This is a genomic window from Budvicia aquatica DSM 5075 = ATCC 35567, assembly GCF_000427805.1.
Classification (GTDB): Bacteria; Pseudomonadota; Gammaproteobacteria; order Enterobacterales; family Enterobacteriaceae; genus Budvicia; species Budvicia aquatica.
On record NZ_ATYS01000010.1, the window covers coordinates 1 to 115,343 of the forward strand.

General features: G+C 46.5%; 101 protein-coding genes and 3 pseudogenes (1 of these 104 running past the window's edge). 60 read left to right on the plus strand and 44 right to left on the minus strand.

Annotated elements, in window-relative coordinates; translation table 11 throughout:
* On the minus strand, positions 1-181 hold a 181-nt coding region (locus tag YWE_RS29505; RefSeq protein WP_071605839.1), incomplete at its 3' end, for a transposase.
* A 449-nt stretch (positions 182-630) separates the two neighbouring features.
* On the opposite strand from YWE_RS29505, the gene glpX reads away from it, so the two are divergent.
* A complete protein-coding gene (gene glpX / locus YWE_RS0106000; RefSeq protein ID WP_029093704.1) occupies positions 631-1,641 on the plus strand; it encodes a class II fructose-bisphosphatase in 1,011 nt (336 codons plus the stop codon).
* Positions 1,642-1,757: 116 nt separating this feature from the next.
* Here glpX and pyrE read toward each other — a convergent pair whose 3' ends face one another.
* Complete coding sequence (gene pyrE / locus YWE_RS0106005) at positions 1,758-2,399, minus strand: orotate phosphoribosyltransferase (RefSeq protein WP_029093705.1); 642 nt, start codon at positions 2,397-2,399, stop codon at positions 1,758-1,760.
* Positions 2,400-2,512: 113 nt separating this feature from the next.
* Positions 2,513-3,229, minus strand: a complete 717-nt coding sequence (gene rph / locus YWE_RS0106010) for a ribonuclease PH (protein ID WP_029093706.1) — start codon at positions 3,227-3,229, stop codon at positions 2,513-2,515.
* A 434-nt stretch (positions 3,230-3,663) separates the two neighbouring features.
* Here rph and YWE_RS0106015 point away from each other — a divergent pair, with 434 nt between their 5' ends.
* Positions 3,664-4,527 (plus strand): YicC/YloC family endoribonuclease, encoded by an 864-nt coding sequence (locus YWE_RS0106015; protein ID WP_029093707.1) that lies wholly within the window; start codon positions 3,664-3,666, stop codon positions 4,525-4,527.
* A 587-nt stretch (positions 4,528-5,114) separates the two neighbouring features.
* Positions 5,115-8,162, plus strand: coding sequence for an autotransporter outer membrane beta-barrel domain-containing protein (locus YWE_RS0106020; RefSeq protein WP_029093708.1), 3,048 nt, complete (start codon positions 5,115-5,117; stop codon positions 8,160-8,162).
* A gap of 320 nt (positions 8,163-8,482) precedes the next feature.
* Here YWE_RS0106020 and YWE_RS29510 read toward each other — a convergent pair whose 3' ends face one another.
* From YWE_RS29510 to YWE_RS0106035, 3 genes are all read right to left on the minus strand, one after another.
* A complete protein-coding gene (locus YWE_RS29510) occupies positions 8,483-8,644 on the minus strand; it encodes a DUF1328 domain-containing protein (RefSeq protein WP_071605834.1) in 162 nt (53 codons plus the stop codon).
* 526 nt (positions 8,645-9,170) lie between these two features.
* Positions 9,171-9,791 carry a hypothetical protein gene (locus YWE_RS28925; RefSeq protein WP_051323225.1) on the minus strand — a complete coding sequence of 207 codons (621 nt, stop codon included), beginning with the start codon at positions 9,789-9,791 and terminating at the stop codon, positions 9,171-9,173.
* 226 nt (positions 9,792-10,017) lie between these two features.
* Complete coding sequence (locus YWE_RS0106035) at positions 10,018-10,851, minus strand: AraC family transcriptional regulator (RefSeq protein WP_029093709.1); 834 nt, start codon at positions 10,849-10,851, stop codon at positions 10,018-10,020.
* A 219-nt stretch (positions 10,852-11,070) separates the two neighbouring features.
* On the opposite strand from YWE_RS0106035, the gene melA reads away from it, so the two are divergent.
* The 4 genes from melA (at position 11,071) to YWE_RS0106060 (ending at position 16,380) form a co-directional block, all read left to right on the plus strand.
* Positions 11,071-12,381, plus strand: coding sequence for an alpha-glucosidase/alpha-galactosidase (gene melA / locus YWE_RS0106045; RefSeq protein ID WP_029093710.1), 1,311 nt, complete (start codon positions 11,071-11,073; stop codon positions 12,379-12,381).
* Positions 12,382-12,714: 333 nt separating this feature from the next.
* Entirely contained in the window at positions 12,715-14,151 is a 1,437-nt protein-coding gene (gene nhaC, locus YWE_RS0106050) for a Na+/H+ antiporter NhaC (RefSeq protein WP_029093711.1), read from the plus strand.
* Between the two features lie 282 nt (positions 14,152-14,433).
* Positions 14,434-15,606, plus strand: coding sequence for a MalY/PatB family protein (locus tag YWE_RS0106055; protein WP_029093712.1), 1,173 nt, complete (start codon positions 14,434-14,436; stop codon positions 15,604-15,606).
* Between the two features lie 213 nt (positions 15,607-15,819).
* On the plus strand, positions 15,820-16,380 hold the full coding sequence (locus tag YWE_RS0106060; protein ID WP_099044034.1) for an RING finger protein: 561 nt from the start codon (positions 15,820-15,822) through the stop codon (positions 16,378-16,380).
* A gap of 166 nt (positions 16,381-16,546) precedes the next feature.
* On the opposite strand, the gene YWE_RS0106065 is transcribed toward YWE_RS0106060, so the two are convergent.
* From YWE_RS0106065 to YWE_RS31860, 3 genes are all read right to left on the minus strand, one after another.
* Complete coding sequence (locus YWE_RS0106065) at positions 16,547-17,074, minus strand: hypothetical protein (RefSeq protein ID WP_029093714.1); 528 nt, start codon at positions 17,072-17,074, stop codon at positions 16,547-16,549.
* Positions 17,075-17,138: 64 nt separating this feature from the next.
* Positions 17,139-17,360 carry a DUF6500 family protein gene (locus tag YWE_RS0106070; protein WP_029093715.1) on the minus strand — a complete coding sequence of 74 codons (222 nt, stop codon included), beginning with the start codon at positions 17,358-17,360 and terminating at the stop codon, positions 17,139-17,141.
* A 60-nt stretch (positions 17,361-17,420) separates the two neighbouring features.
* Complete coding sequence (locus YWE_RS31860) at positions 17,421-17,534, minus strand: YadA-like family protein (RefSeq protein WP_161628768.1); 114 nt, start codon at positions 17,532-17,534, stop codon at positions 17,421-17,423.
* 140 nt (positions 17,535-17,674) lie between these two features.
* On the opposite strand from YWE_RS31860, the gene YWE_RS31360 reads away from it, so the two are divergent.
* From YWE_RS31360 to YWE_RS0106115, 10 genes are all read left to right on the plus strand, one after another.
* The gene (locus YWE_RS31360; protein WP_227659915.1) at positions 17,675-18,085 is read left to right on the plus strand and encodes a hypothetical protein; all 411 of its coding nucleotides are present in this window, start codon (positions 17,675-17,677) and stop codon (positions 18,083-18,085) included.
* 108 nt (positions 18,086-18,193) lie between these two features.
* Positions 18,194-18,994, plus strand: a complete 801-nt coding sequence (locus YWE_RS31365; RefSeq protein WP_227659914.1) for a sensor histidine kinase — start codon at positions 18,194-18,196, stop codon at positions 18,992-18,994.
* Between the two features lie 3 nt (positions 18,995-18,997).
* On the plus strand, positions 18,998-19,621 hold the full coding sequence (locus YWE_RS0106080; RefSeq protein ID WP_029093716.1) for a response regulator transcription factor: 624 nt from the start codon (positions 18,998-19,000) through the stop codon (positions 19,619-19,621).
* Positions 19,622-19,725: 104 nt separating this feature from the next.
* Positions 19,726-20,226: a GlcG/HbpS family heme-binding protein gene (locus YWE_RS0106085; RefSeq protein ID WP_029093717.1), complete on the plus strand. Its 501-nt coding sequence runs from the start codon at positions 19,726-19,728 to the stop codon at positions 20,224-20,226.
* Between the two features lie 632 nt (positions 20,227-20,858).
* Positions 20,859-21,956, plus strand: coding sequence for a M14 family metallopeptidase (locus YWE_RS0106090; RefSeq protein WP_029093718.1), 1,098 nt, complete (start codon positions 20,859-20,861; stop codon positions 21,954-21,956).
* Between the two features lie 732 nt (positions 21,957-22,688).
* Positions 22,689-24,110, plus strand: a complete 1,422-nt coding sequence (locus tag YWE_RS0106095) for an SLC13 family permease (protein ID WP_029093719.1) — start codon at positions 22,689-22,691, stop codon at positions 24,108-24,110.
* Between the two features lie 92 nt (positions 24,111-24,202).
* On the plus strand, positions 24,203-25,348 hold the full coding sequence (locus tag YWE_RS0106100; RefSeq protein WP_029093720.1) for an acyl-CoA dehydrogenase: 1,146 nt from the start codon (positions 24,203-24,205) through the stop codon (positions 25,346-25,348).
* 15 nt (positions 25,349-25,363) lie between these two features.
* Positions 25,364-26,572 carry a CoA transferase gene (locus YWE_RS0106105; protein WP_029093721.1) on the plus strand — a complete coding sequence of 403 codons (1,209 nt, stop codon included), beginning with the start codon at positions 25,364-25,366 and terminating at the stop codon, positions 26,570-26,572.
* Between the two features lie 271 nt (positions 26,573-26,843).
* Positions 26,844-27,980, plus strand: a complete 1,137-nt coding sequence (locus tag YWE_RS26775) for an AMP-binding protein (protein ID WP_051323226.1) — start codon at positions 26,844-26,846, stop codon at positions 27,978-27,980.
* A gap of 133 nt (positions 27,981-28,113) precedes the next feature.
* Positions 28,114-28,803 carry a Crp/Fnr family transcriptional regulator gene (locus YWE_RS0106115; RefSeq protein WP_029093722.1) on the plus strand — a complete coding sequence of 230 codons (690 nt, stop codon included), beginning with the start codon at positions 28,114-28,116 and terminating at the stop codon, positions 28,801-28,803.
* Between the two features lie 20 nt (positions 28,804-28,823).
* Here the strand turns inward: YWE_RS0106115 and YWE_RS0106120 are convergent, their stop codons facing one another.
* The 4 genes from YWE_RS0106120 to fixA form a co-directional block, all read right to left on the minus strand.
* Positions 28,824-29,120: a ferredoxin family protein gene (locus YWE_RS0106120; RefSeq protein ID WP_029093723.1), complete on the minus strand. Its 297-nt coding sequence runs from the start codon at positions 29,118-29,120 to the stop codon at positions 28,824-28,826.
* Complete coding sequence (gene fixC, locus YWE_RS0106125; protein WP_036015291.1) at positions 29,117-30,409, minus strand: FAD-dependent oxidoreductase FixC; 1,293 nt, start codon at positions 30,407-30,409, stop codon at positions 29,117-29,119. Before fixC ends, YWE_RS0106120 begins: the two co-directional genes overlap by 4 nt.
* Before the next feature lie 132 nt (positions 30,410-30,541).
* The gene (locus YWE_RS0106130) at positions 30,542-31,489 is read right to left on the minus strand and encodes an FAD-binding protein (protein ID WP_029093725.1); all 948 of its coding nucleotides are present in this window, start codon (positions 31,487-31,489) and stop codon (positions 30,542-30,544) included.
* 25 nt (positions 31,490-31,514) lie between these two features.
* On the minus strand, positions 31,515-32,288 hold the full coding sequence (gene fixA / locus YWE_RS0106135; protein ID WP_029093726.1) for a putative electron transfer flavoprotein FixA: 774 nt from the start codon (positions 32,286-32,288) through the stop codon (positions 31,515-31,517).
* Between the two features lie 398 nt (positions 32,289-32,686).
* On the opposite strand from fixA, the gene YWE_RS0106140 reads away from it, so the two are divergent.
* The gene (locus YWE_RS0106140) at positions 32,687-33,556 is read left to right on the plus strand and encodes a cysteine peptidase family C39 domain-containing protein (protein WP_029093727.1); all 870 of its coding nucleotides are present in this window, start codon (positions 32,687-32,689) and stop codon (positions 33,554-33,556) included.
* A 131-nt stretch (positions 33,557-33,687) separates the two neighbouring features.
* Complete coding sequence (gene mltB, locus YWE_RS0106145; RefSeq protein WP_029093728.1) at positions 33,688-34,779, plus strand: lytic murein transglycosylase B; 1,092 nt, start codon at positions 33,688-33,690, stop codon at positions 34,777-34,779.
* A gap of 314 nt (positions 34,780-35,093) precedes the next feature.
* On the opposite strand, the gene YWE_RS0106150 is transcribed toward mltB, so the two are convergent.
* Both YWE_RS0106150 and YWE_RS0106155 read right to left on the minus strand, forming a co-directional pair.
* Positions 35,094-36,728, minus strand: a complete 1,635-nt coding sequence (locus YWE_RS0106150; protein ID WP_029093729.1) for an ABC1 kinase family protein — start codon at positions 36,726-36,728, stop codon at positions 35,094-35,096.
* Between the two features lie 53 nt (positions 36,729-36,781).
* Positions 36,782-37,717, minus strand: coding sequence for a homocysteine S-methyltransferase family protein (locus YWE_RS0106155; protein WP_036015294.1), 936 nt, complete (start codon positions 37,715-37,717; stop codon positions 36,782-36,784).
* Between the two features lie 119 nt (positions 37,718-37,836).
* Here YWE_RS0106155 and YWE_RS0106160 point away from each other — a divergent pair, with 119 nt between their 5' ends.
* The 6 genes from YWE_RS0106160 (at position 37,837) to ghrB (ending at position 43,687) form a co-directional block, all read left to right on the plus strand.
* Positions 37,837-38,292 (plus strand): hypothetical protein, encoded by a 456-nt coding sequence (locus YWE_RS0106160; RefSeq protein WP_029093731.1) that lies wholly within the window; start codon positions 37,837-37,839, stop codon positions 38,290-38,292.
* Between the two features lie 150 nt (positions 38,293-38,442).
* A complete protein-coding gene (locus YWE_RS0106165) occupies positions 38,443-39,477 on the plus strand; it encodes a LacI family DNA-binding transcriptional regulator (protein ID WP_029093732.1) in 1,035 nt (344 codons plus the stop codon).
* Positions 39,478-39,582: 105 nt separating this feature from the next.
* The gene (locus tag YWE_RS0106170; protein ID WP_029093733.1) at positions 39,583-40,335 is read left to right on the plus strand and encodes a sugar phosphate isomerase/epimerase family protein; all 753 of its coding nucleotides are present in this window, start codon (positions 39,583-39,585) and stop codon (positions 40,333-40,335) included.
* Between the two features lie 6 nt (positions 40,336-40,341).
* Entirely contained in the window at positions 40,342-41,310 is a 969-nt protein-coding gene (locus tag YWE_RS0106175) for a sugar kinase (protein ID WP_029093734.1), read from the plus strand.
* 78 nt (positions 41,311-41,388) lie between these two features.
* Positions 41,389-42,645, plus strand: a complete 1,257-nt coding sequence (locus YWE_RS0106180; protein WP_029093735.1) for an MFS transporter — start codon at positions 41,389-41,391, stop codon at positions 42,643-42,645.
* Between the two features lie 64 nt (positions 42,646-42,709).
* Positions 42,710-43,687 carry a glyoxylate/hydroxypyruvate reductase GhrB gene (ghrB, locus tag YWE_RS0106185; RefSeq protein ID WP_029093736.1) on the plus strand — a complete coding sequence of 326 codons (978 nt, stop codon included), beginning with the start codon at positions 42,710-42,712 and terminating at the stop codon, positions 43,685-43,687.
* 98 nt (positions 43,688-43,785) lie between these two features.
* On the opposite strand, the gene proP is transcribed toward ghrB, so the two are convergent.
* From proP to aaeX, 4 genes are all read right to left on the minus strand, one after another.
* A complete protein-coding gene (gene proP / locus YWE_RS0106190; RefSeq protein ID WP_029093737.1) occupies positions 43,786-45,288 on the minus strand; it encodes a glycine betaine/L-proline transporter ProP in 1,503 nt (500 codons plus the stop codon).
* A gap of 344 nt (positions 45,289-45,632) precedes the next feature.
* A complete protein-coding gene (gene aaeB / locus YWE_RS0106200; protein WP_029093738.1) occupies positions 45,633-47,594 on the minus strand; it encodes a p-hydroxybenzoic acid efflux pump subunit AaeB in 1,962 nt (653 codons plus the stop codon).
* Positions 47,595-47,606: 12 nt separating this feature from the next.
* A complete protein-coding gene (gene aaeA, locus YWE_RS0106205; protein ID WP_036015332.1) occupies positions 47,607-48,527 on the minus strand; it encodes a p-hydroxybenzoic acid efflux pump subunit AaeA in 921 nt (306 codons plus the stop codon).
* Between the two features lie 19 nt (positions 48,528-48,546).
* Positions 48,547-48,750 carry a p-hydroxybenzoic acid efflux pump operon protein AaeX gene (gene aaeX, locus YWE_RS0106210; RefSeq protein WP_029093740.1) on the minus strand — a complete coding sequence of 68 codons (204 nt, stop codon included), beginning with the start codon at positions 48,748-48,750 and terminating at the stop codon, positions 48,547-48,549.
* A 408-nt stretch (positions 48,751-49,158) separates the two neighbouring features.
* Here aaeX and aaeR point away from each other — a divergent pair, with 408 nt between their 5' ends.
* From aaeR to YWE_RS0106235, 5 genes are all read left to right on the plus strand, one after another.
* On the plus strand, positions 49,159-50,100 hold the full coding sequence (gene aaeR, locus YWE_RS0106215; protein ID WP_029093741.1) for an HTH-type transcriptional activator AaeR: 942 nt from the start codon (positions 49,159-49,161) through the stop codon (positions 50,098-50,100).
* A 15-nt stretch (positions 50,101-50,115) separates the two neighbouring features.
* Positions 50,116-50,928 (plus strand): helix-turn-helix transcriptional regulator, encoded by an 813-nt coding sequence (locus tag YWE_RS28930; RefSeq protein ID WP_029093742.1) that lies wholly within the window; start codon positions 50,116-50,118, stop codon positions 50,926-50,928.
* 111 nt (positions 50,929-51,039) lie between these two features.
* Positions 51,040-51,597: a YbhB/YbcL family Raf kinase inhibitor-like protein gene (locus tag YWE_RS0106225; protein WP_099044033.1), complete on the plus strand. Its 558-nt coding sequence runs from the start codon at positions 51,040-51,042 to the stop codon at positions 51,595-51,597.
* Between the two features lie 162 nt (positions 51,598-51,759).
* Positions 51,760-52,239, plus strand: a complete 480-nt coding sequence (locus YWE_RS0106230; RefSeq protein ID WP_029093744.1) for an acyltransferase — start codon at positions 51,760-51,762, stop codon at positions 52,237-52,239.
* A 40-nt stretch (positions 52,240-52,279) separates the two neighbouring features.
* Positions 52,280-52,783, plus strand: a complete 504-nt coding sequence (locus YWE_RS0106235; RefSeq protein WP_211230994.1) for a GNAT family N-acetyltransferase — start codon at positions 52,280-52,282, stop codon at positions 52,781-52,783.
* On the opposite strand, the gene ligB is transcribed toward YWE_RS0106235, so the two are convergent.
* Complete coding sequence (ligB, locus tag YWE_RS0106240) at positions 52,780-54,486, minus strand: NAD-dependent DNA ligase LigB (RefSeq protein ID WP_029093746.1); 1,707 nt, start codon at positions 54,484-54,486, stop codon at positions 52,780-52,782. The genes YWE_RS0106235 and ligB overlap by 4 nt on opposite strands.
* A gap of 290 nt (positions 54,487-54,776) precedes the next feature.
* Between ligB and gmk the strand changes: the two genes are divergently transcribed.
* Genes gmk through recG form a run of 5 tightly spaced genes read left to right on the plus strand, consistent with a single transcriptional unit; the run spans position 54,777 to position 60,654 of the window.
* On the plus strand, positions 54,777-55,400 hold the full coding sequence (gene gmk, locus YWE_RS0106245) for a guanylate kinase (protein ID WP_029093747.1): 624 nt from the start codon (positions 54,777-54,779) through the stop codon (positions 55,398-55,400).
* 54 nt (positions 55,401-55,454) lie between these two features.
* Complete coding sequence (gene rpoZ / locus YWE_RS0106250; RefSeq protein ID WP_029093748.1) at positions 55,455-55,730, plus strand: DNA-directed RNA polymerase subunit omega; 276 nt, start codon at positions 55,455-55,457, stop codon at positions 55,728-55,730.
* 19 nt (positions 55,731-55,749) lie between these two features.
* A complete protein-coding gene (spoT, locus tag YWE_RS0106255) occupies positions 55,750-57,858 on the plus strand; it encodes a bifunctional GTP diphosphokinase/guanosine-3',5'-bis pyrophosphate 3'-pyrophosphohydrolase (protein WP_029093749.1) in 2,109 nt (702 codons plus the stop codon).
* Positions 57,859-57,863: 5 nt separating this feature from the next.
* Positions 57,864-58,571, plus strand: a complete 708-nt coding sequence (trmH, locus tag YWE_RS0106260) for a tRNA (guanosine(18)-2'-O)-methyltransferase TrmH (protein ID WP_029093750.1) — start codon at positions 57,864-57,866, stop codon at positions 58,569-58,571.
* A 1-nt stretch (position 58,572) separates the two neighbouring features.
* Positions 58,573-60,654: an ATP-dependent DNA helicase RecG gene (gene recG / locus YWE_RS0106265; RefSeq protein ID WP_029093751.1), complete on the plus strand. Its 2,082-nt coding sequence runs from the start codon at positions 58,573-58,575 to the stop codon at positions 60,652-60,654.
* A 109-nt stretch (positions 60,655-60,763) separates the two neighbouring features.
* On the opposite strand, the gene YWE_RS0106270 is transcribed toward recG, so the two are convergent.
* Positions 60,764-62,011, minus strand: coding sequence for an MFS transporter (locus tag YWE_RS0106270; protein ID WP_051323236.1), 1,248 nt, complete (start codon positions 62,009-62,011; stop codon positions 60,764-60,766).
* Between the two features lie 336 nt (positions 62,012-62,347).
* Between YWE_RS0106270 and YWE_RS0106275 the strand changes: the two genes are divergently transcribed.
* The 4 genes from YWE_RS0106275 to YWE_RS0106290 all read left to right on the plus strand — a co-directional run bounded on the left by YWE_RS0106275 (position 62,348) and on the right by YWE_RS0106290 (position 68,550).
* A complete protein-coding gene (locus YWE_RS0106275; protein WP_029093753.1) occupies positions 62,348-63,055 on the plus strand; it encodes a DUF1266 domain-containing protein in 708 nt (235 codons plus the stop codon).
* A complete protein-coding gene (locus tag YWE_RS0106280; protein ID WP_029093754.1) occupies positions 63,052-65,778 on the plus strand; it encodes a J domain-containing protein in 2,727 nt (908 codons plus the stop codon). The genes YWE_RS0106275 and YWE_RS0106280 overlap by 4 nt, the downstream gene beginning before the upstream one ends.
* A gap of 64 nt (positions 65,779-65,842) precedes the next feature.
* On the plus strand, positions 65,843-66,922 hold the full coding sequence (locus YWE_RS0106285) for a tartrate dehydrogenase (RefSeq protein WP_029093755.1): 1,080 nt from the start codon (positions 65,843-65,845) through the stop codon (positions 66,920-66,922).
* Between the two features lie 173 nt (positions 66,923-67,095).
* Entirely contained in the window at positions 67,096-68,550 is a 1,455-nt protein-coding gene (locus YWE_RS0106290) for an NAD-dependent succinate-semialdehyde dehydrogenase (protein ID WP_029093756.1), read from the plus strand.
* Positions 68,551-69,087: 537 nt separating this feature from the next.
* On the opposite strand, the gene YWE_RS0106295 is transcribed toward YWE_RS0106290, so the two are convergent.
* A complete protein-coding gene (locus YWE_RS0106295; RefSeq protein ID WP_227659913.1) occupies positions 69,088-69,450 on the minus strand; it encodes a hypothetical protein in 363 nt (120 codons plus the stop codon).
* A 181-nt stretch (positions 69,451-69,631) separates the two neighbouring features.
* Between YWE_RS0106295 and YWE_RS0106300 the strand changes: the two genes are divergently transcribed.
* The gene (locus tag YWE_RS0106300) at positions 69,632-70,219 is read left to right on the plus strand and encodes a hypothetical protein (protein ID WP_029093758.1); all 588 of its coding nucleotides are present in this window, start codon (positions 69,632-69,634) and stop codon (positions 70,217-70,219) included.
* A 35-nt stretch (positions 70,220-70,254) separates the two neighbouring features.
* Here YWE_RS0106300 and YWE_RS0106305 read toward each other — a convergent pair whose 3' ends face one another.
* Both YWE_RS0106305 and YWE_RS0106310 read right to left on the minus strand, forming a co-directional pair.
* Positions 70,255-71,940 carry a molecular chaperone HscC gene (locus YWE_RS0106305; protein WP_029093759.1) on the minus strand — a complete coding sequence of 562 codons (1,686 nt, stop codon included), beginning with the start codon at positions 71,938-71,940 and terminating at the stop codon, positions 70,255-70,257.
* Positions 71,941-72,232: 292 nt separating this feature from the next.
* Entirely contained in the window at positions 72,233-73,078 is an 846-nt protein-coding gene (locus YWE_RS0106310; RefSeq protein WP_029093760.1) for a sel1 repeat family protein, read from the minus strand.
* Between the two features lie 170 nt (positions 73,079-73,248).
* Between YWE_RS0106310 and YWE_RS0106315 the strand changes: the two genes are divergently transcribed.
* The 4 genes from YWE_RS0106315 to YWE_RS0106330 all read left to right on the plus strand — a co-directional run bounded on the left by YWE_RS0106315 (position 73,249) and on the right by YWE_RS0106330 (position 77,222).
* The gene (locus tag YWE_RS0106315; RefSeq protein WP_029093761.1) at positions 73,249-74,172 is read left to right on the plus strand and encodes a Gfo/Idh/MocA family protein; all 924 of its coding nucleotides are present in this window, start codon (positions 73,249-73,251) and stop codon (positions 74,170-74,172) included.
* Between the two features lie 71 nt (positions 74,173-74,243).
* On the plus strand, positions 74,244-75,404 hold the full coding sequence (locus YWE_RS0106320; RefSeq protein ID WP_029093762.1) for a serine hydrolase domain-containing protein: 1,161 nt from the start codon (positions 74,244-74,246) through the stop codon (positions 75,402-75,404).
* 211 nt (positions 75,405-75,615) lie between these two features.
* The gene (locus YWE_RS0106325; protein WP_029093763.1) at positions 75,616-76,653 is read left to right on the plus strand and encodes a hypothetical protein; all 1,038 of its coding nucleotides are present in this window, start codon (positions 75,616-75,618) and stop codon (positions 76,651-76,653) included.
* Complete coding sequence (locus YWE_RS0106330; RefSeq protein ID WP_036015300.1) at positions 76,650-77,222, plus strand: LemA family protein; 573 nt, start codon at positions 76,650-76,652, stop codon at positions 77,220-77,222. Before YWE_RS0106325 ends, YWE_RS0106330 begins: the two co-directional genes overlap by 4 nt.
* A gap of 125 nt (positions 77,223-77,347) precedes the next feature.
* Here the strand turns inward: YWE_RS0106330 and YWE_RS26785 are convergent, their stop codons facing one another.
* The 3 genes from YWE_RS26785 to YWE_RS0106345 all read right to left on the minus strand — a co-directional run bounded on the left by YWE_RS26785 (position 77,348) and on the right by YWE_RS0106345 (position 81,327).
* On the minus strand, positions 77,348-79,516 hold the full coding sequence (locus YWE_RS26785; protein WP_161628769.1) for an autotransporter outer membrane beta-barrel domain-containing protein: 2,169 nt from the start codon (positions 79,514-79,516) through the stop codon (positions 77,348-77,350).
* A 553-nt stretch (positions 79,517-80,069) separates the two neighbouring features.
* Positions 80,070-80,546, minus strand: coding sequence for a hypothetical protein (locus YWE_RS0106340; RefSeq protein ID WP_029093765.1), 477 nt, complete (start codon positions 80,544-80,546; stop codon positions 80,070-80,072).
* Entirely contained in the window at positions 80,533-81,327 is a 795-nt protein-coding gene (locus YWE_RS0106345; RefSeq protein WP_029093766.1) for a winged helix-turn-helix domain-containing protein, read from the minus strand. Before YWE_RS0106345 ends, YWE_RS0106340 begins: the two co-directional genes overlap by 14 nt.
* Before the next feature lie 670 nt (positions 81,328-81,997).
* Between YWE_RS0106345 and YWE_RS31865 the strand changes: the two genes are divergently transcribed.
* Positions 81,998-82,186, plus strand: coding sequence for an IS1/IS1595 family N-terminal zinc-binding domain-containing protein (locus tag YWE_RS31865; protein ID WP_428829260.1), 189 nt, complete (start codon positions 81,998-82,000; stop codon positions 82,184-82,186).
* Between the two features lie 305 nt (positions 82,187-82,491).
* On the opposite strand, the gene ggt is transcribed toward YWE_RS31865, so the two are convergent.
* The 7 genes from ggt to YWE_RS0106380 form a co-directional block, all read right to left on the minus strand.
* On the minus strand, positions 82,492-84,219 hold the full coding sequence (gene ggt, locus YWE_RS0106350) for a gamma-glutamyltransferase (protein WP_029093767.1): 1,728 nt from the start codon (positions 84,217-84,219) through the stop codon (positions 82,492-82,494).
* A 289-nt stretch (positions 84,220-84,508) separates the two neighbouring features.
* On the minus strand, positions 84,509-84,904 hold the full coding sequence (locus YWE_RS0106355) for a GFA family protein (RefSeq protein WP_029093768.1): 396 nt from the start codon (positions 84,902-84,904) through the stop codon (positions 84,509-84,511).
* Positions 84,905-84,958: 54 nt separating this feature from the next.
* Positions 84,959-85,693, minus strand: coding sequence for an alpha/beta fold hydrolase (locus YWE_RS0106360; protein WP_029093769.1), 735 nt, complete (start codon positions 85,691-85,693; stop codon positions 84,959-84,961).
* Between the two features lie 65 nt (positions 85,694-85,758).
* Positions 85,759-87,084: an FAD-dependent oxidoreductase gene (locus tag YWE_RS0106365; protein WP_029093770.1), complete on the minus strand. Its 1,326-nt coding sequence runs from the start codon at positions 87,082-87,084 to the stop codon at positions 85,759-85,761.
* Between the two features lie 7 nt (positions 87,085-87,091).
* A complete protein-coding gene (rlmF, locus tag YWE_RS0106370) occupies positions 87,092-88,066 on the minus strand; it encodes a 23S rRNA (adenine(1618)-N(6))-methyltransferase RlmF (RefSeq protein ID WP_036015303.1) in 975 nt (324 codons plus the stop codon).
* Between the two features lie 111 nt (positions 88,067-88,177).
* Positions 88,178-89,107 (minus strand): DMT family transporter, encoded by a 930-nt coding sequence (locus YWE_RS0106375; protein ID WP_029093772.1) that lies wholly within the window; start codon positions 89,105-89,107, stop codon positions 88,178-88,180.
* Between the two features lie 187 nt (positions 89,108-89,294).
* On the minus strand, positions 89,295-89,849 hold the full coding sequence (locus YWE_RS0106380; protein ID WP_029093773.1) for a LemA family protein: 555 nt from the start codon (positions 89,847-89,849) through the stop codon (positions 89,295-89,297).
* 588 nt (positions 89,850-90,437) lie between these two features.
* Here YWE_RS0106380 and YWE_RS0106385 point away from each other — a divergent pair.
* From YWE_RS0106385 to YWE_RS0106410, 6 genes and pseudogenes are all read left to right on the plus strand, one after another.
* Positions 90,438-91,604: a M20 aminoacylase family protein gene (locus YWE_RS0106385; protein WP_029093774.1), complete on the plus strand. Its 1,167-nt coding sequence runs from the start codon at positions 90,438-90,440 to the stop codon at positions 91,602-91,604.
* Between the two features lie 44 nt (positions 91,605-91,648).
* A pseudogene (locus YWE_RS26790) lies at positions 91,649-92,476 on the plus strand (MFS transporter); the annotation flags it as partial.
* Positions 92,477-92,483: 7 nt separating this feature from the next.
* Positions 92,484-92,891, plus strand: coding sequence for a hypothetical protein (locus tag YWE_RS0106395; protein WP_029093775.1), 408 nt, complete (start codon positions 92,484-92,486; stop codon positions 92,889-92,891).
* Positions 92,892-93,045: 154 nt separating this feature from the next.
* Positions 93,046-93,612: a hypothetical protein gene (locus YWE_RS0106400; RefSeq protein WP_127526394.1), complete on the plus strand. Its 567-nt coding sequence runs from the start codon at positions 93,046-93,048 to the stop codon at positions 93,610-93,612.
* 99 nt (positions 93,613-93,711) lie between these two features.
* Positions 93,712-93,912 carry a hypothetical protein gene (locus tag YWE_RS0106405; protein ID WP_029093777.1) on the plus strand — a complete coding sequence of 67 codons (201 nt, stop codon included), beginning with the start codon at positions 93,712-93,714 and terminating at the stop codon, positions 93,910-93,912.
* 17 nt (positions 93,913-93,929) lie between these two features.
* The gene (locus YWE_RS0106410) at positions 93,930-95,030 is read left to right on the plus strand and encodes a hypothetical protein (RefSeq protein ID WP_029093778.1); all 1,101 of its coding nucleotides are present in this window, start codon (positions 93,930-93,932) and stop codon (positions 95,028-95,030) included.
* Here the strand turns inward: YWE_RS0106410 and YWE_RS31370 are convergent.
* Positions 95,019-95,127 (minus strand): annotated as a pseudogene (locus YWE_RS31370) (maltose O-acetyltransferase); the annotation flags it as partial. The gene YWE_RS0106410 and the pseudogene YWE_RS31370 sit on opposite strands and share 12 nt — an antisense overlap.
* 2 nt (positions 95,128-95,129) lie before the next feature.
* Between YWE_RS31370 and YWE_RS26795 the strand changes: the two are divergent.
* Positions 95,130-95,666 (plus strand): annotated as a pseudogene (locus YWE_RS26795) (MFS transporter); the annotation flags it as partial.
* Between the two features lie 285 nt (positions 95,667-95,951).
* Positions 95,952-96,797 (plus strand): EamA family transporter, encoded by an 846-nt coding sequence (locus YWE_RS0106420; RefSeq protein WP_029093779.1) that lies wholly within the window; start codon positions 95,952-95,954, stop codon positions 96,795-96,797.
* 1 nt (position 96,798) lies between these two features.
* Here YWE_RS0106420 and YWE_RS0106425 read toward each other — a convergent pair whose 3' ends face one another.
* Positions 96,799-97,428: a serine-tRNA(Ala) deacylase AlaX gene (locus YWE_RS0106425; RefSeq protein WP_029093780.1), complete on the minus strand. Its 630-nt coding sequence runs from the start codon at positions 97,426-97,428 to the stop codon at positions 96,799-96,801.
* Positions 97,429-97,522: 94 nt separating this feature from the next.
* On the opposite strand from YWE_RS0106425, the gene YWE_RS0106430 reads away from it, so the two are divergent.
* The 3 genes from YWE_RS0106430 to YWE_RS0106440 all read left to right on the plus strand — a co-directional run bounded on the left by YWE_RS0106430 (position 97,523) and on the right by YWE_RS0106440 (position 102,587).
* Complete coding sequence (locus YWE_RS0106430; RefSeq protein WP_029093781.1) at positions 97,523-98,464, plus strand: LysR family transcriptional regulator; 942 nt, start codon at positions 97,523-97,525, stop codon at positions 98,462-98,464.
* 211 nt (positions 98,465-98,675) lie between these two features.
* Positions 98,676-100,760, plus strand: a complete 2,085-nt coding sequence (locus YWE_RS0106435) for an OPT family oligopeptide transporter (protein WP_029093782.1) — start codon at positions 98,676-98,678, stop codon at positions 100,758-100,760.
* Between the two features lie 354 nt (positions 100,761-101,114).
* Positions 101,115-102,587: a DASS family sodium-coupled anion symporter gene (locus YWE_RS0106440; protein WP_029093783.1), complete on the plus strand. Its 1,473-nt coding sequence runs from the start codon at positions 101,115-101,117 to the stop codon at positions 102,585-102,587.
* A gap of 65 nt (positions 102,588-102,652) precedes the next feature.
* Here the strand turns inward: YWE_RS0106440 and YWE_RS0106445 are convergent, their stop codons facing one another.
* The 8 genes from YWE_RS0106445 to rpmH form a co-directional block, all read right to left on the minus strand.
* Positions 102,653-104,107 carry an anion permease gene (locus YWE_RS0106445; protein WP_029093784.1) on the minus strand — a complete coding sequence of 485 codons (1,455 nt, stop codon included), beginning with the start codon at positions 104,105-104,107 and terminating at the stop codon, positions 102,653-102,655.
* A 347-nt stretch (positions 104,108-104,454) separates the two neighbouring features.
* Positions 104,455-104,862, minus strand: coding sequence for a DUF2628 domain-containing protein (locus YWE_RS0106450; protein WP_029093785.1), 408 nt, complete (start codon positions 104,860-104,862; stop codon positions 104,455-104,457).
* Positions 104,863-105,056: 194 nt separating this feature from the next.
* Positions 105,057-105,611 (minus strand): hypothetical protein, encoded by a 555-nt coding sequence (locus YWE_RS0106455; protein ID WP_029093786.1) that lies wholly within the window; start codon positions 105,609-105,611, stop codon positions 105,057-105,059.
* An 18-nt stretch (positions 105,612-105,629) separates the two neighbouring features.
* A complete protein-coding gene (mnmE, locus tag YWE_RS0106460) occupies positions 105,630-106,994 on the minus strand; it encodes a tRNA uridine-5-carboxymethylaminomethyl(34) synthesis GTPase MnmE (RefSeq protein ID WP_029093787.1) in 1,365 nt (454 codons plus the stop codon).
* A gap of 119 nt (positions 106,995-107,113) precedes the next feature.
* On the minus strand, positions 107,114-108,784 hold the full coding sequence (gene yidC / locus YWE_RS0106465) for a membrane protein insertase YidC (protein WP_029093788.1): 1,671 nt from the start codon (positions 108,782-108,784) through the stop codon (positions 107,114-107,116).
* 2 nt (positions 108,785-108,786) lie between these two features.
* On the minus strand, positions 108,787-109,053 hold the full coding sequence (yidD, locus tag YWE_RS29520) for a membrane protein insertion efficiency factor YidD (RefSeq protein WP_071605835.1): 267 nt from the start codon (positions 109,051-109,053) through the stop codon (positions 108,787-108,789).
* Positions 109,017-109,382 (minus strand): ribonuclease P protein component, encoded by a 366-nt coding sequence (gene rnpA, locus YWE_RS0106470; RefSeq protein WP_071605836.1) that lies wholly within the window; start codon positions 109,380-109,382, stop codon positions 109,017-109,019. Before rnpA ends, yidD begins: the two co-directional genes overlap by 37 nt.
* Before the next feature lie 17 nt (positions 109,383-109,399).
* Positions 109,400-109,540, minus strand: a complete 141-nt coding sequence (gene rpmH / locus YWE_RS0106475; RefSeq protein WP_029093790.1) for a 50S ribosomal protein L34 — start codon at positions 109,538-109,540, stop codon at positions 109,400-109,402.
* An 810-nt stretch (positions 109,541-110,350) separates the two neighbouring features.
* Between rpmH and dnaA the strand changes: the two genes are divergently transcribed.
* The 4 genes in view from dnaA to gyrB are tightly spaced (at most 22 nt apart) and all read left to right on the plus strand, a layout consistent with a single transcriptional unit that may run on beyond the window.
* Entirely contained in the window at positions 110,351-111,742 is a 1,392-nt protein-coding gene (gene dnaA, locus YWE_RS0106480; protein ID WP_036015307.1) for a chromosomal replication initiator protein DnaA, read from the plus strand.
* A 5-nt stretch (positions 111,743-111,747) separates the two neighbouring features.
* Positions 111,748-112,848, plus strand: a complete 1,101-nt coding sequence (gene dnaN, locus YWE_RS0106485) for a DNA polymerase III subunit beta (protein ID WP_029093792.1) — start codon at positions 111,748-111,750, stop codon at positions 112,846-112,848.
* Between the two features lie 22 nt (positions 112,849-112,870).
* Positions 112,871-113,956: a DNA replication/repair protein RecF gene (recF, locus tag YWE_RS0106490; protein ID WP_029093793.1), complete on the plus strand. Its 1,086-nt coding sequence runs from the start codon at positions 112,871-112,873 to the stop codon at positions 113,954-113,956.
* Positions 113,957-113,975: 19 nt separating this feature from the next.
* On the plus strand, positions 113,976-115,343 hold the 5' portion of the coding sequence (gyrB, locus tag YWE_RS0106495) for a DNA topoisomerase (ATP-hydrolyzing) subunit B (RefSeq protein ID WP_029093794.1). The gene runs 1,053 nt beyond the window's last position; only the first 1,368 of its 2,421 coding nucleotides appear in the window; the start codon lies at positions 113,976-113,978; its stop codon lies off the right edge, out of view.

A 115,343-nucleotide genomic window follows, 5' to 3' on the forward strand; every position in this document is an offset into this window, starting at 1 on the left:
GGCGAACGGGGTCGATGGCCGGTCTGCCATTATTGGGGCAGTAGAGGTGCGCGACAGCATCGCGGATAAAGCCAAAGTCGATGGCGGCATCAATTTTGCGTACCAGATGGTCTTCGGGGACGAGTTCATCAAGGGTGATAGTTTCAAACTGGTATTGTTGTGGGGAGGCGTCTCTAAGCATGGTAGTCAGTCCATTTTTTGTACTGACCTTATTAGATCAAAGTCCTAGCCTTTTGACTAGGACTTTGTCATCAGTCTGAGGCCCGCAATGCGGGCCTTTTTTATGCGTGGTTAGAAACAGGTAACCCCCGTCAAGGTTGGTCATTCCGTGGTAAAACCGGACACTTAGCCGCAGGCGAAGCAAGACAGCAAAGGTCAAAAACTTAAGGTCAACTGCTGGATCCCGTTTTTCAACGGGATGGCGACCTTACGGCAAGGACAAGGACAAGAACAAGATAGAGAGGAAAGAAGATAAAACAGAACAAAGGAGAAATACCCGACTATCACAATTCACCTGATTTTATGGATAATCTAATTATCATCCTCTGCCGTTGTGCGGGAACTATGGTAAAATCCCCGCCACTATTTGCCCCGCCTGTAACCATCATCAATAACTAACGGATCCAATAAATGAAACGTGAACTAGCGATTGAGTTTTCCCGAGTCACTGAAGCCGCCGCTTTAGCAGGATACCGCCACTTAGGCCGCGGTGACAAAAATGCCGCCGACGGTGCTGCGGTTGAAGCGATGCGTATTGTACTCAATCAGGTCAATATCGACGGTGAGATTGTTATTGGTGAAGGTGAAATTGATGAAGCTCCGATGCTGTATATCGGTGAAAAAGTGGGAACCGGTGAAGGCAGTGCCGTCGATATTGCCGTAGACCCGATTGAAGGCACCCGCATGACCGCAATGGGTCAGCCTAACGCATTGGCAGTATTAGCCGTAGCGGAAAAAGGCGCATTCCTGCATGCACCTGATATGTATATGGAAAAACTGGTTGTTGGCCCGGGCGCTAAAGATACCATCGACCTGAATCTACCGCTGGCAGAAAACCTCAAGCGGGTGGCGGCTAAGCTGGGTAAACCGCTGGAATCTTTAACCGTGATTACGCTGGCTAAGCCACGTCATGATGAAATTATTGCTGAAATGCAAAAGCTTGGCGTACGGGTTTTCGCTATTCCGGACGGCGACGTTGCCGCATCCATCCTGACCTGTATGCCAGACAGCGAAGTTGACGTTATGTACGGCATCGGTGGCGCACCGGAAGGGGTTATCTCTGCGGCTGTTATCCGCGCGCTGGATGGGGATATGCAGGCCCGTTTACTGGCACGTCATCAGGTTAAAGGCCACAGCGAAGAGAATTGCCGAATCGGAGAACAAGAGCTGGCCCGCTGCCAGCAGATGGGAATTGAAGCAGGAAAAGTTCTGCTGTTGGGCGATATGGCCCGCAATGACAATATCATTTTCTCTGCAACCGGAATCACCAAAGGTGATTTACTCGATGGTATCCAGCGCAAAGGGGATATGGCCACCACCGAGACGCTGTTAATTCGCGGTAAATCACGCACTATCCGCCGTATTCGTTCAATTCACTACCTCGACCGTAAAGACCCGGCGCTGTGTGATATTCTGCTATAAGTACAATCTTCAGACCAAGGACTCATGGGCTGATTAAAGGCAGTAAAAAACCGGAGTGCAGTTGATAAGCGGCTCCGGCTTTTTTATCTTTTACGATTTACTGACTGAACCGAATATCAGACGCCAAACTCCTGCTGATAGGCCTTAATTGCCACCAAATAGTCAGCCATTTCCGGCTTCTCTTCCAGATATTCAATTAAGTCATCCAGCGTAATAATGGCGATCACATCGCACTGATAGTCGCGCTGTACTTCCTGAATAGCCGACAGTTCACCGCGGCCACGCTCCTGGCGATCCAGCGAAATTAGCACACCGCTCAGAGATGCCTGTTTCTGGCTGATAATCTCCATTGATTCACGAATCGCTGTACCGGCGGTTATCACATCGTCAACCAGCATCACACGACCAGCCAGCGGGCTTCCTACCAGATTGCCGCCTTCACCGTGATCTTTAGTCTCTTTACGGTTAAAGCAGTAAGGAATATCAATATCATGATGTTCTGACAGAGCCACTGCGGTAGTGGTCGCAATCGGAATCCCTTTGTATGCAGGCCCGAACAGCAAATCAAACTCAATGCCTGAATCTACCAGCGCTGCTGCATAAAAACGCCCTAATAACGCGAGATCGCGCCCGGTATTAAAGAGACCCGCATTAAAAAAGTACGGGCTGATTCTGCCTGACTTCAGGTGAAATTCTCCGAACTTTAATACCTGCTTGTTAAGCGCAAACTCAATAAACTGGCGCTGATAGGGTTTCATAAACGGACGCTCCTTAACATGAATACTAAATTATCTTTTCTGATTTTAATTTATTGCTGACCCGACAGGATCTGCTGAACATAAAAAAGGCAACGTTTCCGTCGCCTTCTGAACTATTGAGCCAAGGCTGCTTTTTGAGCCTCAATAATAGAATCTATTCCTACCCGGGCCAGATCCAGCAAAACCAATAGTTCTTCGTGACTGAATGGTTCACCTTCAGCGGTGCCCTGCACTTCAATCATCCGACCATCGTCCATCATAACGACATTCATATCCGTTTCTGCTGCAGAATCTTCAACGTATTCCAAATCGCAAAGCGCTTCTCCGCCAACGATACCAACGGAAACCGCAGCGACCATGCCCTTCATCGGATTTTTCTTCAGCTTGCCGTTAGCCACAAGCGCGTTCAGCGCATCGGCCAATGCAACGCAGGCCCCGGTAATAGATGCGGTACGAGTGCCGCCGTCGGCCTGTAGCACATCGCAGTCGAGGGTTATGGTAAATTCACCTAATTGCTTAAGGTCAACCGCTGCACGCAGTGAACGAGCGATAAGGCGTTGAATTTCTAAAGTACGACCGCCCTGCTTACCTTTCGCTGCTTCACGCGGGTTGCGGGTATGAGTAGAGCGTGGAAGCATGCCGTATTCAGCAGTGATCCAACCTTGTCCTTGCCCTTTCAAAAAGCGCGGCACGCCCTCTTCAATCGTCGCGGTACACAGCACTTTGGTTTCGCCAAATTCGACCAGAACGGAGCCTTCCGCATGTTTTGTATAGTTGCGGGTCAGGGTAATAGGGCGTACTTGTTGAGCACTTCGGCCTTCTGGACGCATGCAATATCTCCGCGGGTTATTTTATCGATAAGAAATGCGCTTAAACCCAAAGTGAGTGGAATTGCGGCGGTACTGGCAGCAACTTCTGGTACCAAGGGCATAGCTTTGTGCCGCGCATTATACTGACTTAGTCACGTTATGCCTATCACGGGTTGGCAAAGTTTATCGGATGGCGCTAGAACTCATGTAGCCGAAGGGAAGAATAGAGGAATTTAGCGCAGGTTTTACAGTTTCAGTAACTGATCTGATTAAATTTGGAGGCTAATCATTGTGATTTATACCAAGCGATTATGTACGAATAAATAATAGGGAGATAAAAATAAACAGACCATTGTCGCAGCTAAACGGCTCAATCAGTGGTAGCGTGTTACCTAATTGGTAGATTTGCCACTCAAAGGTATAATCCTTTTTTCTTTGATAACGGGTACCTGATTATGATCCGCAGTATGACAGCTTATGCACGCCACGAAATTAAAGGCGAATGGGGTAGCGCAGCGTGGGAACTTCGTTCCGTTAACCAGCGTTATTTAGAAACTTACATCCGTCTGCCTGAGCAGTTTCGTAGCCTGGAGCCCGTTATACGTGAACGCATTCGTACGCGTTTAACCCGCGGTAAAATCGAATGTAACCTGCGTTTTGATCTCGACCCGTCGATGCAAACCGATCTGTTGCTGAATCAGGAGTTGGCGATTCAACTGGTTCAGGCGGCTAACTGGGTGAAAATGCAGAGTAATGAAGGCAAAATCGATCCGGTCGATATTCTGCGCTGGCCGGGAGTTATGTCGGCTAAAAGCCAAGATTTAGACGTTATCAGTACTGAACTGATGGCCTCATTAGAAATTGCGCTAAATGAATTTATCATCGCCCGCGAGCGTGAAGGCGCTGCGCTGAAAGATATGATTGAACAACGCTTAGAAGGCGTAAGCGCTGAAGTGGTTAAAGTTCGTGCCCGTATGCCTGAAGTACTGGTGTGGCAGCGTGAGAGACTGTTAGGCAAATTGGAAGATGCACAGGTTCAGTTGGACAACAACCGCCTTGAGCAAGAACTGGTGATGCTGGCACAGCGTATCGACGTAGCCGAAGAGCTGGATCGTTTAGAAGCCCATGTAAAAGAGACGTATGTGATTCTGAAAAAGCCGGAAGCCGTTGGCCGTCGCTTAGACTTTATGATGCAGGAATTTAACCGCGAATCGAATACTTTGGCATCCAAGTCGATTAACTCGGAGATCACGACTTCGGCGATTGAGTTGAAGGTATTGATTGAGCAGATGCGGGAGCAGATTCAGAATATTGAGTAGGTTTCATGCTGACTCACACAGCATCACCTCACCCCATCGATATAATTAAGCCCTTGTAAGAAAGGGCTTTTTAAATTCCATGATATCACTAGAGCCCACGTTTACTCTGTACTTATTCAGTTTCAAGCACACCATATTAAGTCTCCCCTTAACGGTAGGCGGAGATATGGGAAAACTGGCAGATATACAAATCCGAATATGGTTCAGCAATGGAAAAAACCGTTATCCTGCTTGTACTCGCCGAATATATTGCTTTTATTTTACTTTTTATAGACTATAGTCTCATTACTTTAGCTCAATTTTTGTCATCCCTCACTGGGCGCTGTTTCTTTTCACTTCATGGCTTGCACTTTGGGGCCTTGGTTCCTTAGGAGAAACAGTATGACAGGCTTCATGTGTTAGGGATCACTTACTATTGATTTCAGAATTCATTCTAGATTTTACTCTGGAGTTCATTTTAGAATCTAATTAATAACAGTTTGATTTTTATAGTTAAATTACAACCTCCTTTATAGGATGAAATGGAATTACTGACTGATTTATAGTCATTTTTAATCACTGGAATGAACCTGGAGTCACTGTTTAATATGAAACTGATTAATTTCAAACTCTCTGGCATTGCCCTCGCGATAGCCTCTATGCTTATTCCCGCTATTTCATATGCTGATATCGCTGCTACTGGTGATGTCATTCCGGGTATACCAACAACACCTAACTGGAATGTTCCGGGGGAGTTGGTCGTGGGTAATACGACTGACGGAACATTAACCGTGTCCAACGGCGGGGTTTTGACCAGTGGAGATGCTGCTAGTTTGTCGAGCTATATCGGAAAACTCGCGGGTTCAACCGGTCAGGTTGAGGTAACTGGGGCGGGATCCCGCTGGACAAACGATGCTGTATTAATGGTCGGTTATCAAGGCGATGGTACATTACGGATTTTAGATGGTGGTGTTGTTGAGACGCTGACTAGCGTTATCCATGTCGGTTTCGATGATGGCTCTAAAGGCTACCTTGAAGTCAGTGGTCCCGGGTCAAAATTAAATAGTGGTCATCTACTCTATATTGGTGGTGAAAATAATAGCGACGGTAGGTTAATCATTGCTGATGGTGGTGCACTTACCAGCGTTTATGATTCTTACATCGCGAATCATTCCGGCTCTATCGGCCGTGTAGAGGTGACCGGCAAGGACTCAGTCTGGAGCTCGGGTTTAAATATGTTTATCGGTAATGGCGGAAATGGCAGCCTTAAAATTACCGAGGGTGGGCTTGTTGTTACACAGCTGAATGGAATTATCGGAACTGAGAGTACCGGGGCAGGATATGTTGAAGTGTCAGGTACCGACTCCCGCTGGCAAGTAGGTTCTGCTCTTAGTATTGGCAACTCTAACTCTGCTAGCATGATTATCTCTGATGGCGGTGTGGTGAGCAGTCAACAGGGGTATATCAGCAGTGCGCTCGGTATGGTTGAGGTTACCGGTATTGGATCTCGCTGGGAGAATGCCGACCATCTGTCGGTTGGCTACGCAGCCAACAGTGACAGTACGCTGAATATATTGAATGGTGGCGTTGTCAGTAGCGGTTTCAGCTATGTGGGTAATCAGCCGAGTTCTAAAGGTCAGGTGAACATTTCTGGCTCGGGGTCCAGTTGGCAGAACTCCAGCTTGATCGTGGCTGGCTTCAGTGGTGATGGGAGAATCACTGTATCTGATGGCGCTAGCCTGAGCAGCGCGGGGGGCTATATTGGATTACTGCCCTCAGCAAAAGGTGAGATCCTGATCACCGGTACAGGTTCCAGCTGGGTTAACTCGGGCGACCTGGGTATTGGGCAGGCTGGTGGTAATGGTTCGCTGACCATCAGTAACAATGGCATTGTCCAGACCGGCAACGTTGCCGTTGCCGTTGATGCAAGTAGTGTCAGTACGCTGAATATTGGCAGTGCGGCCGGTGAATTAGCAACCGCGGCCGGTTATCTTGACGCGCCGCTCATCACGCTGGGGAGTGGTGATGGTCATGTTGTATTCAATCACACCAACAATAATTATCAATTTAATCCGATCATTGCGGGAACGGGTAGCGTCGATGTTTATAGCGGGACGACGATCCTGAACGGCATCAATACCTATGCCGGGACAACTACGATTACGGCTGGCACATTACAAGCGGGAGCTCCGGGAGCGTTTAGCGCCGCTTCCGATTATGTTGTTAGCACTGCGGGCCGGTTGGATTTGTCGGGCTACGATCAGAGCGTTACTAGCCTGAGCAATGCAGGGATCGTGGACTTTAATGGTACTCCGGGGACGACGTTGACAGTGACCGGGGATTATATCGGTAACAACGGCTTGCTGAGTTTTAAGACGATGCTCAACGGCGATGGTTCAGATAGCGATAAACTGGTGATTGGCGGTAATACTTCGGGAACAACGCGTGTCCGCGTGACTAATGCTGGCGGTAGCGGTGCCACAACGCTAAATGGTATTGAGCTGATACAGGTGGATGGTCGTTCTGACGGTGAATTTGTTAAGGATGGCCGTATTGTGGCCGGCGCTTATGATTACTCTCTGGCACGCGGTGAGGGGGCGAACGCCAGTAATTGGTATTTAGTCAGCGCTATACTCCCTGAACCACCCGCACCACCTGTCCCCCCGACTGACCCTCAATCATCGATGGTGGTACGTCCTGAAGCCGGAGGCTATGCGACCAATCTGGCCGCTGCTAACCAGATGTTTATTCTTCGCCTCGATGACCGCTTAGATCAAACCCAGTATGTTGACGCATTGACCGGCGAGCACAAACAGACCAGTTTGTGGTTACGCAACAGCGGTGGTCACAACCGTTCCCGTGATAGTTCTGGCCAATTGCATACTCAGGCTAACCGCTATGTGGTGCAACTGGGCGGTAATATTGCCCAGTGGAGTCACAATGGGCAGGATCGCTTCCAGCTAGGGGCAATGGTCGGCTATGCAAACAGTAAGGGAAATACCACCTCCCGGCTGTCTGAATACCGTATCCGTTCTTCTGTTAATGGTTATAGCGCCGGTGTTTATGGTACCTGGTATAGCAACGATACCGATAAAACCGGTTTGTATGTCGACAGCTGGCTACAGTACAGCTGGTTTAACAACCAAATTAACGGTCAGGAATTAAGCAGCGAAAAGTATAAGTCCAAAGGGGTCAGCGCTTCTCTGGAAAGTGGCTACACCTTCAAGATTGGAGAAGATACAACCCAAAATACCGGCTACTTTATTCAACCTAAAGCACAGGCCGTCTGGATGAATGTGCAGGCTGATGACCATCGGGAAGCGAATGGCACTTATGTGTCAGGTGAGGGAGACGGTAATATTCAGACCCGACTGGGCGTAAAGGCTTTTGCGAATATTCACAATGATAAGCGGGCGCTGCTGGTGGTTAAACCGTTTGCTGAAGTTAATTGGATCCACAATAGCAAAGATTTTGGTGCAAGGTTGAATACTGTCAGCATAAAGCAAGAGGGTGCGGCGAATATTGGTGAGTTGAAGCTGGGTATGGAAGGTCAGATCGAGCAGCATATCGATGTCTGGGGGAGTGTAAGCCAACAGATAGGCGACCAAGGTTATAGCGATACCGCTGTGATGCTGGGGGTAAAATATCGTTTCTGATATTAAGTTAGTTCTGATAAAGGCCAGCGCTATGCGTCTGGCTCTGACCATTCGCGAACGCCATTTATTACACCAGTCAATGATTGTATCGAGCAGAAAAATAAAGCCGCCTTTGATATAAACTGACCCCCATAAAGTTGGGCAGTTTATATCAGGCATTCGTGCCCAATATTGTAAATACGGGCTTAGCTTAATTTTACAACATCACTAAACCCACGTTTGCTATGAAATTATTCAGTTTTATCAACAATAAAAAGTCAGCATCGCTACAGACTTTTCATCGTTGATATCAGTTGTGAATGATGAAGTTCAGCGTGCCTCTAAGGACGTTTTCTACCCGTAAATAGGCTGATAATGAATATAATAATCCCGACAACAAACACGATCTTAGCCGCCGAAGCAGCAGTACCCGCCAACCCGCCAAAACCTAATGCGGCTGCAATCAGGGCGATAACCAGAAAAATAATTCCCCAACGAAACATAGCAAGCCCCTTACTTTATTTAAAAAATTGAATGAACATTGCCAGACTGAATTTTGCAGACAACACTATCGGTTAAATAGATTACCCATCTAATTACCATGGTAATATAAGTTGATATCACATGATTAATTATAGACCATCAGCACAAATCTGAGGAAAAAAATCAAATAAGCAGACTAATCACCTGAAATAAAACGTATAAAAATAATTTATGATGCCGGAAATTAATCGCGAATCTAACGTAATTTTGGAATATTACTGCGACGATTCAATTGAAGGTGTTGATTGGCAGATACAGCTGAGATATTAAGTTTCATGGTTCGTCATCGCTATTGAAAAACAGAACCCAACGCTTGGATAAGTGCTAATTAATTCGCTAAAACCTGAATCTTAACTTTCGCCAATATAAAATAAACCACAGTAACTATGGTGTTAAATATCCATATTAACTTGCAGGTGATACTAATATCAGAAAAAAATGTGGCCATAAGATGGCCACCATGACCTAATCATACCAAAAGGTATTTTATATTTTCTTCACATCGATATTCATTGTGAAATACTCTGAAGGTTTAAATATTTCTTTATTTAATCCTCTGCTGACATACCCGCTAAATTTTTCCCTTGTTGGATAATAGCTTTTTAAGTGATTGTATTCTCGTTTATTAGAGACTAAATCTTTCGGCGTCACTGATGCATCAAACCAGGTATCTGTCTTTGGATTTTTAGCAGAAAATGCAACAGATACGCCTTCAAATACCCACTTACACACGCCTTGCCCGTAATAGTCTTCATCTTTTATTGCGTCGACATAAAAATCACTTTGATATTTATCGTCGGCAATTTTAATAAATTTCATCGGAATATCTTTATCCGGGTGACTCGTTGCAGCGGCGATACCGCCGTGTTGAAACGTACAGTTAGGTGCTTGATAGGAAGCAAAGGCATTGATTGATTCAAACGGCCCTGGAGCATCCTTTATCGTAATGGTCATTTGATAATGCGTTTGTGGATTTTGGTTTAACTGAAAACGCTTTGCTTCCGCTTCCAGCGTTGAAATTGGTAAGTGCTTATCAGCAGCCAGGGTATAGCTACAAACGCCGGGAAGTAATAGAAGCATTGAAAAACACAGAATAGATAACCGCATGTTTTAATTCCTTTATATTATTTATATGAATATTCATTTAAAACAGAATAATCACTTAAACTTTGTCCATGTTGGTAACAGCATAACATGCTATCAGTTATAAATTAATCGCTTACCTTAGTTTGCAATCAAGGGTTGCCTAATTCCCTGAGCAAGCAATCGATCTACCGCAGTCGTTATCAGCAAACCAATGATTCAGATAGTTAGAGATGTGCAGCATCGCTGCCTATACTTTACCATTTCTATGGGTGCTATTACGCCATTTCGTCGGTGACATGCCGTGCACCTGCCTGAATGCTTTTGAAAAATGCAGCTGATTTTCATAGCCGGAAGAGATGCTGACAACCTTGATGGCAGTTTTACTGCTGCTTAACAGGTTAGCCGCGACCTTCATCCTGATATTAAGTAAATACTCTTTTGGTCCGATACCAAATTCTTGTTTAAAAAGTCGGCTTAAATGGCTGCGGTTAATATTGCAATAACCGGCAAGGCTTTCAATAGTAATATTCTCATGATAATTATTTTCCATATATTTTAATGCTTTATTTAAATGCCGCTCTTTAGCATTAACTTTCTCCTCAATGTCTTGAGGCGAGTTGGCGGTCAGCGCTGAAAAAAAGAGGTAGCTTAAACCGACTACTTTTAGCCACTGATCTTGGTCATGGGCCACTATTTCCTGGAGGTAGCGCAGTTCATCCGGCAGATCTGAATAGATAATTGGCCGATAAATAGGGGAGCTTCGGCTAAGGTGACATTCTTTAAAGATCCTTGATGCGGCTAACCCGTCCACTTCTAACCACATGTAATGCCAGGGCTCATTTTCATCCGCACAGTAGGTAGTGACGTCATGCGGATAAATTAAAAATCCTTCTCTGGGATTAACCGGAAAAGCCCCATGTTCGGTATACAACACGCCCTTACCCGATATCACATAATGAAATAAATAGTGTTGCCTTACCGCCGGGCCGAAGCTATGGCTTTTTTCGCAACTTTCTTGCCCGTACTGATAGATGTTTAGCTCAATATTTGACGTATTGGTCAAGGCAAGGCTTCTATACATTAGAAAATACCCAATCTGTAGCCGATGTTTTCTATAATTTATCACCAACATGATGATCAAAAATTTTCTAACTCACCAGAGTAAGACGTTGTTCACATTTTAATTCTTGTGTCATGTTTTTCCATAGCAAGGTCACATTTGTATATATACAGCCGTAGTTTTGTCGCGTAATTTCCCCCCACATCACGTATGCCGTAAGAGAATACAAGGAAAACAATAATGATAAAAATCGCTTTCATGGGAGCAGGCAGCACCATTTTTGCAAAGAACATCCTTGGCGATATTATGGATACGCCGGTACTAAAAGAAGCCGTTGAGATAGCGCTGTATGATATCAATGGCGGGCGCTTGAGCGAGTCATACAGTATGTTGGCCAATATCAACCAGAATATAAATAATGGCAAAGCAAAGATTATTACTTATTTGGGTGAAGAGAACCGCCGGGCAGCATTAAAAAATGCCAAATATGTGATTAATGCTATTCAGGTCGGTGGCTATGAACCTTGCACCGTAACTGATTTCACCATAGCGAAAAAGTTCGGCTTACGGCAAACCATTGCAGATACTTTAGGTATCGGCGGTATTTTCCGCGCCCTGCGCACGATTCCAGTCTTGTTTTCATTTGCTCGTGATATAGAAGAGGTCTGCCCGGATGCATGGTTGTTGAACTACACCAACCCTATGGCATCACTGACGGGCGCGATGCTGCGCTACACTAACGTAAAAACCGTCGGGCTGTGCCACAGTGTACAAACTTGCGCTGAAACCCTGCTAAATAGCGTTAATATGCCAACCGATAACGTTCAATATCATATCGCCGGTATTAATCATATGGCGTGGTTATTAGATATTCGCCGCAATGGCGTTGACCTGTACCCTGAAATAAAACGCCGAGCCAGTGAGATCAATCAGAAACATGATGACATGGTACGCCACGAAATTATGCAGACTTTTGGCTATTACGTCACCGAGTCTTCAGAGCATAATGCCGAATATATGCCTTATTGGATTAAGCGTAATTATCCTGAGCTGATTGAGCGTTTTAATATCCCATTAGATGAGTACCCACGTCGCTGTATTGAACAAATTGCCCAATGGGATAAACAGAAGCAAGAACTAACGCTTAATGCGGATATTACCCATACGCGAACCCGTGAGTATGCGTCATATATCATTGAGGCGATAGAGACCGATCGCCCTTATAAAATCGGTGGCAACGTGCTTAATCACGGCATCATTACTAATCTGCCATCAGAAGCCTGCGTCGAGGTGCCTTGCCTGGTCGATGGTACCGGTATTACGCCCTGTTTTGTCGGTAACCTGCCACAACAGCTGGCTGCGCTTAACCGGACCAATATCAATACCCAACTGCTGACTATTGAAGCGGCGATAACCCATAAGCGTGATGCCATTTACCATGCCGCACTGCTTGATCCCCATACTTCTGCCGAGCTATCCATTGATGATATCCGTCAACTTTGTGATGAACTTATCGAAGCTCATGGTAATTGGCTACCGGCTTATCACTAATCTGTACCAATAAACATTTTATATATGACAGGTTAGAGGAATTAGTTCGTATCGATACATAAAGATAGAGAACCATATGTGAATTTAAACGGGAACGTTTTGGCTATCTATTGAATATTTTTATCAGGCGAATGTACGTGTCTTTACTCATATACCAACCCTCATATTTTTCGCTTTATAGTAATGAAAATAAAATATGAGTTTTGTTATCTCTGGTAATTAATAAATTTAGAAAATGTCCTTAGTGATGTCTATTCATTCAGTCATCTTCTAAAAATAAGATGGCACAGCCTGGTTTATTTTGCATATGGCCGTTATTAATAAGGTGATTTCATGAGCAAGCAAAAAATTAAAGATATTTCGCTATTTTGGGCTCTGGTACCCATAGTCGTCATGCTGGGGCTGATTAGCATCGGATATTTTGTCTATAACGTTCGTGCTGAACCTATGATCCTTATCGGAACGGCTACGGCAGCGATCATTGCCAGATTTCATGGACATACGTGGGACGATACGTTGGGTTCCATTTGTTCAAAAATCTCAGAGGCTTTACCGATCATATTAATTGTCGCAAGTATCGGGTTTTTAATTGGCGCGTGGATGATCTCCGGCACTATCCCGATAATGATTTATTATGGATTGAGATTTATTGATCCAAGCTATTTTTATGTTTCAGCCTTTCTGCTGGGGGCTTTTGTCTCAGTTTGTACCGGTACATCTTGGGGATCAATGGGAACCGTCGGCGTTGCGCTTATGGGTATTGCTATTGGTCTGAATATGTCATTGCCTATCGCTGCAGGTGCCGTTGTTTCCGGATGTTGGTTTGGTGATAAATGCTCACCACTGTCGGATTCAACCAATATGGCAGCGCTGGCGGCCGGTGCTAATTTATATGAACATATTGCTCATCTGCTTTGGACTACCGGTCCCGGATTTATTATTTGCTGCGTTGTCTATTCATTGGTTGGATTTACTTCTGATATATCCGCAGGGGTTGAATCAGAAAGCATGCTTGCATTAATCAGCGATCTTGAACAATGCTATAACTTTAATATTGCCCTTTTCTTACCGCCTATTATTGTGCTGTATGGCTCAATAACTAAAAGACCGGTTATTCCAATGCTGTTTCTATCTACCGCGGTAGCCGTAGTTTTAGCCCTCACCCTTCAGAACTTTACTCTGGCCTCGGTCGGGGAAACGCTGGTCAACGGTTTTAGACTTTCTATGCTTCCCACGTCAGTTAACGTGAGCACATTTTCTCCTGACGTTGCCCGGTTGCTTGAGCGCGGCGGAGCCGTTTCAATGTTCAGCTCATTTGTTACCGTATTCTCTGCCTTCAGCTTTGCCGGGGCGATGAGCGTCGGTGGATCGTTAAAATTAGTGATCAATCGTTTAACCACCATCGTTAAATCTACCTTCCAATTGATACTGGTTACGATGATTTCTACCGTGACAATTTGTGCCTGTACGTCAAATGGTACTTTACCTCTTTTACTTTCAGGTGAAGCATTTAAAGAGGAATACCGTAAACGCGGGTTAGCCAGTACCAACTTATCACGTACCTTAGAAGATTCAGGTACGGTGGTTGAACCGATCATCCCCTGGACGGCGTCTGCCGTATATTGTGTAGCAATGACGGGTGTTGCAACGCTAGATTACCTGCCTTGGGCGTTCCTTTGCTACACGGGCATGCTTTTCGCAATGTTATGGGGAGCTACGGGTATCGGTATTGCCAAATTACCAAAGCAACAGTTAGCCATGCAGAACTGATAATATTATTGCCGCTCAACGTGTTAATTGTATGTGAACGGTAAAATTTGACGCAGCCTGAATATTCTTTAATCAATGTATTATCGATTAAAGCTATCAGGCTGCACATCTTGAAAATAGTATAACCACCCGCTTAGCTTCCTTCCTGCCCTGAGTTTTATCGGCATGGAAAAATACTTTTTGATATTAAATAAACCATGCATTTGTCTAAATGGAGATATGCGCAGGCATGGTAATCAACAATAAATGCGTTTAATACATTTTAATCTTTTAGGTAAAAAAATGTCAGAATTTGATGATGTGATTCTCAGGGGTATACAATCCAGAAAATATGGTCAGTTAGTCGAAATGTTTGGTACTAACGACGTTCTCCCCCTATGGATTGCAGATATGGAGTTTGCAACACCTGCGCCAATACGTTTAGCCATGCAGCATGTTGTGGCTCAGCCCATTCAAGGTTATGACCTGCAATACCCACAGTGGGAATTCAGCATTAGCGATTGGTATCAATCTCAATATGCCGTCAATATTGATCAACGCTGGCTCCACTATGTTCCCGGCGTAATAAAGGCGATTGTTTTAGCCATTTTATCCCTGACCAAACCCGATGATAGCGTACTGACTTTTTCACCCATTTATGACCCTTATCCTAATTTGGTTAAGACCAGTGGAAGACAATTAGTCCAGTCTAAATTAATCCAAAAAGACGGAACGTTTGCCATTGATTGGCAGGATTTTGAAGATAAAGTACAAACCTGTCGCGCTTTTCTATTCTGTTCACCAAATAATCCCGGCGGCGTTGTATGGGATAAGGATTCCCTGAGGCGCATCGCAACGATATGTAAAGCGTCCAATACCCTTGTTATTGCCGATGAAATACATGGTGATTTGACATTATTTTCGCAGCAACACATTCCATTTTTTTCAGTCTCTCAAGAAGCCAGTGAAAATTGCATCGTACTTTCCTCGGCCAATAAGACCTTTAATATGCCCGGCGTACAGGGAGGATTTGCCATTGTTCCCAATCCGGATTTGCGCGAGCGATTCTACGGATTTCTTGATGGATGCTATCTGGCTGAGACCAATACGCTACAGCAAGCGGCGATGGTAACAGCATTTTTAGCATGCCGGGAATGGCACGCTCAGCTCAAAGAATATCTGGCTAAAAATATTGAATACGTACAACAACAAATGAAGTTACGATGCCCCAAGATAACCACCGTGTACGGCGGTGCATCCTATCTGCTGTTGCTGGATGCCACAAATCTGGGGCTTGAACCAGAACAAATCAAAGCGTTTTTTATTAAAAAGGCCCGATTAGGATTATCACCCGGCTCACAGTACGGGCCCGGCTGCGAATACTATATGCGCTTAAACGTTGGCTGCCCGCGCTCAATGCTTGTTGAAGCAATGGATAGATTAGCCAAGGCCTATCGAGAACTGTCGCATCGCTAAGCTCTATTATTGTATGGAGAAACGATGACGGTAGCGCAGTGATTAGCATTGCTTAGACGAATCCCTAATTTGTCTTTGATTCTTTGACTGATTGAATAACAGACGACTTAACTGTACGTTTAATATGTATATTGTACTTAGTTTGAAACTCAACGATTACAGTGTTTGTTGTTTATATCAACCCACCGGATGTATCAGGTAACGAAAGTCATAATGAATTTTTTAAAAACTAAAAATGAAAATCAACGCCGTTTAGCGGCGTTGCTGGATAAGATCGAGCAAAAAAACCAACCTTCAGGCTGGAAGAAAAACACTATGATTGCGGTTGGAGGTTTGACCGAAATTGGTTTTTCCAAACTAACTAATCACTTATTAGTCATTTCCTCTAGCGGACGTAGCGTAATTGATTGCGCTAATGGGCAGAAATTGGCCAGAGACTATGAGGAATATGGAGACTGGTATAATCCGTTAGACCTCACCTGTCAGGGAATTGGACCTATTGGGGATGAAACAATTACTATTGCCGGATTATGCGGCGGTGGTTTACCCCACGACAACCAGTACGGTGAAAGCCTACAATTAGCGGCACCACAGTGGCCAGTGGAAGATATTTACTTCTGCCCGCCGGGAAAATCTATTCTGATCGAGCGTTTTCAAACCGGCTGTTGCCATATTTTTTCTGACCATATGCGCAGTTATGGCTTCTCGTGGAATGGAGAATTTATCGTCGCTGCAACATCCAGTGACTTAACCATTTGGCAGAGGCTAAGTTAGGGCAACCAGCCTTATCTTCAGGAGATATTAAGTTACGCATTTACCGCCGCTTATCGTTCTTGCGGATAAAGGCTCTCGCCTTTTTTACAGCACAGCCCTGTTCCAATCCATACGCTCAGTTATCAAACCGACATTGCGTTGTAAGGCGACAATATCTGCAAACCGTTTAGAGTGGCTTATTTACTGCTTCCCAAAGCGACAGCGGAACGCCCCTCAATAAATACTTCTCGAATAGCTTAAGCTCTATTTTATTTACGGAAACATCATCAATATTATAAATCACTTTATTCTTATCTAAATAAAGGCTGTACCCGTTACCGGTACCCTCTGGTATAACCAAAGTACGCCCATGAATCCGGCTTAATGCAAGATAAACGCTGCCTTTGGTATCCGGGGTGTTAGACCATTCGTTATCTTCGGCATAAAAATGGCAGTCTCGGCCCCAGTAACGTTCGACTTTAATCTGATAGCGGCCTTTAGGAATATCTAGCCCATATGACCGTTCTACATCAAAATAATTGACCAGAAATTCACTTTCCGGATCTTCTCCGGGAGTAATACTTCCTTTTACAACCGCAACGATCTGTTTTTTCCCTATTGGGTGGCTTAGCATCCGAGTCAGATCTGGCGAACTTTCATCACAGCCGGCCCATGCGCTTGAACAGAAAAAGAATAACAAAAACAGTCTTTTCATTATGATCCCTGAATTCTGCTGACATCCGATGTAACGGTGCGATGGGACAACCCAAAACGGAGTATCAGTCGCCCATAGCTTCAACAAGCGCTTTGATTTTTACCGCCTTCTCAAAATGGTCCAGTTTCATCTGTTTAATCCACCAACTCGCCGCTTCCATCAGCAACTCAGGATTATCATTTTTGTTAGCAAAAAAGGCGTAAAAAGAGAGCCCGACATTATCTCCTTTTGCCGCAATTTTATCCTCGCAAACTTGGATTATTTTGGTTCTTAACGCCTTTCTCATTATAGAAAACTCTGGTTGGTTAAAATTACCACTGGCGCTCAATATATCGCTGAGTTTAAATCACCACTCATAAGACGCCCCGGCACCAAATACTAATTCATGCTGGCTCGACTTAGAGAATGACGTTTTAGTCATGATATTGCCCTTAATACAGGAGCTAACCCCTAACGCCATCGGCTGTAATAACGACGCTATAGGCTTTTTATTGCATCAGTAACGGTATGGTAAAACCTATATTGCAATTAGCACCTGCGATGGCCAAACTATAATCTACAGGTACCCCCCAACCAACCCAAGGGCGATATCAAACCATTATGCTGAAAATTGTTATCTGGCTCGTTCTGTCTTTAATCTCAAGCTGTGGCTGGGTAGTTTATGCTCTGCAACAACAGTATGAAGAGCAAAGTGCAGAATTTCGCATCCTGTATCGCGATATCGCCGTAAAGCTCTCTCAGCATGACGCCATACTTTCTCTGCTGTCAGCAAACAGTAACCCTGAGGTAATCAAGCAACAATTCCCCCAAATTTTGCGCTGGCAGCAACGGGCTGAAAACGCCACGGAATATACCCTAGATCCCGCAGGCAACGGTACCTATTGGCTTAATGCCCAACACTTTGCTCTCTTAGTCGATCTCAACACGCTTATCGCAGATATACCGCAGGTAAACTACTTTCAACACTTAAGTTTAGACTGGAATAAAACGCCTTTAATCGAACGGGGATAAGGCACTGCCAGCCCTTACTGGCTGTGGGATAAAACGTTAGTCAGCCCGTCACAGCCTTTGGGTTTATCGGCCGGTAATAGCCCCGACTGGGCAAAGTTACCTTGGCTAATGATGCTGCTCTCTTCGCTGTTTTGGGCCGGGGCCATCTATTTTATTAATCAATACCGGGCCAATAAGCATCAGCGCAATATTGCTAACCAACGCGCCCATTTCTCCGAGCTCACCCGCTTAAACGCCATGGGTGAAATTGCCGCAGGCATTGTCCACGAGCTAAACCAACCGCTGACAGCCGCATTAAGCTATAACCAAGCCGCTCTGCGCCTTATTCGCCAGCAGCAGGTACAAGAGGTGCCGCCACTGCTTGACGCAACGGTTGTGCAAATCAAACGAATCAGCGATCTGTTACTGCAGTTTCGTCAAAAGTTAACCCGTGAGCAGCGGGAGTTACAGCCGGTTAATCTCAATCAAATCTGGTTGCGCGTTGTCATGCTATTGGAAAAAGAGCTGCGCAGCGGAAAAATCACCATCATCAACAAAATTCCAGAAACGCTGCCGGATCTCTTGGCCGATCCGCTATGGATTGAACAAATTCTCCATAACATATTAGCTAACGCTATTCAGGCTCAGCAGCAGAATCAGTTGGGCTCCGGCTGGGTTGCTATAAAGGCCGATCAATCTGATAACGGTGTCAGCCTGACCATTAGCGATGGGGGCCCGGGCCTTTCAACCCAGGCGCTTCAGGAAGTATTTATGCCCTTTTTTACCACCCGCCCTGACGGCTTAGGCCTGGGGATGGCGCTGACTGAAACGCTGGTACAACGACTGAACGGTAATATTAAAGTCGATAATATTAAGGGACAGGGAGCCTGTTTTACCCTATGGTTTCCTCTTAACCCTCAGGAGCTCTGATTGATGACAGCACATATTTATCTGATTGACGATGATGAGGCAATCCGCAGCTCACTGGCAGCCTTACTGGCAACCGTGGGTTGGCAGACTGAAACTTACAGCAGCGTACTTAATTTCCAACAGGCGGTCGGAGAGCTGGATAGGTTATCTGGTTGCCTGTTACTGGATATCCGCATGCCCGGCAAAACAGGCATGACGTTACTGGAAGAGTGGCAACAGCAAGGTCTGGAAACGCCGGTAATTATTATGACCGGCCACGGCAATATTGATTTATGCCGTCGGGCATTCAAAAACGGTGCTTTTGAGTTTTTAACTAAGCCTATCGACGCCGATCTGCTGATTGAAACCGTCGGCGCAGCTATGGAACACCAGCGTATGTTGCAGGAGCAGCGGGGGAAGACCATCGATTTACAAACCAAGCTCAATACCCTTTCCAGCCGTGAAAACGACGTACTGGCACTGATCGTAGCAGGATTATCCAATAAAGAAATCGCTCGAGAGTTGGCTCTTTCCCCGCGGACGGTAGAAGCCCATCGGGCAAATATATTCACTAAACTGGAAATTAACTCACTGGCAAAACTAATAAATATCTATGGCGGTCTGGCACTTCCAACCCCGACTAAGTAAAAATACCTAGGCCGGTAGGTAATCAACCGAATTGTTTCATTTGAGTACTCTGTCTATTTTATCTGTATGAGTTAATCCATCGGATATTAAAGAAGGTACATACTATGAAGAAACATCTCCTTTTAGCCACCCTACTTATCAGCAGCGCCGTGACATTACCTAGTTTTGCCGCCAGCGTGTTAGATGAAAAAAACCTTTCGCTCGAACTGGCAGATCAGTTAGCACAGCACGCGATTCAGGCCTGTAGTGCCAACAATTACAATATTGCCGTCACCGTTGTTGACCGGGCCGGAGTGGTAAAAGTCACTAAACGCATGGATAACGCGGGTCCGCATACGGTAGAAGCCAGCCGAATGAAAGCCTTCACCGCCCTTACCACCAAAACCCCTACCGATGAAGTGATGAAGAACGCTCAGGCTAATCCCGGAGCTCAAAATTTACGTGATATCCCGGGCTTTTTACTACTGGGCGGCGGGTTACCGATAAAAGTCGGCACACAAACCATCGGTGCTATTGGCGTTGGTGGCGCACCGGGCGGGCATCTTGATCAGCAATGTGCGCTTGATGCACTGAACAAAAGCCAAACCCAGCTTAACGCGTCATAAGACAACTTCAGCTTTAGAGCCTGTGACAATAAATAACGTTGAATCCTTAATATCATTTATTGCTACGGGCTTTTAAAGCTGACTATTTTTATTCATCTCATCAACCTTCTCGCTTAAAGTGTGTCCCCTCTCCTTCGGCTTATAAGAAAGCTAATACACTTATACCTCTATTTTTAATACTAGAAGATTAATTATTATACTTAACCTGAATGTGACTTAAGGCAAACGATCGCCGTGAAGCTAATGGGACTCGAATCAGCGATACGGCAGTCATATTTGGGGCGAAATATAACGTCTAAATAATAAGCCTCACTAGCCAGCTAACAGTCAATAGGTCAGCCTGTATCTATCGGCTTTTTTACAGTTCGCTGGGTAGCATCAGTCATAATATCCTATGGTTGTCTCTTGCTTCGGCTGATTAATCCCAACGCCTCATCCCCTCACTGTACGTCGCACTCAAAATACATAAAAAACCAAAATAATCGATTAAATATTCAAAAAATCACAATTAACACTGTTACTGACTGCCACTATTATGTTAATAATCTACGGTAATAATAAAACGGCCACTCGATCAAATCGGGTGGCTGATTTTTTAATGGCAAGGTAGATATTAAAATAACGGAGAATGTATGAAGTATCTTTCATTAGCAGTAGGTTTAGGACTAGGGTTGGCCGGTTTAACTGCCCAGGCGGCAACACAATACACCGGTGATAAAGTACAAGGCATTCAGGTTATCTCTGAGCTGGACGTCTCTGATTTAACCGTGGGCCAGCACCGCTTTATGGTTGAAACCGTCGAGACCGGAACCGGGCAGCGCTGGTATGTGCCAGTGATGGTTGCTAAGGGTGCAGCAGAGGGTAAAAAAGTCCTACTGCAGGCTGGCGTCCACGGTGATGAACTCAACGGCGTGCGCGTTGTACAGCAGGTGATGGAACAGCTTGAACCCGCTAAAATGAAAGGTACTGTTATTGGCGTAATTGGCCCGAACCGTTCAGGTATTGAGCGCGTATCCCGTACATGGGCGGTCTCTACCAGCGGCGGCGAGTTCGTTGACTATAATCGGGTTCAGCCAGGAAAAGAATTTGGCACTGCCCCACAGCGCCAGGCCTGGTTGATGTGGAATAAAGTGTATAAAGGCAACGTAGACGTGGCGATTGATTTCCACACCCAGTCAACCGGTGCAGCTTACCCGCTGTTTATTTATGCCGATTACCGCCACCCTGAAGTTCCGACTATCGCCGAGCTTTTCCCTGCCGACCAGATTAAAAAAGATCCTGGTGAGCCGGGCTCCGTAGAGACCAGCTTTATTGAAGCGGGCATTGCAGCTATTACCGTTGAGCTCGGCGTTCCTCGCCTTTATCAACAAGATATGATTACCCGCGGCATACAGGGCTCACAAAACGTATTGGCTCACTATAAAGTGATTGATAAGAAAATTGAGGATACTGCCGAGTCAAGAAAAGCCTATATCGGTAATGAAATGACGTCGATTGGCGCAAAAACCGGCGGTTTCGCCGACATTCTGGTTAATATTGGCGACGATGTGAAAAAAGGCCAAAAGGTCGCAGTTCAACGTAATGCCTTTGGCGATGTTGTTGCTGAATACACCAGCGATAAAGACGGTAAAGTGCTGGCTATCGGTACTGATGTAACCCGTGAACCACGTGCTCTGCTGGTGCGAATCCTGAGTATTAACCCGGCAGAAAGCTGTAGCAAAGGCTGCTAATTTCACAAAATCCGCATTTTAAAACGGCACCCCAAAAGTTGAGTATCAACTGAGTAAGGTGCTAATTAAAGTAATGCATTCCCTTGTATTAATGCAGCAGCATTGCTTAAATTTCTTCCCACCCGCATAGAGTTTCCAATCTTCCACCGGTTGTTAACATAAAAATAACTTACAATCAAAACAATACATTAAGTTATTTTACCTCCCCTAAAAATAACCATTTTTTTTATATGGTTTATCACCAAAACTACCCAGCACTATCCTATTTTATCCATATCCCTTTTGTTAGGCTCGATGCACTTAGGCAAGTCTGTGAACACTAGCATTAGGGGAAAAATAGTGAATACAGTCATACAAAACCGGAAAACTCTGCCATTGCAGAATGGTAAGGTCCCTGCCTGTAACAATCTCAGCTCTGTAGATGGCTTAACATGGCGGCAGCCAGATATTACGCATAAGTCACGACTGATTCAGTCCGAGAATAAAACCCAAAACCCCCCATTGAGAACCATTTCACAGCTGGTGCCAAATCCAATATATCTAGTTGATAAAATTAAGAAAATCTTCACATCTCCTGTAATGGCAAGATATTACCAGACGCACACATTTTCAATAAATAGATGTGCAGAACAATCAGAACGAACTCACGCCATTCAGCCTTATGGCAGCCAAAAATTTACCGTTCGCTGCGATAAGACTCACCGTCTAATTTATTAAAGTTTGGGATGAATTATGCAAATCTCTAAAACCACTGCCCTTAAGATCGTTATCACTATCATTGCTGTTGTGCTTGGTGTGGTTATCGCTAATCTGGAACCCCCAGAACCGCTCAATGAAAAGTCGATGCTGGGCTTGGGTATTTTTGTCTGCTTTGTCGTGCTATCGATGGTAGAAGTACTACCCGATTATATCTGCTGGATGCTGATGTGTACCGCATGGGCAGCGACTCAATGCGTCCCCTTCGCTAAAGCCTTCGGGGCATTTAGTACACCCGCATGGTGGCTGGTCGTCGGGGCAATGGTACTCGCTGCGGCCGTCGCCAAGTGCGGTTTACTAAAGCGCATTGCCTTGACGATGATGACCAAGTTTCCGGTTACTTATCGGTGGCAGACCTTTTCATTACTCCTCACTGGCACCGTGGTTTCACCGCTGATTCCGTCAGGTACAGTTAAAGCGACCTTAATGTCACCGTTTGCATTATCAATCAGTGATTCCCTAGGCTTGCCACGTAGAAGTAACGGTGCAACAGGGCTATTTATTGCGATGTTCTTGTCCATCGGTCTGGCAATGCCCGCCTTAATTAGTGCTACTTTTATTAACTATGTCATTTTAGGTGCGCTGGGCGATCAATATTCAGTCTCTTATTTAATGTGGCTGGTTGCTTCCCTGCCATGGCTGATACTCACCCTACTCGTCGGTTACATCCTGATTCAAATTCTCTATCGCGTTGAAACTGCAGCAATTACTGCGACCAACGAAGCTTTATTGGCTGAAAAAAATAACCTTGGCCCGATGAGCCGTGATGAAAAGATCACCACGGTGGTATTAGTCCTCTGCCTGATTTTATGGGTCACTGAACGAATGCATGGCATTAGCGCAGCCTCGGTTACCCTGGTCGCTACCGCAGTGCTTTGCGTCACCAACGTTGTCGATAGAGTCACCTTTCGCAGCCGAATTACATGGGATGCCATTATCTTTCTCGGCTGTGCCGTCTCAATGACGACTGCTTTTCCGGCCATGAATATTGATAAATGGATTGGCCTGATGGCTGGCCCGGTTCTAGTGCCACTGCTGACTGAAAATATCTTCCTGTTTATTGTCATGCTCTCTTTGGTGGTTTACGTCATCAGAATCTTTATGGTCTCGCAAACAGCATTTATGGCGTTATTCGCCGTATTCCTGATACCGGCAGCTACGGTGGCTAATATCCACCCTTGGGTTTTGTGTTTTATGTCATTCACCGCCTGCAACGTGTTCCTGTTGAAATATCAAAACGTCATGTATATGCCCGCCGTCTTCGCGGCTCAAACAGCCGCCGGTGAAGACTTTGTTGAGCATAAAAAAGTCGCCAAATTCGCCTTCGCTTACATGGTGACCAACATTCTGATTCTGTGTGCCTGCGTGCCCTACTGGCGGTTCATGGGATGGCTCTAAATTCCGCACATTTTTATGTCCGCCAACGCCGAAAAGCTAACGGATTGAGGCCATAAAAGTGATTAATGAAAATAAAATGAGGATAAATAACCATGGACTTCAGAAAAACAGATGAGCAGGAAATGCTGCTACAAAGCGTTGCCGAGCTGGTCACCCGAGATTTTCCCGATTCCTATTTCAAAAATTGCGATGCGCAGCATAAATATCCAATTGAGTTTATGCGGGCCCTATGCGAAGCCGGTTTTGGTCTGATGGGAATACCCGAAGAGTATGGTGGTACTCCGGTCGATAACCTGACTCTGATTATGTTCTGTGAGGAAATTGCCCGTTTAACCGGCACATCTTACTTAACGTCTTATCTAATTTACGTTGATGACGTACTGAGTTTTGGTACTGAAGAACAGAAAAGAATCACGATGGACTTAGTTGCCAAAGGTGACCCCTCTTTATGCCTCGGGATCTCCGAACCACAGGCCGGCTCAGATAATAATGCTATGACCTCAACGGCCACCCGCAGAAACGGTAAAGTCTATATCAATGGTCAAAAAACGTTTATTACCAATGCCAGCTTCTCGCCTTACATGCTTTGTATGACTCGAGATCTTGATAACCCTAAACCAGCCAAAGGGGTAAGCATGTGGTTTTTACCACTGAACAAGAAGGGCGTTAAGATCGAACCCCTCGACAAAATTGGCTGGAATATGCGCCCTTCATGCGAAGTCTACTTAGACGATGTCGAGCTGGAAGAGAGCGATCTGGTCGGTAAGGAAAATGAAGGTTTCTTCCAACTCATGAAGAACTTTGAAATTGAACGTTTAGTTATGTGTGCCGGTTCACTTGGCTGTGCTCAGGCCGCATTTAACGATGCCATCAACTACGCCAACCAACGCGTACAGTTCGGACAAAAAATCGGTTCGTTCCAAATGATTCAGCAAAAACTGGTTGATATGCAGATCAAACTACACAACATGCGCAATCTGCTTTACCGCTGTGCCTGGGAGAAAGATAACGGTATTTCAATTCAGATAACTTCTGCGCTGGCTAAACGTTACTGTGCACAGGCGGGTTGTGAGGTCGTTGATGATGCCATGCAAATTCTCGGCTCTGTCGGTTATACCAACGATCATCGGGTTTCTCGGATGTGGCGCGATCTGCGCGTAGGGCGCATCGGCGGTGGAACTGATGAGATCATGGTCTATATCGCTGCCCGTAGCATGCTAAAAGCACTAAACAACTAATCAGGAGACCTGACGATGAGCGAAAACAATTTACCCTCCGGTTTCGGGCCGCTTGATGACGTGAAAGTGATAGTGTCAGGCGTTGCCTATGCCGGCCCGTTTGCCGCAAGCCTTATGGCTGATTACGGATCACAGGTGCTATCGATAGAAAGTACTGTTGCACCAGACATGATCAGAACGGGATCGGTCTTTCAGCAAATACACCGTAATCAAAGGGCTATTGCGCTGAATGTCCCTTCTGAAAAAGGACGAGAGATTTTTCTCAAGCTCATCAAGGACTGCGATATTTTCATCGAGAACTCCAAGGCCGGGCAATGGAGTAAATGGGGACTTGATGATGAGGCGCTGTGGAAAGTAAATCCGCGCCTTGTCATCGCCCACATTTCAGGTTTTGGCCAAACCGGGCTACCTGAATATACCCGGCGCGGCTCATGGGACGCGATCGGGCAGGCCTTCGGCGGTCTAATGTCAATGAACGGATTGCCCAACCCTGCACCGCCGATAATCAGTAATCCTTATCTATGCGACTATTTCACTGCAGTTTATGCCTCTTGGGGTTGCCTTGCTGCCTATATTAAAGCCCTGAAGACCGGTAAAGGTGACAGCATCGATTTGGCTCAGTACGAAACGCTGGTATACACCATGGGTGATGCCATTATGAATTTCCTCAATAAAGGCATCCCCTACAAACGAGCCGGTTTAACTAACCCTAAATACGGCGCATGGCGGACCTATCAATGCAAAGATGGTCAGATTTACTGTGCTCCTGCAGGGCTCAGCGCCATGAAAAAAGGCTTAGCTTTCCTTGGGCTACAGCACGGTAGCGAAGACATCCCCGAAAAATGGCAGTTCACACCGGCAGGAACTAAAGGTGCAAAAATGCTGGAAGAAAAGCTCACTGAATATTGTGCAGCTCATACGGTGGATGAAACCGACAAAGAGCTTAACGCCGTCGGTATTTTAGCCAGCCCGATCATGACCCATGAACGAATGGTTGACCATCCACAATATGTAGCCCGTGATGTTATTGCTCAATGGAATGATGCAAATGGTGATGCTATCCGAGGGCCAGACACACTGATTCGTTTTAAAAATCATCCCGGGGAAATCTGGCGTGGCGCACCGCGCTATGGTGAAGACAATGAAGAAGTGCTTCGCGAACTGGGCTATAGCCCGCAACAGATTGACGCACTGTATCAAGATAAAACGCTGGCAAAAGAATAACCTCTCCGCGTCAGTGATTCGCGGTAAACCATAAGCTAATAGCGCGGGCTCGAGACTTTTCAATCAACCGTTTTCAATATCACCTATTGTACAGGTGATATTGAGACCGGCAGACATCAACAACCCGGGGCTTAAAAATGTTAACAAAGGGAGAGTTAAAAGCGCATAAAGAATACTGCTCTGATATTACCGTAGTTATACTGCAAGTGAGTATCGCTCAGGCAGTTAGCGCTTGTCATAGAACAATATACGTATAATAAGGAGACTGGCCATGCTCGCTCAATGCCAACCAAAGCAAACGATAACGCTGGACGGGGTTCATTACAATAAGTCCCATTTTCAAGGTGAAAAATTACCAGATTTTGTACATCAATCTTCCTTCCATTTTGATGTATACCAACTGATAAAAGCATGGTTTTCTGATAGCCCGACGATTGAGATACTCACTTCCGGCTCAACCTCAAATTCACCTAAAGCGCTACATGCCGATCGCACTATGATGGTCAATAGCGTGAAATATACTCAAGATTTCTTCCAATTAAAGGCCGGGGATACGGCATTACTGAACCTGCCACTGGGCTATATTGCCAGAACTATGGTTGTGATTCGCGCACTGGTTATTGGTATGGATCTGCATATTGTTCCCTGCTGCGGCCGGCCACTCGAAGAGGCACGCCTTTCACCACAAATACCTCTGACTTTTGCCTCCATGACGCCTTTGCAAATTTATAACTCTCTGCGACATGAGTCGGATAAAGCTCGGCTTGCCACGATAAAAAATTTGATTGTCGTCGGTGGTCCTATTGATGCCAAAACCGAAAAAATACTTAGAACATTCCCCAATAATATCTATTCAACCTATGGCATGGCAGAAACCCTAACACACATTGCCTTTCGCAGAATTAGTGGTAGTCACGCCAGTGACCGGTATATGCCATTAGAACAAGTATTTCTTAGCTTAAATTCAGCAGGTGCGTTGGTGATCAATGCACCACTAGTAGCAGCACAACCGGTATCTACCAAGGATTTAGCTGAAATCTTTGCTGACGGAAGCTTTAAGCTATTAGGCCGTATAGATAACGTCATCAACAGCGGCGGCATTAAAGTCTCTGCTGAATATATTGAAGGCCTCCTTCAGCCCGTTATCGAGGGTATGTTTGCAATTTCATCGATTGCTGACCCCAAGTTCGGGCAGGCTATCGTGCTGGTGACCGAGAAAGAGGTAAATATTAGGTTAGTGAACCAGTGTCTGCCAGCCTATTACCGTCCTAAGAAAGTCATCCAACTGGATGAGATCCCTCTGACCAAAACCGAAAAAATTAATCGAGGCTTAATTAAGCAGCTATTACACAACGCTACGCTGGAAAACGGAAACGGCCTGAATGCTGACTCTTACCTAAAAAATTAAGCTATCAGCATCATCTATACACATGATTTTATAGGAATAAGAAACCGTTTTTATATAACACGAGGTTAATGACAAGCTATCAATAGTGACAATTAACCGTCTATCTTCAGCCTATTGATTGGAAATATATTTTATGAACGATGATATTCATATCACACCATATATTGCGGCAGCCGTTGACGATGAACTGCGTAAAATCATTGTCGACAATGGTAAAAAAGTGACGCTGAATAAACGCGAATTCTTTTTAAAGCAGGGAACAATCAACAGTTTTGTCTATGTTCACTCCGGATTACTTGGCCGTATCAGGGACACCCCGCTAGAATTCAAGCAGACCCATCTCGAAATTATTCCTGCCGGGCGTGTCGCTAACTTTCTTAACTTTTTCTCACCAGGTAAAGCCCGGATCAGCATTCAGGCATTGAGAAACTCAGAGATCTATCTAACACCTTATAAAACGGTCTATGCCATTATGGAAAATGACCGTCGAATTGCTCACGAATTCGAACAAATGTATGGCGCTAACATGGAAACAGCTTTACGTAGTTGCTACTGTAACTTTATTTTCTCATGTGAATCACGGCTAATCAGCCTGTTCAGAGCAATGATCCGCAACTATGGCATTATGCCCGATGGAAATGGCTGGATGCTGCTACCTTACAAACTGACCCGAGAAGAATACAGCCAGATCATATTCTCGAGCCTGCTGACGCTGGATAATATACTACTGCAATGGAAAAAAGAGGGGGTGTATAAAAAGGCCAAAGAGGGCTCTTATATTCATCAAAGCCTGCCACTACGCTCTATCGCCTATGCGCCATAGTTAAACTAAAATAACAACAACTAGCCATAGCGAAACTCAACGCCGAACGTACCACGCGGGTACTCCCATTTCTCCAGAATTGTCGATCCACACAGTACTCGACAGGTGCCGCATTCTAGACATCCAGCATAATCAAAACGCATTGAACCATCGTCCATTAACTTATATAGGCCTGCCGGGCAGGCCAACACCAGTTTTTTAAACTCATCAATATCAGCCGATTCTTTTAGTATGATATGTGGGTTTCCTTCATCGACATGAAATTTATTGCTACCTAACTTAACATCAACGTTCACCACGCTATTTTGTACACTCATATCGACCTCACTCCTTTCACTGCGTCTTTGATCAAATTCCAATAACCTACGCGTTTGCACTGTCTACGCATTTTCTTGTGTAATGGTTCAGCCGGGCGACCATCGACGGTAAATAAATCTGACATCATGCCCTCAACCATTTTTGGATACTGGTTGAATATTCTGGGATTCTCAAGAAAGCCCGGTAGGTTTTTATACAGTTTCAGATCTTTCATCACAAAGCTATCGTTGAGCAGAGCCTCATAGTGAACCAGTCCCTGTTTGCGGTAGTCGTTTTGTTTTCTGGCTGCCAGCACCGCTTCGGCAGCCGCCTGACCGCTGGCGATCGCCAAATCCATTCCACGAATCGTGTAGCCCGCATTAATGCAAAAACCAGCTGCATCACCGGCAATAATAACCCCATCCCTGACCAGTTCAGGCAACATACAAATCCCGGCTTCTGGAACTAAGTGCGCAGAGTACTCAGCTAACCTTCCCCCTTTAATCAACGGAGCAACACTCGGGTGGTGCTTAAAATCTTCCAGCATCTGAGCAATTGATTTATCCGAGTGGTCGATATGATGCAAACCGCAAACTAGTCCCAGAGAAATTGAATTTTTGTTAGTGTACAGAAAACCACCGCCCATCAGGCCATTAGAAGGCGATCCGGCAAAAAGCCAAGCAACCCCGTCTTTGCCACTAACACCAAAGCGTTCTTCAATCGCTTCTGAAGGGAGTTCTATCAGTTCTTTAACGCCCACCGCGACCGATTGTGGCTGTAATGGCTTAACCATTCCTATCTGCTGACCCAGTAGTGAGTTAACACCATCAGCCAAAATGACAACTTTAGCCTCCAGTTGGTCACCGTCGGCCTGAACGCCACAGACTTTACCGTCTCTGACCAGCAGTTGCTCGACACGGATCCCACCAATAAATTGGGCTCCGGCCTCCTCTGCTTTAGCCATCAGCCACTGATCAAACGGACCGCGCAGAACAGTATAAGACTCCTGTACCGCCTGTTGTGCCGTGGTGCTGTGGTAATCCAGCGTGATAGCACTTTCGACGGTCATAAATGATATTTTCTCACGCGTAACTTTTCGCTCAATGGGAGCTTGCTGAGCAAAGCCGGGAATAATCTTCTCAAGGCTATGGGCATACAGGCGGCCACCGGTCATATTTTTGCTACCAGCAAAATTGCCGCGTTCGATAACTAATACCTCAAGGCCTGACTGTGCCAGTAGATAGGCGGCAGTACAGCCAGAAAGCCCTGCTCCGACAATGATGACATCCATTGAATCATCTTGTGACATAGAATCCCCGTTATCATTAATTACAGGCCGCAGGCAATCGCACAGGCAACCATTTAATCTCAGAAAAGTATTCCGGCTTCCGGCGGTATTATCGCCAAATTCAGGTTAAAGCCGGTGCCTGCTGCTGACGGTTTAGCGTTTGAATGCTGTAATTAATGCTGGTACAACTTTATAAATATCGCCCACCATGCCGTAATCACAGTACTGAAAAATAGGTGCATTCTTATCTTTATTTATCGCAATAATCGTCTGAGTTCCATTCACACCAACCATATGTTGAATCTGCCCGGAGATCCCCATAGCGATATATAACTCCGGTTTAATCATCACACCGGAAACGCCAATATAGCGGTCACGGTCCATCCATTTTTCACCTTCCGCAATCGGTCGTGAACACCCCAACTCCGCCCCTAGCACACCACAAAGCTGTGCCACCATATCGATATCGCTCTGTGATGCAATTCCTCTGCCAATGCCAATAACCCGAGTGGCCTTATTCAGATTGACTCTATTACCCTGTTTCACCCGACGTTCTTTGCATTGAATACCACCAACCGGCGGAACAAAAGGCAATATCTGCGCCTGACCGGATTTAGTCACATCGGCCAACTGTGGTGTAAAAAGGCCAGCGCTCAGCGTAACAACCGCTATCTTTGAATGAATATTTTCTTCCGCTAGTGCCAACCCGCCATACATCATATGACTAGCTTTAACGGACTGATTCTCAATGGAAATATCGGTGACATCGTTAATCAGCCCGGCATCAAGTAAACCGCTAATTTTGGCCGCCAGCGCTTTACTCCGCTTACTGGTATCAAGTAATAGCAGGGTTGGGGGACCTTCGGCGCGACTTAATGCGCTGGCAATAGTGGCATCATAATCTTCAACCATAATGGTGTCGTTTTTGTCACCTAGGTGATACACCGCACCTGCTCCTAAGGCAAAAGCATTTGCAATATCATCTGGTGAACCTAGAACAATTGCAGTGACCGTTTCTCCCAGTTGCTGACCGGCAGCTATCAACTCTGGATAAGAAGAAGCCGCATCACTGAAAACCCACACGTTCGATAATTTGCTCATAGTTTATTCCTCCGGGCTTCTCCGGTTATTTTAACTGGCTACGCAATGTTTCAATGAATGTGGCGATTTGTTCTTCGCCATCACCTTCGATAATCACCCGTTGACGCTGAGTTTGTTCAGGCGCTTTAACTGAGCTGATAACTACTGGCGTAGAAATATTCCCCAGCCCCAGTTCATCCATTGTCATAACGGACACCGGCTTTTTGCCTGCGGATAATATGGCTTTCATGGCCGGAATTTGAGGAACATTAATATCGCCGGTCACCGCAAGGACTGCAGGTAGCGATATATCAAGCACTTCAACCAGATCCTCAAGAGTACGCTCAACCACCAGCTGTTGATTAGTAATAGAAACAATGCGGCTGACCGCATTTACCACCGGTACTCTAAGTCGCTGCCCTATTAATAAGGCGGTTTGCTGGGCATAGAGGTCACCTGAACCATCACCACAAATAATCAAATCAAAGCCTATTTTGGTAGCCGCTGCTGCCAGTACATGTGCAGTGGTATAAGGTAGGGCACCGTCTAATTTCTCATCCATCACTAAATGCAAAATATCTGGCCCGCGTGAGAGAATGTCTTTACGCAACTTGGCATTTTCCAGTACTTTCCCCCCCACGCTGAGCACTTCGACAGTACTGTCGCCAACCTGCGCTGCAGCCTCAACAGCGGCCTCAATGGCATTCAGATCAAATGGGCTAATTTTATAAGTGGCGCGGGTTGTATCTAGGCTGCGATCTGGCTTGATACTGATATCTTGCTCTTCAGCGACAAGTTTGCAGCATGCTATCACTCTCATAACGTCTCCTTTCATGGACCGACCGAGGAAGGCTCTGGCCAGATGGATCCGTTGAGTTTTAGCAAAAGAGCTGAAAAGTATACGCACAACGCAACCAGACATGGATCGAGTGCCAATTTATCTCAACGGGTAGAGGAAAAGTCGCCAGCGATTTTGTCGGCTGACAAAAACAGGTTAGCAAGAGCCGCCATTTGAAAACAGGATAAGGCTAGGTAGTTTCCATAGATATTGTAGGGTTTTATTATTCAGCCATTATATTTCTGAATAAGTTCACAGAGAGTTCACCAAGGGATGGTAGCGTTGTTAGCTGGCTATTGATGTTTTTTCGCACGGATGCCGTTTATCGAGAATAACATTTCTGTATCCCGCTACACTCAGCATAAAAAGGATCTTATACGGTGGTGAACCCCAACTATTATGTCGCATTACTCCTTAGCCCGGCGCTATTTTTTGTTTCAGCCAGACTATTTTCCAAACTGAAATCCCGGGCCGGAAAACGCCGTTATATCACGATAGCCTTTATAATGGCGTTGATTAGCCTGACCATTCCGGCAGCCTACTTCTCAAACACCATCGGTGAGAGCCCTGGCTATGCGCAGTTCAGGGTTCTGGCTTACAGCGAGCTATTGGTATGTTTATCCGCGCCCTTTGCCGGCGTAGTTTACCTATGGATAACGTCTGCTTTATCTAAAACCGATGGCAAGCGGTGGTTAAAGCGCAGTATCTATCTGCTCTGCCTGTTCACTGTACTGGGCTACACCAGCCTGCCGTTTGTCAAACAGTTGGCTAAACCAAGGCCTTTTTATCCGGATGCCGCCACTATCGGTAATCGATGGGTAGATGGCGTTGCGCTACAAACCACCCCTTCAACCTGTGGCCCGGCATCTCTGGCAACAATATTAGCCCGTTATGGCAGTACCGAGACAGAAGCCGATATCGCCGTACAGGCTTACTCTTCATCCCGAGGCACTGAAAATTGGTATTTGGCCCGATATGCCCAACGGCTTGGCTATCAGTATCACTTTCTGACTGAAACGGATATAGCAAAAGTACCAACCCCTTCGATCATTGGCGTGAACGTTAACAGACTAAACCGGGCAGGAAACCCTAGCCGGGCGGGACACTTTATTACCCTCCTCGACAGCCGTGACGGATATCACCTGATTGCTGACTCGCTCAGTGGCTTACACCGACTCACAGCGGAAGAGTTTGAGCAGAAATACCGTTATCGCGGTTTTGTTCTCCATATTATGAAGGCTGAAGGATAGGAAATAGTCGGTCACTTCTACGTGAGCAGCAAATCCATACTCACAGATGGAAAACATATTCCTGTTTGTTCCCATCGGACAATGAATTACCATAGCAGGCACTGTTATTTGTCTGCCTACATGGATATTCAATGCGTTATCTGGCTGCTATTTTACCCTCAATACTGTTGCTCACTGCCTGTAGCAGTGACCCGAAGCCATTCACCGAGGCTCCGTTAACCACGCCTAAGGGCGGTTTCCAGTTAGAACGGGAGCATACTGTTCACTTGCTGGGCGGTGATTTTGCATCCAATCAGGCAGCAGAAGCCTTTATTGATAAAATGGTCAAGGTACATGGATTCGACCGCCAGCAGCTACACGACATACTGGCCCAAACGAAGAGTCTCGACTGGGTTATTGGCCTGATGGACAAGCAAGCCCCATCCACTACCCCGGCCCCTCCCGGCTATGTTCCTAAACCTAACGGTGCATGGATTCGCTACAGCAATAAGTTTATTACGCCAACCAATATTCCCAAAGGCGTAGCCTTCTGGAATCAGCATGAAGAAGCGCTACAGCGCGCATGGAAACAGTTCGGGGTTCCGCCTGAAATCATCGTGGGTATTATCGGTGTTGAAACCGGCTGGGGCCGGAATATGGGAAAAACCCGGATTATCGATGCGCTGGCAACCTTATCCTTTAACTATCCGCGCCGCGCTGAATACTTTACCGGCGAGCTGGAAACCTTCTTGCTGATGGCCCGAGCTGAAGGAAACGATCCGCTGTCTTTACGCGGTTCTTATGCCGGAGCCATGGGCTATGGCCAGTTTATGCCTTCATCGTTTAAGCAATATGCGATAGATTTCGACGGCAATGGCCATACTAACCTGTGGGATCCGGTTGATGCTATCGGCAGCGTTGCTAACTACTTTAAAGCCCACGGCTGGCAAAAAGGCTCACCGGTTGCCGTATTGGCAAGCGGTCAGGCTCCGTTACTGGACAACGGCTTTAAGACTAAATACCCAATATCCGTTCTGGCTTCTGCCGGGTTAAAACCGCTGGGGTCGCTCGGTGGCCATACTGAAGTCAGCCTGCTGCGCCTCGATATGGGCACCAGCTTCCAGTACTGGTACGGACTGCCTAATTTCTACGTTATTACGCGCTATAACCACAGCACTCACTATGCCATGGCGATCTGGCAGTTGGGTGAAGCGGTAGGAAGAGCGCGGCTTCAGGCAAAGTAAGCGGATTCATCATAGAAAAGGGCTGCATAGCAGCCCTCAGATTGCTGACAAACCTCAAATACTAAAATTTAGGTGTTAAAAAACTTAAACGCAGGGAGAGCTTTCCGTTGGGGTCGTAGCAACTTTAGTTGCCGGAGGGCCCCTAGGAAAGGTAGGCCCGGAGCCCTCAAAGCTCAAAACCTCGCCCTTCGGCCGATAGAAAAAATAAATATTCCAATAATGATTATGCGGACGAAATTTGCACTGAAATCAAATTAGATCACTTTGTCATTAGTCTGAGGGCTGCATAGCAGCCCTTTATACTATCGACAAACTCACTTTCTCATCCGTAGCGCCAGCAAGAACACCCCTGCTATTACCACTAAAACACTTAACGACTGAAATATCGGTATACCAAAAATAGTCAACGTTGAGCTGGTTAACCATGGGGCGATGCCTAAGGTAAAAGCGCCGGTGATAATGGCTATCGCCAGCGTCAGTGCGCTGCGTTCCAGTGAATTAGTCAGGTTACTCAAATTGGTAGCATTAAGGTCGACGTTCAGTTTTCCATTCTGCAACCGGCGTAACAGTAAGTTGAGGGTTTGCGGTAAACCTTCGCTGGCCTCAATCATTTCCATTCCCATTTTACGCATCCGCTGGCGGGATTCTTTTAGGCCATAGCGCTTTAAAATCGCCTTACGCAGGAAGGGGGTCAGGGTCTGAATAATATCAAAGTCTGGATCAATTCGGTGTAATACGCCGTCGGCGGTAATCAGCGCTTTAAATAGCAAAACTAAATCAGGCGGAAGGGAGAGTTTATATTCTCGAGCGATGGCCAGAATGGTCATCAACGCTCTGCCCAGCTGTAGTTCACCCGGTCCCATCCGATCAAGAAAATCCTGTGCCGCCAGTTCTAACAGACTAACGTCAGGTAAACCATCGCCGCTCCATTGAATCAATGTGTTTACCAGCCCTTCACTCTCACGGGCAGCAAGAGACTGCAACATCATCAGCAACTGGTTACGGCGGCGGGCAGACAGCTGCCCCACCATACCAAAATCAATAAATGCCACCTGATTATCACCAACGGCCATCAGGTTTCCGGCATGAGGATCTGCATGATACAGCCGGTCCTCAAACACCATCTGCATAAAAGCATAGGCTCCGCGCTGGGCCAGCGCCGGGCCGTCGAATCCGGCATTAGTCAGAAAACCGCTGCTGGCCGGTTCAGTACCGGGAATAAATTCCTGTACCAGCAACAGAGACGATGAATATTCAGGCCAGACTCGGGGGATCACAATCTCCGGACGATCCTGAAAATTTTGAGCAAAATGCTGGCAGTTGGTTAATTCATGACTGAGATCGAGTTCATGGTGCAACGCCGTTGAGAGCTGGCGCACCAGTTGGCGAGGCTGGAAGCGGGCAAGCTCCGGGCTTTGTTGTTCAATAAATTCTGCCAGCCAGGCCAGCAGACGCAGATCGGCATTAATGGTTTTTTCAAGCCCGGGGCGCAGCACTTTAACCACCACCGCTTCCCCGCTGTGTAAACGGGCACGATACACCTGCGCCATGGAGGCCGCGGCTAAAGGAGTGGTACTGAATTCAGCAAAAACTTCTTCCGGAGGAGCCCCTAATGAAGCCGATATTTGATCGCACAGGTTCTCCCAGGGCAGAGTTGAAACATTACTGTGTAGCTTTTCAAGCTCGCTGGTCCAGTTATCGTCCAGTAGATCGCCACGCGTGGCAAGGATTTGCCCGAGCTTAACAAACGTCGGCCCTAATGCCTCCAGCGCCCGACGCAGCTGCTGTGGTTGGTTTTCCGCCGGTGCCTGCAGTTTGAGATGACGGCCAATTAAAGTATTCAGCCCCAGAATTCGGATTAAATCCTGTAGGCCATAGCTCAACAGCACCTGTCCTATCTCAGTCAGACGAACCCGATCTCTGGCAGTCACATAAACGGTTTTCAACAGCATAACGTTTCCACATCCTAGAATGATTACGACATCATATCACGCGGGTAAAATCAGGTGAGCCGGACAATAGCATTAGCGATTTTTTCAAGATGTTTATTATCGGTACCGCAACATCCGCCAACAATTTTTATCTGATTAATTACCGACCTAAGACCCATAATATCCTGCGCGAGTTCATTACTATCAGAACAATGAAGTTCAATGGCATTATCCAGTTCGGCAGACGAAAGCGGTGACGAGTTAGATTGAATACCGCAAAATCTTTCCCTGACTAACAGAGTCTGATTAACCGGATTATTCAACGCTTGATGCAACACTCGAGGATGAACACAATTAGCCATATAACATAGAGGGCGCTGTCTTGTGGAGTTATCAATTACCCGAATAGCATGATCAATACTGTTACCGTCAATCAAATGCCCGCTGCTGCTAACCATAAAACTGATAATGTACGGTAGTGACGTCTCTGCCATTGCCTGTGCCATTCCAACCGCTTCAGTCAGCGCAGGCATAATCCCGGCAAACAGAAAGTCAGCCCCAGCCTGCTCAAATAATTCCGCAGCCCATGAGTGAAACTGCTTCGCGTGTTCAACGGATAAGACTTCGGTTGCCTGATAAGCATCTCCTTTACATCCCATCAATCCGCCAATATACATTTCAACATTCGTAGCTCCCCTAATCGACTTTAGAAAAGAGACGTTATCTTGAATAATACATTGTGCAAAAGATGAGTCAGAAACCCGCTGTCGGTTAGCCCTTCGAGTTGGTGTAGTGGCAATAAACGGCAGATTATATTTTTTAGCAACTCCGATATATTCGTTCCATAAACTCGCTAAAGCTTCTCTCCCTTTTTCGTCATACACCAGACTAGCCATGGCAACATGTTCATCAAAACTAAGACCATACTCACGTTTAAGCCTCTCCCCTAAGGCAGCTTCCATTAAGAGATGAGCATTATTTTGGTAGCAGTCGGTAAATCTTGTCATAAAAATGGTCCCTTTATCACTAAAACACCGCCATTCAGGGCGTATGATCGGACACTCGCATAATCTAACCAATAGAACATAACTCGTGCGCGGATCGTCGCCATGGGAGAGTTAATCTGATGAATACATTTGATAAATTGAACACTTTGCTCTCAGTAACTGAGGGAGAATACTATGATAACGACTATTTTTTAGATGCTGAAATACAAATCGCTTTATTATCAGAAGCCGATCTGCCACTGCTGCTGACCGCGTGGCAAAGCCAAAATACCCAATGGTGGGATCGTTTTACGCAGTCTTCGGCCCATATCCAACAACCTGTTTTACGCTCTTTACTGGCCGGCGCTATCACCACCCGATATAAAATAAAACAGATATTATCACTAATGACCCACCTACCGGCGCAGGCCGATCGCTCAGAGCTATCGCAGTCTTTAGTCAATTATTCAGCAGCGCTCTGGCATGCCGAACCTAAGCTGCACTTGCAAATCCAGCTAAGTACCTGGAGCTGCGGTCTTTCGGCCCGACTGTTAGAAAAGCTTGGATTTAGCTCATGGAAAGAGGCCGGGCTATGAAAATATTGACTAAGCTAAGTTTTCTGTTCCGCTAGGCCAATGTTACAGGACAAACAAAATAGACCATAAATTCCCCTAACAATCACCTCCCGACATATCAATGATTATGTTAGTCTTCCAGCAATCAAAATCGAGAAGGATTGGCATACCGTGAGCAGTAACCAAGGGCCAAAGGCACCGGGGCGTGCCACTATCAGTGACGTAGCCAAAGCGGCTAAAACCGGGAAAACCAGCATTTCTCGCTATCTGAATGGTGAACAAAACCTGCTGTCTGACGATCTGAAACAACGGATTGAAGATGCTATCCGTACATTGGATTATCGCCCGAGCCAGATGGCCCGCAGCCTTAAACGCGGTCAAACTCAGCTTATTGGCTTGATTATTGCGGATATTACCAACCCTTATTCGGTCAACGTTCTGCGCGGTATAGAAGCCGCCTGCCGTGCTCACGGCTACACCCTGCTGGTATGTAATACCAATAACGAAGTCAATCAGGAAGAGCACTATCTACAGCTGTTGAGTAGCTATCAGGTGGAAGGCATCGTGGTTAACGCGGTCGGAATGCAGGAAGATTCGTTAAATAAGCTCCAGCAATCCTTTTTACCGATGGTTCTGATTGATCGTAAAATCCCTGACTTCGCCTGTGATGCCGTCGGACTGGATAATATTCAGGCTGCTACAATGGCCACTGAACACCTACTCCAGCAAGGGTTTGAAGCCATTTTATTTATCAGCGAGCCTCTAGGCCTGGTTAATACTCGTCTGGAGCGCCTGCAAGGGTTTAACCAAACGATTCAACAGCATAACGGCGCAATTGCTCAAAATGCAGAAGTCCCGCTCAACGATCCTCAACGGCTGGAAGCCATTCTGCGCGAATTTAACCAAAGCTACCGCGGAATGCGCAAAGCCGTACTTTCAGCTAACGGTGCCCTGACCCTGCAAATAGCCCGCGGCCTGCGTCATATTGGTCTGCAATGGGGAAGCGATATCGGCCTGCTAGGTTTCGATGAACTCGAGTGGGCCGAGCTGGCAGGCGTCGGTATTACCACGCTGAAACAACCTACCTATGAAATAGGCTATGCCGCGCTGGAACAGGTGATTCAGCGAATTCAGGGGGATAAACAGCCCGTTGCTGAGCAGCTCTTCAGCGGTGAGCTAATCATCCGCGGTTCTACCACCCACTAACCAATATCCGTGAATTCGATCATACTTTTGTACTTTGGCACTTCTTTATGGAACCGGTTCCATATAATCTGAAATCAGTGATGAATAACTGACCAAGGAATAGATATGAGCAGAGAAGTCATTGTGGTCACCGCAGCCTACGGCCGTGAAAAAGTCGTTGAACTCGGCGGACAGCAAGCTCTACTACCCGTCATAGCCCAAGCCGGAGCCGACGGCGTTGAGATCCGCCGCGAACTGTTTAGTGAGCCAGAGCTACAGAATCTACCCGCTCTGGGCCAGGCAATTCGCGACCATAATCTGGTTGCTTTCTACTCGGTACCGGAACCGCTATTTAACCCGGCCGGAGAACTAACCTCCAACCTGCAGCACTATTTCTCTGAAGCCGCACAGCTTAATGCCCGGTTGATTAAATTCTCTCTCGGCCACTATCAGCCCGGAACCCGTTTGTCCGAACTAAAAGAACGGTTGAGTCGCCAAAGCATCAGGTTGGTTGTCGAGAACGATCAGACCGCTGATTGCGGTATTCTGCCGGCGCTCAGCGCCTTCTTTCAAGATGTCACCGATCAACAGCTTCCGCTTGAAATGACCTTTGATATGGCCAACTGGCACTGGGTCGATGAGTCACCGTTAACCGCAGTACAACAGTTGAGCCAATACGTGGGCTATATCCACGTTAAAGCGGCCATAGCCACCCAAAAAGGCTGGCGGGCAATTGCGTTAGACGATGCCGATAACCTATGGCAGGCCTTACTGGCACAGTTACCGTCTAATACGCCGCGCGGTATCGAGTTTCCGCTTGAAGGGAACGATCTGACCGCAGTCACCCGTCATTACGTCAATATCGTTAAAAAGGATTAATTCCCCATGCCAACACCTGTATCTTCTGTACGCAATACTCAACCGCTGGATGTGGTTACGCTCGGTGAAGCCATGGCGATGTTCGTGGCGACCGAAAGCGGCGATCTGGCGGAAGTGGAAACCTTTACTAAACGTATCGCCGGAGCCGAACTGAATGTCTCCATTGGATTAGCCCGCTTAGGGTTAAACGTTGGCTGGGTCAGCCGTATTGGCAACGATGCTTTTGGTCGCTTCACCCTGCAACAGCTCAAAAAAGAGGGGGTCGATGCCCGTCAGGTTACCACTGACTCACGCTACCCGACGGCTTTTCAGCTCAAATCTAAAGCCGAAAATGGAACCGATCCCATTGTGGACTATTTCAGAAAGGGCTCGGCAGCCAGCCACCTGTCGGTAGACGATTTTAACCGCGACTACTTTGGCTCTGCGCGCCACCTACACCTCAGCGGCGTTGCGGCAGCGATTTCCGCCAGCTCACTGGAACTCAGTCGCCATGCGGCTCAGGAAATGCGTTCTATGGGGAAAACCATCTCCTTTGATCCCAATTTACGCCCGGTATTGTGGCCAAGTCAGCAAGAAATGGTTAAGCAGCTCAACGCGTTAGCATTTATGGCTGACTGGGTATTACCGGGTTTAAAAGAGGGCCAGATTCTGACCGGACAACAAACGCCGCAAGGCATTGCCGATTTCTATCTTAATCAGGGTGTAAAAGCCGTGGTGATTAAAACCGGGGCCGACGGAGCATGGTTTAAATCGGCCGATGGTACTCAGGCGGTGGTTCCTGCTATCAGAGTCGAAAATGTCGTTGATACCGTCGGCGCCGGTGACGGATTCGCCGTTGGTGTTATCAGTGCGCTGCTTGAAGGTAAGTCTCTGCCGCAGGCCGTTGCCCGCGGTAATAAAATAGGTTCATTAGCGATTCAGGCCATCGGTGACAGCGAGGGTTTACCAACCCGTGCAGCACTTGGCGAACAATAACAATACTGTGCCGTATCGACGCTATCTCTGTAACCTACAAATCCGATACGGTTAACGAATAATAAAAAGGATGTATCGATGAGCATAACTAAACTCTCAGCCAAACGCTGGTGGTACATAATGCCGATTGTGTTTATCACTTACAGTCTGGCTTATCTCGATCGGGCAAACTTTAGCTTTGCCGCCGCGGCCGGACTTAATGAAGACCTCGGTATCACCAGAGGCATGGCATCTCTGTTAGGTGCACTGTTCTTTCTCGGCTATTTTTTCTTTCAGATCCCCGGAGCTATTTACGCCGAGCGCCGCAGCGTTAAGCGATTGATCTTCTGGTGCCTGATTCTATGGGGCATGTGCGCAACCCTGACCGGAATGGTGAGCAATATCCCGATGCTGATCGGCATCCGCTTTGCCCTCGGCGTAGTAGAGGCTGCGGTAATGCCGGCGATGCTGATTTATATCAGTAACTGGTTTACGAAGTCAGAACGCTCGCGGGCCAATACCTTCCTGATACTGGGTAATCCGGTCACCGTACTGTGGATGTCTATCGTCTCAGGCTATCTGGTCCATGCCTATGGCTGGCGCGAAATGTTTATCATCGAGGGTATTCCTGCCGTTATCTGGGCATTCTGCTGGTGGATGCTGGTTCAGGACAAACCCTCACAGGCTAAATGGCTCAGCGATGACGAAAAAAGCGCGCTACAGCAGCAGCTAGCTAAAGAACAGGAAGGCATTAAAGCGGTACGTAACTACCGCGAAGCCTTTAAATCTCGCAACGTCATTATTTTATGCATGCAGTACTTTGCCTGGAGTATTGGCGTGTATGGCTTCGTCCTGTGGCTACCGTCGATTCTACGTAACGGCTCAGAGATGGGCATGATCGAAGCCGGTTGGCTGTCCGCAGTGCCTTATCTGGTTGCGACCATAGCCATGATTGTCGTCTCGTGGGCATCGGATAAGATGCAAAACCGTAAGCTGTTCGTCTGGCCACTGTTACTGATCGGGGCTCTGGCCTTCTTCGGCTCTTACCTACTAGGCAGCAGCAACTTTTGGCTCTCTTATATCTTACTGGTGATTGCCGGTGCGGCGATGTATGCCCCTTACGGCCCGTTCTTCGCCATTATTCCTGAAATGCTACCGCGTAATGTGGCAGGCGGGGCCATGGCATTGATTAACAGCATGGGTGCGCTGGGATCATTCTTTGGTTCGTGGTTTGTCGGTTACCTAAACGGCGCAACCGGTAGCCCGTCGGCCTCATATATGTTTATGGCTTTGGCTCTACTGGCATCGGTCGGCCTTACGCTGATCGTTAAACCGGCACAGGAACAAACCGCCTGATTCAATTAGCGCCGTACCTTTGGTATGGCGCTTTATTATCTAAAATCCATTAGTGAGAAATGCCATGAAGCCCTCTGTTATCCTGTACAAAATTTTACCCGACGACCTGCTGGCCCGGCTGGAACAACATTTTACCGTTACCCAGTTTAATCGCCTGACGGCCGAAAACCGGCCGGCCTTTCTACAGGCGCTTGAGCATGCAGAAGGGTTAATAGGTTCCGGCGGTCAAATAGACAAAGCCGTTTTGGATCTGGCACCTAAACTACGGGCCGTCTCAACCATCTCCGTTGGCTACGATAACTTCGACGTTAATGCCATGACTGAGCGAGGTATCGTTATGATGCATACGCCAACGGTACTCACCGAAACCGTGGCGGATACCGTTATGGCTTTGATTCTGTCCACTGCTCGTAGAGTGGTTGAAGTGGCTAACTGGGCTAAATCCGGGCAGTGGAAAGGCAGCGTTGGCAGCGATCTGTTCGGCCTCGACGTACACCACAAAACGATAGGTATTCTCGGCATGGGCCGTATCGGGCTGGCATTAGCTCAACGCGCTAACCTCGGATTTAATATGCCGGTGCTGTATAACGATCGTCAGGCTAATCCTGCAGTAGAATCGCGGTTCAACGCCCGCTTCTGCGATTTAGATACCCTGCTGTCCGAGTCGGATTTCTTATGTATTAGCCTGCCGTTAACCCCTCAGACTCACCATTTGATTGGAAAAGATCAACTGAAGAAAATGAAACCCAATGCCATTTTGATTAACACCGGCCGTGGCCCGGTGATTGATGAAGCGGCACTGATTGAAGCACTTAAGGCCGGTACAATTCATGGTGCCGGGCTGGACGTTTATGAAAAAGAGCCGCTGGCCCCAGACTCTGAGCTGTTTCGCTTGCCCAACGTTGTCGCCCTTCCTCATATCGGTTCGGCCACTCACGAGACCCGCTACAATATGTCGGCCTGTGCGGTAGATAACCTGATTACCGCACTAACCGGTACAGTGGAAGTTAACTGCGTGAATGCGCAGGTTTTAGCAAAATAGTCGCGGGTGATTTAAAGCCACCATTCCTTGGTTAATAACGACTGAAAAAAAAAGCACCGGACCAACGCCAGTGCTTTTTTATTACTACAAACTAAGGATTAATCCAGCTTTGGATGTTGATCGATAAGCCGCTGTCTTTTCTTCTCCAGCTCTTTTATCTGACTATCAATATCTTCCACTCTTTGTTCAATATTATCGTACTGTTCCTGCAACAGTTCTTTAGCCTCAGAACGGTCAGATGCCGCCGGAGTAGCGCCTTTCAGCGGCATATTAGCCGTCTCTTTCATAAACAGGCCGGTAACCAAGCCAATCACTGATACCACCATCAGATAATAAGCAGGCATATACAAATTGTTGGTTGCTTCAACCAGCCACGCGGCCAGCGTCGGTGTTGCACCCGCAACCAGAACCGAAATATTAAACGAAATAGCCAATGCACTGTAACGGATATGGGTTGGGAACATCGCCGGCAGCGTCGAGGCCATTACGCCGGTAAATGCATTAAGTAACACTGCCAGTATTAACAAACCAACAAAGATCAAACCAATCACATCGCTGTTAATCAGCTTAAAACAAGGGATCGCCAGCACTAACAGACCGATACTTCCGCCTATAACAAAAGGCCTACGGCCCAGACGGTCACTCATTAAGCCCATCACCGGCTGAACAAACAGCATGCCGATCATGACCGCAATTATAATCAATACCCCGTGATCCTCCGAATAATGAAGATTATGGGATAAATAGCTCGGCATATATGTCAGCAGCATGTAATAGGTGACGTTGGTTGCGATAACCAGCCCAACACATACCAGCAGGCTCTTCCATTGGGTCGATGCTATCTCTCTGAATGACATCTTCGGTGGGTTTTGAATGGCATTACGATCGTCGGCTTCCATTTTATCTACGTGCTGTTGGAATGCAGGTGTCTCTTCCAGCGCATGACGTAAATACAGGCCGATTAAACCTAGCGGTGCCGCAAGGAAGAACGGAATTCGCCATCCCCAGTCGAGGAAATCCTGCTCACCGACCATGCTCGAAATAAATACCACTACGCCAGCACCCATCACAAACCCGGCAATCGATCCGAAATCAAGCCAGCTTCCCATGAAGCCACGCTTTCTGTCCGGAGAGTATTCAGCTACAAATATGGCTGCACCTGAATACTCTCCGCCAACGGAAAAACCCTGCGCAAGTTTTGCCAGCAACAATAGAATTGGCGCCCAAATGCCGATAGACGCATACGAGGGGATTAAACCAATACAAAAGGTACTCACGGCCATAATGATGATAGTGATGGAAAGTACTTTCTGGCGGCCAAATTTATCACCCATAGCGCCAAAAAACAGACCACCCAGTGGCCGGACAATAAAGGGAACTGAAAACGTCGCCAGTGCGGCGATCATCTGAATACCCGGTGATGCCCCCGGAAAAAATACTTGCCCTAAAGCATAGGCGACGAAGCCATAGACGCCAAAATCAAACCACTCCATTGCGTTACCCAGTGCCGCTGCCGTTATGGCCTTCTTTAGCTTGGCATCATCAATGATTGTAATATCATTAATTTGTAGTGGCGTAGCGCGTTTTCTTATAAATTTCATTGAGTTAAATCCTTACTTTTACTATTACTCTTGGGTCCTGATTCACCGTTTAAAATAAATCTAACGTTGTAGATACCTAGGGATATCAACATGATGGATAACAACAAAAACACCCTGACAACAATTATTTTAGTCGATAAAATTAGGATGCTAGGTTTTTTTTCATTAATTAAAGCGATAGGTACCACCAATTAGCTATCAGATTGGTCATATACTCATCTATAAAATTGCCATTTATATAGTCGAAAAGGCTGATAAATCAAAAATTATCAGACAAGAAAAAACGACTGATTAGCCGGAGAACCTACCCAAGCTCACCAGTAAGAAATAAGGGAATAAAGGGGCTAATCAATCAATGCGTGCCGATATTTCTCCAGCATCTCAGCCAGCCGTCTGACCGGTACGGTGACAATCTCCGGTGCCTGATAATCCACCAGTTTCTGCTGATAAATATTCAACTCTTCCAGCAAGCGCATAAAATATTCGCTTCTTTTCACATCGCTGTTAGTCGAACAGACTTTATCTGCCGTTGCCCGAATCCGCTTATGAAAATCTGACAGTTCCTGATTGACAGGAATAGGCGCATTGCGCAATCGCTGTTGAGCAATAATCAACGTTAAGGCTAATCGATACTTGGCAATATCGTTAGGGAACATATTCAGTAACTGAAACAGCTGCTGGTACAGCGCAGGAAGGTGATTTTCATTACGACGGCTCTGATTAGTGGTCAGAGAAGACACCGCGCTGAACACAAAGCGGTTGAGCAGCGTACGTCCGGTTCGGGCCTTCGCATGGTCGCGAATTAAGAACAGAACAATCATCGACACAAAGCAGCCAATAATCTGGCTGACGGCATTATCAATAAAAATACTTACCGGAAATGACATCGGGTTGCTCAACACAATAATATTAATGGTTGAAGCCAGCGTACCCAGCGATCCTAAACGACGCTTCTGTACCTGTAGCCCGATAATAAACGACAGCAATCCTAAACTGATACACAGTAAAAGCATGCTTTGCTGAGTCGAAGGCATGATGAGCATATAAAACAGTCCACCAACCGGTAAGGCAATAATGGTCCCGAGCAGAAAATCAATTGATGCCATGCGCGGGTTAGGTGTCCGCATCGCCAATGCGGTAACAACGGCAATCATAACCATAAAACCGCTGCCGGACTCCCAGCCGGTCCACAGCCAGAACAGGCAGCCCACCGATGTTGCCACCCAAGTTCGTAAGCCATTAATCATCGCGTGATGACCTTCCGCCGATGACGGCTTCACAACGTATTCGCTTGCCAGAATAGCGTCTTCAACGCGGCTAATGCTGCTGTTAGTGTGAACCCCCTTTGCCAATAGCAGGTAACGGGTTGCGGTGCCAATCCAGCCGCTGAGAGTGACTGGAATATCACTACTCAGGCCGCCGCCCACCAGATAACGTAGCTGTTTTATACGGCTATGCACATCAGCTATTGTTTCTACCGGTTGGCCAATCAGCGTCCGTATTTGGGCAGGGAGCCGATCGGGACTCTCTTTAGTAATAAAGAACGTTTCACAGGCATGGGTTATCAGAGTCAGCGAAACGGTATTCAGCGCAGTCAAACGTCGATTACAGCGAATCCAGCGGGATGACTCCAGCATCAGATTACCGCGCATTCCGTTCAACCCGTTGGTGGCTTTAACTAAGTTATTCCACGCGGTATCCACCGCCTCTTTGTCTTTGCCACTAACACACAGTTGCAGTAAGCGGAACTGATCGACCATTAGCTGGCTTACCGTTCGGTCAATATCGTTTTTAATTGAGCGAGGAGAAAACAAGATATCAGCCAGTACCGCACAAACAATTCCCAATACAATTTCGCTACAGCGCTCTACGGCAAACTGGGGGCCTAGCGTTGAATGGCTTGCCCCGCTGGTAATCACAATAATTAATGCGGTATACCCCGCCAGCCCAAGCGCATAGGAATTCTCAATCCGCACTAATGAAGAAAGCCAGGTACAAATTCCGGCCCAGGCGCAGCCGACCAGCAACATCACTACCGGAGCCCTGATGAATAGCACCATAATGATCAGGCCGGCAATAGATCCGATAAACGTTCCGATAATCCGCAGCCAGCCACGGTGGCGAATGGCACCGGAAAATGGTTCACCACCGGCGGCAAATGCCGGGCCGGCAACCACAATAGCGGCAGTCAATACTGACCACCTCGGCGTTTGTAGCTGCAGATGAAAGCCTAAAAACAGCGCCAGCACAATGGCGAAAGTCAGCTTACACGGGAAGCGCAGGCGTAAGAATACGCTACTGTTCATCATCGGCTTCGCTTAACCAAACTCGCGCAGGCGGTGCATCAGCATCATCACCGGTGAAGACTGGTTATCGGCCTCGGCCTTCTTGGTTACGACAACGGTCGCCGTGGTCCCTGCCGGGTACGGGTGTTCCTGCTCAGCGGGCGCCAGCAAAATTTTCACCGGCACCCGTTGGGCAAGGCGTACCCACTCAAGATTAGAATCAACCGTTGCCAGACCTTTACTATCGGCAACAGAACTACTGTTATGAATACCGGCTGAAATGCTGTCGACCGTTCCGGTCAAAATTCGATTGCTGCCCAACGGCGTAATTTCGACCCTATCGCCTTGCTTAATGGTATTGAGCTTGGTCTCTTCCATATAGGCCAAAATATAAAACGAACCTTTCTTCACCAATGCTACCGTGGTTTGACCCCGATTAATAAACTCACCGGCATGAACATTCAGGTTAGTCACCCAACCGTCGGCTGGCGCGAGTACCACGGTTCTTTCCAAATCTAATCGCGCTAAATCCCGTGCAGCGGTGGCTTTAGCTAACTGGTGACGAACCGTCGCCAGTGAATTATTTGACTGGTCGATCTCTTCCTGCGACATAGCCTGAACGCCAAGACGCACGCGACGACCTGCTTCGCGCTGTTTTTCAGCGGCCAGCGTTTTGAAATATTCTACATCGGCCTCCGCTTGGTTAAGCGCCTGTTCATACCGCTGCCGATCGATAACCATCAGAACCTGGCCTTTTTTAACCAACTGGTTATCAACGATCGGCACTTCTGATAACAGGCCACTGACGTCCGGAGAAATCGCCACTACGTCGGCGGTAAATTTGGCATCTCTGGTCCAGGGCGATTCGGTATAGAACGCCCAAGTTTTAAATACGGCAATCGCGGCCAGCACGACAAGAATCACCGTAATGGCAATTCGGCTTGTTTTTATCATTAATTGATTCACGGTGGCCTCAAATAAATAAACGGGTAATCAAATAGAACAGACAGCAATAGAGGGCCGTATTAAATAGCGCCGGATGCCAGACAAAGTCATATATTCCAGTCGGCTGTAATAACCGCCTGCATAAAAAAAATAGCGCTAAAGCTAATAGTAGTTCGAAAAAAATCGGTGGAAACGACAGGCCAAAAATGACCATCACCGGTAGCAACTCCATGATTTACCCTTACGATTACAATGATATTAAACGCCGGTTTCACTGAGTTAATTAGTCCGGTTCTATATTTACTGCACCAATATTTACTGCACAAACTCTCATTCCCGTGACGTCACAGGCAGGCACTCATATACAACAAAAATGAGATCGATCGGAATAAGAGTAACGACCACTCGCCTTGGCCGGAAAGTCATAGTCGGGAACCACGTCAACAGGACTGAAGCCTGTCAGTTGTAGCGTTGTATACTAGCTAAGAATAATCGCTCTGCATAGAATCTGTGAGCTAAATCACTTTTCACTTTAACTTAACAATCCCCCCTTTTTTTCAGCTATTATTAGTCAATCCTTTTGCCGTACAGAGGGCGTTTCCCCTTTTATTGCATATCACCAATTCAGGCAGAATAAAGAATGGAACGACTTAACCGCATGGCGGTATTTGCTAAAGTAGCAGAATTCGGCTCTTTTACCCGCGCGGCCCGCCAGTTAGAAACCAGCGTTTCATCCGTTAGCCAGACAATTTCTAAACTGGAAAATGAGCTCAACGTTAAGCTGCTTAATCGTAGCACCCGCAGCATAGCCCTGACCGAGGCCGGTAAGATCTATTATCAGGGTTGCCGCCGCATGCTGGCTGAAGCCAAAGACGTGCATGAACAGCTCGATGCTTTCAATAACACCCCGACGGGTACCCTGCGCATTGGTTGTTCAACTACCATGTCTCAGAACGTACTGGCGAATATGACTGCAGAGATGCTGCGTGAATATCCGGGGCTGAAAGTCGATTTAGTCGCCGGCGTCCCTGCTCCGGACCTCATCTCCGACGGTTTGGACGTGGTTATTCGCGTTGGTGCACTTCAGGATTCCAGCCTGTTTTCTAAACGCCTGGGATCTATGCCCATGGTCGTATGCGCCGCCCGCAGCTACCTCACTACCTACGGTACCCCCGAAAAACCCGGTGATATGGTGAACTTTTCGTGGCTGGAATACAGCGTTCGACCGGACAGTGAATTTGAGCTGATTGCTCCGGAAGGCGTGACGACGCGAATAACGCCTCAGGGGCGTTTTATGACTAATGATGCTCAAACCATGATTCGCTGGTTAAAAGCCGGAGCCGGTATTGCCTACGTTCCGTTAATGTGGGTAATTGATGATATTAATTCCGGTGAAGTAGAAATTTTGTTTCCCCGTTATCACTCGGATCCGCGCCCGGTCTATGCGCTATATACCGAGAAAGATAAGCTACCGCTGAAAGTACAGGTATGCATTAACTACCTTACTGATTACTTTATTCAAGTAACGCAGATGTACCAAAGCTATCGTCAGCAAGCTAAATCCCGGGAACGGCAAAGTTAACAGGCGTAATTCGCTATGCATGAGATTATCAGTAACATTCATTTTATTTATCAGGCAAAACGGCCTCAGGTATTACGCCAGCTCTCGGTGACATCTCCGCTTCTGGCCTGGGTACGCAGCGGGCAAAAACGCGTAACGACAGAAGACAGTCACTATACGTGCCATACAGAGCAATGCATCGTTTTACCGGCCCCTTACCAGTTCGGCATAGAAAATATTCCGGTACATCAGGGGCGATATTTTGCCCACTGCATTGTGCCACCAACCGCCTGGATGGACCGATTCCGGCAACGCTATGGTGATTTGATTTCTCAGCATATTTCTCACAATAACAGCAGCCCTCCGGTTTTTGACTTATCCCAAACCCTGCACCGACAGCTTGAAGAGTTTATTAGCCTGACTGAATTGAATGACCCCACCTCGCTGGATCGGGCCCGAGTTGAATTGGTATGGCAGCAAATTCTACTTACTATGATGTATGACGGCGTTGGCGCCGCGCTGTTTATTAATCCGAAAGCAAGCCTGGCCGGTACGGTTAGCGCCCTGATTAATGCAGACTTGGCCCGTGACTGGCAGAGTAAAGAATTAGCCGGCAGGCTGAATATGAGTGAATCGACCTTCAGGCGAAAACTACAAAGTGAAAATACATCGTTTACCCAGCTACTACATCAGCTACGCATGAGCCATGCGGCACATTTACTGATGGCCAGTAGTCACAATATTCAGCAAATTGCTCTGGATACCGGCTATAGCTCGCCGTCTAAATTCACATCTCGTTTTAAACAACAGTTTGGTTTAACACCCGCAGCATTAAGAAAAACCCTGTAAGCCTCACAATAACCGAATCGGGATATCATCTGACCGGTTCGGGCGCGAAAGCATAGGCTTAACCGGCGGATGATAGTCACCTCTGATTCAATTTGAATATGGATGTGCCTGATGACAAAAATAACGACTACAGCACTGCTACTGGCTTCGGTTTTTTGTAGCGCTGCTCACGCCAATAGCCATAACTTCACAATGACTAGCCCACAAATAAAAGCGAACCAGACGATGCCCGCAGAGCAGGTATTCTCTGGTTTCGGCTGCCAAGGAGGCAACCTCTCACCGGAGCTAAACTGGCAAAATCCACCGGTGGGAACGAAAAGCTTTGCCGTCTCGGTATACGATCCGGCGGCACCGACCGGCAGCGGCTGGTGGCACTGGATGGTGTTTAATATTCCGACTGATGTTACCCGCTTACCATCGGGCATCACTGAAGCAGGCCACAACTTACCTCATGGCGCAGTCCAAGCCCGTAACGACTTTGGTTTATCCGCTTATGGCGGAGCCTGTCCGCCGGTAGGCGATGCTGCTCACCCCTACATCTTTACGGTTTACGCCCTTAGCGTGGATAAACTCCCGTTAGATAGCAATACACCGCCCGCCATGGTGGGGTATATGATTAACAGTAACCTGTTGGGTAAAGCGACATTCACCAGTTATTATCAGCGCTGATTACGATGCGTTAACGCCATCAAACCCGTACTGTTTGCGGGTTTGATGCTATTTAGGTTCGCCGTTTTTTTGCCTGCATCAATATTAATGACGGCTATCGTCAGCCTCTGCTTTTCCCGATAAACTCAATGCCAGAGTATTTGAAAAAACAGGAGCCTTGATATGAGTAACGCGCCCATAGTTAAAAACTCCGGCATCAGTAACGTTAGCTTTGGCCACAACGTTACCCTTGTTCAGCCGGTTAACCTATACGGCTGTTTTATTGGCAATGATGTCTTTATCGGCCCTTTTGTTGAAATACAAAAAAATACTCATATCGGTGAACGAACTAAAATTCAGTCCCACAGTTTTTTGTGTGAATACATCACTATCGGCGACGATTGTTTTATTGGCCACGGCGTGATGTTTGCAAATGATATGTTTAAAAACGGTAAGCCCGATGCCCGTTGTGAATCATGGGCCCGTATTGCTATCGGAAATCGGGTATCAATCGGCTCTAATGCCACGATTCTTGCCGTAACTATCTGCGACGACGTGGTTATCGGTGCCGGTTCCGTCGTCACTAAAGATATTTCAACTGCCGGGATTTATGCCGGAAATCCGGCCCGTTTTTTACGCCCGCTGCCCGATGAGGTAGAATGAATAGCGTTACTACAATAAGTCTATAAATTAAGGTTATTCTGTGCGTTATTATATCCGCCCGATGACATCGGTTGATTTAAGCAATGTGCTTCACATTCAAGCCTCGGTTTATCACGCCGATCTTCTGGAAGGGATTGAGTTCTTTCAAAATCGGCTGTTGTTGTCAGCAGCTAACTGTTGGGTAGCGGAAGGGGAAGCATCCCTGCTTGGCTATTTGATCTCATACCCGTGGCTACGTACTTTTCCACCAGAGTTAGACGTTATGTTGGAAAATATTCCCCCCTATGCCGATAGCTGGTTTGTTCATGACTGTGCGATTTCACCTGCGGCTCAGGGCCTTGGCGTTGGCAAACAGCTATTTACCTCAGCTCAGAAACATGCACTACAACAGGGGTTTACCCACACTAGTCTGGTGTCCTTAGCACAGGCTAACAGTTACTGGCTACGTCATGGCTATACCGCGGTGGATAATACTCCGCAGTTGGATAAGAAACTGGCCCAATATGGCAACGGTGCCTGTTATATGTACCGCGAGGTCGGCTAAAAACCGGCGATGCCCATCGCCTTAAGTCGTTGAGCAAACAGTACAACCTGCGGATGATGAATAAACTCATATGCCTGAGCTGCGCCTTTCTTACCTAAATGCCCATCACTCAGCCAGTCGTCATAGCTGCGTTCCTGTAGCATAGCCCAGTCTAATGTGCCCCAGTCTTTGGCCGGTATAAAGGTAAACCCCAGAGCAGGCAGCCATTTTTCGATACCTTTGGCGCGGGCTGAAACAAACTGCTGGTAAACCTTTTGCGCCGTCACTTGACCTAGTCCGGGTACGCTATTCAAATCCTCGGCAGACAAAGACAGCCAGGATGTCATATCCGTCACTTTCCCTGATGCCACTAACGCTTGCCAGGTTTTAGGACCAATATCTTTTAAATTGAGTCCCTGTTTTCCACTCAACCAATCCAGACGAGAGACAAACTGTTGTTCACACCCTTGCGCCGCAGTCCAGCAGCTCAGAGCGTGATATCGATTCTCGTCGGGTGCTACCACGTCAATACGCTGTTCTAATCGCCAGATTACCTGATTGATCTGCGGAACCGCCTGACCGGCCAGCGTCAGGGAAACCCGATCGCCCGGATGAATATCCCACTGCCGCCAGCGTGCCGGAGAACCGAGGCTAATTCGCCGTATCCATTTATCATCCAGCTTAACTGGCTTAACGTTAACGACCGCTGAGATTCGTCCGGTCCGACCCACGTTAAAATCTATCGACTGGACTTCAGCAATAATATTCTCAGCCGGGTACTTCCACGCCGCAACCCATAGCGGAGGCTTAGTGATCCATAAACCACCCGCAGGGCGATTACCCTGCCGAATAACCACGCCATCACGTGCAAAAGGCAGAACGGTATTAAACCAATGCTGATACCAACGGTTAGCGTCTTCAAATGAAGCCACAGGACGGGTGTTATCTGTCCCGTAGGTAAATCCCATGGCTTTTAGCTGGGTAATGCGATCGGCCATGTCTTCCGGCCCGTCCGGCCATTCCCATAGCCAAAATTCTATCCGATCGATCGCTTCACTTGATAACGCCTGACTAACCATCGCACCCGCAACTTTAGAGCGGGCATTCTGTCCGCCATCCCGCCGTTGAATATGATTGTCCATCCGCCAGAACAACTCCCCCTGAACCACTAACCGGCTACGCTCAGTTCGAATTTGCCTTGGAATACCTTTAAGATTCAGCGCATGAGCCGTCCAGTCTTCGCCTTGAGTATTATTACCCCGGCTGATTGCCGAGCTCAATCGACCATTTTGATATATCAGCGTAACGGCAACGCCATCAATCTTGGGCTGAATCCACAGGTTATTACGTTGACTGATCCAGTGCATTACGGCCTGAATATTCGCTAACTTGATTAATCCGGTATGAACGACAGGATGCCGTAAAGGAAAATCAGGCGTTTCACTACTGGCAGGTACCTCCGCCGAAACCCACTGAGGAAAACAGCCGCGCCATAGCGCCCGCTGCTGAAGCAGATGGTCGTAAATATCGTCATCAACCTGAGAAATGCCCTGAAAATAGTAGGTCTTATCCCAACGTGCCAATTGAGCATCCAGCACGTTCACTTCTCTGATAGCCTGTGCTTTATTCCATGTCGGGCAATCCTGATGGTCCTGCCCCGATACCGCATAACTATTTAAATAAAGTAATAGTAGCCCGATCAGTAACTTGATAAATAATGTCATCCAACACCCCTACCTCTTACGTCAGAAAGGCATATTGGAATCAAAATGACCTCAGACTAATAGCAAGAAAAAGAGCGGCTGGAATAATGTGCGTAAAAAGAATTTGAAAAGAATGTAATCCAAAATAATTTTGTAAAATACATCGAAATAAGCGTTAACAAAGGGGAATTTAATAAAAATTATCCGTTATTGTGTGACGGCGCTTTATGCTTTGCCGCAGCGGTGTATACTATGTAGGGATTTTGCACGCTTCTATTCAGACAATTCAACAACAGCAAACAGACACAATGATGGCTAAAGGTACACTTTATATTATCTCCGCCCCTAGTGGTGCAGGGAAATCCAGCCTTATTCAGGCTCTATTTAAAACTCAGCCAGCTTACGATATGCAGGTTTCTATTTCCCACACGACCCGGGAGAAGCGTCCGGGAGAAGTTGAGGGAGAGCATTATTATTTCGTGTCCGTTGATGAATTTAAGCAGCTCATTAAACAAGATGCATTTTTAGAATACGCTGAAGTTTTTGGTAATTATTACGGCACGTCAAGACCAAGAATTGAACGCGTTCTGTCTCAGGGTATTGACGTTTTTCTGGATATCGACTGGCAGGGTGCCCGCCAGATTCGGGAAAAAATGCCTAACAGCCGCAGCATCTTTATTCTGCCACCGTCAAAAGACGAGCTGGCGCGGCGCCTTCAGGGCAGAGGGCAAGATAGTGACGAAATTATCGCTAAACGTATGGATAAAGCCGTACAAGAAATTTCTCACTATGCAGAGTACAATTATCTGATTATTAATGATGACTTTGATTTAGCGCTACATGACCTAAAAGCAATCATTCGTACTGAACGGTTGCTGTTAGAACGTCAAAAGCAGCGAAATGAAGCTTTAATCAGCAAACTGTTGGCAGACTGAGGCCGGTTTAAGTATCATGCCCAGTCTTTTCTTTATCTGTGGAGTTTCACCATTATGGCACGCGTAACCGTACAAGACGCTGTAGAAAAAATTGGTAACCGCTTTGACCTGGTTTTGGTCGCGGCTCGCCGGGCTCGTCAACTTCAGATTCAGGGTAAAGATTCCCTCGTTCCGGAAGAGAACGACAAATATACCGTTATTGCACTGCGTGAAATTGAAGAAGGCCTGATCACCGGTCAAATTCTGGATTCACACGCACGTCAGGAACAGCAAGAGCAGGATGCAGCAGAGATGCAAGCAGTCACCGCCATTGCTGAAGGCCGTCGTTAATTAGGGCTGCGTAACTACATTGTACCTGTTTGAAAGCCTTAATATACTGGCTAAACAATACTTGCCGGACGAGCAAATTGAGTGCCTCAAACAGGCATATATTGTCGCGCGTGATGCCCATGAAGGGCAGACCCGATCCAGCGGTGAACCTTACATAACCCATCCTGTTGCAGTTGCCGGTATTCTTGCCGGCATGCGCTTGGATTATGAAACGCTAACCGCCGCATTACTCCATGACACAATCGAAGATACATCCGTAACCTATAAGGATGTTGAACAACGCTTTGGAAAAAGCGTTGCCGAACTGGTCGACGGTGTCTCGAAGCTGGATAAGCTCAAGTTCCAGGACAAGAAAGAGGCTCAGGCCGAAAACTTTCGCAAAATGATCATGGCGATGGTGCAGGATATCCGCGTCATTCTGATCAAGCTGGCTGACCGCACGCATAATATGCGTACGCTGGGTGCACTTCGCCCGGACAAACGCCGCCGTATTGCCCGTGAAACCCTGGAAATATACAGTCCTTTAGCCCATCGTCTGGGTATACATCATCTAAAAATCGAACTGGAAGAATTGGGTTTTGAAGCCCTGTATCCAAATCGTTATCGCGTTTTGAAAGAGGTGGTTAAAGCCGCCCGCGGTAACCGTAAAGAGATGATCCAAAAAATCCTCTCTGAGATTGATGGCCGATTAAAAGAGGCTGGTATCCCCTGTCGCGTAAGCGGTCGGGAAAAACACCTTTATTCCATCTACCGGAAAATGCACCATAAAGAACAGCGTTTTCACTCCATTATGGATATCTATGCGTTTCGCATTATCGTTAATGAAGTGGATACCTGCTATCGCGCATTAGGCCAGGCTCACAGCCTGTATAAACCCCGCCCGGGCAGAATTAAAGATTATATCGCTATACCCAAAGCTAACGGCTACCAGTCGCTGCATACCTCTCTGATTGGCCCTCATGGCGTTCCGGTTGAGGTACAAATTCGGACTGAAGACATGGACCAGATGGCGGAGATGGGCGTTGCTGCTCACTGGGCGTATAAAGAGAAGGGCGAATCAGGCACCGCGGCACAAATTCGTGCGCAGCGCTGGATGCAAAGCCTGCTCGAATTACAGCAAAGTGCCGGTAACTCATTTGAATTTATTGAAAGCGTTAAATCCGACCTGTTCCCCGACGAGATTTACGTTTTCACGCCGAAGGGCCGAATTGTCGAACTACAGGCAGGAGCGACACCGGTCGACTTCGCCTATGCCGTTCATACCGATATCGGCCATGCCTGCGTAGGTTCCCGCGTTGATCGCCAGCCTTATCCGCTGTCTCAAGAACTGCATAATGGTCAAACGGTTGAGATCATCACTGCGCCGGGCGCTCGCCCGAATGCCGCCTGGCTGAATTTCGTGGTCAGTTCTAAAGCCCGAACCAAAATTCGTCAGATGTTGAAAAACCTCAAGCGTGACGACTCCATTGGCTTAGGGCGCAGGTTGCTCAACCACGCATTAGGCCAAGGCCGCAAAATTGCAGATATCGAACCGCAAAATCTTAACCGCGAACTCAAACGCCTGAAATTGGCAACCCTTGACGATCTGCTGGCTGAAATTGGCCTGGGTAACGTCATGAGCGTGATGATTGCTAAGAATCTGCTGAATGAAGAGAACCTCGAAGTCGAACAGCCAACCAATGGCCGTAAGCTGGCTATTCGCGGCGCTGACGGCATTCTGCTGACCTTTGCTAAGTGCTGTCGCCCTATTCCGGGTGACCCGATCATTGCACACGTTAGCCCGGGTAAAGGCCTGGTTATTCACCATGAGTCCTGTCGAAATATTCGCGGCTACCAAAAAGAGCCGGAAAAATTCATGGCCGTCGAGTGGGCTGAAGATACCGAGCAAGAATTTATTGCCGAAATCAAAGTCGAGATGTTCAATCATCAGGGCGTACTGGCTAATCTGACCGCAGAAATTAATTCGGCTAAATCCAATATTCAGAGCCTGAATACGGAAGAGAAAGATGGCCGGGTTTATGTTGCCTTTATCCGATTAACCACGCTTAACCGCGTTCATCTGGCGAATATCATGCGCAAAATACGAATCATGCCGGATGTGATAAAAGTCACCCGCAACCGAAATTAATTGTTATGTCTCCTGAACGTTACGCCCGCATTCGTCATATGTTAACCACCAGACAAATCGACTTAACGGTCTGTCTGGAACAAGTGCATAAACCCCATAACGTCTCCGCGATTATACGTACCGCAGATGCGGTAGGTGTCCATGAAGTTCATGCCGTTTGGCCGCATGACCGGATGAAAACTCAGGTTGCAAGCGCCGCAGGCAGCAACAGTTGGGTGCAGGTAAAGACCCATCGGGATATCGGCGCTGCCGTCGATCATTTAAAACAGCAGGGGATGCAGATTCTGGCCACTAACCTGTCAGATAAAGCGGTCGATTTTCGCGAAATAGATTACACCCGCCCGACCTGCGTGCTGCTCGGTCAGGAAAAAACAGGTATTACCAAAGAAGCGCTGGCGCTGGCCGATCAAGATATCATCATTCCGATGATCGGCATGGTTCAGTCGCTCAACGTCTCTGTTGCATCAGCCCTGATTCTGTATGAAGCCCAGCGCCAGCGTCAAATGGCCGGCTTCTACAACCGTGAAGCCAGTCCGCTGAACAATGAAGAACAGCAGCGTTTTCTGTTCGAAGGCGGCTACCCGGTTTTGGCTAACGTCGCCAAACGTAAAAATCTGCCGCGCCCGCATATTGATGACCAAGGCCAGATCGTTGCAGATGAAGACTGGTGGGCCGCAATGCAGGCACTTAAGCCTAAAAAGCGAGAGGCCTGACATGCAAGCCCGCCTGCTGGACGCCATTTCGCTGAATACCCTCTCCGGCGTAGGTGCCAGTCAGGCTGAAAAGCTGGCTAAGATAGGCCTGTATAATATTCAGGACCTGCTGTTCCATCTCCCTTTACGCTATGAAGACCGCACCAAACTCTACCCTATCGGCGATTTACTGCCGGGCCTGCACGTAACGGTTGAAGGTGAAGTTATTCGCAGTGATATCGCCTTTGGCCGCCGCCGGATGCTGACCTGTCAGATAACCGATGGAACCGGCGTTCTGACGCTACGCTTTTTCAACTTTAATGCCGCGATGAAAAATAGCCTGTCGCCGGGCAGGCGAGTCAAAGCCTATGGCGAGGTCAAGCGCGGTGCACACAACGCCGAAATTATTCATCCTGAATATCGTATTCAGGGTGATAACAGCGCCATTGAATTAGAAGAATCTCTGACGCCGGTTTACTCCACTACGGAAGGCGTTCGTCAGGCGACTTTGCGTAAGCTCACCGATCAGGCGCTCAAATTACTCGATACCTGCGCCATCAGCGAGCTTCTGCCGCCGGAGCTAAGCGCTAACTTAATCAGCCTGCCCGATGCGCTGCGAACCCTACACCGCCCGCCGCCGGATACTCAGTTAACCGATCTTGAGCAGGGAAAGCATCCTGCCCAACGCCGTTTAATTTTGGAAGAGTTACTGGCCCATAATTTAAGCATGCTTTCGGCCCGGGCCGGAGCACAAAGCTATAACGCATGGCCGCTGAACGACAGCGGTATATTAATCAAGAAAATGCTGGCTGCCCTGCCGTTTAAACCGACTAATGCTCAGAATCGTGTGGTCACTGATATTCAACAGGATATGGCCAAACCCTTTCCGATGATGCGTTTGGTTCAGGGCGATGTCGGCTCAGGAAAGACCTTAGTTGCCGCGCTGGCTGCCCTGATCGCCATTGAAAATGGCAAGCAGGTGGCCTTAATGGCACCCACAGAGCTCCTGGCCGAACAACACGCCAATAATTTCCGCCTGTGGTTTGAACCGTTAGGGATTAAAGTTGGCTGGCTGGCGGGTAAGCAAAAAGGCAAAGCCCGTCAGGAACAGATGGCGGCTGTCGCATCGGGAGAAGTATCGATGATTGTCGGTACTCACGCGATTTTTCAGGAACAGGTTAAGTTTTCCGGGCTGGCACTGGTGATCATCGATGAGCAGCATCGGTTTGGGGTTCATCAACGGCTGGCCCTGTGGGAAAAAGGCGAAGAGCAGGGCTTCCATCCGCATCAGTTGGTGATGACCGCCACACCTATACCACGGACGCTGGCCATGACCGCCTATGCAGATATGGATACCTCGGTTATCGATGAGCTACCTCCGGGGCGAACCCCGGTCACTACCGTCGCTATTGCGGATTCCCGTCGGGAAGAGATTATCCAGCGGGTAAGAAGTGCCTGTAAGCAAGAAGGACGCCAAGCCTACTGGGTTTGTACCCTGATTGAAGAGTCGGAGCTGCTGGAAGCTCAGGCCGCTGAAGCGACCGCCGAAGGTTTGAAACAGGCGCTGCCTGAACTGACTATTGGTCTGATTCACGGCCGGATGAAAGGCACAGAAAAGCAGGCCATTATGCAAGCCTTTAAACTGGGCGAAATTCAGTTGCTGGTTGCGACGACCGTTATTGAAGTTGGGGTGGATGTCCCTAATGCCAGCCTGATGATTATTGAAAACCCTGAACGCCTTGGTCTGGCACAGCTCCACCAGCTACGAGGCCGCGTCGGACGCGGGGCAGTGGCTTCACACTGCGTACTGCTTTATAAAACCCCGCTGAGTAAAACCGCCCAAAAACGCCTTCAGGTACTACGGGATAGTAACGACGGCTTTGTTATCGCTCAAAAAGATTTAGAAATCCGCGGCCCGGGTGAACTGCTGGGCACTCGCCAGACCGGCGTAACCGAGTTTAAAGTCGCCGACTTATTGCGCGATCAGGGCATGATCCCTGAAGTTCAGCGCGCCGCGCGCTATATTCACCAGCAGCATCCTCAGCATGCTAAAGCGCTGATTGAACGCTGGCTGCCGGAAAGCTCCCGATATACCCACGCCTGACAACACACCTTCATCGGTCTTTTATCGTATATTCCTGACGTTATCGCATAAAAATGCCCGCAATATCGCAGGCATAATTAGTCGAGCAATCGGCCATCAAACCAAATAGCTACTCAAGTAAATCAGTTTGCTTAGTCTCTCGGCCCAGAATAATCACCGCGCCAACGGCGATCATGATCGATACGCAAAACAGGGTGAAGATTAGCGTAATGGAACTACCGCTGGCCACCAAGTAGCCGACCATCAAGGGTCCCAAAATCCCGCCAACCCGACCAATGGAAGCCGCCATTCCGGCGCCGGTTCCACGAATGGCCGTAGGGTATTGTTCCGGGGTATAAGCGTATAAAGCGCCCCAGGCTCCGAGATTAAAGAATGACAACAGCATACCGAAGATCAATAACTGACTGACCGTCTCCGCAGCACCAAAAAAGTAGGCAGAAACAGCCGTTCCGGTCAGGTAGGTCGCCAAGACAAACTTGCGCCCGTAGCGTTCAATTAACCACGCCGCGGTGAAATACCCCGGTAACTGAGCCAGCGTCATAATCAACACATACTGGAAACTCTTCACCAGACTAAAGCCCTTAAGCATCACCACGCTCGGTAACCACAGGAACATGCCGTAGTAGGAGAACACCACACAAAACCACAATATCCATAGCATAATCGTGGCCCGACGGTAGTCGGCAGACCATACGTCGGTAATATTTTTCAGTATCGATGGCTTATTTTCTCTGTTTTGAAGCTGAGCAAAGCGCGGGGAATCCGGCAGGCTCCAGCGCAGATAGATGGCATAAAACGCCGGCAAGGCACTGATGGCCATAGCGACCCGCCAGCCGTAATCAGGAATAATAAAGTAAGCAATCAGCGCCGCGGCCAGCCAGCCGAAAGCCCAAAAGCTCTCCAGCAGCACCACAATCCGCCCGCGCTCATGAGATTCAACGCTTTCAGCCACCAGCGTCGAGGCGACCGGGAGTTCCCCGCCCAATCCCATTCCGATGAAAAAACGCAAAACCAGTAGTGCGCCCAGCGTAGAAACCAGTGCCGTCAGGCCACTGCCAACGCTGAACAATAACAGCGTGACAATAAACGCGGACTTACGTCCGGTGCGATCGGCCATTACGCCAAACAGAAAAGCGCCTACCGCCATACCGATAGAGTTAACGCTGCCAATCCAGCCCATTTGCTGAGCGGTTAATCCCCAATCTTGCTTTAACGCTGCCAATAAGAATGACAGTAACCCAACGTCCAGCGCATCAAACATCCAGCCTAGTCCGGCAATGGTTAACAACTTATGCTTAGATACCGTCTTCTGAACTAACGCTTTTCGCTCAGTAGTTGCATGCAACAAAATATTCATCCCCATAGGTAACATGAAGTCCGGATACCATCGTCCCTTGCCTTAAAGAGTCATCAATAATGATTCCCGGACCCAACCTGAAAACGCTTAACCCGCCCCATTGCAGCCAACCTTAGCCACACTTCAAATCATCCACACCGGTTTAGCATAAAACATTTACCATACATTCGCTGTTTAATCAGGCAAAAAACACATCAGTGACAGCGCTTTGGTCATCCTTTCTGACTATTTACCATAATAATCAATGAGTTTTATTGTTGGCTTTTCCATCTTTGCCGGTTATTAGTTATGTAGTAGTATTTCCGGTTATGTGCCACAAGAATGGTTGACCTATTGATGGACCAAGAATATCAACGCTGGCTGTTTACATTTTCCGCTCCGACTGCTGCCCTGAATCTGGAATATGGTGCTTCCTATTTTGCGCCCAACTTCTTCCCAGAAGACTCTTCAATCGATTTAAAAGAGAGCTGGGACATCACCTCTAAACAGGATTTGATCGCAACAGTTATCCGTATGGTTGAGGAAGGCCACGCCGATGAGCTGGCCTATCCTTACTTCTTATGGCATCAGATTTTGCCCGATAGTTGGCAGGCCTTCGTCAACGCACAGGAAGAGCCAAGGCAAATACTGCTGGAGTTTGTCGCTGAAACCGCAGGCATCTGCGGATCCGGTGGCATTCAGGCTTGGGACCTGAGTCGCATGGGATATCTTTGCCGCATCGGCGTATTAAACGGCTGGTTTACTGAGCGGGAAAGCCTGTGGTTTCAAAGCCGTATTGCCAGTCGTGCCCGCCACTATTACGACAGTTGGCAGCAATATACCAACGGCTTTCTGACCGGCCGGGCCTTCTGGCTGAGCCTGAATGAAGAACGCGATCGCTACAAGCGCTATGCCTTACACAACAAAGGTAAACTGGATACTAACGTTAGCGTCATCCGTAACCTGTTCACCCGCCCGGATAGCCCCTACCTTAGCGTTGCTTGGGATATTGAAATAATTGACATCGATAAGCCGGAATCACTCAGCGAGGTTGACTGGTCATGAGCCTGAACTGTTGGGAAATGCTAGGGATAGAACCTACGGACGATCAGGATATTATCCGTAATGCTTATCGAAAAAAACTGCCGGAATATCACCCGGAAACTAACCCTCAGGGGTTTCAGGATTTACGCCACGCCTATGAAGAGGCGAAAAAGGGGATTCAGGCTGAATTTGTCCCTGTCTCAGCGCTGTCGCCCAAAGAAGAATTCGAACAAAAACTGCTGCGCACCGATGAGAGTGAACAACAGCCAGAAGATAGCAGCGAACCTCACCCGGAGCAGGCCGCTATCGACCAGATGCTGGCTGAGTTTGATATCCTGCAAACCCGACCTGACAAACGCTACACCCCTGAAGGCTGGCATGAATATATTCAGTCATTGGATCTCAACTCATTTGAAGTCATTGACCAGCTACGCTGGCGACTGCTGAAGAAGTGCTACGACACCGATTGCATCTCTAAGAAATGCGCCTTAATTCTGGCAGAACGGATGCGCTGGAAACAGCGTTTAACCGAGCTGTCAGATGAACAGGCGCATTATATGGGCCGCTATTTGGATTTTCTGGAAAAGGGCGATATCTTCGATTTCGAGATCCTATCAGAGATGAGTCTGGGGGCCCAAACCGACTGTGTGCAGTACTTCAACTACATCCAGTATCTGTTCTGGGAAAAACCCGCATGGATGCTGAAAGCCTATTTGCAGATGAATACCGCAGTCTATTGGCCGGATATCCCTGAACTCAAAGAGCTACTGCCGCGCTGGTATTCTCATGCCGGTTTAGGCTATCAAGAACTGGCTGACTATTGCCTGCAAAGGCTGGCTGATGAACCGGACAGCAATAACTGGCTGTATCTGTACGCTTCGCAGTGCTCACTGGCTGGTAATGACGAGCGCGCTCTGCCCTACTGGATCCGCCTGCACACCAAAGAGCAACATGCCGCCGCCGAAGAGTGGCTGATTACCTGGTGTCTGAACCATTCACCGGAACGTTTACCCTTGCTGATTCAGGCGTTTGATCGCCCGCAATATGCCTCAGCTCAAGGGGTGAATATTGATGCGATGGAACAGAATTACATTACCCCGACGCAAACGACAACAACCTTAGCTCGCTGGGGCTTGGCGGCTCAGTCTGAATTACCTCAACTGGCACAGGATTACGTCGCATGGCGGCTAAGTGATTCACTGCAACACAAAATTCTGCGGCACTTAATACAGGATGACGGCTCGGACCCGCTGCTGCGTTATTATCGCCATGCCAGTATGCTGACGCTGGGTGAGGAGAGGTTGTTACAGCAAATTCTGGATGAAAAAAGACCTTCAGATCCGCTGGATGCACTAATCCTTAAAGGGCTGAAACATCAGGCTCAGCAAAGGTTAACCTGGCTACAAACCTCTGCCGTGGTCTCTATTTTCACCAGCTGGCTATATGAACGGCATTTGGGCACCCTGCCGGATATTTTCAGCGATCGCAATTCAGATGCCTATCGTCAGTGTATTAACTGGCTGGCGCAGCGCCGTTGGATGAGCCCTAAAGAACTGGAACGGCTCTATCAGTGTGAACTGTTTTCGGATAATTTAGATATCAGCTATGACTGGATCTGCTTTATTGCGCTCAATAACAATACCCTGTTGCCACAACCGGATGAGCACGAAGACTATTGGGAATGGTGCCGCCGCAGTTATCTACTGGTGCTACTGTTAGAGAAACCGGCTGAATCTCTTGAGATGATTCATCAAATAGAACGCTTAAATCTTCCCCAAGAGCATCCGGCCTATGTGTTCTATCAGCTGATTAAATCTCTTAATCCGACCCAAGGCGATCTGGTACATCAGTATCGGGATAAACTGCAGCTCAGCAATATCCTGCAGTATCATTCATGGACTCGTTTACCGATTACGCCGGAAAACTTCCTCGACAGCGAGCAGGTGACCATCTCTTATTCTACCGACCACTTCTACATGACCAGCCAAGAGTGGCGCGAAAGAATATGGGCTACGCCGGCCTTAAGCCAAATGATTTTCTATGCTGCCTGCGGTTATCACGGAATCAATAGCCGGACCGACCGCTTTACTCAGCTAATAGAAGAGATTGAGCCGGGCGGCGAAGAAGACAAAGATCTGAAGAAAGCCCTGCTGAATTCCAAGCCGTTTACCTTATCAAAACACGGCAACAAAACGTTCTTATCTGCACTGGCTGATGCCATTATCAGACTGAATAATGATGTACACCGTACACTTTCCGAAGCACAGAAAAAAATATTACTCGACGGGCAGTCAAACGTTGAACAGGATATCGCACTGCGCTTAGCGGCGAAGATGATGTTACTGACGTCTTCTTCGCGCTCAAAACAGACCGGTAAGGCAAGCCATAGCCAGCCGAGCAAAGTCTGGGAGTTCTGGCGCTTAAACTCACGGCTCAACCGTACCGGATTTGCGGCTCAATTAGTCTTAGGTTCCCTTGCCTCCTTTATCTTGGCATATTTAATGAGTCGCTCAAGTAGCGCCGTCAGCGGGCAGCTATTGCTGTTGGTTTATTTACTGGTAAACGCACTGAGTGCACAAATCCGGCGGTTAAATGATTTAGATTATGCAACACCCGTTAAGATTGGTTTGATATTGATAAGCATTGTATTTCCACCGGTCATATTATTTCTGTTATTTAAGCAGGGCGTGCCCTCAGCCACTAAGGCCGGACCACCGGCCAGCGGATGGTTTAATCGTTCATAGGGATAAGCGCCTGTTGGTTTAATTTAATCAAGAAGGGCCCGGCAACGGGCTCTAAGAGGCAGCGATGAACAAAACCTACAGAATTGCCGCTATTCCCGGCGACGGTATCGGCAAAGAAGTGTTACCCGAAGGTATTCGCGTTTTAGAAGCGGCAGCTAAACGCTGGAACCTCAATTTATCCTTTGAAACCTTTGAATGGGCCAGCTGTGACTATTACCAGACTCACGGGCAGATGATGCCCGATGACTGGTTTGAGCAGCTCAAATCATTTGATGCTATCTATTTCGGTGCCGTTGGCTGGCCGGAAAAGGTACCGGACCATATCTCTCTCTGGGGCTCACTGCTTAAGTTTCGCCGAGAGTTCGATCAATACGTTAACCTGCGCCCGGTGCGCCTGTTCCCCGGAGTCCCCTGTCCGCTGGCGGATAAAAAGCCCGGAGATATTGATTTTTACGTGGTGCGTGAAAATACCGAAGGGGAATACTCTTCCCTCGGCGGCAGGATGTTTGAGGGAACCGAGCGCGAGTTTGTCGTTCAAGAGTCAATTTTCAGCCGCCATGGCGTTGACCGCATTCTGAAATATGCCTTTGAGCTAGCCCAAACGCGCCCGCGCCGGAAACTGACTTCAGCCACTAAGTCTAACGGTATGGCAATCAGTATGCCCTATTGGGACGAGCGCTTAGCCCTGATGGCTGAAAACTACCCGGATATCAGCTGGGATAAACAACATATTGATATTCTTTGCGCCCGTTTTGTCCTAACGCCGGAACGTTTTGACGTGGTCGTCGCATCAAATCTGTTTGGCGATATTCTGTCAGACCTCGGCCCGGCATGCGCAGGGACTATCGGCATTGCTCCGTCGGCTAACCTGAATCCAGAACGTAACTTCCCGTCGATGTTTGAACCGGTTCACGGTTCTGCCCCGGATATTTACGGCCAGAATATTGCCAATCCAATTGGCATGATCTGGACCGGTGCCATGATGCTAAGCTTCTTAGGCCAGGGCGATGAGCGTTATCAGGCAGCCCATGACGGTATTATGTCGGCCATTGAACAAACCATCGCTCAGGGCCAATGTACCCGCGACTTAGGCGGAACGGCATCGACTCAGGAAGTCGGGGAATCGATAGCTCGATATTTGTAATTATTAATATTCCGGTCCATGGTTAATGGGGTGGTTGTACGCCACCCCAGAATCTCAACCGTTTTATCTGCGCTTTGTGTACTTACTTTTATACCCGTTGCCGTATCCACTATTCCTTTCAAAAGTCGGCTCTCAGGCTTTACCGGCGACGGAAACTGACGGAGGTCATCACCATGCAATTAACCGATCAATCGCTGTTTAAACAGCAGGCTTTTATTAACGGTATCTGGCTTGATACCGGAAGTGGCAACCACATTGATGTGACTGACCCGGCCACCGGCCAAACGCTGGGGCAGATTCCCGATATGGATGAAAATGACACGCTAATGGCAGTGGAAGCCGCGCGCCTTGCCCTTCCCGGCTGGAAAACCATGCCGGCCCAAAAACGCGCTTCGCTGCTGCGTAAATGGTTTGATCTGATGCTGGAGCACAGCAAAGACTTAGCCATGATAATGACCCGTGAACAGGGAAAACCGCTGGCAGAAGCCGAAGGCGAAGTCCGTTATGCCGCCTCCTTTATCGAATGGTTTGCCGAACAGTGTAAACGAACCAATGGTGACGTTATTCCTTCACCTTCGCCGGATAAGCGGCTGATGGTGATTAAACAAGCCATCGGCGTGTGCGCTGCCATTACGCCGTGGAACTTTCCGGCAGCAATGATTACCCGTAAAGCCGGTCCGGCTCTGGCAGCGGGTTGTACCATGGTACTCAAACCCGCCAGCGAAACGCCTTATTCTGCACTGGCAATGGCCGAACTGGCCCGCAGAGCAGGAATTCCGGCGGGCGTATTTAACGTTGTTACCGGTAGTGCCAGCCAAATCGGCGGCGTACTGACCGCTCATCCAGAGGTACGCAAGCTGAGCTTTACCGGTTCAACCGGCATTGGCCGATTATTGATGCGCCAGTGTTCAGACACGGTTAAAAAGGTTTCTCTGGAGCTGGGCGGCAACGCCCCGTTTATTGTCTTTAACGATGCCGATATTCCGGCGGCGGTTGAAGGTGCCATCGCCGGGAAATTCCGTAACGCCGGGCAAACCTGTGTCTGCGTCAACCGTTTCTACATTCATCGTGATGTGTATAACCAGTTTGCCGAGCTGTTTACCCGCAGAGTGCGCGAACTTAAGGTCGGTAGCGGTTTGGAGAGCGGCGTGGATATCGGGCCGCTAATCCACCAAAAAGCGGTAGATAAAGTCAGCGAGCTGACTGCCGACGCCATTTCCCGCGGAGCAGAGGTATTAACCGGTGCCGAGCCGCATCCGCTGGGCGGCAACTTTGTCACCCCGACAGTGCTGGGCAACGTCCGCCCCGGATCTAAACTGCTGGAAGATGAAATTTTTGGCCCGGTCGCACCGCTGGTCGTCTTTGATGATGAAGATGAAGTTATCCGGCTGGCTAACGATACTATTTACGGCCTTGCCAGTTATTTTTATAGCAACAACCCGGCCCGAATCTGGCGGGTCAGTGAAGCGCTGGAATACGGTATGGTCGGTATCAATACCGGTCTGATCTCTAATGAAGTCAGCCCGTTCGGCGGCGTTAAGCAGTCAGGGCTTGGCCGGGAAGGTTCCGAATACGGCATTGATGACTATTTAGAACTGAAGTATTTGTGTCAGGGCAATTTGGGTTAGAAACACAGGCGCCTGAATAGCATTACGGCCAAGTTCAAGTGCTGGATCCCCCGTTTTCACGCGCTGCTGTCCGGGATAAATAGAGTCCACTTCAACCAATTGATGACAAAATGATTCAATTTAGTTTTATCGTAAATTTCGTCCGCAAAAAGAATGTCGAAATATAATCTTTTTCTAGCGGCCGAGGGGCGATATTTTTAAGCACAATGGGCTCCGGCCCTACCTTTCCTACGGGCGACCCGGCGGCTTTCGCCGCTACGCCCCCAACGGACAAAGCCGTAGGGAACGGCATTGAACAACACGGAGTGTTGGCCCAAAGGGCTGGCGGCAGGAAGTAGCCAGTAAAGCTCTCCCTACGTTTGACCCTTTTAAAACCAACATATTGTTGTATTTATCCCGGACGGTAGCGCGTTTTCACGGGGATGACGCCCTTGGGGCAATGGGGAGGATGACTCACGACAGTAGCTGTCATTCACATTATGATTTTGGCTCAATAACTAAAGAGCACGGCCTAATAACCTAGGGACTCAAGCGCCCTCACTCAACCCAATACGCCAGCCGTTCGCCGGGCTGGAGATTCTCACGTTGGTAATAAAAAACCCGGTCAAAATTCACCTTAAAGCTTTCGGCGGTGACGCTAAACGCAAGCCCGTCATCGGAATATAAATCAAGCTTTCTGATATCACCCGCGGGCAGGCCTACGTTCGCCCTGATAAAGTCACTGTCCACATCGCAATACCAATCCATCTCACCCTGTATATAAATCGGGTTTTCGGCAATAATTTCCAGAGTATGGTAATAGGAGCGATCGTTACTCCCACTGATAATTAGTCGCCCGGGGTCATAGCGGAAAATGGAGAAGTCCTGCAGGCCGCAACGTTGGACATAATTTTTAATCATTAATATTAAGTCATGATCACACATCAAATTTGTCTTATCTCCCTATAAAATTAATCTATTAACAATATAAATTGATACCAACCCCGCCAACATCCGCACTAGGAAAATGGCCATCCCCCCTATAAACTACCCGGATTAGCGCCAGCGGACAGGTGAATTTACTCAACCAGGTAACTCTATTATGGACAATACTCAACCCGAACTATTCGATGGCGATATCGGCCCCGTCAGATATACCTTCAACGTACCCGGCCTGTCGTTTGAGCGTTATTGCAAAGGCAGTGCAATAACCATGCAGCCTCTTGAGGCGCCAAGATCCATTTTTCAATCAATCAATAACCTGATTATATGGTTGGTCATTGCTATTGGGGTAATGTTCTCAATCCAGATAGTAACCGAGAGATCGGACAGGACAATATTGGGTGTATACCTGTTTCTTTTTGCTCTACTGTTTTTATTTCCCATTATTATGGGTGTTATAAGTTCTAAACGCCGAACCAAAAAACGATATTCCGATATAGCGTCATGCCTAAACGGATACACCCTAGTCTTAGGGGAGAAAGGCCTAAAATCAGTCACTACCAAGGGAATAGTCATATATCCATGGCTAGCGGTCAGTGATTTGGCTAGCCATAAGGGCATTGATTATATTGCGATCTACCCAAACGGATTTCTGTGGATACCTGAAGATCTTGAGGGCTATAACAGCATTGAAGTGAACGCTTTTATTCTACAAAAGATGGCTGCTGAACCTAACATCGCAGCTTGATAACGTAAAAAAATGCGGCCTTTCGGCCGCAGATATTACATCTTCATCGATTCCAGATAGTCCGCCAGACGCTCTCGAACCAGTACAATTTCTTCTTCTTTTTGCTCGGCCAGCGTGGCATCAAATTCCTGCAACCAAATACCAATTTGGGTACGCATATCACCCAATGACTGGGACCAGGCTCTTTCCAGCCGGGCCAGCAGCGCACGGTTAACCATGGTATCCCGCGGATGAATTTTCAATGATTTCAAACGCTCATGGCTTTCTTGGCGCTGAGCATCAGTAAGGCCAACCGGGTTATGGTCGATAACTTTAGTATGACTTTCACCGGTATCCAGCAGATTAACATCCACCTCAAGCAAACCGTTGATATCGTAACTAAAACGAATATCTATCGCCTGAATCTTACCGTTTGGTTTTACCGGCACTTCAAACTCTTCAACCAGAATATTGTTTTCAACTCTCGGGCTTTCACCCTGATAAACAGCAACCCGAATATGACTTTGTTCCGGATGACCGGTACTGAATGTCTCAACCCGCGAAGTCGGTACTACAGTGTTACGTTCAATAATCGGCGAGAAAAAGCCGGAACTGTTATTTTTATTAACTGCGATCCCCAAGCTATAAGGACAAACGTCCGTCAGGATAACTTCATCAATATTTTCATCACGCAGACGACAGGCGGCTTGAACTGAGGCACCTAATGCCACAATCGTACTGGCATCCAGATGCTGATGAGGTAATTTACCGAACAAACGCACAACCATTCGCTGAATCACACCTAAGCGGGAAGCTCCGCCCACCAGCACCAAATTATCTAATTGCTGGGGCTGCAACCGGGCATCACTCAAAGCCTGTTCGATCGGGGCGCGTAAGCGGTTAAGCAGCGGAAGCCAGAATTTTTCGGCCGTTTTCTCATCAAAGGTGAAATTGTACTCTTGGTCCTGCCAGTTCCAGCTCAGGGTCAATTCCTGCGTAGTTAACTGACATTTAATCTGTTCTGCGGTATCACTCAGGCGGGCCAACGCCTCCGGCGTAATATCACTTTCAGCCAGCTTCCATTCGCTCAGACAGGCTTTCACCAGCGCTCGGGTAAAGTCTTCACCCCCCAAGTAGTTATCACCGGCCGATGAGTGGACTTCGATCAGCGGCAGCGCATATTCAAGCACCGTAACGTCAAAGGTGCCGCCCCCCAGATCGAAGACCAGCGTACGACCAAACTCTTGGGTGTGCAGGCCATAGGCCATTGCGGCAGCTGTCGGTTCGTTGATTAAACGGACGGCGTTCAGCCCTGCCAGTTCTGCGGCAAATCGGGTTTGCTTACGCTGTTCATCACTGAAATAGGCCGGAACGGAGATAACCACGTCACTCACCGGATGCCCGATTAAGGCTTCCGCATCGGCTTTGAGAGATTTAAGCACCAGCGCAGAGAGTTCCGGAGCGCTAAAGGATTTAGTTCCCAACTTAAACTGCTTGTTGGTTCCCATATAGCGCTTAAATAGCGCTGCGGTTTTTTCCGGGTGAGTCGTCATGCGAGACAGTGCCGGGCGGCCGATTAACACCGTTCCGTCTTCGTCCAGGCTAATCACCGATGGGGTCAGAAACTCACCCAATGAGTTGGGTATAAGATGAGGTTTGCCATCTTTCCAAAGGCTGATAAGACTATTGGTTGTCCCTAAATCAATACCAATTGCTGGTATAGACGATTGTGCTCCACTCATGACCCTAACCTCACTCGATTCCATTGCGTTATATCATATCGGGGTAGGGAGTTTGGATCAAACCTATAAGGGGTATTCCGAGCGGCTTTAGGCGACAAAATTAGCGTAAAACCAGACGGATTTTTAAGACATCCAGCAAGCAGGAACCTACTCGGCTAAAATGAGCCATTGCGCAAGCAACCACTCATTTAGCGAAGTAAAACCAAAGGCCGAAACATTGAGTAAACTGGAAACGACAGGCTAAGGCTTGAACGCCTTGGCCTGACTAAAGTTATCCAATGCTATTAAACACTCAACTAGCCCCGTTCACATACTCCATCGCCGCTTCAATCAACAACTGATGATCTCCGTCGTGCCAAGCCTTCACCAACGCGTCAGCCTGCTGGCTCTGCTTGGCGGTCAGCTCATAGCTGGCAATTGTCTCCAGAGTCTCACCTTTTTTCGCCACATAGTTAAGCAGCATAATATTACGCTGTTGGTCATCATCAACAGCATCACATCGCTGATGTATAAAATCGGCGGCCAGGGTCAGAAAAACGCAGTGCAGTACCACCAGCAACGATTTACTCGCCGGGTCGACGTCAATTTCAGGGTGGAACATATTGGCTAAATGGTCAGCGGTTTCACTATCACTCAACTGCAACGCGTTGAAATAGTGCATCATCATCATCGCGATATTTTGCTGAGCCTGATAGATCTGAGCCAGAGAAAGGTAACAGAAGGCCAGAGGTGCAGCGTATTGCTGATAATCCTCAGCAGCGATATAGCGTTCAGCCAACCGTTCAAACAGCGTAATCGCCTTATCCAAGTCCTGCTGATAATATTTACCAAACATGTACATCTGTGCTTCAGAGGCATAGGCGGGCAGATAATCCTGAGCCAGCATTTTGTCGAGCCATGGCTTAGCCAGTTCAGGTTGATCTTTTTCTATCAGATAAAGATCGGTCAGTGCCAACATGCAGGCCAAATCGCCACTTTGTTCAGCCATGCTGATAAGCACCGGTTCTCTGAGTTCAGGCGGCAGATCATAAAGATTATTGAGGTCAATTGAAGCCTGAACCGGGAGGCTGTCCAAGTCATAGGCTTCAACCTCTTGGTCCGATAAAATACGTGCAGCAATCTGGGACTCTGTGGTCATTGTTTATCTTCCGCTAAGCCATATGACTGAATTCAATTTTCTGACCAATATTCTCACCTATTCGGCATAAAACTGCATCCGTCATCCGTCACATTACGCTATTCTTTTAGCTGCTGAATTCACTACAAGACGAAATCCATAAGCCCAAGGGCTTTATGGCGGGAAAATATATGCGTCAACTCCGTATTGGTATTGTCGGTTTAGGCAATATTGCTCAAAAAGCCTACCTTCCGATTCTTAGCCAGGCAGACCACTGGGAACTGAGCGGCGGGTTCTCTCCCGACCAACAAAAGGCTCAAAAAGTCTGTAACAGCTACCGGATCCCCTGCTTTTCCCGTCTCGATATCCTGGCCGGGCAGAGCGATGCGGTATTTGTTCATAGCAGTACTGCCAGCCATTACCAGATAGTCAGCGAACTATTAACGCTAGGCGTTCATGTATATGTCGATAAGCCACTGGCCGAAACCGTAGCGCAGGCCGAACGGTTGATTGAGCTGGCCCGGCAAAAAAACCTCGTATTAATGGTTGGTTTTAACCGGCGTTTTGCCCCGCTTTACCGTCAGCTTAAACAGCAGATGGATCGGCCAGCCTCGCTAAGAATGGACAAACACCGCACCGACAGCGTCGGACCAAAAGATATCGGTTTTACCTTACTGGATGACTATTTACACGTGGTTGATACCGCGCTATGGCTGGCGGGCAGTCCGGCTAATCTACTCAGCGGTAGCCTGCAAACCAACGCGGATAATCAATTACTGTACGCCGAACACCATTTTCAAAGCACCCACACGCTAATCACCACCAGTATGCACCGCCGGGCCGGCAGCCAACGGGAAAGCGTGCAGTCCGTGACTAACGGAGCAATGTATCAGATTGATAATATGAGCCGATGGCAACGGGAAGATGCGCTTGGAATTCTTGAACTACCATTGCCGGGGTGGCAATCAACCCTGATACAGCGCGGTTTCGACGGTGCTATTCGCCATTTTATCTCCGCAGTCAGTAATCAAACTGCAGCCGAAACCTCGGGTGAGCAGGCAATTTATGCTCAGAGGATTATACAGCAACTATTAAAAAACTTGGGCAGCGCATAACCCATTCATAACCTAAGATAAAGATATCCGACGGCAAATTGTCCTCGACCACCAGATGAGAGGGTCCGGTTATGCAACTCCTCCTTGATGCAATTATTGATCGTGCAATTCAACCAAAAGATGGAGTACTACCGACGATTGTCGGTGCCGTTGTACGAGTGTCACTGTGTGGAAAACCCCTTTATCAACGGGCCGCCGGCTATGCGGACCGAGAAAACAAAGTGGTTATGCAGCCGGATACGCTGTTTCGCCTATCCTCGGTAACTAAGCCGTTTGTGGTTGCCGCTGCGGGAGTCTTACTGGAACAAGGCAAGCTCCACCCTGATGACCGGATAACTCAATGGCTCCCTTGGTTTACACCTTTACAGCCGGATGGAAATTTATCGGTCATCACAATTCGCCATTTACTTACTCACACCGCCGGCCTGAACTATGGCTTTTCTGAGCAGCCGGATGGACCCTACCATCAGGCTAAGATCTCTGATGGCGTAGACACCACGCCGCTCTCACTGGAAGAAAACCTTCGCCGTATTGCCAGCGTGCCTCTGCTTTTTAATCCGGGTAGCGCAGTACAGTATTCAGTCGCCACCGATGTGCTCGGTGCCGTTCTGGCCAAAGTTTGCAATGCTGCTCTTGATGACGTTATTCGCACGTTGGTCACTCAGCCACTGGGAATTTCCGACTGTGAATTTACCGTACCCGACCCGGCCCGCCTGGCGGTTCCCTATATTAACCAGCCGAATGGTATACCCAGACCAATGAACGAACTGGAAATTTTGTTCGATGAAGAGGCCGGTATTACCGGAGGTATCAATTTTTCACCTAACCGGGCTTTTGATGCGAGCGCATTTTTGTCTGGCGGAGCGGGAATGATCGGCTCCGCCCAGGGCGTAGAACGCCTGTTACAAGTCTTTCGCACCGATGGTGCCCCGCTGTTTAGTAAACGCACGATGGATCTGCTCCTCACAGATTCAGTGAAACAACAGGAAATGGTACCGGGCTGGGGATTTGCCGCCGGCTGGAAAACATTACGCAACCCACTGGCGGCTGATACTCCTCAGTCACCGGGCACCATCTCATGGGGCGGCGTTTACGGTCACCACTGGTTTATTGATTTTGAACGTAATCTGAGCGTTTTGATTATGACTAACACCACTCCGCAAGGGTTATACGGTACATTTACCAATGATATTTGCGACAGCATATATGCCGCACTAGCCCGTAAAGAGTAGTTTTATGATCAAAAGGTGCGGACAGGCGGCAAGTAAAATCGCCCTGATAAATTGACTAGAAACAGTCATGCAGATGACTAAATGGAGCCAGCGCACCGACTATTTTAAATATAACCAGTATATTAGTTAATTTTTATGGCAGGAAACCGTGTGTAATTATTATATGATACGCCGGTAAAATAACGATCCGGCAGGGATGCACCAATCAATAATGGCAGAACATAAAAGCAATAACCAAAAAGTAAACGCGTTGTTAGCCGCAGTGCGAACCCAAGTCGCAAATGCGCAAACGGAAACGGATTTGATTAAAGCCATTGAGGATGTAAAAGCCTTTGGGGCACCGATCAAATTCAATCATCTGATCAATTATATTATTGCCGCCGTATTAGGCTGTTTATCCGTTCTGGGATTTCTGTATTTGTATCAGAATGGTAAACACGCTAATAATCTGGTGACCTTTGCCACTGCGCTTTTGGTGATGTTCTCCATTGGCACATTAACTTTAATTTACAGTAAAAACAAAAAGATAAGAACGTTAGAAGATTATATTTTCAATCGGGATTTACAGTTAGATAACCGCCTGACGCCGGTCGCCGTTTCTGCTGAACAGCATGCCCGGGAGCTGGGTTTTCGTTTTCATGAATTTAATCGTGGAAACTACTCCAGAGAAATCAGAGCACTGTACCAAGCAAGCTATCAGGGCAAAGAGTATTCGTTCGATTATCATTTTTATCACTTTCACTACGTTGATAAACGCACCACCATGCACACCAACAGTAAGGGACAGTGGCGGACCAAAACCGTTTATGACCATTACGATCGCTATGGCCTGTATTTACCTTTTCATTTTATAAGTAACTTAGCCCTGATCAGTAAATCGATTAGTGGCGTAAGCGGATACAATTACAAGCCTGCCTCAATCCAGTTTAATAAAATCTATAAAGTGATTGCTGAGTCAGAAATTGCCGCCGCTAAGTTTCTAAAGCCCACCGTCGTTCTGGCTTGTGAACAGATAGCGCAGTCCTTTCGTGAGGTAAATTTTGAGTTTAATGAAGAGACCGAGCTTTGTATGTCTTTTCGCGACGATGATGTGCTGACATTAGAAAGAAAGCACGGTTTTGATCGGCCGGATGAGTTTATTCAGGAGATCAAAGGCGTTCAGATACTACCGAAGCTACAAATTGCCTTAGAACATATCCATACTCTGATGACCTATTCAGACAATAACTTTAGGAAAGATAATCCATGATCGAATTGTTGATTCCGTTAGCCATTGTAGTATTGGTAATTACCGTAGGCGTTGCTATCCACAATGGTATTATCAGCCGAATGAACGCCGTTGCCCGCGCTTGGGCCGACGTTGTGGTTCAGGAACGTCAGAAGAACAATATTATCCCCAACCTTGAGAAAGTGGTTGAGCAATATCGCCAGCATGAAGCCTCACTGTTCGAGAAAATCACCGAATTAAGATCGTCATTAAAGCAGTTAAATACCGATAACGTTGACCTCAAAACTTTGGCTGATACTCAGGCCAAAACCACCATGTTACTTAATGGGCTATATGCCGTAGCCGAGAATTATCCTGACTTGAAAGCCTCACAGGTATTTAATAACCTGATGGCTGAAATTACTGAACAGCAGGAAAATATCGGCGCTGCAATTCGCATTTTTAATCAGAATGTAGAAGCCTTCAATAATGGTATCGAAGTTTTCCCTAATTCAATGATTAATAGTTGGTTTAATAAGAAGAGAAAGCTCCAGACCTTCAGTGATTCTGTCGCTCAGGGCGGATTTGAATATACGCCGGATATCCACTAACGGGTATTGTTTATCGAAATTAAGCTCAGGCTAAAATTTCAAGGTGGCTCTGATTACTGAACTAAAGCCGTCTGATTAATCCAAAAGGCAACCCTGGCATAATATTATGCCAGGGATAAACCAGTCTAGAACTGATAACGGATGCCGACTTGCCCACTATATGGCATTTCTAAATGACCATCGTAATCTTTGGCATAATTGACCTCAGCAAATCCGGACCATTGATTGTTTAAATCAGCAGTAATTCCAAGGCCATACTTTATTACCGTACCAGAATTATCATTATTGAAATTCTCAGTTCGATTAATCACAACTTCATTTTTATCGGCAAACTCATGGCTTACGGCTAAACGCACATAGGGCTTAATAATATGGTTATTAAGATCAAAGCTGGCACCCGCGGTGCTGCCAATTTCAGCTTTTAGCGACTCAGCACCATCAGCGTAGGCTTTGGTGTTGTTACTCAAACGATAATCTGAGCTTTGTCCTTTAAAGGCGGATAATTGTGTATAAGGTTCAATAAAGTATTGTTCAAATTTGATATGGCGACCGGCTTCGATAGAGGCACCAAAGCCATACAGGTTATCCTTACCCGTCGCACGAGTTCCTTGAACGGTTTTGACATTATTATTTAATCTAAAGTAGTTAGATTTTAATACGCCATCAACATAATAACCGTTATCCCATAGATAGGTGCCATATATGCCTAAAGCATAACTATCAACGTTACCACTTCCGCCACGACTATAGTCAATATCCGAACGTGAGTAAGACATCATGCCGCCCACCAATAGGTCAGCACCATCTCGCCGAAAGCTTTTATCACCACCCAGCACAACACCGTTAGTATCTTGCTGATAAGCAACGAAGTTATTTACCTTATAACGGCTGGTAATAAACTTACCCCATGCTCCGCTACCCTGATTATCTTGAGCATGCATATCACCCATACGGGTGCGCAGAGTGGATAATTCAGCATCCCATATGCTTGGTACCACATTCGCCAGCGCGATCACCCCATAGGTATTACCCGAAATTGGTGGTTTTGGCTTTGGAGTCGGATCTGGTTTTTTGTTGGGTTCAGGATCTGGCTTTGGCTTGGAGGTGCTTAAAACCCAGTCGTCTGAATTTACTGAATCTTGATTTAAGTAATATTGATATGCCCCTAAATCGACGGCACCGTTAGCCAGAGCAAAACTATCACTGGCGCTACCTTCACCGTGAATTAAGTAATAACCTTCGCTATCTGAATTCAGTTCATCACCGGTATCTGCCACATTGACAATAAACTTACCCTTTAGCGTATCGGTAACGTTTAAAAAATCACCTTTCATGCCACCAACGCGCATATTAAAAATACCGTTACCTGATAGCTCCGCTATATTGGCCTGCAGATACCCAGCAACGCTATCGGCATTCTGATATGTTACTGAGCCATTATTTAATAATTGCCCGATACGAATATAACGACCATCACCCGGAGTATCCTCTCCCCGAACCAATTTCAACTGACTGCCTGCATCATGTAAATCAATACGTTCTGCTTTAGCCGCACTAAAAGTAGCCCCAATTCTATAATATCGACGACCACTATTCATATGAACAATGCCGTCATCATAAACATTAAAAGAACCTATCGATGAAGAGCCGTTAAGAAGGTAAGCAACACCACCACCATTAACTCGGGTATCTTTAACAATCCCCCCAGCGTAAACGGACAAAAGACCACCGCCATTAACCGTGGTGTTATCAGCCTGAGCGGCTTTAAAATCTAATCCTGCCGATGAACCTGTTGCCTGATTCCATCCTTGATACATGGAAACCATCATCCAACCATTTACATTAATGGTACTCCGGTTGGCATAACCGGCGTTATCAACCTCAAGAATACCCATTTCAGCCTCGGTACCAGATACGGTGGTATCCGTTGCAGAGCCAGCAACATACCACCGATCATTCCGATTGCCAGCGGTCAATGATGAGACGTTTAACGTTGCAGAGATAACCTCGGTATTGTAGGCATCAGAACCATCCAGTGAGACAGCAGAGCGTGCGCTAATCTTGGTATTATAAAGCTGCCCTCGGCTCCATATATCATTATCATCATACCCGTAAGCCATCATAGACATGACATGACCATTATTGAGTATTAAATCACGGCCAACCTCACCGCTAGGCATTGACCACGTGCTGTTATTAATACTATTTTGCAGAGCAATACTATTGTCTTCTGTTGCCGCCTCACTCATTAACTCTTTAGCATTGGCATTTAACGTAGGTAAAACCATTGCCATTATAAATATATAATAGACGGCACTGCATCGTTTATTTAAGCCAACTATGATTTTTTTAGATAGATATCGCTTTATCATGATATACATATAGTCCTTATATAGAATAACTTCCCCAAAACGAAAAAATACATATATACCTTATGCCTTTTTAACGCTTGAAATTATTTAAATTAAAAAATAGCTTATTAACATATAATTAATACATTCCAGATATGTGTTCAATGCAAAATTAATTAAACCATCAATAAGTGTTAACCCATATGGCGACCAGCATACATCACCCGTTCAGGCCGATTTAATTTAAATAATTAATAACCAAACAATAGATTAAAATATCGCCATAGCAATAAAAATAGATAATAACTCTAATGCGGTTGGGGACTTTGGCTCTAATTTGATAGCAGACTAAGTATTTTATATACAAGAACTGATATTAACCACCATAGCTTATGCGTTGTTATTACTTATTTAATAATAACGACGCTAAGTATATATAGCTATCGAGAGTAATGACTAGCATTAACGGGTATTAGAATTATTGAGAAGAGTACCGCTACTCATGCACCCGACAGATAAATGCTGGAGAGACATCATCATAAATAATATAATCAACATCATTAAGTTTATCAATTCTAAACACGGCGCTTTTACTGGTCAAAAATTCAGGCAGCGATTCATCCGGAGCAGTATCATTATTATATTTATCGGTACTAATTTGCGTTGTATCAATACGATGGCCATTAAGAGTGTAGTTAAAATTAATTATTCTCGTAACCTTATAGGTTTCATGGGCAGAGGCATCAATAAAACCATAAATATTAAATAGTCCATGCTGGCTATCTTTAAATAACATCGATAGCTTCAGGCTCTTATAGGATTTTTTACCGTTGACTTCACTCGAGGATATAACCGCCTTACATTCAAATCCGTTAAGATTAACGGATGATGACCAAACAGAATATATCATAACTATGCCAGCAACAGTAATTACAACCAAAAATAAGGCTGAAAATAATTTAATGACTCTCATATATAATCTCATTATTAAGGAAATTCTTACACTCCATATTATTATTAAGAATTTCAGGACACTGAACCACGAATTTTATCCGCTCCATAACGCTTGGCGTTTTAGCTGAAATGGACTCATAGTAATAAATCGTTGATTTCATTTTACAATCAATAACATGACTTTCAGTAAGGCTACTCAAGCCATTGATTACCTTGTTCATATTATAATTATTAGGTATCCCATTCCAAATACCCATCACCTTACAATTTTCAATCATCCCCAATGGCATGACTTTATTAAACTGAGTATTTTGCTGTGGATATTTTAAGAATATAAAAACAATAGTTATCAACCAAAACAAAATTATTGATATAACAATTTTTAATAAAAATTTAGAGTTTGTTTTTTTATATATAACTTGCTCTTCTTCTAATTCAACCGGAGGTTCGCTTAGTTCAACTCTCTCGCTATCAAAAATCTCAATAGTTTTAGCGTCGAAACTAAAACCATATCTGGGTATTGTTTTAATAATATCATCAAGACCTAAGCTGCTAAGGGTGCGCCTGATAATTGATATGTAATTATTGAGGTTATTATTGGATGAGACTAATCCTTTATTTTCCCAAAGTTCATTCATAAAAAAATCACGGGAGAGAGATTTCTGATTATTTTTGATTAAAAGCTCAAGTAGTAATGAAGCAAATCGGGGTATCGTCACCAGATTTCCCGGTTCCGAAAGCGCCCACAGACTTCCGTCCTCAGGATTAAAGCCAATCAATTTGTTTATTTGGTAATACATCTAGAAACACCTTTAAACATATATCAGTCACTGAGGTTAATGAAGTTCTAGTTCAGATGAACCCCTTTCCTCTGTAGTTTGATCTAATACAGAGAAAGAGTTCAGGCCTTATCTCGAGAGATAGAGAGTCGATAAGGAGCATAAAAAAATCTTCAAACAACTTACCCACAGCTAACAAGACACACATTAACTCATCTACAAAATCATATAATATCAATGAATTAAAATACTAATTGCATTACAAAAAAGACAATACCCATAATAAAAAAAGGCTAATTAACGTATTTAAATGCATTGCAAATATAATTGAAATATAACATCAACCACACAATAAAACCATATTAAACAGATGGTAATGTATAAAAAACACTTATTACAACCGAAAGATATACTAACAAATTTCAACTAAGACAAAGAAATTTAAAGAGAAAACTATTAAAACACCAATTTCATCTCTACTTTAAATGTCTTATCAAAGCACTAACCTATTTTTTCTATTTATTTAGAATATAAAACTATTGTTATGATGTTAGCCGCTTATTGTGCACAAAACCTAGATTATTCGATAACATTCAATTGAATTGGCGTAGAAAAACTAAAGCCATCATCACATATCAAATACAATAAAAAACATGAAACAGTGCAGCAATATATAAAAGGAATTTAAACCATGAAAAAGACACTCAGACAAATTAACACTCCAACATGTAGGTATTGCGGCAGTAACACCGAGGTTCGAAAACATGGAAAGGGAAACTCTCAATTACAGCGCTACAGGTGTATGGCCTGCCTAAAAACATTTCAGATGAAATATATCTATTTAGGCCATGAGGTAAAATATTCTAACCTAGCCATATGATTAATTAAAATAGCCACTAAAGCTTATTATACGTATACAGTATAATTTAATAACAGCATCTGGCTAAAACTGCCATTAATCCAGTTTAATAAATAATTGCCATCATCCTGCTCATTCAAGAGGTCATTGAAGGTGTATATCTATTGGAGGATAAGGCGGCTAAAGTCAAAAAATGGCTAAAAAAGATCGAAGATTGAATCAATGTTATCAGCCTGTCGAAAATGGTATAGCAGCCGGTGTAACATCATTTCTGACCGGCTGCCAGTTAAACCTGATACCTAAAATGCATTCAATATCACAGCGTATTAGTACCCTGCAGCTAAAGCATCTTTAGTCCGAGGATCCGCGGCACCAAATAAACCTTCCGGAGTAACCACAATACTTTGAGTGCTGCCCATGGTTGGCTTAACGCTTACCTTATGGCCTTTTTTCTCCAGAAGTCTAATCGTGTCCGGACTAATTCCCTTTTCAATACGAATTTCTTCCGGCAGCCATTGGTGGTGAATACGCGGAGCATTAGTGGCTTCCGCGATATTCATATTGAATTCCAGCGTATTTAATACGATTTGTAATACCGTGGTAATTATCCGGCTGCCGCCAGGACTGCCGGTGGCGAGGAACACCTGACCATCTTTAGTAACGATCGTCGGAGACATGGATGAAAGCGGACGTTTGCCGGCCTGAACCGCATTAGCTTCACCGCCGATAAGACCATATACATTAGGTACGCCCGGCTTGGCCGAAAAATCATCCATTTGGTTATTCAGTAAGATGCCGCTGCTGCCCGCCACAATACCGCTACCAAAATTGGTGTTCAGCGTGTAAGTCACTGCCACAGCATTGCCCTGAGAATCAACAACTGAATAGTGAGTGGTTTGGTCGCTTTCATACGGAGCTAGCTTGCCCGGCCTGATCTCTGATGACGGCCTGGCCTTATTCATATCAATCTTGGCGGCTAAGCTTTTAGCGTACTCTTTGCTTGTCAGAGCACCAACAGGCACCGTAACGAAATCGGGGTCACCAAGATATTCGGAACGATCGGCATAAGCAAACTTCATCGCTTCTGACATAACGTGAATAGCATCGGCGCTATTCTGGCCCATCGACTTCAGGTCAAAGTTTTCCAGAATATTCAAAATCTGAATAATATGAATACCACCGGAAGAAGGCGCCGGCATGGAATAAACCTCATAACCACGATAAGTACCGGATACCGGTTGACGCTCAACCGCTTTATAAGCCGCCAGATCGGCTTTGGTAATCAGGCCGCCATTCTTCTCCATTTCATTGGCTATCTGATCGGCAATCGGACCTTTATAAAAAGCATCGACACCCTGCTTGGCAATTAAATCAAGGCTTGCCGCTAAATCAGTCTGGATCAGAATTTCACCTTTAGACCACGGCACATCACCGGATTTAAAGAAAATTGCCCGGCTGTGATCGTTATTCAGTAATACTTCGCGTCCATATTGCACTAAATCATCGGCAAGGGTCTGATTGACCGGAAAGCCATCTTTTGCCAGCGCTAAAGCGGGTTGAATCAGATCTGACATTGGCATGGTGCCATACTTTTCTGTCGCCATCGCAAAACCGGCAACGGTTCCCGGTACGCCGGAAGCTAAATGGCTGGTCAGGGACTTTTTACTGTCTGCGTTACCCTTTTCGTCGAGGAACATATCTCTGGAGGCTTTAGACGGAGCCATTTCCCGAAAATCAATCGCCGTGGTTTTACCGTCTTTAGTGCGTAGTAACATAAAGCCACCACCACCGATATTTCCCGCCTGTGGATGCGTCACGGCTAAAACATAGCCTACCGCAACCGCAGCATCAACCGCATTTCCTCCACGTTCCAACACATCAACCCCGACTCGGGTAGCAATGCTGTTGACAGAGGCAACCATCCCGTTTTTGGCATATACCGGATGGAAAATATCTTCTTCTACACCATATGAGACAACTTGCGCTGCTACCGAACCTTGCCAGAAGAGTAGTAAGGCAACTAACAGATAACGCATCCCGCTTTTCTTAAATATCTCAGCCATCGCTTTTTCCGCCTGTAAGTAGTTTCACCATAAATGTAACAACTATTTTACATTAGGGGATTATTTGTACTTTGACCAGCGAGGATATGGCTTTAAACCGGTGTGGCGTCACATTTTAAAATAAAATCAGAACTGAATAATTATCGACGGGATTAAATCAAAATGCCTCAGCATCGGCTCTATTCCGACCACAAAGTAATAGCCGGAATAGCACGTTGAATATAATTAATAATGGAAATTCATCAGCTAGCAAGAAATTAAACTCAAATAACACAACCGACTAAGGACGTTCCTCAAACTGAGGATTGTCATCACATAGATCGAACCACTCGGCCTTCGAACCGGTAAAGATATGCGTTTTATGCGCTGGGTTAATTGGCGTATCCAGCGTGCCAACCCTTAAGCGAATAAATTCAGGCTGACCGTCTCTGGCACTGTATATTGGCGAGCCGCAATCACTACAGAAAAAGCGCTGGGCGCTCTCAGAAGAATAGAAGCTCTTAAGCTTATCTTTACCAGTAAGTAAAGTGAAACGCTCAGTTTTAACCGGGGTTGCGGTATTAAATGCCGACCCCGTAGCTTTACGACACTTGGAGCAGTGGCAAAAAAATATTTCTTCAATCTGATCGTCGATCTGATAGCTCACGCCACCGCATAAACAGCTGCCTTTTAACATAGTTACCCCTGCATCTATATAAATTATCTGCCAGCTAAAATGATTAGCGCTACATCATTTTGAGCATACTTGATTAATAAAAGCCTGAATCTGATGGAGAGTCAATGAATCGGGTTGCAGCATCGCGGTAACATGATCGCCATTACCGGATAAAAATGGAAATTCATTTTCCTTTGCCCACGCTTCAATCGAAGAATAACCAGGGTCATCTTTCCCCGCCCAGAATGCAACCGGAACGCAGGACTGTTTAATTACCGTATCCATAGGCTGATGCTGGCTGAGTGAATGAAAAAAAGCACTGAGCCCGGCTTCTGCATCCGGGGTTACCCAAGATGCTAATTCAGGTGCTGTTTTTCGCGCATATGACATAAAGAAGTCAAACTTAAGCGGTCCGTCTGGCCCTTGCGGCAATCCATTAACAATATCCCAGCCCCCAATCAGCGCGGAGGAAAGGAGATCCGGATAATATTGAAGTAAACCCGCTGTCAGCCATGCTCCTGATGAATATCCAATAACCTGGGCTTTTTCATAACCTATCGTATCAATAAGCTTAATCACACCGGATGCCTGCACTCTGAGAGAATAAGCGTCAGAATCAGCAGTTTTATCGCTTAAACCGTGCCCGGGTAAATCAGGATAAGCCACACAATAATCTTTACTGAGCGCTTGTACCAGCCCGCTTTGTCGCCAACTCTGGCCGTTCATTAACAGGCCGTGTAACAATACGACTAACGGGCCCGAACCTTCTGTCTGGTAGTACCAACGAAAATTATCGGATGAATAGGGCAAAATAGGCTCCTTTATCTAGCGACATTTATCATACCGGACCTGAGTTCGGTGAATAAATAACGATGTTAGCCTAAATCACAAAGGCGTTTTGCGATATGCAACCCGCAGGCGGCCGCCTGAGAAAGGCTATGAGTAGTTCCGGAACAGTCACCGGCCAAATACAGACCATCGGTTGTAGTTTCAAAAAATTCAGAGGTGGATTTTTCCGGCGCATAAAACTTACCGTCGAGACCATATAGTAGAGTATCCGCCGAGACCGGCTGTTGCAATAATTGCTCTAAACGTAGAAAGAACTCGCGGGCAGCGGTTAAATAAATCTGCGGCACTTCATCAGGCAGATAGCCTGTATCAGCCACCAGCGAGGGCTTGATACTATTAGCCGCAAGGCTTTGTGCAGAGGTAATTACGCCCCGGCTCAGGTCACCCAAGCGCTGAACAACAATACGCTCCCCACCGCGGTTAATGTGTTTGATTACCCCTTCAGTATGGGCTTTAGCCTCCGCCTGATTCAAGAAATACTGAGGAACGAACAGCGTAAAATTCAGATTTTCAGACTGGCTGGTCGATTCATTGCAGTTCTGCCCGTCGGGCATCACCATCCCTTTTTCATACTTACGAATTATTCGTCCTGTCGGATTCATACAGTAAGTGGTCGCGGTGTAGTCAACGGTTTTTAGCTGTAGCTTAGTTTCAAAGGTTTGTTGCAACAGCGGCTGCCATTGGCGGTAGGGCATTTCAATCCGCAGGCCGAGATCTACCCGGGTTTGCCCGTGGCCGATGTCAAACTGTTGCATTTGTCGCTGTAGCCAATCAGAGGCGCCATTACCGGTAGCGATAACCACATTTTCAGCGTCAATTAACTGACCATCGGACAGGTGAAGCTGAAAGTCATCGCCTTGCTTAGCCAGTGACTGGACCTCGGTATTAAAGGCAAAGTTGACCTTATCATCAAGGTAATGGCGAATTTGCTGCAGTACTTGCTGTGATGTCACCGTTCCTAAGTGACGCACCGTAGTGGTTAGCATTTTAAGACCGGCATTGCGGCATTTGACCATCAGCGACGGGTCTGCGGTGGTATAGAACGTAGCATCCTGTGCGCCGAACTGGCACAGGATCCGATCGACCTGCTCCATCAACCGCATGGCCGTATTCTCGCCGACTTTATGGCTTAATCCGCCGCCAAAATCGTTGGTATAGTTATATTTGCCCTCCGACATCCCCAGCCCGCCAAAGCCTTCATACTGAATATGAGGGTTATCGGCTAGCAGTCGCTGACGATCGGCGAAGTCATGGCCTTTATCAATAAGAATGACCCGCTTACCGGCTTTTGCGAGTGAATAAGCGGTAAAAACCCCGCTAACGCCAGCGCCGATAATGGCAACGTCAAACATCGCCGACTTACGCTTTTATCCAGCGGGAACGCATCCACTCTTCCTGCTGTTGTCGGTCAAGGAAGGTCCAGGCCACAACCCGACTGGCCTTTTGGCCCTGAGCCATATTAATAATTTTGATCTCCGTGGCACCGGCATAGCGTAAGGCATGTGACAACACCGGCAAGGTGGTTTTCTTCGACACCAGCGTGGTAAACCAGAAACACTGTTGACCAAAAGCCACGCTCTCTTCGGCCATTTGGCGTACGAAGCGTTCTTCTCCGCCGTCACACCATAGCTCTGTCGTTTTGCCGCCAAAATTCAATACCGGTTTAGCGCCATCTTCCAGCTTGCCGAGATTACGCAGTTTTTTCATTCCTACGGCGTCGGCTTCTTCTTGGGAAGCATGGAACGGCGGATTGCACAGCGTCAGGTCAAAACGGTCTGTCGGCTTGATGATGCCTTTAAAGATATTCTCTGCAGATTTTTGCAGACGAATATCAATGGCCTTAGTCAGATTGCGATTGGCTTCTGCAATCAGCTTAGCGCTGCTCACCGATACCGGGTCAATGTCCGTTCCGACAAATTTCCACCCATAGCTGATATGACCAATAATCGGATAGATGCAGTTAGCACCAACGCCAATATCCAGTACGTGAACTGAATTCCCTTGAGGGATTCGATCGCCATTACAGGCACTGAGCAGATCGGCCAAATAGTGGATATAGTCGGCCCGCCCGGGGATTGGGGGGCAGAGAAAATCTTTAGGAATATCCCAGTTCTGAATATGATAAAAATGCTTTAGCAGCGCTTTATTCAGCATTTTTACCGCTTCAGGATCGGAAAAATTAACTGAAAGGTCATCATACTTATTCAGTGATACAAAAGGGGCAAGTTCCGGACAGCTCTCAATCAGCTGAGGAAAGTCGTAACGACTGCGATGCAGGTTTCGTGCATGTAATTCCGACTTTTCATTCGGAAATGATTTCTTTGGTTGCGCCATTTTTATGCCAATAATCAACTGAAGACGGGAATAGTCCGGTTATGCAGGGTCTTCCCCTGCATGAGAACTGACATTGTACGTTAATTAGATTCAGGCTGGCGACCAAATCCTTTAATCGGGCTTTCTCACCCAGTTAACCAGGCATATTCCGGCGCTGACCAGTATTAATGCCACCCCGTACTTCCACTCAAAAACATCTTCATTCAACATAACGGCCGATAGCGCGGTGCCAGAAACCGGAATCATAAAGTTAAACGGGACGACCATACCAACCCGATTATATTTAAGCAGCGTGCTCCACAAAGAAAAAGCCATCGAAGACAACAGCACTAAATACGCCAGTAACAATGTCGACATTAAATTGAAATCAGTCAGTCGGCCGCCAAAAGCGTAACCGGCAACGGTCAGAACAATACCGCCAATGGCTAACTGATAGCCGGTCATAATCCCCGGTTCAACGGTTTGAGAAATGCGCTTACCGTAAATGGTAGAGGCTGACAGGACAAAAGCAGCCAGCATCACCATACCTTCGCCTTTCAGGCTAAACTGGAAATTCATCAGCCCGTCATTGAAGTTAACCGCCATAACGCCGGCAAAGCCTAGCAGGCATCCCAGCGTTTTATTCATGGTGATTCGGTCATTTTTATAAATGAAATGGGCCATAATCACGCTAAAGAAGGTCCCGGTAGCATTAATAATTGAGCCATTGGCACCGGAAACATAGGCCAGTCCGATATAGAAAAACACATACTGCACTGAAGTCTGTACTAACCCCAGTAGAGTAATCTGTCCAAACTGACGGCGGCTTAAACGAGCGAGAGGTTTGCCACTCAGCCCGCCTATCACCAGCAACAGTAAACCTGCCAGCGTAAAGCGATAGCCGGCAAATAAAATTTGGGTCGGAATATCGTCAGCAGCAATATTAAACAGCAGGTAGCCGGTTTTAATACTGGGGTAGGCACTTCCCCACAGCAGGCAGCAAAAGGCCGCGGTTACATAAACGACTTTTTTATTGGTAAAAAAAACGCTCTTATCTTGCAACTTAACTCCTTGTATCCCAAAAATATAAGGAAACCAGTGGGATGTTTAACTCGGCTATGCTGGACGAAATGAAACACCATTTCAAGTATTAGATTTCAGATAAAAAAAACCGCGCTCAGCCCGTACCAATTAAGCCACAGCAATAGAGTTTTCTAGCGAGTTTGAAAGGAAAAATTCAACGGCTGGGTTAAAAAATCGTATCGTCCCGATATTCTTTCGACTGAGTTAATAAGGATTTAGTCCTATAGCCCAGCAACAAGGCCAAAATGGCGTTAGGGAAAGTCCGGAGCCCGGCGTTATAGCGAATAACACTTTGATTAAAAGGTTCACATCGTTCGGCGATTTGGAATTCTAATTGCATCAGGCGCTTGCGTAACTCGACCAACCCATACAAAGACTTCAGCTCAGGATAAGCCTCTGATAGGGTAAATATCTGTTGGAGCCCTTGATCGATTTGATTAGCCAACCTGACCTTGTCTTCTGATTTACGGCTGGTCTGATAACGCTTTCTCTGCTTGGTCAACTGTTGAAACAGCGGGCTTTGAAACCCGGCGCTGGTTTCCAGCAGGCTAACTAATTCAGGTATTTCGCCTGCGCGTTGTTTTAGCAGATCGTCAATATTGTCAAATGCCTCTTCAGTATCCTGTCGCAGGACAGTTAGTTTTTTATATAACCTCATCAAATAGCAAACAACACCCAGTGCCAGCAGGGCAATAATAATAAACACAACTAACTTACCCATAACTCATCCCCTATCACTGCACTTTGTTTTGTCAGGTAACACCGCGAAGAACCGTCGTTCATTCTGCTGGTATAAAGCGATTGTAACCCGTGAAGCCCGTCGGATACATATTATTCATCTTTCAGAAACAGCACGATAAAATAGCAGAGAACCAATCAAAAGAAGTTCACTAACGCCAATCGATAAGCAGGTTAATGCCAACGTTCTGAAACATGAAAAATAACAAATAAATTCATCGAGTAATCAATATTTTAATATGCCAAAAAACAGGAGGAATCTATTCCATTCATAATAAAATTTAATATCTCAGCCGGATATATAACTTTATTCAATCAGAAAAAGACCTATTCCGTGTATATCAAGTAATCTCTTTGCCCTTAGTTATAAATCTGATATCGTCGAAAAATAACAAAATAGCATTCGTTTCATTCAACCGAATAGCGTAGGTCATTTTCAGGCCACATCTATTTTCTATTTGTAAAACATAAAAGATCACCTATTCGGACTAAATCGATTTCATCAGCGTTGCGGCTATTTTGGCGTTAATTCCGTTTTATGTTCGAGTACTGAATAAGCAAGGAAAACATCATGATTGAGCAAAAAATTAAACAGTTCGAATCCCAGCTATGTGATATCCGCCATCAGATTCATCAACATCCTGAAATGGGTCTGGAAGAGATTGAAACCAGTAATCTGGTTGCCAGCAAATTAACCGAATGGGGCTATCAAGTTCAGCGCGGCATGGCTAAAACCGGGGTTATCGGGACGTTAAAAGTCGGTAACGGTAGTAAAACCCTGGGAATTCGAGCTGATATGGATGCCCTGCCAATTCACGAAGCCAGCGGAAAACCTTGGACAAGTAAAATTCCTAACCGCATGCACGCCTGTGGTCATGATGGCCATACAACCATGCTACTCGGTGCAGCTAAATACCTTGCTGAAACCCGTAATTTTAACGGCACCCTACATCTTATTTTTCAGCCGGCAGAAGAGATGATAAACGGCGGTGAGATGATGGTAAAAGAAGGGCTGTTCGAACAGTTTCCCTGCGATGCCATTTTTGCCATGCACAATATGCCCGGCTATCCGGCAGGTGAATTCTATTTCCAGCACGGACCATTTATGGCCTCAATGGACCAGTTTGTCATTACCGTCAACGGCTGCGGTGGTCACGGGGCGATGCCGCATAAAGCTATCGACCCTGTTTTAGTCGCATCACATATTACTACTGCACTACAAAGTATTGTTTCCCGCAATGTAGATCCTCTTGAAGCAGCAGTCATTACCGTTGGCAGCATTATTGCCGGTGATGCTGCCAATGTGATACCTGATCGCGCGGTGATGAAACTCAGCGTTCGCTCTCTGGGCCGTGAAACCCGTGAACTGTTATTAAAGCGGATACCCGCATTAGCTCAGGCTCAGGCCGAAAGCTTCGGCGCCACCGCTGATGTAAAACATATCAACGGCACGCCTGTATTGATCAACGATGAAACCCAGACCCGCTTTGCCCATCAGGTCGCGCTAAAGCACTTTGGTGAAGCGCGCGTTCACTACGGTGCTAAGCCGTTACTGGGCAGTGAGGATTTTGCCTTTATGCTCGATGCTAACCCTAACGGCTGCTATTTGATTGTCGGCAACGGTGATAAAGGTGAAGGCTCCTGCATGGTCCATAATCCCGGCTACGACTTCAACGATGCCTGTTTAGTTCCGGGCAGCGCTTACTGGAGTGCCTTAACCGAAGCCTATTTAAAATAAAAAAATAATAAAATCACTATGGATAATTCAGTAAAGGAAATTATATGGCAGAGACGTTAACCACCACCTCCGCAGTGCCGACAGAAACGACCGCGCCGGTAAAAAAGGCCGGCGGACGCCGGGTTATTTTTGCCTCAGCTTTCGGCAGTGCGCTGGAGTTCTTTGATTTTGGCGTATACAACTTTTTCGTCGTCTATATTGGCGTATTGTTCTTTCCGCCTAGCAGCGATCCTAATATCGGCCTGTTACTGGCATTTGCCACCTTCGGCGTCAGCTTCTTTATGCGACCGCTGGGCGGCATATTAATCGGAGTTTATGCTGACCGATTTGGCCGCAAGCCCGCCATGGTACTGACTATTGGCTTGATGAGCTTAGGTACCCTAATGATTGGTGTCGCGCCGACCTATGCCAGCGCCGGCTATTGGGGAACCATCACCTTAGTGCTGGCTCGTCTGATTCAAGGTATTGCCGCAGGCGGTGAAGTCGGCGCGTCAATGTCAATGCTGGTTGAATCAGCACCCGATAATCGCCGTGGGTTCTACAGCAGCTGGCAGTTAGCGACCCAAGGGTTAGCAACCACCTTTGGTGGCTTAGTTGCCATAGGGCTTACGGCTTATCTGCCGGTCATCACTAACTCGCCTGACGTGATGGGTGAATGGGGGTGGCGAGTACCGTTCTTTATTGGTGTCGCACTTGCTCCTATCGGATGCTGGCTGCGTTTAAGCCTTGAAAAAGAGGTGATGCCACCGCGTACCACCGCAAAAAACCAAACGGATACGGCCCACCAAAGCACGTTCAAAACGCTTATGGAGCATAAGCAATTTATCTGTACTGGCGTATTGCTAACCATCGGCAGTACCTTACCCGGCTATCGCTAATTTGGATGATGCCGTTAAAGTGATCCCCTCTGCCCTGGTTAATAATCAACCAGCGGTAGTAAAGCGGATGATGCTGGTGGTAAATCTAAAGGTAGCGATCATTACATATTATGTTAAGGGCTATGCTGATAAAGCGTATTTAGATGGCGGCATTTTAGCTGAAAGATTAAAAGATTTGTCCATAGATAAACTTAATCTCTTTAATATAGCTAAATCAGTTCCCCATCCTTCGTTGCCAAAAGGTAGTGGTACTTGGAATGGGCATATACATCAGGCAGAGGGGAGACAACGAGGGTTAAGATTTGCGATAACAGCTTATGATAAAGAAAAATACAAATCACCCAAAATACCGAAAGCTCTGCAAGAGTTAAGCTATGCTAAAATGCCAGTGAAACCGAAAAAACGATGAGGTATTAATATGAAGCCTATAGGTTATTATCAAGCAGCTCTTTTTCTTAGTAGCGATTTTTTCCAAATATTGGGTTCATATTACAGGTTATAATTTTGACTTAAAGGATACTGAAATAATTAAATTGGAGTTTAGAGAGATTGTAGTAAAACTAATGACTGGCGAGACTGTATTTTGGAATATAAGTTTTTCTGATAAATCTATAGTGGATATTGAAACTATAATTAATAATGTCATTGATAAGAAGTTTTCACACATCTATTCTCCTTTGAAACTGTTGATGCTAGCATTTGATAAAAAAAATTCAGAAAGTGAAATGCTTCTTAGTTTTTTATATAGGATAGCTACAAATATAGAGTTTTGTATTGATGAGGGGATCAGTTCAAAAACTCATGAGTATATAAATTTATGTATTGATGGCGTTCAAAAGGAAGATATTGATTTATTGTCTTTTTATGGCTTATGGGAGAAGTCAAATTGCCAATGGGATGTTTCTTTAAAAAGCCTAACACCAGATCAACCAAATTATTTGGCTGATGTTTTTATTTCCATTTATCAATCCGATATAATATTACCTAGTGTATTTCACCTATTAGGTGAGATAAGTGAAATAAGCGAGAAAAATATTTGTTTGAGTGAGGTGAAAAACGCTATGTTGAATTATTATTCTGATAATACAGGTGTAAATGAGGCGGTAAAACTCTTACCAATAACCACCTAGAGTGAGATGAACTGTAACCTATTAATAAAAATAGAGTAAGTAGCTAAAAATATTGATAGTTCAACACCGGTAGGAACAACAACATTAGGAAAAGTTTTAATGACTTCTGCTAATGCCGTCGTGGCAAAGAAAAAAGAGTGTACAAAAGAAATACTGGCGGCATTTGCATTTGGATTTGCATTTGCATTTGCATTTGCATTTGCATTTGCATTTCGAAAATCTGACCCTAATATGTTAGTCAGAGCGACAAAAAAACCACCAAACGAAGCAACAAAGTTAATTCTAGTTAAAACTAAATAATTATCAAGGTAAAGCGAATGGATAAGAATCACAACTTTCTCACAGGATGTTTGTTAGATGAAAACTCTATTCTTTTAGCATCAACTCCTAAAGGAATGGATATATTTACAGAGTATTCAAAAATAACCATTTGGAATAATAAAGAAGATACTCCATTAATTAAATCCTACGAAATATCTGGTTGGGCCCAATGTGCTATTAGGTTTATATCTAATAGCGAGGGGTTTAATGGTGCAGTAATACTAACATCATCAGGAAAAGTGTTTTTTTATCAGGAAGGAAAGATTGATGTTGAGTTTATTGAAGATGCTAATAATTGGGGTTATCAGGCTTCGATTACTGAAATTGAAGGGCAGCTATATGTCTGTGGTGCTAGAGGGCAAGTATATAAGAGAATAGGGAAGAATAAGTGGGTTCATCATGATAATGGATTAATTTCCAGTAAAAATATGTCTGATGTCATGCAGGATATTTCGGATAATCAACCGAAAGAAGGGCAAAATATTGAAGATTGGATTATGGGATTTGCTGATTTTAATTTAGATATAGGGCTATCTTTATGGGCAATTCAAGGTACTAGCAACGATAATATCTATGTCTGTGGCAGTATGTCTACTGATAAGGGTTATAAAGGAGTTATATTTTATTATGATGGGAAAATCTGGACTGAAATGAAGATCCCGGAAACCGATACTCTGGGGGTTATATTTATTGATGATGATGGCTCAGTATTTATCGGCGGTGGCAGCGGCTATCTCCTACGTGGTGACAATGTTAACGGCTTCAAAGAGGTCAGTGAGCCTGCATATTTAATGAATAATAGCTTTATGGCTAAATTCTTAGATATTATTTATATTGGCACTGATGAGGGATTGTATCAGTTTAAAAATGACCAGATGGAAAGAGAGCAAAAAATAACTGCGGAACTGATTAAAATAAATCCCGATAATGAAACTGAAGCCTGGTCAGTTGAACGCTACAACAATAAATTATTGCTTATAGGTAATAGCTGCGTTTATTTGTATGACCTACTTTCAAATAAGTTAGATGAGTTATTCTATTCCGCCAATCCAGACATTATAACCAATAGAGATGGATTTACCCTATTCAACACTTGAATTACGTTCAGTTGGATCGATTGGGTGGGTGGATTGCGGTATACAGGCTGACATTAGGTGCAATCATCACGTTCTCGCCAATGGTTATTGGGCAAACGTACCGTCGCGACCTATATCTCACTCTATTATTACGGCACCTTTTCAGCTAAGTATTTACATATAGAGCAGGTATACGCCCATGCATCAATGCTATTGGCCGGCGTTCTGACATTTAGCGGGGCATTATTGGTTGGTGCACTCAGCGATCGTGTCGGGCGTAAAAAGTTGATTATCATATCTCGACTGGCCGTTTTGGTATTAGCTTACCCATCGTTCTGGCTGTTGGTGAATCATCCTCATCCGGCAGTATTACTTTTGATTGTGTTTGTGATGGTGTCATTCACCACCTTAGGCGCAGTACCTGCGATGCTGGTTATTTCTGAGCTATTCCCTAAACGCATCCGGGCATTAGGCTTTGCGCTAGTTTATAGCATTGGCGTGGCGATTTTCGGCGGCTTTGCTCAGTTTTTTGCCACTCAGTCCATTGTCTGGCTGGACAACGATCTGACAGCCCCGGCCTGGTATCTCGGCGGAGCCACTCTGCTCTCAATGCTGGCACTCCCGTTCTTTAGCGATGTTAAACGGTTAAAAGAGTAAATCCAATGGCCGGATAATCTGTTATTCGGCCAATTTTCCCCTACCATTCGATTAATCATCTATTCTACGAAAATCACGTCATAACCCATCCGCATTTATAGGGGCAATATGATGTGGTAAGCCTCGGTGAAAAATGATAGTTATAGCGTTGTAATACTAGAGAAATAAATATTATTTATGACGACATAACATGATTTGGCATAGATAATATCAAAGCAAGAGACTCAATAAATTTTCATCCTATTGTCAGATATAAATCAATACATCACTGCGGATAGTCACCCTATGACCACATTCCTTTTCCTTTCAGTATTGGCTGCAGCGTTACTCCATGCAGGGTGGAATGCGATCGTAAAATTCGGGCCGGATCGGTTTTTAGGCGTGGCTCTGGTGGCTTTTTTCTCCGGTATTATTTCTACTATCGGGCTGTTTTTTGTTGAACTTCCGGCCTGGGACTCCTTTCCATGGCTGGCGCTGTCGATGTTATTTCATACCGGATATTGTCTGTTTCTTAGCCGGGCTTATGTCAGTGGTGATTTGGGGCAGGTATATCCGATCGCCAGAGGCAGTGCCCCGTTATTGGCCGCGTTGCTGAGCTGGCTAATTCTCAAAGAAGTTCCCCCGGTATTAGGTATGTTAGGCGCTGTTTTGTTAGTCAGCGGCGTGCTATTAATGGCAGTATCCGGACGTAAAACGGCATCGAGAATGAGCCGAAAAACGTTAATCTATGCCTTAATTACCGCCATGTTTACCGCCTGCTATACCTTATCAGATGGCGCAGGCTCACGTGCCAGCATGAATCCGCTAAGTTATACCCTGTGGCTATTTGCTATTAACGGTTGGGTGATGGGGCTGATTATGTACTGGAAATATAAATCATCCAGCTGGCAGCGAATTAAAGCCCACTGGCAGCCGGGTATGATTGGCGGCGCCATGTCATTGATCTCATACGGCATTGCCATTTGGGCGATGAGTCAGGCACCGATTGCGATGGTCGCAGCACTGCGGGAAACCAGCGTACTGTTTGCGATGGTAATATCGGTCTATTTTCTCAAAGAGCCGTTAGGTAAAATGCGGGCAATTTCCGGACTGGTTATTGTAACCGGCGTCATTATTACCCGCCTCGGTTAAGCTATATCACCTGATAAGAGACCGAAATAATTCCCTTCTTCTCTTTAACGCCGGTAATTACCACAGAACCAATCATACCGAGATGCGCTACGTGAGTACCGCCGCAGGCGTAAGGTTCCAGCGTACCAAAGCCAACCATTCGCATACTGTCTTCATTAGTCCGGGTATAGCGGGGGAGATCGGCTGAGATCAGCTTATCGATTTCCTGTTGAATAGACTCCGCATTAATCACCTTACTGCCGCTCAGCGGTTTGAATGACACTTTGGCCTCACCGGGCCAATGATGACCTTTTATCGCCTGCAGGCCATAGGCTTCACCAATATGGCCGATCAAATGCCCGGCAGAATGCAGCCGGCTATTCAATAAACGCCGTTCAGCGTCAACCTGAATATCAACCTGACCTAAAGCCACGGCAGATTCGCTATAGTGAATAATATCCTCACCGTTCTTGACTACTTTGGTCACCTTATTGCCGCCGATGTGCCCGGTATCGCCGAGCTGCCCGCCGCCCTGTGGATGAAACAGCGTCTGATTGAGGATGACAGCAAATCCATCGGCACTGGATTCACAGCTCACGACCTGAGCATCTGTGCACAGTGAGTCAGTATGGAAGAAAAGAGCAACGGTCATACTACTATCCTTGATGAAAAATGAGTCATGCACTGAGTATATATCTATGCTCTAATAATGATAATCCCTCATAAAAACACAATATTATTGCCCTATGAGCATAAATAACTATCTTCATCTCTTGGATGAAATGGCCGTCTTTGTTCGGGTTGTCGAAACCGGCAGCTTTTCTGAAACAGCCAAGGAAATCGGAACAACGCCCTCGGCGGTGAGCCGGAAAATATCGCGTTTAGAAAAAGCACTTTCAGCCCGATTGCTGCACCGAACCACCCGAAAACTGCGGCTAAGTGAAAGCGGTGAGGCGATGTTCAACCACTGCCAGAACATGGTCACCGCAGCTAAATCGGCCATGAGCATCAGCGACCTTCATAAGGATGAACCGGAAGGTATTATCCGTGTCAGCGTGCCAAAAGCGGTAGGTCGGTTTGTTCTTCATCCCCATATGGCCGAGTTTTTAGCCCGTTATCCTAAAATCGATCTGCAGGTGGTACTGGAAGATAAGTATGTCGATCTGATAGAAGACAGGGTCGATTTGGTTATCCGCATTACCGATCGGCCGTCACCCGGGCTGATGGGCAAAGAGCTGATGAAAATAGACCATATCATTTGTGCTTCCCCCCAATACCTTCAAAAGCATGGCATGCCGACTCATCCCAGAGATTTGGCCAACCACAGTTGCATCTATTTAGGCGAAACGCCGGCAGATACCCGCTGGAAATTTAAAAGAGGCACTGAGAGTGTGCAGGTTGATATCCACGGACGCTATGCCGCTAACCATACCGTCGTCAGGCTCGATGCGGCACTTAATCATATCGGCATTGCCAGCCTGCCTTACTTTACCGCCCGAACGGCATTACAGCAGGGGAAATGTATTCAGGTTTTGCCTGAGTGGGACTTTATCAGCTCCTATTATGGTAGTGCGTGGCTGCTTTATTCACCCACTCGTTACCTGCCATTAAAGCTTAAAGTGTTTATTGATTATTTGGTTGAACGCATGAGGCAAGAACCTGAATTAAAGGCTCGGAAACAGAACTAAACATTATTGAGACGCAAGTATAGATTATATATATTCATAATATAGAACAATAATCAGCCATTTATTCTTTTATAATGATAATAATCATAAGCCACATCGATTCTAGTTCGTTATAATGGCTCGATCAAAATGAATATTTTGAACCGTACAATACAAAAATAAGCCTGCCTTAATACCGAGCAGGTGAATAATTAATGAGCACACATACATCATGAATAATACAACGCCAATCCGCGAACTGACGCTGCGTGGAATTATTATCGGTGCGTTAATTACCGTAATATTTACCGCATCTAACGTCTATTTAGGATTAAAAGTCGGGCTAACCTTCTCATCCGCAATACCTGCCGCCGTTATCTCTATGGCAGTGTTACGTTTCTTTTCTAACTCTAATATCCTAGAAAATAACATGGTGCAGACTCAGGCTTCCGCAGCCGGAACCCTGTCATCCGTTATTTTTATCCTTCCGGGATTATTGATGATCGGCTATTGGCAGAGCTTTCCGTTCTGGCAAACCCTGCTGATCTGCTCCGCCGGCGGTATGTTAGGCGTCGTGTTCTCTATACCACTGCGTCATGCGATGGTTGTTAAAAGCCGCCTGCCTTATCCGGAAGGCGTAGCCGCCGCTGAAATACTCAAGGCGGGCTGTAACGACTATGTGGATGAGAACGATAAGCTGCAAAGCAATCAAATCGACAGTGCTACCGGAGAAGCTAAAGACAGCGGCTTCCGGGATATTCTGTTCGGTGGTTTTATTGCTGCTGCCGTTAGTTTTGCCACTAACGGTCTGCGGTTATTATCCGACGGGGCCAGCTACTGGTTCACCCAAGGTCGGGCGATCTTCCAGCTTCCTATCGGCTTCTCGTTAGCCTTATTAAGCGCCGGTTACCTGATTGGTATTGCTTCTGGCATCGCCATTCTCATTGGTACCCTCATTGCATGGGGCGTTGCCATCCCGGTTATCAGCTCATCATTAGTGGTTCCTGAAGGCGTCTCTATCGGTTCATTTGCCATGAAGCTATGGTCAAGTGATGTGCGCTTTATCGGTGCCGGTACGCTGGCCATTGCCGCCATCTGGACCTTATTAACCCTGATAAAGCCTATTATTGAAGGAATGAAAACCTCGCTTCGTTCTTTAAACTCAAACAATGCCGGTGACGTTATTCCACGAACCGAGCTAGATCTGTCACCTAAGATTGTTTTGCTTATCAGCGTAGTGATGTTTCTGGTACTGATCGCCACTTTCTACTCATTTGTTGCTGACAGTGGGCTCTCTCAGGTTACCGCTTGGGGCCTGGTTATCGGTTCGGTTATTTTTGCCTTTGTCATTGGCTTCTTAGTCGCTGCAGCCTGTGGTTATATGGCCGGTCTGGTCGGCTCCTCAGCCAGTCCGATTTCAGGCATTGGTATTATTGCCATTACGGTCATCTCGCTGTTACTGCTGTTTATGGGCGGATTAAACGGCATGCTGGACTCTGAGCAGGGAACTAACTTTGCTACCGCACTGGCGATATTTACCACCAGTGCGGTGTTAGCCATTGCAACTATTTCCAACGATAACCTGCAGGATTTAAAAACCGGCTATCTGGTTCGGGCTACCCCGTGGCGTCAACAGGTAGCATTGCTTATTGGCTGTATGGTCGGCGCCGCGGTTATCGCGCCGGTTCTGGACCTGCTGTATGAAGCCTATGGCTTTAGCGGCGCAATTCCTCGTCCTGATATGGACCCTAATCAGGTACTGGCCGCACCGCAAGCAACCTTAATGACCACCATCGCCAAAGGCATTTTCTCTCATAAACTTGAGTGGACAATGATTATTATTGGCTTAGTCATTGGGGCGGTAGTTATCGTTATTGACCTGTTACTGGCGAAGAAAGGCAGCAATTTACGTATTCCGGCTCTGGCAGTGGGCATGGGCATCTATCTGCCACCGGCAATTACCGCGCCGTTAATTATTGGCTCAGTACTTTCATGGATTATCTCCAGTCAGGTTAAAAAGAAAGCCCAAGCTGAGAACGCTGATTTTGCGACTATGTTTAAGCCGGTTGAACGTAAAGGCGCATTAATCGCTTCAGGTCTGATCGTTGGTGAAAGCTTAGTCGGCGTCGCGCTGGCAGTAGTCATTGTTATCAGTATCACCAACGGGGGTAGCGATGCACCATTGTCTATTACCTCATGGCTAACGCCTATCTTTGGTGAATCAGGATTAATCCAGCAACTGTTGGGCCTGCTGGTGTTTGTTGTGATTTGTGCATTATTTATCAGACGCGTGCTGAGTGCCGTTAAAACGCGCTAACACCACTCACTGGCAGCAGTCATTAATGGCTGCTGCCATAAAACGGGTAACGCGACTAATCTGAAGTGTTACCCGAACGCCGAACTTCCCTACAGTTTTAGTTACCAGTGACACACTTTCACCTACCTGAACTTTATTATTCCCCAAAAAACATTATGATACTGATTGCAAAGGTGTCATTAGCGATAATCTAAATGGAAGAAAGTTACGCCATACTCAGCCTGTTCCAACCCTGGCCGAGAGGACAATCAATCCGATAGACTCTTTGCTTGGCTAATGATAAAGCCCGACTTTGCCTCAGCTTATCTCTGTTATTTTGAGATACCGATTCTATTTGGAAGAGTAGAGAATATTATGGATAGAATGACTCCGCTGAAACCAATTCCTTCCCTTATTGCCATTGCCATTACCCTTATTATTTGGTTTGTTATTCCAGTACCTCAAAACGTTACGCCTAATGCATGGCACCTTCTGGCGCTATTCGTCGGCACAATCGCTGCAATTATCGGTAAGGCCATGCCCATCGGCGCCATTTCAATTGTGGCTATTGCGCTAGTGGCACTAACCGGCGTCACTAACCCCGGCAAGCCGGGTGCTGCGCTAAATGATGCATTGAGCGGTTTTTCCAATCAGCTTATCTGGTTGATTGGTATTTCGATTATGGTCTCGCTCAGTTTGAGTAAGACCGGGCTCGGTGCACGTATCGGTTACTATTTTATTTCTTTGTTTGGTAAGAGCACATTAGGTATTGCCTACGCATTGGCCCTTGCCGAAACCACGCTGGCCCCGGTAACACCGAGTAATACAGCTCGTGGCGGCGGCATTATCCACCCGGTGATGCGCTCTATTGCCGATAGCTTTGATTCAAAACCAGAGCCCGGCTCGACAGAGAAAATTGGTCGTTATCTGTCATTAGTGAATTACAATATTAACCCTATCACCTCAGCCATGTTTATTACTGCCACGGCCCCTAACCCGCTAATTGTCAGCTTTATCATGAAAGGAACTGACCCCAGCTTTGAGCTGAGCTGGGGTATGTGGGCGATAGCGGCACTGGTTCCCGCTATTGTCTCTTTGATCGTTGTTCCATTAGTCATTTATTGGCTCTATCCGCCTGAAATTAAACATACTCCCAATGCGCAGGTTTTTGCCAGGGAGAAGCTTAGTGCGCTGGGGCCAATATCTTTGTCAGAAAAAATTACGCTGGCCGTATTCGGTTTGCTGTTACTGCTATGGGCCGGTATTCCTGCGCTTATTTTAGGTGACGGATGGTCAGTCAATCCAACCACTGCCGCCTTTATTGGCTTATCTATTTTACTGATGACCGGCGTACTAAGCTGGGACGATTTATTAAAAAACAAAGGGGCTTGGGATACCGTGGTCTGGTTTGCCGCACTGGTTATGATGGCAACCTTCCTCGGAAAGCTCGGCTTAATCAGTTGGCTCTCACAGTCTGTTGGCGGGGCAATTGATAACTTAGGCATTGGCTGGATTGGCGGTACTATTTTGCTGGTGTTAGTCTATGTTTATTCCCACTACTTTTTTGCCAGCACTACTGCGCATATTACCGCAATGTTCGCCGCCTTCTTTACCGCGGGCCTGGCATTGGGTGCGCCTCCGGCGTTATTAGGCTTAATTTTAGCTTTCTCTTCATCTCTGATGATGTCCCTCACTCATTACGGAACGGGTACAGCGCCGATTATCTTCGGTTCTGGCTATGTTTCCTTAGGCGAGTGGTGGAAAACCGGATTTATTCTCAGCGTAGTTAACCTGATTATCTGGATAACGGTCGGTGGACTGTGGTGGAAGTGGTTAGGATACTGGTAACGCTTAGATATTCACCTCATTGACGCTAACGGCTCCCTTGGGAGCCGTTAGGTTATTTAAAGTAGCTAACTCTGCAAGAACATTAGCCAAGGAATGGTCAACGCCAGCCACACCACCAAGAACAGTACACCAAATACTGCCCCAAGCTTCCACCAAAGGGCGCTTGGCAGATAACCGCCGCCATAGTAAACAGGACTCGGTCCGGTGCCATAGGGGGTAATGATTCCCATCAGACCGGCGACCGGTAACAAGATCAGTACAAACAGGCGCATATCCAGCCCCGGGATACCGGATGCAACGGCTAATATTACGGGTAATAAGGCGGTAGCATGAGCTGAAGAACTGGCAAACAGGTAGTGTAAAAAGTAATAAATACAGGTCAGCATAATCATGGCAACCATCGGCGTTAATCCTTGCAGATGCCCACCCATAATACTGCCGAACCAACTAACAAACCCGACGTTCTTTAAGCCATCGGCCATAGCCATCAGAGTGGCATACCAAATTAAGGTGCTCCACGCAGTAGTATTAGACAGTACGTCATCCCACCTAATAACATTGAGAATCAATAATACAGCCAGAACCAGCAGCCCAACCATCGCCGTAGAGATAAATGAGCCGCCAAATATCCATAGAAATAACGCACAGAAAACGGAAACCAGCAGCAGTACTTCATTACGACTAATTTTTCCCATGGTCGCCAATTCGGTCGCCGCCCATTCAGGGATCGAATTCCCTTGCTTAATCTCCGGCGGACACATCCAATAGCTGAGTAACGGCACAATAATTAGCAATAGAATCCCGGCCGGCGCAGTGACCGAAAACCATTCACCCCAGCTAATCCGAATACCGGTGATGCTGTCGACTAAACCAATTGACAGAGTATTGGTCGCCAGTGCAGTCATAAACAGCGTACTGGTTACACAGGTCGAGGCAATGGCCACCCACATAAGGTAAGTGCCGATTCGCTTCATACTGGGATCGTTGGGTTTTGAGTCATATAGCGGCGGTAGATTACTGATAATCGGGAAAATAATCCCGCCACTGCGCGCGGTATTTGAAGGCGTAAAGGGGGCCAGTAATACATCGGATATCATAATGGCATAACCTAATGTTAGCGTGCGCTTACCCAATGCTTTAACCAACCATAGTGCAATACGCCTTCCCAACCCGGTTTTGTTATATCCCATAGCAAACATAAATGCCCCAAAAATCAACCATACCGTAGTATTAGAAAAACCTGAAATTGCCCATTTCAATGCATTATCCGGCCAGTTGAACTTAGGGCTGGCCAGTTGCTCAGGCGAGAACAGAGCATATTGAGCCAGCATGGCCGTTGCGACCACGCTGATCAATCCGATAACCGCTCCGGGAAGAGGCTCAAAAATCAAACCGATAATGCATCCGCAGAATATCGCGAAAAAATACCAGGCATAGGCAGGTAAACCAGCCGGGACCGGTATTAAACCGATTAGCAGTGCGGCAATAAAAGGAACCAGTATTTTGAGATATGTTTTCATAGAGTCTGCCCAAAAACATGACAAAAATAAGGAAGACAAATACTGACGCCGCTGTTAATCGTTATAAATAAGAGCACCAATATCATCTCAGTCTCTTAACCCATATAATTAATATGGGTAATAAGATTTCTGGATACTAGCACTGACTCAAAAAAGGATAAGTGGCTAAACTATGTGCAGACTAAACACGAAATGTGGTTAATGGCGGATTGTTAAGTCAGGATATAATGTATTGAGATAATAGAAATTAAATATGGCTTTGCTTAATACGTATATTGCGCAACAACAATAAAAAAACCCACCGTATACAGTGGGCCTTAATATTTAAAGCAACAAAGTTAATTGCTTTAAATCATTCGCATACCTTCAAATGGGTTCCAGCTATCACTGCCTTTAACTTCTTTCAAATAGTAAGCATAGTTCGCGGTCATCGACCACATCATAGCTAAGGCAATGTTGATTCCGATATCGATACCTTGGGGTAAATAGAATCCGGTAACAGCCTGGAAAACACCAAGTACCAGACCAATAATGATGCAGATACCAAATAGTACCAGATTCTTTTTCCACAGGCCGAGAACAAAGAAATAGATAAAGCCAAAGAAGAAGGCGATGATATTCATACCAATTAAGATACGACGACCGGGCTTAGCGGCCTTAATTGCGGCTTTATGCTCAGGTGTGCTTGGCGCACCATATTGTTCAAAAAAGTCGAAACGCGCTAGCCACTTTTCTGAATACTTACTTCTATCCATGATTTTTGTTCCTTGGCTTAAATATAGGATTAATGACCGAATTTAAAATAGAATTATTTTTATACGGGATAATAAATTTTACTCGATAAATAAGAAATTACAAGTATTGGCATATAATAAAGCGTGTTAAATTATTCTCAATAACAATTATTACTTAATCAATAGCAACATAAAATTAATATTGAAATAATGTTTTATTTGTGAATTTCATAATTACCCAAATAAATTATATTGTTACGATTGATTTTTATTCGACTCTCATTAACAACGTCTTCTGCCGCAAACAGCCAACAATCCATATGGCGCCAATGCCGACCAAAACTACGGTCAACAACTGACTCAAAATCGCCAAAATCACTTAGCGCCGGCTGCCAAAAACCCAGCTTTGCATCATAAAAACAGACGATGGCATGTTCTAAATCGATGACCTGTTCTAGCTGTTTAGTACCAACGTTATAGCCACCTTCAACCAGCCAAATATGATATTTCCCTGCGGCCGCTGGAATCTTCGCCGAACTGATGCCATTTTTATCAAGAAAAGCCGCTAGCAGTGGAGGAAGTACAATGGTCTGCAAATAAATGTTATCTGAATCCAACACGCAAAGAAGTAAATTTGAATGCTCAGTACATTTTGCCAGCTCAGTTTCACACTCCAACGCATCCATCAACTCGCCGGACTGATAAAGCTGCCGAAGAAACTGTTGCGTCTCTATTTCCTTACTGATAAACCGCACTAATAAACTGAACATTGTTGGGCTTCACTTATTTTACTTACCGATACAGAAACTCGAGAAAATCCGCCCCAACAGATCGTCTGAAGTGAACTCACCGGTAATTTCACTCAGTGCCAGCTGTGCCTGCCTTAATTCTTCTGCCAGCAATTCTCCGGCGCGAGCACCCACTAACTGATCCATACCTTGCTCTAAATGCTCAGCCGCCTTTTCCAGCGCCTCTAAGTGCCGGCGACGGGCCAGGAATCCGCCTTCGGTATTACTGGTGAACCCCATTGATTCTTTAAGATGATCCCGCAGCGCCTGCACACCTTCACCGGTACGGGCGGAGAGGCGAATCAGTGAGTGACCATTTACTTCACTAATCCCTAGGGTTTCGCCGGTCAGATCGGCTTTATTACGCACCACGGTTATCGGCAATGAGGCCGACAGGCGGGCCATAAACTCGGGCCAAATTTGTTCAGGTTCGGTGGCGTCAGTAGTGGTACCGTCAACCATAAACAGCACCCGATCGGCCTGCTCTATCTCGTTCCATGCCCGCTCAATACCAATACGCTCAACTTCATCACCGGCTTCACGCAGGCCTGCGGTATCAATAATATGTAACGGCATACCGTCGATATGGATATGTTCACGCAGCACATCACGAGTGGTGCCGGCAATATCCGTTACAATAGCGGCTTCACGACCCGCCAGTGCATTAAGCAGGCTGGACTTACCCGCATTAGGGCGACCGGCAATCACCACCTTCATACCTTCGCGCAGCAGGCTACCCTGACGCGCTTCCTGCCTGACACCATCCAACTCCGCCATCACTGTATTCAGTTGGCCTTCAATCTTTCCGTCTGACAGAAAATCAATTTCTTCATCCGGAAAATCGATAGCAGCTTCCACATAAATGCGCAGGTGAGTGAGTGCTTCCACTAATTGATGAACACGGTTAGAGAATACGCCCTGCAGTGAGTTAATCGCCGAACGGGCAGCCTGCTCGGAGCTGGCATCAATAAGATCGGCTATCGCTTCGGCCTGTGCCAGATCGAGTTTGTCATTCAAAAAAGCACGCTCAGAAAACTCCCCCGGGCGGGCAATACGAATATCTGATAAAGACAAAATGCGTTTTAGCAATAAATCGAGAATAACCGGCCCGCCGTGCCCCTGAAGTTCGAGTACGTCTTCACCCGTAAATGAGTTTGGTCCGGGAAAATAGAGCGCAATTCCCTGATCGAGAATAGTGCCGTCGCCATCAAGGAAGGGTAGATAGTCGGCATAGCGAGGTTTAGGCAGCTTACCCAGCACCTGTCGAGCAACCTCAGATGCCTGCTTACCAGAAACACGAAGTATACCGACGCCGCCGCGTCCCGGTGGCGTTGCTTGGGCTACGATGGTATCAGTTGTCATCATGATTATATTCTCAGGTCAAAGTGAATGATGTTGGCTATAGACATTGGCATCATTATATAAAAAAGGCGGTCATAATGACCGCCTTTTATCGAGCTTATTGCAGTAGCTTACCGTACGAATTAAGAGAGTTTTTTCTCTTTCTTTTCTTTCTTATCGCGGCTGTGTAAGCCTTTCTTCTCTAATCCACGGTAGATAAGTTTCTGCTGAATAATGGTAACTAAGTTACTCACGATATAATACAGAACCAGACCTGACGGGAACCACAGGAAGAACACGGTAAAGATTACAGGCATAAAGGTCATGATCTTCTGCTGCATAGGATCTGTCACCGGCGTTGGTGACATCTTCTGGATCATGAACATTGTTCCACCCATTAACAGCGGCAGAATATAGTACGGATCTTGTGCAGATAAGTCATGGATCCACAGGGCAAACGGCGCATGACGCAGTTCTACCGATCCCATTAACATGTAATACAGTGCCAGGAAGATTGGCATCTGAATAATTAACGGGAAGCAGCCACCCAGCGGGTTAACTTTTTCTTCTTTGTACAGCGCCATCATTTCCTGACTCATGCGCTGCTTATCATCACCAATACGCTCACGCATAGCCTGTAGCTTCGGCTGTAACAGCTTCATCTTGGCCATTGAGGTATATTGTGCTTTGGTCAACGGATACATAATTCCGCGCACAATAAAGGTAATGATAATAATCGAGAAGCCCCAGTTACCGACAAAGCTATGAATAAACTTCAGTAACTTAAACAGTGGCTGAGAGATAAACCATAACCAACCATAGTCTACGGTTAAGTCCAGATGCGGTGCCACTGCTGCCATTTGGTTCTGAATTTCAGGACCAACCCAAAGCTGTGCGCCTAACTCTTTAGTTTCACCCGGTTGAATAATAACAGGGGCATTTCTAAAGCTAATCGCTGACTGGCCGTCGCCTTCAGTCGTGAAGAAGGTACTTTGGCTATCTTTATTCGGCACCCATGCAGTAGCAAAGTACTGCTGAAGCATGGCTACCCAGCCACCTTTGGTATCGATCTTCAGGTTCTCATCGGTAATGTCATCAAAGCTATATTTCTTATATTTGTTGTCATCAGATGAGTAAGCTGCGCCACGATAAGTATGCAGAGCAAAGTTACTGCTGCCGGTATCACGAGATTTTGGCAGTTTAGTACTTTGTTTCAATTGACCAAACAGCACTAAGTCAACGGGCTGAGCACTGGTGTTATTCACCGTGTAATCCACATCGATCACATACTCGCCGCGCTTAAGTACAAAAGTCTTGGTGTACTGAACGCCGCTTTTGTCGGTATAGGTTAATGGAATAACCAGTTCATTCTGACCGTCTGCCAGCTCATAAGCATCTTGCTTAGACTCATAAAGCGGGCGTGCACCGTTAGCCGGGTTATCCGGGCCATTCTTACCGACCAGACCACTAAGTGCCTGATAAGAGAAGCCGGCGGTATTTTCTAACAGCCTAAACGGTTGGTTTGATCCTAACGTGTCAGGGTAAGCCAACAGGTCTGCTTCTTGAATATCACCACCACGGGTGTTGATAACCATAGAAAGAACGTCAGTTTTAACTGTAATCAAACCGCCTTCACCCGCAGCGAGTTCAGCTTGGGTTGAGCCGGTTGAACCAGTCGCTGTAGAACCCGCACCGGTAGTTTGTTGCGTAGTTTGTGGAGCTGGTTGTGGAGCGTTATCTGTTTCCCAAGCCTGCCAAATCATAAATGAAACGAACAGCAGAGCGATAAGAAGAAGATTGCGTTGAGAATCCATTGTTAATGTTCTCTATTATGGTCAGTATTATTGTTGTTGGGCGGAACTGGATCATCACCACCCTCGTGTAAAGGATGGCATTTTAATACGCGTTTGATTGTCAACCAACTACCTTTCACCATACCAAACCTGCGCAATGCCTCAATTCCGTATTGAGAACAGGTTGGACGGAACCGGCAATGTGGTCCGAGTAACGGACTGATTACCAGTTGATAACCGCGTATCAACATAATCAAGATACGGGAGCCAGCCGACAATGACGACGCCATAACTTATCCAATGCTTCCGTCAGCGTATGATTATCCAGATCGGCGATACCCTTTTTGGCAATTACAACAAAATCCATCGAAGGTAAATCATGCTGGTGTAAACGAAAACTTTCGCGGGTTAGGCGTTTAATTCGATTACGTTCATGAGCTCGCTTAACGAATTTCTTTGCAACAGTAAGACCAATACGAGGATGACCCAACGTATTTGATCGGCCAAGAATGGTAATTTGAGGAACACCGGCCCGTTGAGGCTGTTGGAAGACAAATGTGAAAGTACTGGGAGTTAACAAACGTAACTCCCTGGGGAATGCTAGCTTAAGCTTAACCACACAGATGGTTAACTCGATTAACTTGAAGCAGATAAACGAGTGCGGCCTTTAGCACGACGACGTGCTAAAACCTGGCGGCCGTTTTTAGTGGCCATACGTGCACGAAAGCCGTGGCTACGATTACGTTTTAATACTGACGGTTGAAAAGTGCGTTTCATGGCGATCTCTACCTAAATCTTGATTATTACTAATTAGTAAGCGCGTTTGGCTACTCGACGTGAAAACGACCGACGCCTCAATCGCAATATACAAAGAGGCGGGATTGTAATAATTGTACAGCCCCGAGTCAATTCCGAACGCTTATCTCTGCTCAAAAACTCGTAGTTACCACTACGAACCCTAGTTTTTCCGCGTTTTCTGCTATAAACAATCGTTAAAACTTTACTTAACTATGTCTATATAGAAAGAAACAAAAATACTAAAGAGCGAGAAGCGCCACAAGTAGGGCTGAGAATTATACGGACTCCCTAAAAAAGCGCAAGGATCCTGAGACGATCCTTTAAGTTCTTCCGATCCTTTCCTAAGATCAACCCGCGACTTAATAAATTATCCCCAACGCTTAGAATTATCCACAATAGCAACGCTTTGATTGCTAACAGGCTGATACCAACGCTGGCTGAAAAATTTACACACAAAAATTTGCCAAATTTATCTATACTTTGTTGATCTAAGCGCACACTTTACCGACTTATTCAGGTAAACTCCGCTTTGCCTGTGGATAAAATTACGATCTTCCGCATGGAAAGGGAGATCTATTTAGCGCTTTGCGCTATTATCTACTGGCGCTGATTACGATCCCAACATTGCGGATCGATACGGCAGGACGCCGATATAAAACAAATGAATCTATCGGAACATGCATTCCTGGCGCCAAACCTTAAAAAAACGTAGTACGCGGTACGGGATACGAAAAAAATTATATCTATCTCCCTTACTTTTTTATTGTTCTTGTTCGAGTGGAGTTCGCCGTGTCACTTTCTCTTTGGCAGCAGTGCCTTGCCCGACTGCAAGATGAATTACCTGCCACAGAATTTAGTATGTGGATTCGTCCGTTGCAGGCGGAACTGAGTGACAATACACTCGCCCTATACGCGCCTAATCGATTTGTGCTTGATTGGGTCCGCGATAAATATATAAATAATATCAATGCGTTATTAAATGATTTCTGTGGTTCTGACGTTCCTCAACTGCGCTTTGAAGTTGGAACTAAGCCGCAGATTCGCGCCCATACACAGGTAAAAACGTCCGATAATAACAGTCAGGCTCGCCCGGCATCGGTACGACCAGCGGCTGTGCGCCCAAGTTGGGAAAACCAATCGGCGCAGCCTGAACTTTCTTATCGTTCAGGGGTGAACCCTAAGCATCAGTTTGATAACTTTGTTGAAGGTAAATCAAACCAACTGGCACGGGCTGCCGCTCGACAGGTTGCGGATAATCCCGGCGGTGCCTATAACCCACTGTTCTTATATGGTGGCACCGGTTTAGGTAAAACCCACTTATTGCACGCTGTTGGCAATGGCATCATTGAACGCAAGCCTAACGCTAAAGTGGTGTATATGCACTCTGAGCGTTTCGTTCAAGACATGGTTAAGGCCCTGCAAAATAACGCCATTGAAGAATTTAAGCGTTATTATCGCTCGGTTGATGCCCTGTTAATTGATGATATTCAATTCTTTGCCAATAAAGAGCGCTCACAGGAAGAATTTTTTCATACCTTTAATGCGCTGTTAGAAGGTAACCAACAAATTATTCTTACCTCTGACCGCTATCCAAAAGAGATCAATGGTGTAGAAGACCGCCTGAAATCCCGCTTCGGTTGGGGACTGACGGTGGCGATCGAACCACCGGAATTAGAAACCCGAGTGGCGATCCTAATGAAAAAAGCGGACGAGAACGACATCCGCTTACCGGCCGAAGTGGCTTTCTTTATTGCTAAACGCCTGCGCTCTAATGTGCGAGAGTTAGAAGGTGCACTCAACCGCGTGATAGCAAATGCCAACTTTACCGGGCGCGCCATTACCATTGATTTTGTCCGCGAAGCACTGCGTGACTTATTGGCGCTGCAAGAAAAGCTGGTTACTATTGATAACATCCAGAAAACCGTCGCGGAATATTATAAAATTAAGATTGCGGACCTGCTGTCTAAACGCCGCTCTCGTTCCGTTGCACGCCCGCGTCAGATGGCTATGGCGCTGGCAAAAGAGTTAACCAATCACAGCTTACCGGAAATTGGTGATGCGTTTGGTGGAAGAGACCATACAACCGTGCTGCATGCCTGTCGTAAAATTGAACAGTTACGAGAGGAAAGCCACGATATCAAAGAAGATTTCTCTAACTTAATCAGAACATTATCCTCATAAAGCTTATGAAATTTATCATTGACCGTGAACATTTATTAAAGCCGCTGCAGCAAGTCAGTAGCCCTTTGGGTGGTCGCCCTACACTGCCCATTCTCGGCAACCTTCTGATTCAAGTAACAGAAGGTTATTTGTTGCTCACCGGTACCGATCTGGAAATGGAGATGGTCGCGCGTATTACGCTTAACCAGCCTCACGAACCGGGCGCAATTACCGTACCAGCACGTAAGTTTCTCGATATCTGCCGCGGGTTACCCGATGGTGCAGAAATCAGCATCGCACTGGAAAACGATCGCGTATTGGTTCGTTCAGGCCGCAGCCGTTTCTCACTATCAACGCTGCCTGCTGCCGACTATCCAAACCTGGATGACTGGAAAAGTGAAGTTGAGTTCACCTTGCCTCAGGCAACGCTGAAGCGACTGATCGAAGCAACCCAGTTCTCCATGGCACATCAGGACGTACGTTACTACCTTAACGGGATGATGTTTGAAACCGAAGGGGAAGAGTTGCGCACTGTCGCTACTGATGGCCACCGTTTGGCAGTCTGTTCCATGTCCGTTGGCCAAAAATTACCGCCGCACGACGTTATTGTTCCGCGTAAAGGGGTACTTGAGCTGGTCCGCCTGCTCGATGGCAACAATGGCGACCTACAGCTGCAAATTGGTAGTAATAATATTCGCGCCCACGTCGGCGACTTTATTTTTACCTCCAAGCTGGTTGACGGCCGTTTCCCTGACTATCGCCGCGTATTGCCGAAGAACCCCGACAAAACGCTGGAAGCCGGATGCGACGAACTTAAGCAGGCATTCTCCCGTGCGGCAATTTTGTCGAACGAGAAGTTCCGCGGAGTTCGCCTCTATTTAAACCATAATCAGTTGAAGATTACGGCCAATAACCCGGAGCAGGAAGAAGCGGAAGAGATTCTGGACGTCACCTACGGCGGTACCGATCTGGAAATAGGTTTCAACGTAAGCTATGTGCTTGACGTACTTAACGCACTGAAGTGTGAAACAGTTCGTCTGCTGCTGACCGATTCTGTATCTAGCGTACAGATTGAAGACAGCGCAAACCCAAGCGCGGCCTATGTTGTTATGCCAATGCGTTTATAAGCGGGGCTGGCAGCACTACTGAATGGCTCTTACCCGTTTACTGATAAACGATTTCCGCAATATCGAAACGGCGGATCTCGCACCGTCCGCCGGCTTTAATTTTTTTGTCGGCCCTAACGGTAGCGGCAAGACTAGCGTACTGGAAGCAGTTTATACGCTCGGTCATGGTCGCGCCTTTCGCAGCCTGCAAACTAACCGAGTTGTGCGTCATGAGCAGCAAGAATTCGTGTTACATGGTAGAATAGCCAGCGGTGAACGAGAATTGTCGGTTGGGCTACAAAAAAGCCGCCTCGGCGATACGAAAGTACGAATTGACGGCAGCGATGACCATAAAGTCTCTGAATTAGCCCAACTGCTTCCGATTCAGCTAATCACGCCTGAGGGTTTCACCCTACTTAACGGGGGGCCTAAGTACCGTCGGGCATTTTTAGACTGGGGCTGTTTTCATAGTGAACCCCATTTTTTTCATGGCTGGAGTAATCTTCGTCGATTGCTCAAGCAGCGTAATGCCGCTCTGCGGCAAACCAGCCGTTATTCACAGATTCGGCCTTGGGATCAGGAATTAATCCCACTGGCGATACGAATCAGTGAATGGAGGGCAGCTTATGCTGACGCAATAGCACAGGATATTACCGCAACCTGTGCTGAGTTTTTACCGGAGTTCAACCTGTCCTTCTCCTTCCAACGCGGTTGGGATAAAGAGAGCGATTATGGTGAACTTCTTGAGCGACAGTTTGAACGAGATCGGGCCCTGACTTATACATCTCAGGGGCCACATAAAGCAGACTTCCGCATTCGTGCAGAGGGAACGCCGGTTGAAGATCTGCTGTCACGCGGCCAGCTCAAATTATTGATGTGTGCACTACGTCTGGCTCAGGGAGAATTCCTAACCCGCCAGAGCGGACGTCGTTGCCTCTATCTTATCGATGATTTTGCTTCCGAGCTCGACGTTCATCGCCGCAGATTACTGGCCGAACGTTTAAAAGCCACCGGAGCTCAGGTTTTTGTCAGCGCTGTCAGCGCTGAACAAATTGCTGATATGGTGGATGAAAAGGGCAAGATGTTCTTTGTAGAACATGGCAAAATAGAGCATCAACCACAGGATTAATAGTGAGCGAGAAACGCTAATGTCGAATACATATGATTCCTCAAGTATCAAGGTATTAAAAGGTCTGGATGCGGTACGCAAACGCCCGGGCATGTATATCGGTGACACGGACGATGGCACCGGTCTGCACCACATGGTATTCGAGGTTGTCGATAACGCCATTGATGAAGCGCTGGCTGGCCACTGTAAAGATATTGTCATTACCATTCATAAAGATAACTCAGTATCAGTACAGGATGACGGCCGCGGTATACCTACCGGTATTCATGAAGAAGAAGGCGTTTCAGCGGCAGAAGTTATTATGACCGTACTGCACGCCGGCGGTAAATTTGACGATAACTCATACAAAGTGTCAGGTGGTCTGCACGGCGTAGGCGTTTCCGTGGTTAACGCCCTGTCAGATAAGCTGGAATTGATTATCGATCGTGAAGGCAAAACCCATAAGCAAATTTATCGTGGCGGTGTACCTGAAGCGCCACTGAAAGTGATCGCAGATACCGATAAAACCGGTACCATGATCCGTTTCTGGCCAAGCCCGGACACCTTCACCACTAACCTAGAGTTCCACTACGATATTTTAGCTAAACGCTTACGCGAGCTATCATTCCTGAACTCCGGTGTTTCTATTAAGCTGTTTGATGAGCGCGACGGTAAATCCGATCACTTCCACTATGATGGTGGTATTAAAGCGTTCGTTGAATACCTGAACCGTAACAAAACGCCGATCCATCCGTCTGTGTTCTACTTTACCCATCAGAGTGAAAAAGACGGTATCAATGTAGAGATCTCTCTGCAGTGGAACGACGGTTTCCAAGAAAATATCTACTGCTTTACCAACAATATTCCACAGCGTGACGGCGGTACTCACTTAGCCGGTTTCCGTGCGGCCATGACCCGTACGCTAAATAACTATATGGAAAAAGAAGGCTACAGCAAAAAAGCAAAAGTCAGTGCAACCGGTGATGATGCCCGTGAAGGCCTGATTGCAGTGGTTTCGGTTAAAGTACCGGATCCTAAGTTCTCTTCTCAGACTAAAGACAAACTGGTTTCCTCAGAAGTAAAATCTGCCGTTGAATCAATCATGGCGGAAAAGCTGTCTGAATACCTGTTAGAAAACCCGACCGATGCAAAAATCGTGGTGGGCAAAATTATCGATGCTGCCCGAGCCCGTGAAGCGGCGCGTAAAGCCCGTGAAATGACCCGCCGTAAAGGCGCGTTAGACCTGGGCGGACTGCCGGGTAAACTGGCGGACTGCCAGGAAAGAGATCCGGCACTGTCTGAACTGTACCTGGTGGAAGGGGACTCAGCGGGCGGTTCTGCTAAGCAGGGCCGTAACCGTAAAAATCAGGCTATTTTACCGCTGAAAGGTAAAATTCTGAACGTTGAG

What these genes read in the sequence shown, in the direction of transcription:
- yidC (WP_029093788.1), bottom strand. Translation starts at nt 108,784, where the DNA reads ATGGATTCTCAACGCAATCTTCTTCTTATCGCTCTGCTGTTCGTTTCA.
- YWE_RS0106445 (WP_029093784.1), bottom strand. Translation starts at nt 104,107, where the DNA reads ATGAAAACATATCTCAAAATACTGGTTCCTTTTATTGCCGCACTGCTA.
- YWE_RS0106300 (WP_029093758.1), top strand. Translation starts at nt 69,632, where the DNA reads ATGGACAATACTCAACCCGAACTATTCGATGGCGATATCGGCCCCGTC.
- YWE_RS0106450 (WP_029093785.1), bottom strand. Translation starts at nt 104,862, where the DNA reads ATGGATAGAAGTAAGTATTCAGAAAAGTGGCTAGCGCGTTTCGACTTT.
- rpmH (WP_029093790.1), bottom strand. Translation starts at nt 109,540, where the DNA reads ATGAAACGCACTTTTCAACCGTCAGTATTAAAACGTAATCGTAGCCAC.
- melA (WP_029093710.1), top strand. Translation starts at nt 11,071, where the DNA reads ATGATAAAAATCGCTTTCATGGGAGCAGGCAGCACCATTTTTGCAAAG.
- YWE_RS0106435 (WP_029093782.1), top strand. Translation starts at nt 98,676, where the DNA reads ATGAATAATACAACGCCAATCCGCGAACTGACGCTGCGTGGAATTATT.
- YWE_RS0106430 (WP_029093781.1), top strand. Translation starts at nt 97,523, where the DNA reads ATGAGCATAAATAACTATCTTCATCTCTTGGATGAAATGGCCGTCTTT.
- YWE_RS0106410 (WP_029093778.1), top strand. Translation starts at nt 93,930, where the DNA reads ATGGATAAGAATCACAACTTTCTCACAGGATGTTTGTTAGATGAAAAC.
- mnmE (WP_029093787.1), bottom strand. Translation starts at nt 106,994, where the DNA reads ATGATGACAACTGATACCATCGTAGCCCAAGCAACGCCACCGGGACGC.
- YWE_RS0106330 (WP_036015300.1), top strand. Translation starts at nt 76,650, where the DNA reads ATGATCGAATTGTTGATTCCGTTAGCCATTGTAGTATTGGTAATTACC.
- YWE_RS28925 (WP_051323225.1), bottom strand. Translation starts at nt 9,791, where the DNA reads ATGCGGTTATCTATTCTGTGTTTTTCAATGCTTCTATTACTTCCCGGC.
- YWE_RS26785 (WP_161628769.1), bottom strand. Translation starts at nt 79,516, where the DNA reads ATGGCAATGGTTTTACCTACGTTAAATGCCAATGCTAAAGAGTTAATG.
- aaeA (WP_036015332.1), bottom strand. Translation starts at nt 48,527, where the DNA reads ATGATAAAAACAAGCCGAATTGCCATTACGGTGATTCTTGTCGTGCTG.
- YWE_RS31365 (WP_227659914.1), top strand. Translation starts at nt 18,194, where the DNA reads ATGATGCTGCTCTCTTCGCTGTTTTGGGCCGGGGCCATCTATTTTATT.
- YWE_RS0106455 (WP_029093786.1), bottom strand. Translation starts at nt 105,611, where the DNA reads ATGTTCAGTTTATTAGTGCGGTTTATCAGTAAGGAAATAGAGACGCAA.
- YWE_RS0106100 (WP_029093720.1), top strand. Translation starts at nt 24,203, where the DNA reads ATGGACTTCAGAAAAACAGATGAGCAGGAAATGCTGCTACAAAGCGTT.
- YWE_RS0106380 (WP_029093773.1), bottom strand. Translation starts at nt 89,849, where the DNA reads ATGGGTAAGTTAGTTGTGTTTATTATTATTGCCCTGCTGGCACTGGGT.
- nhaC (WP_029093711.1), top strand. Translation starts at nt 12,715, where the DNA reads ATGAGCAAGCAAAAAATTAAAGATATTTCGCTATTTTGGGCTCTGGTA.
- YWE_RS0106400 (WP_127526394.1), top strand. Translation starts at nt 93,046, where the DNA reads ATGACTGGCGAGACTGTATTTTGGAATATAAGTTTTTCTGATAAATCT.
- yidD (WP_071605835.1), bottom strand. Translation starts at nt 109,053, where the DNA reads ATGGCGTCGTCATTGTCGGCTGGCTCCCGTATCTTGATTATGTTGATA.
- YWE_RS0106230 (WP_029093744.1), top strand. Translation starts at nt 51,760, where the DNA reads ATGAGTAACGCGCCCATAGTTAAAAACTCCGGCATCAGTAACGTTAGC.
- YWE_RS0106035 (WP_029093709.1), bottom strand. Translation starts at nt 10,851, where the DNA reads ATGTATAGAAGCCTTGCCTTGACCAATACGTCAAATATTGAGCTAAAC.
- YWE_RS0106290 (WP_029093756.1), top strand. Translation starts at nt 67,096, where the DNA reads ATGCAATTAACCGATCAATCGCTGTTTAAACAGCAGGCTTTTATTAAC.
- YWE_RS0106090 (WP_029093718.1), top strand. Translation starts at nt 20,859, where the DNA reads ATGAAGTATCTTTCATTAGCAGTAGGTTTAGGACTAGGGTTGGCCGGT.
- YWE_RS0106270 (WP_051323236.1), bottom strand. Translation starts at nt 62,011, where the DNA reads ATGAATATTTTGTTGCATGCAACTACTGAGCGAAAAGCGTTAGTTCAG.
- YWE_RS0106060 (WP_099044034.1), top strand. Translation starts at nt 15,820, where the DNA reads ATGAATTTTTTAAAAACTAAAAATGAAAATCAACGCCGTTTAGCGGCG.
- rlmF (WP_036015303.1), bottom strand. Translation starts at nt 88,066, where the DNA reads ATGGCGCAACCAAAGAAATCATTTCCGAATGAAAAGTCGGAATTACAT.
- YWE_RS0106285 (WP_029093755.1), top strand. Translation starts at nt 65,843, where the DNA reads ATGAACAAAACCTACAGAATTGCCGCTATTCCCGGCGACGGTATCGGC.
- YWE_RS0106070 (WP_029093715.1), bottom strand. Translation starts at nt 17,360, where the DNA reads ATGAGAAAGGCGTTAAGAACCAAAATAATCCAAGTTTGCGAGGATAAA.
- mltB (WP_029093728.1), top strand. Translation starts at nt 33,688, where the DNA reads ATGCGTTATCTGGCTGCTATTTTACCCTCAATACTGTTGCTCACTGCC.
- YWE_RS0106320 (WP_029093762.1), top strand. Translation starts at nt 74,244, where the DNA reads ATGCAACTCCTCCTTGATGCAATTATTGATCGTGCAATTCAACCAAAA.
- rpoZ (WP_029093748.1), top strand. Translation starts at nt 55,455, where the DNA reads ATGGCACGCGTAACCGTACAAGACGCTGTAGAAAAAATTGGTAACCGC.
- YWE_RS0106105 (WP_029093721.1), top strand. Translation starts at nt 25,364, where the DNA reads ATGAGCGAAAACAATTTACCCTCCGGTTTCGGGCCGCTTGATGACGTG.
- YWE_RS0106315 (WP_029093761.1), top strand. Translation starts at nt 73,249, where the DNA reads ATGCGTCAACTCCGTATTGGTATTGTCGGTTTAGGCAATATTGCTCAA.
- glpX (WP_029093704.1), top strand. Translation starts at nt 631, where the DNA reads ATGAAACGTGAACTAGCGATTGAGTTTTCCCGAGTCACTGAAGCCGCC.
- rph (WP_029093706.1), bottom strand. Translation starts at nt 3,229, where the DNA reads ATGCGTCCAGAAGGCCGAAGTGCTCAACAAGTACGCCCTATTACCCTG.
- YWE_RS0106085 (WP_029093717.1), top strand. Translation starts at nt 19,726, where the DNA reads ATGAAGAAACATCTCCTTTTAGCCACCCTACTTATCAGCAGCGCCGTG.
- ligB (WP_029093746.1), bottom strand. Translation starts at nt 54,486, where the DNA reads ATGACATTATTTATCAAGTTACTGATCGGGCTACTATTACTTTATTTA.
- YWE_RS0106305 (WP_029093759.1), bottom strand. Translation starts at nt 71,940, where the DNA reads ATGAGTGGAGCACAATCGTCTATACCAGCAATTGGTATTGATTTAGGG.
- pyrE (WP_029093705.1), bottom strand. Translation starts at nt 2,399, where the DNA reads ATGAAACCCTATCAGCGCCAGTTTATTGAGTTTGCGCTTAACAAGCAG.
- YWE_RS0106170 (WP_029093733.1), top strand. Translation starts at nt 39,583, where the DNA reads ATGAGCAGAGAAGTCATTGTGGTCACCGCAGCCTACGGCCGTGAAAAA.
- YWE_RS31360 (WP_227659915.1), top strand. Translation starts at nt 17,675, where the DNA reads ATGCTGAAAATTGTTATCTGGCTCGTTCTGTCTTTAATCTCAAGCTGT.
- YWE_RS0106015 (WP_029093707.1), top strand. Translation starts at nt 3,664, where the DNA reads ATGATCCGCAGTATGACAGCTTATGCACGCCACGAAATTAAAGGCGAA.
- YWE_RS0106340 (WP_029093765.1), bottom strand. Translation starts at nt 80,546, where the DNA reads ATGAGAGTCATTAAATTATTTTCAGCCTTATTTTTGGTTGTAATTACT.
- YWE_RS26775 (WP_051323226.1), top strand. Translation starts at nt 26,844, where the DNA reads ATGCTCGCTCAATGCCAACCAAAGCAAACGATAACGCTGGACGGGGTT.
- recF (WP_029093793.1), top strand. Translation starts at nt 112,871, where the DNA reads ATGGCTCTTACCCGTTTACTGATAAACGATTTCCGCAATATCGAAACG.
- YWE_RS0106365 (WP_029093770.1), bottom strand. Translation starts at nt 87,084, where the DNA reads ATGTTTGACGTTGCCATTATCGGCGCTGGCGTTAGCGGGGTTTTTACC.
- YWE_RS29510 (WP_071605834.1), bottom strand. Translation starts at nt 8,644, where the DNA reads ATGTTTCGTTGGGGAATTATTTTTCTGGTTATCGCCCTGATTGCAGCC.
- YWE_RS0106345 (WP_029093766.1), bottom strand. Translation starts at nt 81,327, where the DNA reads ATGTATTACCAAATAAACAAATTGATTGGCTTTAATCCTGAGGACGGA.
- YWE_RS0106420 (WP_029093779.1), top strand. Translation starts at nt 95,952, where the DNA reads ATGACCACATTCCTTTTCCTTTCAGTATTGGCTGCAGCGTTACTCCAT.
- YWE_RS0106155 (WP_036015294.1), bottom strand. Translation starts at nt 37,717, where the DNA reads ATGACAAGATTTACCGACTGCTACCAAAATAATGCTCATCTCTTAATG.
- YWE_RS0106310 (WP_029093760.1), bottom strand. Translation starts at nt 73,078, where the DNA reads ATGACCACAGAGTCCCAGATTGCTGCACGTATTTTATCGGACCAAGAG.
- YWE_RS31865 (WP_428829260.1), top strand. Translation starts at nt 81,998, where the DNA reads ATGAAAAAGACACTCAGACAAATTAACACTCCAACATGTAGGTATTGC.
- YWE_RS0106425 (WP_029093780.1), bottom strand. Translation starts at nt 97,428, where the DNA reads ATGACCGTTGCTCTTTTCTTCCATACTGACTCACTGTGCACAGATGCT.
- YWE_RS0106325 (WP_029093763.1), top strand. Translation starts at nt 75,616, where the DNA reads ATGGCAGAACATAAAAGCAATAACCAAAAAGTAAACGCGTTGTTAGCC.
- YWE_RS0106130 (WP_029093725.1), bottom strand. Translation starts at nt 31,489, where the DNA reads ATGAGCAAATTATCGAACGTGTGGGTTTTCAGTGATGCGGCTTCTTCT.
- YWE_RS0106175 (WP_029093734.1), top strand. Translation starts at nt 40,342, where the DNA reads ATGCCAACACCTGTATCTTCTGTACGCAATACTCAACCGCTGGATGTG.
- YWE_RS28930 (WP_029093742.1), top strand. Translation starts at nt 50,116, where the DNA reads ATGCATGAGATTATCAGTAACATTCATTTTATTTATCAGGCAAAACGG.
- fixA (WP_029093726.1), bottom strand. Translation starts at nt 32,288, where the DNA reads ATGAGAGTGATAGCATGCTGCAAACTTGTCGCTGAAGAGCAAGATATC.
- aaeB (WP_029093738.1), bottom strand. Translation starts at nt 47,594, where the DNA reads ATGAACAGTAGCGTATTCTTACGCCTGCGCTTCCCGTGTAAGCTGACT.
- YWE_RS31860 (WP_161628768.1), bottom strand. Translation starts at nt 17,534, where the DNA reads ATGGCGTTAGGGGTTAGCTCCTGTATTAAGGGCAATATCATGACTAAA.
- YWE_RS0106180 (WP_029093735.1), top strand. Translation starts at nt 41,389, where the DNA reads ATGAGCATAACTAAACTCTCAGCCAAACGCTGGTGGTACATAATGCCG.
- YWE_RS0106385 (WP_029093774.1), top strand. Translation starts at nt 90,438, where the DNA reads ATGATTGAGCAAAAAATTAAACAGTTCGAATCCCAGCTATGTGATATC.
- dnaN (WP_029093792.1), top strand. Translation starts at nt 111,748, where the DNA reads ATGAAATTTATCATTGACCGTGAACATTTATTAAAGCCGCTGCAGCAA.
- proP (WP_029093737.1), bottom strand. Translation starts at nt 45,288, where the DNA reads ATGAAATTTATAAGAAAACGCGCTACGCCACTACAAATTAATGATATT.
- YWE_RS0106405 (WP_029093777.1), top strand. Translation starts at nt 93,712, where the DNA reads ATGACTTCTGCTAATGCCGTCGTGGCAAAGAAAAAAGAGTGTACAAAA.
- fixC (WP_036015291.1), bottom strand. Translation starts at nt 30,409, where the DNA reads ATGTCACAAGATGATTCAATGGATGTCATCATTGTCGGAGCAGGGCTT.
- YWE_RS0106295 (WP_227659913.1), bottom strand. Translation starts at nt 69,450, where the DNA reads ATGATTAAAAATTATGTCCAACGTTGCGGCCTGCAGGACTTCTCCATT.
- YWE_RS0106120 (WP_029093723.1), bottom strand. Translation starts at nt 29,120, where the DNA reads ATGAGTGTACAAAATAGCGTGGTGAACGTTGATGTTAAGTTAGGTAGC.
- gmk (WP_029093747.1), top strand. Translation starts at nt 54,777, where the DNA reads ATGGCTAAAGGTACACTTTATATTATCTCCGCCCCTAGTGGTGCAGGG.
- YWE_RS0106020 (WP_029093708.1), top strand. Translation starts at nt 5,115, where the DNA reads ATGAAACTGATTAATTTCAAACTCTCTGGCATTGCCCTCGCGATAGCC.
- aaeX (WP_029093740.1), bottom strand. Translation starts at nt 48,750, where the DNA reads ATGGAGTTGCTACCGGTGATGGTCATTTTTGGCCTGTCGTTTCCACCG.
- YWE_RS0106275 (WP_029093753.1), top strand. Translation starts at nt 62,348, where the DNA reads ATGGACCAAGAATATCAACGCTGGCTGTTTACATTTTCCGCTCCGACT.
- YWE_RS0106160 (WP_029093731.1), top strand. Translation starts at nt 37,837, where the DNA reads ATGAATACATTTGATAAATTGAACACTTTGCTCTCAGTAACTGAGGGA.
- recG (WP_029093751.1), top strand. Translation starts at nt 58,573, where the DNA reads ATGCAAGCCCGCCTGCTGGACGCCATTTCGCTGAATACCCTCTCCGGC.
- ghrB (WP_029093736.1), top strand. Translation starts at nt 42,710, where the DNA reads ATGAAGCCCTCTGTTATCCTGTACAAAATTTTACCCGACGACCTGCTG.
- YWE_RS0106095 (WP_029093719.1), top strand. Translation starts at nt 22,689, where the DNA reads ATGCAAATCTCTAAAACCACTGCCCTTAAGATCGTTATCACTATCATT.
- trmH (WP_029093750.1), top strand. Translation starts at nt 57,864, where the DNA reads ATGTCTCCTGAACGTTACGCCCGCATTCGTCATATGTTAACCACCAGA.
- YWE_RS0106225 (WP_099044033.1), top strand. Translation starts at nt 51,040, where the DNA reads ATGACAAAAATAACGACTACAGCACTGCTACTGGCTTCGGTTTTTTGT.
- YWE_RS0106280 (WP_029093754.1), top strand. Translation starts at nt 63,052, where the DNA reads ATGAGCCTGAACTGTTGGGAAATGCTAGGGATAGAACCTACGGACGAT.
- YWE_RS0106065 (WP_029093714.1), bottom strand. Translation starts at nt 17,074, where the DNA reads ATGAAAAGACTGTTTTTGTTATTCTTTTTCTGTTCAAGCGCATGGGCC.
- YWE_RS0106055 (WP_029093712.1), top strand. Translation starts at nt 14,434, where the DNA reads ATGTCAGAATTTGATGATGTGATTCTCAGGGGTATACAATCCAGAAAA.
- YWE_RS0106440 (WP_029093783.1), top strand. Translation starts at nt 101,115, where the DNA reads ATGGATAGAATGACTCCGCTGAAACCAATTCCTTCCCTTATTGCCATT.
- YWE_RS0106080 (WP_029093716.1), top strand. Translation starts at nt 18,998, where the DNA reads ATGACAGCACATATTTATCTGATTGACGATGATGAGGCAATCCGCAGC.
- YWE_RS0106115 (WP_029093722.1), top strand. Translation starts at nt 28,114, where the DNA reads ATGAACGATGATATTCATATCACACCATATATTGCGGCAGCCGTTGAC.
- aaeR (WP_029093741.1), top strand. Translation starts at nt 49,159, where the DNA reads ATGGAACGACTTAACCGCATGGCGGTATTTGCTAAAGTAGCAGAATTC.
- YWE_RS0106355 (WP_029093768.1), bottom strand. Translation starts at nt 84,904, where the DNA reads ATGTTAAAAGGCAGCTGTTTATGCGGTGGCGTGAGCTATCAGATCGAC.